The sequence below is a fragment of the Pseudomonas sp. TH31 genome (assembly GCF_016650815.1).
In the GTDB taxonomy this organism is placed as follows: domain Bacteria; phylum Pseudomonadota; class Gammaproteobacteria; order Pseudomonadales; family Pseudomonadaceae; genus Aquipseudomonas.
Window position 1 is genome coordinate 1 of record NZ_JAEKEZ010000001.1, and the last position, 115,343, is coordinate 115,343.

Here is a 115,343-nt window from a genome sequence, read left to right on the forward strand (position 1 = left end):
CCTCGAATCGCTGCAAAAACTCGAAACGCTCCAGGGCAATCGGGAAGGTTTCGGCGGACCAGTTGGTCAGCGCCAGCAGCCGGATGCCGTTGGCGTGCAGTTCATCGAGGAGCGCCACGGTGTCCTCGATGGCGCCGCCGAGCATTTCTTCCCAGCGTTCGCGGTAGGCGCGGATCAGCGCTTCCTGATTCGGATGCCGGGCGATGGCTTCCTCGATCGCTTCCTGCCAGGTCCGGCCCTGGTCTTGTTGTTCGTTCCAGGCGGTGTGGCAAACCTCTGCCAGGAAGGTTTCCATGGCCTTTACGTCGTCACCGAACAACTTTTTGTAAAGGTTTCTGGGGTTCCAGCGGATAAGTACATTACCGAGATCGAAAACGGCAGTATTGATGGCGGTTGGGTGCGGGTGGGCAGTCATGTTTTTCCTCCTTGGGCACACTTGTCGGGACAGGGCTTGAGGCCTGTGATCCTAGCAGAGACGGTTTTACCATTGGCCCCTGACGCCCCCGTAGACTAAGCTCACAAAAAATAAGGGCTTTTGGCCTTTCGCCCGCGCCGTGCCCTCCAGGAAGCACTTTTGCCGATCCCCATTCATGACTTGCACCACGCTCCCGGTGCCCTGAAACGCCTGCCTCTGCTCAAGGCTGCAGTGCTGTTTATCGCAGCGGTGTGCCTATGTCTGTGCGGCTTGCTGTACCTGCAACTGGAGCAGTCACGCCGCCATGACCTGGCCCTGGCGCAAGTCGCATCATCTAACCTCACCCGGGCGATGGCTCAGCAGGCTGAAGACACGTTTACCCAGGCCGATCTGGTGCTGACCAGTCTTGTGGACTGGATTCAGGCCGATGGTTTCGACGGTGAACAGACGCCGCGCCTGCAGAAAACCTTCGCCCGACGGGTGCAGGCGCTGCACCAGTTGCACGGGATTTTTCTGTTCGACAAACAAGGTCAGTGGGTCGTGACCTCGTTTCAGGATTTGCCCCGGGGCTCCGGTGTAATGGATCGCGAGTACTTCAAATACCACCAGCAAAACGTCTCGTCCCAGGCGCATATCGGGCCGGCGATTCGCAGTCGCGAGAACGGCGAGTGGATCATTCCGGTGACCAAGCGTATCAACGACAAGGACGGCAATTTTCAGGGTGTATTGCTGGCCGGCATCAAGATGTCGTACTTCGATCAATTCTTCAAAAGCTTCAGCATCGATGACCACGGGGCCATGTTTTTGGCTCTCACGGATGGCACGTTACTGGCGCGCCGACCGTTTGTTGAAGCGCAAATCGGCACCTCGTTGGCCCAAGGGGCGATTTTCCAGAAGCATCTGCCCGTCGCCACCTCCGGCAACGCGATGATCAACTCGGTGGTCGACGACACGGTTCGCCTGTACGGCTACCGACAGTTGGAAAGTTATCCGCTGGTGGTCTCGGCGGCATCCTCCAGGGACGCGATTCTCAAGGAGTGGTATGCCACCGCGTTTCAATCCAGTGTCATTGTGGCCTTGGTGGTATTGGGCGTGGGGCTGTTCGGCTGGGTGTTCATTCATCAAGTGCGCGACGGCGGGCGGATCGAAGCTGACCTGCGCAAGGCTCAGGAAGCGCTGGAACTGATCGCGACCCATGACAGCCTGACCGGCCTGGCCAACCGGCGTCTGTTCGAGCGGGCGCTGGAGATCGAGTTCGGCCGTGGCGCCCGGCAGGGAAGCCCGCTGAGCCTGGTGATGCTCGATATCGATTTCTTCAAGCGCTACAACGATACCTACGGCCACGTGGCCGGGGATCACTGCCTGGCCGAAGTGGCGCGAGCGCTGAAGAGTTGCTGCCATCGCAAGGCTGACCTGGCGGTGCGCTACGGTGGCGAAGAGTTCGCGGCGTTGCTGCCCGACACCGACATTCACGGTGCGATGGCGATTGCCGAGCAGATCCGCCGCAGCGTCATGGACAAGAACATCACCCACAGTGGCTCACCCACCGGTTACGTGACGGTCAGCCTGGGTTGCTATTCGTTTGTGCCAACCGGGCGCGACAGCATCGAAGTATTTATCCAGCGGGCGGACGCTGCTTTGTATCAGGCCAAGCACTCGGGACGAAACCGATCGGCGGTGTTGTCGATGGAGGGCGGCGTCGAGGCGTTGCTGCGTTCGGACCGGTAAATCAGTCAATCGGCTGCTAGCGCCCAAGGGGCGTACCTGATCCAATCATGTGTTTACAGCAGTCGACAGTCCATGACGCAGGTCGCGGCCTGCGTTGATGCGTTCAACTGCCGTTCCCGTTCCCGGCAGCGCTGGTTCCGCCGTCAACAGGCTCCGTTCCGCCAGTGGTGCCGGCGCCCGAACCGCTGGCGCCACCGTTACTGCCAGTGGCCGGGCTGTCATTGTCCGACGTGTCACCGCCGGTGGGGGAGCTCGGGGTGTTGGTTTTATTGGGTGACGTTGTCGCGCTGCTGCTGGCGCCTGACGAGGTGCCACTGGAATCGTTGGATGCCGCGAATGTGGTCACGGACGCCGCTGACAGCACTGCGGCCAGCAACAACGCGGTGATTTTGGTATTCATCATGGTTCGTCTCCAGAAGTGAGGCATTACATGATGTTGGTGTGTCTCGCGGTCCGGTTTGTGCCGTTTGCGTGACGAGTGGTAGGCCCTACCGTCAGTGGAGCGGCGCAGGTAAAAGGCTGATGGCCTCCTCTACGGTCGTGCCTGGCGCGGTTAGCGGGAGTTGTATTCAGCCAGTTTCCTTTCCAGATTCTGCCGAACCCGTGGCCACTCATCATCAATGATGCTGAACCGCACCGAGTTGCGCTTGCGTCCGTCCGGCATGATCCGCTCGTGGCGCACGATGCCTTCCTGTTGCGCGCCCAGCCTGAGGATCGCGTTGCGGGACTGCTGGTTGTTTTCGTCGGTGGTGAATTGCACCCGCACGCAGTCGAGCACTTCGAACGCATGGCGCAGCATTAGGTACTTGGCTTCGGTGTTGACGAAGGTTTTCTGCCAACTGGCGCCGATCCAGCTGCTGCCGATTTCGAGCTTGCGGTTGAGCCGGTCGACTTTCCAGAAGCGTGTCGAGCCGATGACCTTGCCCGTGTCCTTGAGCACGATGACGAACGGCAGGACGCTGCCGGCGTCGCGTCCGTCGAGGGCTTTTTGAGGTAGCTGTCGACGGTGGACGAGGAGGGCACGATGGTGACTGCCAGGTTCCACAGTTCGCCATCTGCGGCGGCGTGCACCAGTGCGTCGGCATCGCTGTATTGAAGCAGGCGCAGGACGATTCGGTTGCCTTCCAGGAGTGTTTCCATGAGTTCGATGTTCTCGGCAGATCGGGCAGGGCGTTGGACACTTATTACGCCGTACATTGCTTCGTCGGCGCAACCACCGGAACGGGTCGATGTCACACACTAGGCACCTCGCCGGCCGGAGCTTTGCTCGATGAAAAATTTGCGAATCGCGACGTTCAATGTCAACGGCCTGCGGGCCCGACTGCCGAACCTGCTGGCCTGGCTGGCACGAGAGCAACCGGACATCGTCTGCCTGCAAGAGCTTAAGTCGCTCGACAGTGCTTTCCCTGCCGCCGAGCTGGAAGCGGCGGGGTACGGCGCCATTTGGCACGGCCAGTCCTCGTGGAATGGCGTGGCGATCCTGGCCCGGGATGTGCAGCCGCTGGAGAGCCGGCGCGGCCTGCCGGGAGACGCAAGCGACACCCAGAGCCGCTACCTGGAAGCAGCGGCTCACGGGGTGCTGGTGGGGTGCCTGTACTTGCCCAATGGCAACCCGCAACCGGGGCCGAAGTTCGAGTACAAACTGGCGTGGTTCGAACGCCTGATCAGTTATGCGCAGGCGCTTCAGGGCAGCGAGCATCCGGTGGTGCTCGCCGGCGACTACAATGTGGTGCCCACTGACCTGGACATCTACAACACGCGCTCCTGGCTCAAGGACGCGCTGCTGCAGCCCGAGAGTCGCGAGTGTTATCAGCGACTGCTGGATCAGGGCTGGACCGATTCCCTGCGTCATCTGTATCCCGAGGATCGTCTCTATACGTTCTGGGATTACTTCCGTCAGCACTGGCAGAAAAATTCCGGGTTGCGCATTGATCATCTGCTGCTCAACCCGGCGCTGAGTCCGTACCTGCAAGAGGCCGGCGTCGATGCCTGGGTGCGCAACGAGCCCCATGCCAGCGACCACGCGCCGACGTGGATTCGGCTGGGGGCGCGCAAGCGGCGTTGATTTTTTTGTGGGTGGCGATTGGCGAAATCAATTGTCGGACAAAGTGCTTTATCCCTTATATATGACGCCCATCGGCGGAGTGATCCGCGGCGCCGTGCATAAGGACCGAGCAATGAGTGAGCCACGCCTGACGTATCTGAACCTGTATTGGCAACGCCTCGGTTTCAGCACTACCCCCGCGCCAACCCTGGAAACCCTGCGTCAACTTCAACTGCGCCACACCGGCGCTTTCCCGTTCGAGAACCTCACCACCTTATCGGGTGAGCCGGTACTGATCGACTTGCCGTCGGTTGAGCAAAAGGTCCTGCACCAGGGGCGCGGTGGTTACTGCTACGAACTGAACAGCTTGTTCCTGGCCTTGCTGCAGGACTTGGGGTTTGACGCTCGCGGTATCAGCGGTCGCGTTGTGTTGGGTCAGCCCGAAGGCGCGTGGACGGCGCGCACTCACCGCTTGAGCCTGGTGACTCTGGACGGCGTGCGCTACATCAGCGACGTCGGCTTCGGCGGCATGGTGCCCACTGCGCCGCTGATGCTCGATACCCTCGACGAACAGCTTACGCCCCACGAGACGTATCGCATCGAACAGCATGAGGACAGCTACACGCTGCGCGCCAACGTTGCCGGTGAATGGCGGGCGATGTACATCTTCGACCTGCAACGCCAGGAAGACATCGACTACACCCTCGGCAACTGGTACGTCTCGACCCATCCGGATTCGCCGTTTTGCAAGCGTTTGATGGTGTCGCTCACCGGGGACGGGTGGCGGCGGACATTGAGCGACGGCAGTTTCACCATTCACCGGATTGGCAGCGAGAGCGAACGGCGTCAGGTGACGGATGTGGATGAGGTGGTCGGGGTGCTGGAAAGTGAGTTTGGGATTCGGGTGCCAGCGAATGTTCAGTTGAGGCAGATGATCGAGCGTTTGATTGAGCCTGAAGAGCAGGTTTGACTGATCAGGCGCAAGGCAGGCCTGTCCGGTTTGCCTTCCTTGTTCAGGTCGTCGCAGGCCGGATTATCGCTTGAGTCACCTGTTAACGAATGTCGCGCCTCCACAGCCCGTTGTTAACATTCAGGCGCCTGCAAGCGAGTCCCAGTCGTGGATAGATCCAAGGAATGCCAAATCGGCGAATGGTGAAATAAAACCGGTACTCGGCCAAGCCGTCGAGGGTGGCGTAGAAGTTTGCTTCGTCCAGCCAGACCACCTCGTCGAGCCAGAACGAGCTGTACATTTGGCAGATTGTACGTTCGCTCAGCACCGTTTCGAGGTCCTGGCTGACCAGTACAAAACAAACGGCCTCTTCGTAGGGGCAGTCGAAGTCGGTCACCAGCAGATAGCCGGCTGCGGTTTCATATTGGCGCAGCAGATTGAATCCCGAGATCGCCAACGAAGATGCGCGACCATCGATGATGACCGGGTTTTTTTCCGGCCAGTTTTCATCGGGGCCGTGATGCTGCACCAGTGCGAATCGTTCAATTGCTTTCATCGTCGTCACTCAGCGCAGGTGGGTGGCTATGGCCGAACATTCGGCGCCGTCACCCGATGGATTTCGCTGAGGGCTTCTGTGAGTTTTTTCTCGAGGCTTTTCAGATCGGAGGCCGTTACGCCTTTACTGAGATGGGCTGCGTTTGCGCCGCTGTCTTGATCGGCCTTCGCGACTTGCCCCTTGTCGCTAAGCAAGGCTTGTCGCAACGTGTTGTTGATCACCGTCTGATAACCAAACCCCTCGTTCTGCGCGACAGCGCGAGCCGCCTCGATCACGGCATCATCGAGCATGATGGTAATGCGGGTCTTGCCTTTGCTGGCGGCAGCCGCCCCACGCCTGGCGTTACTGAAGTCGTACTCGTCTTTCATGGTCATGCCTCCTTGTACTGGCGGCGCTCGTTTTGGTAGCGATGCGCGCGGAAATAATTCGAACGAAATTCGGGTCGCGCCACGTGTAGGCAACTACCAGCAAACGACCTTTTGCATCTTGTCCCATGATGATCCAGCGCTGCTCGTCGTGATCGTGGTCTTGCAATGTCAGGGCTCGCTCGTCATCGAATACCGGCTCGGTCTCCGCGAGGCTGACGCCGCGATGCTTGAGTTTGTTGGCCGCGTTCTTTGCCTTGTCATACTGAATTTCGAATGGCTTCGTTATGCATACTTTATATGTATAAAAAAGAGAGCGTCCGTGCCGGCGGTCGCCATGAAGACAAAAGACTAGCGGGAGAAGGGAGGTGTGCTGAGCGGGATGTATTGCCAGGTTTTTGAAGAGTCAGGCGCATAGCTCAATGGTCGGAATGGACGTATGTCGATAATTTGACCGGTGAGTTGTATACAACTCTATAGACATTTGTCCTGAGTCTTGCATACAGTGTGCGCATAACAAAAACCAGGGAACCCCCCAACCATGAAAACGCCCCATGTTTCACACCAACGGCCTGAGGACGAAAATCTCGGGATCGGCGCGAATATGGCTTACGGCCTGCAACACGTTCTGACCATGTACGGCGGCATCGTTGCGGTGCCATTGATTATTGGCCAGGCCGCCGGGCTCTCGCCGGCGGACATCGGTTTGTTGATTGCTGCATCATTGTTTGCGGGGGGCTTGGCAACATTGCTGCAGACCCTCGGGTTACCGTTTTTCGGTTGTCAGTTGCCGCTGGTGCAGGGCGTGTCGTTCTCCGGTGTCGCGACCATGGTGGCGATTGTCAGCAGTGGCGGGGAGGGTGGTTTTCAGTCGATTCTCGGCGCGGTCGTTGCCGCGTCGTTGATCGGTTTGCTGATCACGCCGGTGTTCTCGCGAATTACCAAGTTCTTCCCGCCGCTGGTCACGGGCATCGTTATCACCACTATCGGCCTGACGCTGATGCCGGTGGCCGCACGCTGGGCCATGGGCGGCAACAGTCATGCGCCGGACTTCGGTAGCATGGCGAATATCGGTCTGGCGGCGGTGACGCTGGTGCTGGTCTTGCTGCTGAGTAAAATCGGCAGCGCGACCATCTCCCGCTTGTCGATTCTGCTGGCCATGGTTATCGGCACAGTGATCGCGGTGTTCCTTGGCATGGCAGACTTCTCGTCCGTGAGCCAAGGCCCGATGTTTGGCTTCCCGACACCGTTCCACTTCGGCATGCCGACCTTCCACTTTGCCGCGATCCTGTCGATGTGCATCGTGATCATGGTGACCCTGGTTGAAACCTCCGCCGACATTCTCGCTGTGGGCGAAATCATCGGCACCAAGGTTGACTCCAAGCGCCTGGGCAATGGCCTGCGCGCTGACATGCTGTCGAGCATGATCGCGCCGATCTTCGGTTCTTTCACTCAAAGTGCGTTTGCCCAGAATGTCGGGCTGGTGGCGGTGACCGGCATCAAGAGCCGCTTCGTGGTGGCCACTGGCGGGGTGTTCCTGGTGGTCCTCGGCCTGCTGCCGTTTATGGGCCGGGTTATCGCCGCCGTGCCGACCTCGGTACTCGGCGGCGCCGGTATCGTGCTGTTCGGCACCGTGGCCGCCAGCGGCATTCGCACGCTGTCCAAGGTCGATTACCGCAACAACGTCAACCTGATCATCGTTGCGACTTCCATTGGTTTCGGCATGATCCCCATCGCTGCGCCGAACTTCTACGATCACTTCCCGAGCTGGTTCGCGACGATCTTCCACTCGGGCATCAGTTCGTCGGCGATCATGGCCATCGTGCTCAACCTGACCTTCAACCACTTCACCACCGGCAACTCGGATCAGCAGTCGGTGTTCGCGGCTGGCACCGAGCGTGTCCTGCGCTACCAGGATCTGGCGGCGTTGCGCGAAGGGGATTACTTCAGCGAAGGCAAGCTGCATGACTGCGACGGCAAGGAGATTCCGGTGGTGGAAGCCGCCCATGAGTCGAGCGAGCATCGAGCGGTTCATGCAAAAAACAGTGAGCATGTCTGACCACTGCACATGCTAAAAAGGCTGTAGATCAAAAGATCGCAGCCTTCGGCAGCTCCTACAGGAATACACGATTCTATGTAGGAGCTGCCGAAGGCTGCGATCTTTTGACTTTTCATTGACCCACAAAAAAGCCCCTGAATCTTTCGATCCAGGGGCTTTTCGGTACTTCTGTCTGGCTCCACGACCTGGACTCGAACCAGGGACCCAGTGATTAACAGTCACTTGCTCTACCAACTGAGCTATCGCGGAATGGCGTGTATGTTACTGATTCAAAAGAGAAGTCAAGCGTCCATTGGGCACTTGAGCGATTCAATGGCACGAACGGCGGTTTATCGGCCATTGGCGGTTACCAGAACCGTAGCAGAGGTCTACCATAGCCGCCCGGAAGTGTTTACACGCGCTGCCGGCCATTCGCCGAAAAGGTAAGCGCCATGAACCATCCCGCATTCTTCACAGCACCTCAACTTGATGAGGTGTTCGCATGAGTATCGCCCAGATCAGCCTGCCCAAAGGGGTTGGCCCGCACGCCGAGAAACTGTTCGACGCCATCACTCAGGCCAGTACCGCTGACGAATTGAACCGCGCCGGTGGCAAGGCTGAAGGCTTTGTCCTTGGCCTGGAAAGCACCAAGGCCATCAAAAGCCAGGTGGCTGAGTCGCTTTACGTGGCCTATGACGACGCCGCCAGCCAGCGCGCGACCGAGCTGGCTTAACCGCCGAAGGTGAAGGTGCCGAGCATCAGCTTGGCATACAGCATCGTTGCGCCCAATTGCACCAGCCATAAGGCCAGGCCGCCGAGAAACACACCGGCCGCCACTTGCAGCACCAGGCTGCTGCCGCGTTTGGCCGGGGTGGTGCGGGGCACGAAGTGGTCCAGTTCGTCCCGGTCAGCGCGTAGGTCATCGTTTTTCATGTGGGTTCTCGTAGGAATTCTCGGGTGTACACAAACCTTGTAGGAGCAAGGCTTGCCCGCGATTGCGGTTGATCAGCCAGCGCCTATGTTGAATGTCATGGCCTCATCGCGGGCAAGCCTTGCTCCTACAGTGGATAGTTGTGTGGAGTTTAGAGGGCGCAGGCAACGCGTTGACACTTATCTGAGACAAATAAAAAACGGGAAGCCCAAGGGCTTCCCGTTTTTCGTACCGCGTGAGACTCAGATCACCGCAACGATGGACTGTGTCACTGCATCGATATTGTTCTGGTTCAGCGCGGCCACACAGATGCGGCCGGTGTCCAGGGCGTAGATGCCGAACTCGTTGCGCAGGCGTGTCACTTGTTCAACGGTCAGGCCGGAGTAGGAGAACATGCCGCGTTGACGACCGACAAAGCTGAAATCGCGCTGCGGGGCTTGCTTCGCCAGTTGCTCAACCATCTGGATGCGCATGCCGCGAATCCGCAGGCGCATTTCGGCCAGTTCTTCTTCCCACTGTGCGCGCAGTTCCGGGCTGTTCAGCACGGCGGCGACGATGCTTGCACCATGGGTCGGCGGGTTGGAGTAGTTGGTGCGGATCACGCGTTTGACTTGCGACAGTACGCGCGCGCTTTCTTCTTTCGATTCGCTGACGATCGACAGGGCGCCAACGCGCTCGCCGTACAGCGAGAAGGATTTGGAGAACGAGCTGGACACGAAGAAGGTCAGTCCCGACTCGGCGAACAGACGCACTGCGGCGGCGTCTTCGTCGATGCCATCGCCAAAGCCCTGGTAGGCCATGTCGAGGAACGGCACGTGACCTTTGGCTTTCAGCACTTCCAGCACGTTGTTCCAGTCGGCCGGGCTCAGGTCGACGCCGGTCGGGTTGTGGCAGCAGGCGTGCAGCACAATGATCGAGCCGGACGGCAAGGCGTTCAGGTCTTCGAGCAGGCCGGTACGGTTAACGTCGTGGGTCGCGGCGTCGTAGTAGCGGTAGTTCTGCACCGGGAAACCAGCGGTTTCGAACAGTGCGCGGTGGTTTTCCCAGCTCGGGTCGCTGATCGCCACGACGGCGTTCGGCAGCAGTTGCTTGAGGAAGTCGGCACCGATTTTCAGTGCGCCCGTACCGCCAACGGCTTGGGTGGTGATGACGCGGCCGGAAGCGATCAGTGGCGAATCATTGCCGAACAGCAGTTTCTGCACAGCCTGGTCGTAGGCCGCGATGCCGTCGATGGGCAGGTAGCCACGGGAAGCGTGTTGAGCGGCGCGATTCGTCTCGGCTTCGACAACGGCGCGCAGGAGTGGAATTCGCCCCTCCTCGTTGCAATAAACACCGACCCCCAAGTTGACCTTGTCGGTTCGGGTATCAGCGTTGAATGCTTCGTTGAGGCCCAGGATTGGATCGCGTGGTGCCATTTCGACAGCGGAGAACAGGCTCATTTTTGCGGCGGCTCTGAATGGAGTGTGGAGGGACGTGTCGCGCTCCAGCCGAATGCACTAGAGCGGTGCACAAACGGGGAGCTAGTATAGAGGCCATCTGCGATTGCTGGCGACAGACGATTCGGTTTTTTGGTTAAGTTTTTTCGATTATTTTTCGACCGTTAGTCGAATGGCATCGTCAAAGACTTCGAGGGATGTAGGACGTTTGCCTTGAAAGCGCGGGCAATCGGCTCCACATTGAGCACAATCCTGTTTTTTCCTCGGGCGACATCGGTCGTTTGCGGTCATTCTCGTTCCTGTCCGGTTTGACCGTGCAAGGCGCGAACCCAGAGGTTTTTCATGTCTGAATTCCAGCTAGTCACCCGCTTCGAGCCCGCCGGCGATCAGCCGGAAGCCATTCGCCTGATGGTCGAAGGCATCGAAGCCGGGCTGGCGCACCAGACGTTGCTCGGTGTGACCGGCTCGGGCAAGACCTTCAGCATCGCCAACGTGATCGCCCAGGTACAGCGGCCGACCCTGGTGCTGGCGCCGAACAAAACCCTGGCCGCGCAGTTGTACGGCGAGTTCAAGGCGTTTTTCCCGAACAACGCCGTCGAGTACTTCGTTTCCTACTACGACTACTACCAGCCCGAAGCCTACGTGCCGTCGTCGGACACCTTCATCGAGAAGGATGCCTCGATCAACGACCACATCGAGCAGATGCGACTCTCCGCGACCAAAGCGCTGCTGGAGCGCAAGGACGCGATCATCGTCACCACGGTGTCTTGCATCTACGGTCTGGGCAGCCCGGAAACCTATCTGAAAATGGTGTTGCACGTGGATCGTGGCGATAAGCTCGATCAGCGCGCGTTGCTGCGTCGTCTCGCCGACCTGCAATACACCCGCAATGACATGGATTTCGCCCGGGCGACCTTCCGGGTGCGCGGTGATGTGATCGACATCCACCCGGCGGAGTCCGACTTTGAAGCGATCCGCATTGAGTTGTTCGACGATGAAGTCGAAAAGATTTCCGCCTTCGATCCGTTGACCGGCGAAGTCACCCGGCAGCTGCCGCGTTTCACCTTCTACCCGAAAAGCCACTACGTGACGCCACGGGAAACCCTGCTCGGTGCCATCGAAGGGATCAAGGTCGAGCTTCAGGAGCGTCTGGACTACCTGCGCAGCAACAACAAACTGGTGGAAGCGCAGCGCCTCGAGCAGCGCACCCGGTTTGACCTGGAGATGATCCTCGAACTGGGCTACTGCAACGGCATCGAAAACTACTCGCGCTACCTGTCGGGCCGCGCGTCGGGCGAGGCGCCGCCGACCTTGTTCGACTACCTGCCGGCCGACGCCTTGCTGGTGATCGACGAATCCCACGTCAGCGTGCCGCAAGTCGGTGCCATGTATAAGGGCGACCGTTCCCGTAAAGAGACGCTGGTGGAATATGGTTTTCGCTTGCCGTCGGCGCTGGATAACCGGCCGATGCGTTTCGACGAGTTCGAACAAATCAGCCCGCAGACGATTTTCGTCTCGGCGACGCCGGGCAACTACGAGGCCGAACATGCCGGTCGCGTGGTCGAGCAACTGGTGCGTCCGACCGGTCTGGTGGACCCGCAAATCGAAATCCGTCCGGCGCTGACCCAGGTCGACGATTTGCTCTCGGAAATCGGCAAGCGTGTCGCGCTGGAAGAGCGGGTGCTGGTCACCACGCTGACCAAGCGCATGTCCGAAGACTTGACCGATTACCTGGCCGACCACGGCGTGCGGGTGCGCTATCTGCATTCGGACATCGACACCGTCGAACGGGTCGAAATCATCCGCGATTTGCGCCTCGGTACATTCGACGTGCTGGTGGGGATCAACTTGCTGCGTGAGGGCCTGGACATGCCGGAAGTGTCGCTGGTGGCGATTCTCGATGCGGACAAGGAAGGCTTCCTGCGTTCCGAGCGCTCGCTGATCCAGACCATTGGCCGGGCGGCGCGTAACCTCAATGGCCGGGCGATTCTGTACGCCGACCGGATTACCGGTTCGATGGAGCGGGCGATCGGCGAGACCGATCGGCGTCGCGACAAGCAGATCGCTTTCAACCTGGCCAATGGGATCACGCCCAAAGGTGTGTTCAAGGACGTCGCCGACATCATGGAAGGCGCGACAGTGCCGGGTTCGCGCAGCAAGAAGCGCAAAGGCATGGCCAAGGCTGCCGAGGAAAGCGCCAAGTACGAAGCCGAATTGCGTTCGCCGGGCGAGATCGCCAAGCGCATCAAGGGGCTGGAAGAGAAGATGTATCAGCTTGCCCGCGACCTGGAGTTCGAAGCGGCGGCGCAGATGCGCGACGAAATTGGCAAGTTGCGGGATCGGTTGATCGCGGTTTGACACAATTCCTGTAGGAGCTGCCGCAGGCAGCGATCTTTTGATCTTGTTTAAGGGCAAAGATCAAAAGATCAGCTGCCTGCGGCAGCTCCTACATAGGATTGTGTTGCATCAATGAGCTTCACCCGCCTTCAACCCCGCCGGCAACGCCTTGGTCAGCAACACCGCAATCATGCTGATCCCCAGCGCAATCCCGACAAAGTGAAACGCATCGTTGTAAGCCATGATCGACGCTTGCTGGTGCACGATTTCACTCATCTTGCCGAGTGCCGCCGTATCGCTGCCAAACCGGTCTGCCATCGATGCCATACGCTCGGCGACCTGCGGATTGCCCGGCACAATCGACTCGCGCAAATAATCAAAGTAAGTCTTGGTCCGCGCATCCAGCAGGGTGGCGAGGAGGGCGATGCCAATCGCGCCGCCGAGGTTACGCAGGATGTTGAACAGGCTCGACGCCGACCCCGCGTCCTGGGGCAGGATGTACGCTGTGGCGATCAACGAGATGGTGACCATGATCAGCGGCTGGCCCAGTGCGCGGATGATCTGGATCTGATTGAACTGCGGCCCGGCAAAGTCCGGGTTCAGCACGCCTGATGAAAAACTCGCCAGCCCGAACAGCCCGAAGCCGAGCGTACACAGCCACTTCGGCGAGATGAACTTCATCAGCTTCGGCACCAGTGGAATCAGGAACAACTGCGGTACGCCCATCCACATGATCACTTCGCCGATCTGCAGGGCGTTGTAGTTCTGGATCTGCGCCAGGTACAGCGGCAACAGATAGATCGAGCCATACAGCCCGACCCCCATTCCCAGGCTGGAAATACTCGATAAACCAAAGTTGCGGTTGCCCAGAATGCGCAGGTTGATCAGCGGGTTGGGTTTGGAAAACTGCACGATCACAAAGGTGATCAGGCTGAACAGCGCAATGCTGCCCAGGCTCACGATCAGGCTCGACTCCAGCCAGTCCTTGCGATGGCCTTCCTCAAGAAATACCTGCAAGCAGCCAAGGCCGACCCCAAGGGTGAGGATGCCCAAATAGTCGGTGCTTTTAAGCAGCTCCCAGTGGGATTCCTTCTTCTCCAGGCCGTACATCAGGCCGGCGATCATGAGCAGGCCCGGCGGTATGTTGATGTAGAAGATGTATTGCCAGCCCCAGTTTTCCGTCAGCCAGCCACCGATGGTCGGGCCGATGGACGGGGCGAAGGTCGCGGTCATGGCGAACATCGCCATGCCTTTGGCGCGATGGTGTTCCGGGAGTTTGATCAGTGTCAGGGTGAACGCCAGCGGGATCAGCGCGCCGCCGGTGAAACCCTGCAAGGCGCGGAACACGATCATGCTCTCCAGGCTCCAGGCCATCGAGCAGAGCAGGGAGGCGCCGAGAAATCCGAGGGAGACCCACACCGCCAGCCGTCGCGCCGACAGCAACTGCACCAGCCATGCGGTCAGCGGGATCATGATGATTTCCGCCACCAGGTAGGAGGTGGAAATCCACGAGCCTTCTTCCAGGGTCGCCGACAGTGCGCCCTGAATGTCCTTGAGCGATGAATTGGTGATCTGGATGTCGAGCACCGCCATGAAGGCGCCGAGCATCACACTCATCACCGCAATCCAGTCCCGCCGGGTCGGCTCGCCGGCCGGGCGGAGCAGTTGATCACCGGCCATCGTCAGGGGCGTCTTTGATATTCACTTTGACGGTGACTGACATGCCCGGACGGATCTTGCCGTGCAGCGGGTTGTCCGCGGCGAAGGTCAGTTTGACCGGAATTCGTTGTACGACTTTGGTGAAGTTGCCGGTGGCATTGTCCGGCGGCAGCAGGCTGAATTGTGCACCGGAAGCGGCGAACAGGCTGTCGACCCGCGCCTGGATCGGCGTATCGCCGTAGGCGTCGAAGGTCAGCTCGGCTTTCTGGCCCGGTTGCATGTGGCCGATCTGGGTTTCCTTGAAATTGGCCTGAATCCAGATGTCCTGATCCGGGACGATCGACAACAAATAAGCACCGGCCTGCACATATTGGCCATTACGAGCTGCACGCTGGCCGATCAAGCCGCTGATCGGTGCATGGATTTCGCTGCGGGTCAGGTTCAGTTGCGATTGGGCCAGGTCGGTCCTGGCGTTGGCGATCATCGCATCGAGGCGTTTGATCTCGGCGCTCAGGGCGTTGACCTGCTGGCGCTGACTTTGCGCGTCGGCCTGGGCCTTGGTCACTTGTGAGCGGGCAATGTGGTTGTCGGCGGAAAGGGTGGTCACCCGTTCTTCCGAAACATAGCCGGGTTTGCGCAGGGTCTGGGCGCGGGACAGGTCGATTTGCGAGCGACCAAGGCTGGCCTGGCTGGAAGCTACTTGCGCATCGCTGGCGGCAATCAGGCTGGCTTGCTGGGTCAGTTTGCTCTGGGCTTGCACGCGTTCGGCTTCGCGCATGGCGAGGGCGGCGTTGGCGCGGTCGACGGCGAGGTGGAAGTCATCGCCTTCGAGTTTGACCAGCAACTGGCCCTTTTCGACGTGCTGGTTGTCCTGCACCAGTACTGCATCGATGCGTGCGCCCAACTGACTGGAGACACGGGTGATCTCGCCCTGGACATAGGCGTTGTCGGTGCTTTCATAAAAGCGCCCCTTGAGAAACCAATGCGCAAAGAAGCCGCCGGCAATCAGCAGGACAATCAGCAGGAACATAAACAGGCGACGCTTGAGTTGGGCAGGCATGGGGCAAACTGTAGTCGAGAAGTGTAAGGAAAGTTATCAGCAGGCGAATCTGGCATACAGCCGATAAACGGTAAATGCCATTGGCTGATATTCGGCCATTCGCCGCGGCATACGGGCGTTGTAGACGCAACCTTGGCTTAAATGCCCTGCTCACTGGAGCCGGGCGGGTATCGCCTGTTACCATTCGCCCTTTGTTTGATCTTCATTTCGAGACTTGCCATGACCACCGTCCGCACGCGCATCGCGCCATCGCCTACCGGGGACCCCCACGTAGGTACCGCTTACATCGCATTGTTCAACTACTGCTTTGCCAAGCAGCATGGCGGTGAGTTCATTCTGCGGATCGAAGACACCGACCAGTTGCGTTCGACCCGCGAGTCCGAACAGCAGATCTTCGACGCCCTGCGCTGGTTGGGTATCGACTGGAGCGAAGGCCCGGACGTCGGTGGTCCGCACGGTCCATACCGTCAGAGCGAGCGCGGCGAGATCTATCAGAAGTACTGCCAGCAACTGGTCGAAATGGGCCACGCCTTCCCGTGCTTCTGCACCGCCGAAGAACTGGACCAGATGCGCGCCGAGCAAATGGCCCGTGGCGAAACCCCGCGTTACGACGGCCGTGCGCTGTTGTTGTCGGCGGAAGAAGTCGCCCGTCGCCTGGCGGCCGGCGAACCGCACGTGATCCGCATGAAGGTGCCGAGCGAAGGCGTTTGCGTGGTGCCGGACATGCTCCGTGGCGATGTCGAGATCCCGTGGGATCGCATGGACATGCAAGTGCTGATGAAGACCGACGGCCTGCCGACGTACTTCCTGGCCAACGTGGTCGATGACCACTTGATGGGCATCACTCACGTGCTGCGCGGCGAAGAGTGGCTGCCCTCGGCGCCGAAACTGATCTTGCTGTATGAGTACTTCGGCTGGGAACAACCGGAGCTGTGTTACATGCCGCTGCTGCGTAACCCGGACAAGAGCAAGCTGTCCAAGCGCAAGAACCCGACCTCGGTGACATTCTACGAGCGCATGGGCTTCATGCCGGAAGCGATGCTCAACTATTTGGGGCGCATGGGCTGGTCGATGCCGGACGAGCGCGAGAAGTTCTCGCTGCAGGAAATGGTCGACAACTTCGACCTGAGCCGTGTCTCGCTCGGCGGCCCGATCTTCGACGTCGAGAAGCTGTCGTGGCTCAATGGCCAGTGGCTGCGTGACTTGCCGGTGGAAGAGTTTGCCAGCCGCTTGCAGACCTGGGCGCTGAACCCGCAATACATGATGAAGATCGCGCCGCACGTGCAGGGCCGGGTTGAAACCTTCAGCCAGGTTGCACCGTTGGCCGGGTTCTTCTTCGCGGGTGGCGTGAACCCGGACGCCAAGCTGTTCGAATCCAAGAAGCTCTCGGGCGATCAGGTTCGTCAGTTGATGCAGCTGATTCTGTGGAAGCTCGAAAGCCTGCGTCAGTGGGAAAAGGACAGCATCACCGCAACGATTCAGGCGGTGGTCGAGTCCCTGGAGCTGAAGTTGCGTGATGCCATGCCACTGATGTTCGCCGCGATTACCGGGCAGGCCAGTTCGGTGTCGGTGCTTGATGCGATGGAAATTCTCGGCCCGGACCTGACGCGTTTCCGTCTGCGCCAGGCCATCGACTTGCTCGGTGGTGTGTCGAAGAAGGAAAACAAGGAGTGGGAAAAACTGTTGGGCAATATCGCCTGACTCCCACCGTCCTGTAGCAGCTGCCGAAGGCTGCGTTGGGCTGCGAAGCAGCCCTGAGTGGTCGTCACGCAATCTGTCTGAAAGGGCAGGGCGACCGAATCGCGCATGCTATGCACGCGAACGCAGCCTGCGGCAGCTGCTACAGGAGCGGATATGGCCTCGGATTTACGGGGTTCGGCGGTAAGTGATTGTTATGTCGGCAAAAAATTTTGAAATATTTTAAAAATAAGTTTGACAGACTTTCGATGCGCCATTAAGATTCGCCCCGTCCTCAGCGATGAGGGGCTATAGCTCAGCTGGGAGAGCGCTTGCATGGCATGCAAGAGGTCAACGGTTCGATCCCGTTTAGCTCCACCAATTTACACTTCAAGGTCTGGCCACACCGGCCTTGAAGCGATCAGCACGCAGTGTTGATCTGTTGTATAGAAGGGTTTGCGTCCCCTTCGTCTAGTGGCCTAGGACACCGCCCTTTCACGGCGGTAACAGGGGTTCGAGTCCCCTAGGGGACGCCAGTTTTACAGAAGCAGTGTCGCAAGATGCTGCTCCGCCGCCAGGCGATAAATCGGGGCTATAGCTCAGCTGGGAGAGCGCTTGCATGGCATGCAAGAGGTCAACGGTTCGATCCCGTTTAGCTCCACCAATTTTACAGTTCAAGGTCTGGCCACACCGGCCTTGAATCGATCAGCACTCAGCGCTGATCAGTTGTATAGAAGGTTTGTGTCCCCTTCGTCTAGTGGCCTAGGACACCGCCCTTTCACGGCGGTAACAGGGGTTCGAGTCCCCTAGGGGACGCCACGATTACCCGCTCTGCGGGATTTATAAGGGTCATTCAATTATTGAATGGCCCTTTTGTTTGTCTGGCGTTTGGCCAAATCTCCTTTTTCTTCAAAACTGTTCTTCAGACCAGCGGTCACACCCATGACTTGCGCAAAATTATTATGCGAATAATATTCTAGTCGTAATATTCGGAGGTAACGATGAACGATAAAAAAGCTCAAACCCGCGAACGCATCCTCAAGGCGGCCAGCGCCGCTCTGATCCAGCGCGGGCCGGCCGAGCCGAGTGTGGGCGAAGTGATGGGAGCGGCCGGTCTGACTGTCGGCGGCTTCTACGCGCACTTCGAAAGCAAGGACGCGCTGATGCTGGAAGCGTTCAAGCAACTGCTCGGTCAGCGTCGAGGCTTGATCGCCGACATGGATGCCGAGTTGACCGGCGAAGAGCGTCGCACCTTGGTCGCTGCGTTCTACCTGTCGCGTAAACACCGCGATTCCACCGAGCACGCGTGCCCGATCCCGGCGTCGGTCGGTGAGTTGGGGCGTCTGCCGGACGAATTCCGGGTAGCGCTGAATGAACACGTGGAAATGATGGTCGCGCAGTTGGCGGCCAGCCCGGAAGACACCGACAAAGCCCTGGCTGACATGGCCTTGATGGTCGGTGGTTTGGCTCTGGCGCGGGCGCTGGGGCCCGGCGAGTTGTCCGATCGACTGCTGCGCGCCGCCAAATCAGCGGTGCTATGACCTGAAGGCAAAAGCCTGAGGAGTGGAGCGATGAGCACGTTAAAGTGGGTTCGTGGCGTTAATGGCACCTTAGGCTGGTTCGCACCAAAACTGGTCGCAAGCAAAATGCGACTGGCGTTCATGACACCGCGCACATTTGCGCCCCGTGACTGGGAGTTGCCGCTGCTGGCGAAATCCGAGCGGATCACCCTGCGCTTCGGCCTCTCGGCATTACGCTGGGGGAAAGGCCCGGCGGTCTTGTTGATGCACGGTTGGGAAGGCCGGCCCACCCAGTTCGCCAGCCTGATCACCGCGCTGGTGGACGCGGGCTACACCGTCGTGGCGCTGGACGGTCCGGCCCACGGTCGCTCCCCTGGTCGCGAAGCCAATGTGGTGCTGTTCGCTCGGGCCATGCTCGAAGCGGCCGCTGAGTTACCGCCCCTGCAAGCGGTTATCGGCCACTCCATGGGCGGCGCCAGTGCGATGCTCGCCGTGCAGTTGGGTTTGCGCACCGAAACCCTGGTGACGATTGCCGCTCCGGCGCGGATTCTCGGTGTGCTGCGCGGTTTCGCTCGCTATGTTCGGCTGCCGCCAAAAGCCCGTTCGGCGTTTATTCGTCAAGTCGAGAAAGACGTTGGTATGCGCGCCGCCACCCTCGATGTCGCGCACTATCAACTCGATATGCCGGGGTTGATCGTCCATGCCGAAGACGATTGCTTTGTGCCCGCCAAGGAAGCCCAACTGATCCACGAAGCCTGGTTCGACAGTCGCCTGTTGCGCCTGGAAGAGGGCGGTCATCAGCGCGTGCTGGCGGACCCACGGGTGATCGACGGGGTGCTGTCACTGCTGGCCGGGCGCAGCCTTCAAGCGCGGCAATTGGCCTGAGCATCCGTTACACTGCCCCGGTCGAATTTATCTGACCGGGAGTGGGGCATGGGCTGGGATCGGGCAACGCCATTTATCATTGATCTGGAAGTCGGCGCCGAGGACATCGACGGGCTGGGCCACGCGAACAACGCGGTGTACGTGACCTGGCTCGAACGCTGTGCCTGGCGCCACTCGCAACGGCTTGGCCTGGACCTGGTCGAGTACCGTCGGCTGGATCGGGCGATGGCCGTGGTGCGGCACGAGATCGATTACCTCGCGGCGGCCTATGAAGGCGACGAGTTGCAATTGGCGACCTGGATCGTCGATTGGGACCAGCGCCTGAAAATGACCCGCCACTTCCAGTTGACGCGCCCCAGCGACAACACCACGCTGCTGCGCGCGCAAACCACCTTCGTCTGCATCGAACTGTCCACCGGCAAGCCCAAGCGCATGCCGCCGGAGTTCATCGAGGGTTATGGCCCGGCGTTGCAAGTCCCAAGCTGGCACCGTTCTTTGTAGGCGCTGCCGAAGGTTTGGGCCGCATTCGGACGATCTTTTGACTTTGCTTTATAAGATCAAGATCAAAAGATCGCAGCCTTCGGCAGCTCCTACGCAGGCTAAACCTGTAAACTGCCGCACGTTTTTCGTTGAGTGTGTTTTTCATGCAAATTGCTTTGGCGCCCATGGAGGGGTTGGTCGACAACATCCTGCGGGACGTGCTCACCCGCGTCGGCGGTATCGATTGGTGTGTAACCGAATTCATTCGGATCAACGATCAACTGCTCACGCCGGCCTATTACCACAAGTTCGGCCCTGAATTGCTGAACGGTGCGCGAACCGCGTCCGGTGTGCCATTGCGTGTGCAGTTACTTGGCTCCGACCCGGTGTGCCTGGCGGAAAACGCGGCGCTGGCCTGCGAACTGGGCTCGGAAGTCATCGACCTGAACTTCGGCTGCCCGGCCAAGACCGTCAACAAGTCCCGTGGCGGTGCGGTGCTGCTCAAAGAGCCCGAGCTGCTCAACGAAATTGTCGAACACGTCCGTCGCGCCGTGCCCGCACACATCCCGGTCACCGCCAAAATGCGCCTGGGCTTCGACAGCCCGGACGGCGCGCTGGTCTGTGCCACGGCCCTGGCCGAAGGCGGCGCGGCGCACATCGTGGTGCATGCGCGGACCAAGACCGACGGCTACAAGCCGCCGGCCCACTGGGAATGGATTCCACGGGTACAGGAAGTGGTCAAGGTGCCGGTGTTCGCCAATGGCGACATCTGGAGCGTCGAAGACTGGCGCCGTTGCCGTGAAATCAGCGGTGTCGAAGACATCATGCTCGGTCGCGGCCTGGTGTCGCGTCCGGACCTGGCCCGGCAAATCGCGGCGGCGCGAGCCGGTGAAGAAGTGGTCGAGATGACCTGGGCCGAGCTACTGCCACTGATCCAGGATTTCTGGCTGCAAGCCAAAGCGCAAATGACGCCGCGCCAATCGCCCGGCCGTTTGAAGCAATGGCTGGCGATGCTGACCCGCAATTATCCCGAAGCGGTGGAGCTGTTCACCGTCCTGCGGCGTGAGACTGAACTGGATCATGTCTCGCGTTTGCTGGGCTTGAAAGTCGCGCAAGCGGCCTGAAAATCAGCCGATCACAGTGATGCACAAACCTGCCCTGTAGGAGCTGCCGAAGGCTGCGATCTTTTGATCTTCGCGTCGGTCATTGCACTGCAAAACCAAGATCAAAGATCGCAGCCTTCGGCAGCTCCTACGCGGTCTGCGTTACTTCAAGAGTTTTTGAAACGCCTCCACCGGCAACGGCCGACTGTGCAGATAGCCCTGATACAAATGGCAACCCAATCCCTGCAGAAACCCAAGCTGCTCCGGTGTTTCAACTCCTTCGGCAATCACCTCCAGTTCCAGACTGCGGGCCATGGCGACGATGGCGCGGATGATTTCGGCGTCGTTGGGGTCGGTGGTGGCGTCGCGGATGAATGACTGGTCGATTTTCAGCGTGTCCACCGGCAGGCGCTTGAGGTAAGTCAGCGAGGAATAACCGGTGCCGAAGTCGTCCATGGCGAAGCTCAGGCCGAGTTTTTTCAGGCGACGCATTTTGCTGATGGTGTCTTCCAGGTTCTGGATGACGATGCCTTCGGTGATTTCCAGTTTTAGCAACGAGCAGGGCAGGCCGTGGCTGCTGAGGCTGCGCTCGATGCGTTCGACAAAGTCGTTCTGGCGGAATTGCCGCGGGCTGATGTTCACGCACAAGCTGAAGTTGAGCGGATCGATCAGGCCCTTGGCAATCAATTGTTTGAAGGCATCGCAGGCCTCGTCGAGGATCCAGGTGCCAACCTCCAGAATCAGCCCGCTGTCTTCAAGCACCTTGATGAACTCGGTAGGCGATTGCGCACCCAGTTCCGGGTGGTTCCAGCGCACCAGGGCTTCGGCGCCGATGATGCGGTTGTCCCGAGCGTCGACTTGCGGTTGGTAATGCACGCTGAACTCGCCCCGGGACAGCGCCAGGCGCAGGTCGGTTTCCATGCGCAACCGTTCGCTGGCGGCCTTTTGCATGGTGTTGTGGTACATCTGCGTGGTGTTGCGCCCGGAATCCTTGGCCCGGTAAAGGGCAATGTCGGCGCGCTTGAGCAGGTCGGTCGGGGTCGAGCCATGGTCGGGGATCAGTGCAATGCCGATGCTCGGTGTGACTTGCAGGCGCTGGCCGTCGAGGAACATCGGCTCCGAGAGCAATTCGCGCAAGGTGTCTGCCAGTTCCCGAACCTGCTCGCTGACCTCGCTGCGCGAACCCTCCAGGCCGCTGAGCAGCACCACGAACTCATCACCACCCAGCCTTGCGACGGTGTCTTCCATACGCACGCTGGCTTCGAGCCGCGCGGTAATGATCTTCAGCACTGTATCGCCCACCGGGTGACCGAGGGAGTCGTTGATGTGCTTGAAGTGGTCGAGGTCTAGAAACAGCAGGGCGCCTCGCAGGTTGTGACGTTTGAGCAGCGCGATCTGCTGGCTCAGCCGATCCATCAGTAGCGCGCGGTTGGGCAGGTTGGTCAGCGGGTCGTGGTAGGCCAGGTGGCGGATCTGCGCTTCGGCGTTTTTCAACAGGCTGACGTCCCGGGCGGTCAGCAGCAGGCAGGCGGTTTCGTTGAGGGTGATCGGTTCGACCGAGACTTCGACGGTCAGCAGCTCGCCCCGTTTGTTGCGTCCGAGCATCTCCTGGTGGTGCACACGACCTTTGATTTGCAGCTCAGCCAGCAGCGCCGAACGTTGTTTCTCTTCCGCCCAAATGCCCACTTGGTACACGGTTTTACCCAGCACTTCATCGGCGCGATAACCGGTCAGGCGACAGAATCCGTCGTTGACCTCCAGATAGCGCCCGGTGTCGCGTTCGGTGATGGTGATGGCGTCGGGACTGGAGTGGAACGCTTTGGCGAACTTCTCTTCGCTGGCCTTGAGCGCCGCTTCCGAGCGCTGTTGCTGGGTGATGTCGCGCAGGGTGGTGACGACGCACGGCTGGTCGCCAACGCTGATCTGCCGGCTGGAAATCACACAGGTCAGGGACTGCCCGCCCTTGTGCTGGACGAGGATCGCGACGTTGTTCAGGCCTTGCTCGCGAATGACCTGCTCGATCCGTTGCAGGCTTTTTGCCGAAGCGTCCCACAGGCCGATTTCATCGGCGCTATGGCCAATCACATCGTCGGCCGTCCAGCCGAAGGTCTGGGTGAAGGCGGAGTTGATTTCGATAAATTGGCCGCTGTCCTGACGCGTCACGCAGATCGGGTCCGGGCTGACCTGGAACAGGGTGGCGAATTTCTCCTCCGAGGCCACCAACTGCTGCTCGCGCTCGACCTGCTCGGTGATGTCCAGCAGGGTGCCCGCCATGCGCAACGGCTGACCATTTTCATCGCGATAAAGTCGGGCGCGGCTTTCCAGGTAGCGCGAGCTGCCGTCGGGCAATTGCACGCGATAGGTCAGTTGATAATTGCCGGCGGGTCCTTCGCGCAGACTGCGGTAGGCATTGCGCATGCTGTCGCGCTCTTCGCCGGGTACGCCTTCGAAAAATTCATCGAAGGCTTCATGAAAGGGTTTGGCTTCCAGCCCGTGCAACTGCGCCGCCCGTGCCGAGCCGTAGAGCATGCCGCTGGGAATGTGCCAGTCCCAGGTGCCGAGTTGCGCCGAATCCAGGGCCAGGTCGAGGCGCTCCTGGCTGTCTTTGAGCGCATGTTCGGCGGCTTTGCGTTCGGTGGTGTCGAGGAAGGTGCTCAACAGATAAGGCTGGCCTTCGAGCTCGACCTTTTGCGCACTGAGGATGCCATCGTGGACTTGGCCATTGCTGGCGCGAAACTGCACTTCCATACTGATCAACTCGCCCTTGGCCTTGGTGGCCTTGACCAGCACCGCCCGTTGTTCGGGATGAACCCAAAGGCCCAGCTCCACAGTGGTACGGCCAATGGCACTTTGCACCGGCCAGCCGAACAGGCTTTCGAAATACTGGTTGGCCTCGCTGATCAAGCCGTCTTCCTGGCGGGTCAGCAGCACCATGTTCGGACACAGGTGGAACAACGTGGCGAAGCGCTTTTCCGAGCTGCTCAGGGCTTGTTCGCGCTGGCGTTGGTGGGTGATTTCGCGGATCACCCCGATCATCCGGGGCGACCGTGCTTGTCCGGCAGCAGGCTGCCGTTGATCTCCAGCCAGTGCAGGCTGCCGTCTGGCCAGCGGATGCGATGGTGCATCGCCTGTTCCAGGGGGCGCCGGCGATGACTGAGTTGAATGCACGAATGGTTTTCGCCCGGTCCTCCGGTGGCAACAGGTCAAGGTATTCGAGGTCTGCCGGCATGGGTTGCTTGGGATCGAAGCCGAACAGCGCCTGCGTGCCCCGCGACCAACTGATCTGCCCGCGTTCAATGTCCCAATACCAGGCACCCAGATGCGCCCCGTTGAGCGCAGCCAGCAACTGCGGGGCGCTTTCCCAACTCTGCTCCGACCGTTGCGGGTCAATGGCCTGAATACGCGGCATCGGCGGAATACGGTCAACAGATTTGGGCATTGGCAACAGGCCTTGGGCTGAATGGGGCGTTAGGCACGGGGATTTACAGCTCTATAGGAGTAGCACAAGTTAGCCGAGGGTCCCTGGCAGATCTATTTGTGCATCCAGCAGGGCCATAAAGGCGCGTGCCGCATTCGAAAGCGTCCTTTCGGTGTGCAGGATATAGCCTAGCTGGCGAGTGAGCTGTATGCCCGGTAAAGGAATGCGCGCCACCTGATCGTCGAGCATGGTGCGTGGCAAAACGCTCCAGGCCAGGCCAATCGAGACCATCATCTTGATGGTTTCCAGATAATTCGTGCTCATGGCGATGTTCGGCGTCAGGCCCTGGGCCTCGAACAGGCGCTGGACGATGTGGTGGGTAAACGTGTTGCCGCCGGGGAACACCGCCGGGTGCAGAGCGATGTCCGCCAGGCTGACCGGGCCATTGCTGATCAGCGAGTGTTCCGGGGCGACCACGAAATCCAGTGGGTCGTCCCACACCGGCATGGCCTTGACCAGTGCATGGGGCTCCGGCGCCAGGGTGATGACCGCCAGTTCGGCACGGCCATGGAGGATTTCTTCATAGGCCACTTCCGAATCGAGGAACTGAATATCCAGCGCCACCTGTGGGTAGCGGCGGGTGAACTCCCTTAGTAACGGTGGCAAACGGTGCAGGCCGATGTGGTGACTGGTGGCCAGTGTCAGGCGACCGCTCACTTCACCGGTCAGGTTGGTCAAGGCGCGGCGGGTGTCGTCCAGCACGTTGAGAATCTGATAGGCGCGCGGCAGCAGGGCGCGTCCGGCCTCGGTCAGGCTGACTTCACGGCCCAGGCGATCAAACAGGCGCACCTTTAATTGCTGCTCCAGGCCGGCGATGCGCTTGCTGATGGCGGGTTGCGTCAGGTGCAGGCGCTCGCCGGCACCGGAAAAACTCCCGGTCTCGGCAATCGCGATAAAAGCGTTGAGGTTGGCCAGATCCATTGTTGTATTCCAGTTGGTTATCCAAAGCATAAAAAATATGAATTTGAGTTATTTAATGTAACCCCCTAGGATCGACCTCACAAGCCAAGGGGTTATTGAGTTGCTCAACACCCACGGCATAGAAACAAGCTGATGAGGACCGTCTGATGGCCGGCAAAACGCTTTACGACAAGCTGTGGGATTCCCATGAAGTGAAACGGCGCGACGATGGGTCGTCGCTGATCTATATCGACCGCCACATCATCCATGAAGTGACTTCGCCCCAAGCTTTCGAAGGCCTGCGCCTGGCCGGGCGCAAGCCTTGGCGCGTCGACTCGATCATCGCCACCCCGGACCACAACGTGCCGACCACCCCGGATCGCAAGGGCGGCATCGAAGCGATTACCGACCAGGTCTCGCGTTTGCAGGTTCAGACCCTCGATGACTACTGCGACGAATATGGCATCACCGAATTCAAAATGAATGACGTGCGTCAGGGTATCGTTCACGTGATCGGCCCGGAGCAGGGCGCCACCTTGCCGGGCATGACCGTGGTCTGTGGCGACTCGCATACCTCGACTCACGGCGCGTTTGGCGCCTTGGCTCATGGCATCGGCACGTCCGAGGTTGAACACGTGTTCGCCACGCAGTGCCTGGTCGCCAAAAAATGAAGAACATGCGGGTCTCGGTCGAGGGCACATTGCCGTTCGGCGTGACCGCCAAGGACATCGTCCTTGCGGTGATCGGCAAGATCGGCACCGCCGGCGGTAACGGCCACGCCATCGAGTTTGCCGGCAGCGCGATTCGCGACTTGTCCGTCGAGGGCCGCATGACCATCTGCAACATGTCCATCGAGGCCGGCGCTCGTGTTGGCCTGGTGGCCGCTGACGAAAAAACCGTGGAATACGTCAAGGGCCGTCCATTCGCCCCGAAAGGCGCGGAATGGGACATGGCCGTCGAAGCCTGGAAAGACCTGGTGTCTGACGCTGATGCCGTGTTCGACACCGTGGTTGAACTCGACGCCGCTCAGATCAAGCCGCAAGTCAGCTGGGGCACCTCGCCCGAGATGGTCTTGGCCGTTGATCAGAACGTGCCGGACCCGGCGAAGGAAATGGACCTGGTCAAACGCGGTTCCATCGAACGCGCCTTGAAGTACATGGGCTTGAGCGCCAATCAGGCGATCACCGACATTCAACTGGACCGCGTGTTTATCGGCTCCTGCACCAACTCGCGGATCGAAGACCTGCGCGCGGCTGCAGTGATCGCCAAGGGCCGCAAAGTCGCTTCGACCATCAAGCAAGCGATCGTGGTGCCGGGCTCGGGCCTGGTGAAGGCGCAAGCCGAGGCTGAAGGCCTGGACAAGATTTTCCTCGAAGCCGGTTTCGAGTGGCGTGAGCCGGGTTGCTCGATGTGCCTGGCGATGAACCCGGACCGCCTGGAGTCGGGCGAGCATTGCGCGTCGACCTCCAACCGCAACTTCGAAGGGCGTCAGGGCGCCGGTGGCCGTACGCACCTGGTGAGCCCGGCCATGGCCGCGGCGGCTGCCGTCAACGGTCGTTTCATCGACGTTCGCGAACTGATCTGAGGAACCGCACATGAGAGCTTTTACCCAACACACCGGTTTGGTCGCGCCATTGGACCGAGCCAACGTCGACACCGACCAGATCATTCCGAAGCAGTTTCTGAAGTCGATCAAGCGTACCGGTTTTGGCCCGAACCTGTTTGACGAGTGGCGCTACCTGGACGTGGGCTATGCCTACCAGGACAACTCCAAGCGTCCGCTGAACAAGGATTTCGTGCTCAACGCCGAGCGTTATCAAGGCGCCAGCGTGCTGCTGGCCCGCGAAAACTTCGGTTGCGGCTCCAGCCGTGAGCACGCGCCGTGGGCGCTGGAAGAGTACGGTTTTCGCAGCATCATCGCGCCGAGCTACGCCGACATTTTCTACAACAACAGCTTCAAGAACGGCTTGCTGCCGATCATCTTGAGCGACGCTGAAGTCGATGAACTGTTCCAGCAGGTTGAAGCGAATCCTGGCTACGAGTTGACGGTCGACTTGCAGGCCCAGACCGTGACCCGCCCGGACGGCAAGGTTTACAGCTTTGAGCTGGACGAGTTCCGCAAGCATTGTCTGGTTAATGGTCTGGACGACATCGGCCTGACCTTGCAGGACCACGAGGCCATTGCAACGTTTGAAAGCAAGCACCGGGCGAGCCAGCCGTGGTTGTTTCGCGATGTTTGATGTTTTGAGGTGACCGTTGAACAGATCGCAGCCTTCGGCAGCTCCTACATGGAGCGGCGTACACCTGTAGGAGCTGCCGAAGGCTGCGATCTTTTGATCTTAAAACCCGATTACACATATGGAAATCATCATGACCAGCACCGCCCACAGCCAGGTTGTACAAAAGCAATTCGGTGAACAGGCCTCGGCCTATCTGAGCAGCGCCGTTCACGCTCAAGGCACCGAGTTCGCACTGCTACAGGCTGAACTGGCCGGGCAGGGCAATGCCCGCGTGCTGGACCTGGGTTGCGGCGCCGGTCATGTGAGTTTCCACGTGGCATCGCTGGTGAAAGAGGTGGTGGCCTACGACCTGTCGCAGCAAATGCTCGACGTGGTGGCTGGCGCTGCGATTGACCGTGGTTTGAGCAACGTCACCACGGTCAATGGCGCCGCCGAGCGCCTGCCGTTCGCCGATGGCGAGTTCGATTTCGTCTTCAGCCGTTATTCGGCGCATCATTGGAGCGATCTCGGCGTGTCCCTGCGCGAAGTGCGCCGGGTGCTGAAACCGGGCGGCGTAGCGGCGTTCATCGACGTGTTGTCGCCGGGCAGCCCGTTGTTCGACACCTACCTGCAAAGCGTCGAAGTGCTGCGCGACACCAGCCATGTGCGCGATTATTCGGCCGGCGAGTGGTTGCGCCAGGTCAGCGAGGCGGGGTTGCATACCCGCAGCACCACGCGTCAGCGGCTGCGTCTGGAGTACACCTCCTGGGTCGAGCGCATGCGCACGCCAGAAGTGATGCGCGCGGCGATCCTCGAGTTGCAGCAGTCGATGGGCAATGAAGTGCGCGAGTATTTTGAGATTGAGGTCGATGGTTCGTTCAGTACAGATGTGCTGGTGCTGATGGCTGAACGATAAGCTCGGCCCCCTGAGCGCCGAGCGATAGAATTTTTCCGGGTGCGCCCACGGGCGCACCGACTGATGACATGAGGAAAGCATGAGCAAGCAGATTCTGATTCTCCCAGGTGACGGTATTGGCCCGGAAATCATGGCCGAAGCGGTCAAGGTGCTGGAGTTGGCGAACGACAAGTACAGCCTGGGCTTCGAGCTGAGCCACGACGTAATCGGCGGCGCCGCGATCGACAAGCACGGTGTGCCGCTGGCTGACGAAACCCTGGATCGCGCCCGTGCTGCCGACGCCGTACTGCTGGGCGCCGTGGGCGGCCCGAAATGGGACACCATCGAGCGTGACATCCGCCCTGAGCGCGGCCTGCTGAAGATTCGTGCGCAACTGGGCCTGTTCGGCAACCTGCGCCCGGCGATCCTCTACCCGCAGTTGGCCGAGGCTTCGAGCCTGAAGCCTGAAATCGTTGCTGGCCTGGACATCCTGATCGTCCGTGAACTGACCGGCGGCATCTACTTTGGCGCGCCACGGGGCGTGCGTGTGCTGGAAAACGGCGAGCGCCAGGCCTACGACACCCTGCCGTACAGCGAAAGCGAAATCCGCCGCATCGCCCGTGTCGGTTTCGACATGGCCATGGTCCGTGGCAAAAAGCTTTGCTCGGTGGACAAGGCCAACGTGCTGGCGTCCAGCCAGCTGTGGCGTGAAGTGGTCGAGCAAGTCGCCAGGGATTACCCTGAAGTCGAACTGAGCCACATGTACGTCGACAACGCCGCCATGCAACTGGTACGCGCACCGAAGCAGTTCGACGTGATCGTCACCGACAACCTGTTCGGCGATATCCTGTCCGACCAGGCCTCGATGCTCACCGGATCCATCGGCATGCTGCCGTCGGCGTCCCTGGACACCAACAACAAAGGCATGTACGAGCCGTGCCACGGTTCGGCGCCGGACATCGCAGGCAAAGGCATTGCCAACCCGTTGGCGACCATTTTGTCGGTGTCGATGATGCTGCGTTACAGCTTCAATCTGCAGGACGCAGCCGATTCCATCGAGAAGGCCGTCAGTCTGGTTTTGGACCAGGGCTTGCGCACTGGCGACATCTGGTCGAACGGTTGCACTAAAGTCGGTACGCAGGAAATGGGTGACGCAGTAGTCGCCGCGCTGCGGAATCTGTAATCTCTCGGGCCCGCTGCCACTTTCAACTTCGAAAGCAGCGGCCCACTTTTTAAAGAAGGTGTAGTTGCGATGAAACGTGTAGGTCTGATCGGTTGGCGCGGTATGGTCGGTTCCGTGCTCATGCAGCGGATGCTGGAAGAGCAGGATTTCGATCTTATTGAGCCGGTGTTTTTCACCACTTCCAATGTCGGTGGCCAAGGCCCGTCGGTGGGCAAGGACATTGCTCCGCTCAAGGACGCTTACAGCATTGAAGAGCTGAAAACCCTCGACGTGATTCTGACCTGCCAGGGTGGCGACTACACCAGCGAAGTCTTCCCGAAACTGCGCGAAGCCGGCTGGCAGGGTTACTGGATCGACGCCGCTTCCAGCCTGCGCATGCTGGATGACGCGGTGATCGTGCTGGACCCGGTGAACCGCAAGGTCATCGACCAGCAGCTCGACGCGGGCACCAAGAACTACATCGGCGGCAACTGCACCGTCAGCCTGATGCTGATGGGCCTGGGCGGTCTATTCGAAGCCGGCCTGGTGGAGTGGATGAGCGTCATGACGTATCAGGCGGCCTCCGGTGCCGGCGCGCAGAACATGCGTGAACTGATCAAGCAAATGGGCGCGACCCATGCCGCTGTCGCCGATCAACTGGCCGACCCGGCCAGCGCCATCCTCGACATCGACCGCCGTGTCGCCGAAGCCATGCGCAGCGACGCGTACCCGACCGAAAACTTCGGCGTGCCGCTGGCCGGCAGCCTGATCCCGTGGATCGACAAGGAACTGCCGAACGGTCAGAGCCGCGAAGAGTGGAAGGCCCAGGCCGAGACCAACAAGATCCTCGGTCGCTTCAAGAGCCCGATTCCGGTCGACGGCATCTGCGTGCGCATCGGCGCCATGCGCTGCCACAGCCAGGCGCTGACCATCAAGCTGAACAAAGACGTGCCGATTGCCGACATCGAAGGGCTGATCAGCCAGCACAACCCTTGGGTCAAGCTGGTGCCGAACCAGCGTGAAATCAGCATGCAGGAGCTGAGCCCGACGAAAGTTACCGGCACCCTGAATGTACCGGTTGGCCGTCTGCGCAAGCTGAACATGGGTACCCAGTATCTCGGCGCCTTCACCGTCGGCGACCAACTGCTGTGGGGCGCGGCCGAACCGCTGCGTCGCATGCTGCGGATTCTGCTTGAGCGTTGATCGGTTGAAGCTGTGAAAGAACCCGTACCTTGAAAGAGGTACGGGTTTTTTGATGCGAAAAGATCGCAGCCTTTGGCAGCTCCTACATTGACCGCGTGAAAACCCGATCCTGTAGGGGCTGCCGAAGGCTGCGATCTTTTGCTCTAAATTGCCGAACTGCCAGCCACCCGGTAAAGTGCCGCTCCCCCCGTTTCGCCTGAGGTAGAACCATGAGCCAGTCCTTCGATATTGCCGTGATCGGTGCCACCGGTACTGTCGGCGAAACGCTCGTGCAGATTCTTGAAGAGCGGGATTTCCCGGTCGGCAACCTGCACCTGCTGGCCAGCAGCGAATCCGCCGGGCATTCGGTGCCGTTTCGCGGCAAGAACGTGCGGGTGCGGGAAGTCGATGAGTTCGACTTCAGCAAGGTTCAGTTGGTGTTCTTCGCCGCCGGCCCGGCGGTGACCCTGAGTTTCGCTTCCCGTGCTCGCGCGGCGGGTTGCTCGTTGATCGACCTGTCCGGCGCGTTGCCGGCGGATGAGGCGCCGCAAGTGGTGCCGGAGGCCAACGCTCGGGTGTTGGCGGGTCTGAAAAAGCCGTTCCAGGTCAGCAGCCCGAGCCCGTCGGCCACCACATTGGCCGTAGTGCTCGCGCCGTTGCTCAGCGTGATCGACCTGCAGCGAGTCAACGTAACCGCCAGCCTGGCGGTCTCCGCCCAGGGCCGCGAAGCGGTGACCGAGTTGGCCCGGCAAACCGCTGAACTGCTCAACGTGCGTCCGCTGGAGCCGACTTTCTTTGATCGGCAAATGGCCTTTAATTTGCTGGCCCAAGTCGGCAAACCCGATGACCAGGGTCATACGCTGCTGGAAAAACGCCTGGTGCGTGAGCTGCGTCAGGTAATGGCGTTGCCTTTATTAAAGATTTCCGCGACTTGTATTCAAGCCCCGGTGTTTTTTGGCGATAGCTTTAGTGTGACCTTGCAGTCAGCGAGCGTTGTGGACCTGGCCAAAGTAAGCGCCGCACTGGAAGACGCGCCGGGCATCGAGCTGGTAGAAGCGGGTGATTACCCGACGCCGGTGGGTGACGCGGTAGGGCAGGATGTGGTCTATGTCGGTCGGGTGCGCAGCGGAGTTGACGACCTGTCGGAACTAAATCTGTGGCTGACGTCAGATAATGTACGCAAGGGCGCGGCGCTCAATGCTGTGCAGGTCGCTGAATTGTTGATAAAAGACCTGCTGTAAAAGATACTTGGCAACAATTTGTCGAATGATTCTAGCTGAGCGCTATGCTTGGCCGGAGTGCTGAAGGCGAGTCACCCTACGGGGCTTTCCAGGGCATCAAAGAAATGATCGCGCGCGACGACCCTTCGCCGCCGCGCGCAATGCCTTACGGCAGCGACTTTCAACACCTTCTCGCTGGCCGAGGAATGTTCAAACAAAGGATGAGGCTATGGTTCAAGTTCGCAAACTGGTGTTAGCAATAGCGGCCGCCTCGGCGCTGTCCTCCGGTATGGCGCAAGCCCTCGGGCTCGGGGAACTGACCCTGAAGTCGACGCTGAACCAGCCCCTGGTGGCAGAAATCGAACTGCTCGACGTCAAGGACCTCACCGCTGCCGAAGTGGTGCCGAGCCTGGCCTCGACCGACGATTTCGCCAAGGCCGGGGTTGATCGCCAGGCATTCCTCAATGACCTGACCTTTACCCCGGTGCTCAACCCTGGCGGTAAAAGCATCCTGCGCGTGACGTCCAGCAAACCGCTCTCCGAACCGATGGTGAAATTCCTGGTTCAGGTGATGTGGCCAAGCGGTCGCTTGCTGCGCGATTACAGCGTGCTGCTCGATCCGTCCAAATTCTCGCCGCAAACTGCCGATGCCGCCGCGCAACCTGCGTCGGCTCAAGCCGTCACGGCGCCAACGACCGGGGCCACCAAGCCGACCTACACCACCACGCCGCGCGATACCCTGTGGGAAATCGCAGCGAAGGCGCGTAATGGCGGTTCGGTACAGCAAACCATGCTGGCCATCCAGGCGCTGAACCCGGATGCGTTCATCAATGGCAACATCAACCTGCTGAAGACCGGCCAGGTCTTGCGCATGCCGGATCAGGTGCAAAGCACCAGCCTGGCGCAACCTAAAGCCATCGCTGAAGTGGCGGCGCAGAACACCGCATGGCGTCAGGGTCGTCGTTATGTGGCCAAGCCCGGAACAGGCCAGCAGCAGCTCGACGCCACCAAGCGCGGTCGTGGCGATGCCGCTTCGACTCAGGCAGCGAAAGACAACCTGAGCCTGGTCTCTGCCGAATCCGGCAAGGGCCGCAAGGGTGCTGCCGGTGATGCCAAGAACCTGAGCAACAAGCTGGCGGTAACCCAGGAAAGCCTCGACACGACCCGTCGTGACAATGCCGAACTGAAAAGCCGCATGACCGATCTGCAAAGTCAGCTGGACAAGCTGCAGCGCCTGATCGAGCTGAAAAACAATCAACTGGCCAAGTTGCAGGCTGACGGGGCTGCGGGTACTCCGGTGGCTCCGGCGGCTGCCACCGCTCCGGCGATGTCGGCTCAGTTGGCGCCCGCGCCTGGGGCAACCCCGACGGCGACGGCTCCAGTAGCCCCAGCGCCTGTCGTGACGGCGCCCGAGGCGACTCCGGCCCCGGCCGAAACGCCGATCGAGCCGAAGCCTGTGGCTTCCAGCGATCAGACCTTCAATGACTTGCTGACCAATCCGGTCCTGCTGGGTCTGCTGGGGGGGGCAGTCGTTCTGCTGTTGTTGCTGCTGCTGCTGGCACGTCGCCGCAAAGCCCAGCAAGAAGCCGAAAAGCATCTGCGCATGGCGCGTGCCTTGTCTGAGGAGCAGGAGTTTTCCACCGAGCAGGACTTGCCGCAAAGCAGCTTCGAAGGCCTTGAAGTGCCGCCGCCGAGCGTAAAGCTCGCTAATGTACCTGCTCCGGCACCTGTGCCTGCACCTGCACCGGCTCCAGTGATTGCGCCAGTCGTGGTCACACCGCCGATTGCCGCCCCGCTGATTTCGCCTGCCGCCGAGCGCAACGACGACGTACTGACCCATGCCCAGTCGCATATCACCGCCGGTCGTTTGAATCAGGCAGCCGCGTTGCTGGAAGACGGTATCAAGCAAGAACCGCAACGCAGTGATCTGCGTTTGAAGCTGATGGAAGTCTATGGTCAGCAAGGTGATCGTGATGCGTTCGTGGCCCAGGAGCGTCAGTTGGTGGCCAATGGCGATAACTTTGCCCAGGTCGAACAGCTGAAAAGCCGCTTCCCGGCCATGGCCCTCGTAGTTGCCGGTGGCATTGCTGCCGCCGCCGTCGCTGCCGAGCTGGACGCTCAGTACGTCAAGGACCTGTTGCTGGACGAGCCTGAAGCGCCGGCTCCAGAACCGGCTGTCGATGATCTCGACAGCGCTTTTGACTTGAGCCTCGATGACCTGGAAAACGTTTCTCCGGCTGTGGTTGCTCCGGCTCCGGCAGCCGCACCTGAGCCAGAAGCGTTGGCCGGGCTGGACGAATTCCCGCTGGACGACGACCTGAGCTTTGGGTCGGTGCTGCAACAGCAGACGGGCATCAAGGATAACCTCGACGACCTGTCGGACTTCGATCTGGACCTGGACCTCGGTGGCGATGCCTCGCCAGCGACCCTGGCCGATGACGACTTCCTGCTGGACCTGGATGAAGGCGTTAAAGACCTGCCGGGCACCGAAGTGCCTGCCGTGACCGAGGCGGCGCTGGACGACCTGGAACTGCCGGCCGATTTCGACCTGTCCCTGGCTGACGAGATGGACGCCCCTGAGGCGCCGAATGCCTTCTCGGCAGAACTGGGTGACGTCAACGCGGAACTGGATCGTTTGTCCCAGACCATCAATGAACCGACCTTCACCGCAGAAGACGCGGCTGCCTCGGTGGCTGACGAGCCGGAGTTCGACTTCCTCTCCGGCACTGATGAAGTTGCCACCAAACTCGATCTGGCCCAGGCCTACATCGACATGGGCGATAACGACGGTGCGCGGGACATCCTCAATGAAGTCGTCACCGAGGGTGATGCTGGTCAGAAGACTGAAGCGAAGGAAATGCTTTCGCGCCTGGCTTGATGGTTAAGTAAGTTGTAAACAAAACGGCAGCCCATAGAGGCTGCCGTTTTTTTTGGTGAAGGGAAAAAGATCGCAGCCTTCGGCAGCTCCTACGGGGGTACGCAAACCCCTGTAGGAGCTGCCGAAGGCTGCGATTTTTTGATCTTAAGCCAGCAAATCCTCATAAAACGCGCCAAACGGCCGGGTAGGGTGGGCGATCTGGATCTCCAGAATCCACAACCCTACATTCGGGCAGTCCTCAAAGTTGCCCAGATCCCCGGCACGATAGATCGCATGGGGGAAATCACTGACCCGGTGCCCCTTGATCTCCAGGTTCAGTTTCCAGCCCATTGCGCTCGCCTGCTCGTCGGCATAGCGGTACAACTCAGGGCCGGCGACCTTTTGCGTGCGCCAATGCTCATGAACCAGATCGAACAAGGCTTTTGCCGCCACGGCACACGCCTTCATCTCGGGGTCGTAGCCGACGGTGAACGTCGCGCCCGAGTCGCCTTCATGGCGATCCCAGACCACGCCGAGGTCGATAAAGAAAATATCGTTCTCAGCCAGCACCGGATCGCCGTCGGAGCGCTGTTTGAAGGTTTTCAGGGTGTTTTCGCCGAAACGAATTTTCGATGGATGCCAGATTCGGTCCATGCCCAGTTCATTCAGCACTTCCAGGCTCATCGTCTGGGCCTCGGATTCAAGCATGCCGGGTTTGATCCGGCGGGCCATTTTTTCGATGGCTTCCCAGGTCTTGCGTTTAGCGTGCTGCATGCCTTCCAGGCTGTAGGCCAGGCCGACGGCTTCCTTGTTCAGAGTGGCGGTCATCATAAGGTCTCGGTTTTTGTGTTTTCATTGTGTATTTATCTATATAGCGACGTCTGTAGGAGCGATGCCATGGCGCAAATGCCACGCGGTTCTGGCGTCCCGGACTCGCGGCCTTATAATGCCCGCCTTTGCGCATATCAGCAGGCTGTCACCCTTTGGCAAATATAGATAATCCGGCCGCCGAAATGGCGGCCGACGGCTTTTTCCGGATCGCGTTGGGCGTTGAATACAAAGGCTCGCGTTATCGCGGCTGGCAGCGTCAGGCCTCTGGCGTGCTCACCGTGCAGGAAACCCTCGAAAAGGCCTTGTCCAAAGTCGCCGATTCACCGGTGTCGTTGCATTGCGCCGGGCGCACCGACGCGGGCGTGCATGCCTGCGGCCAGGTCGTGCATTTTGATACCCGGGTCGACCGTTCACTGAAGGCCTGGGTCATGGGTGCCAACATCAATTTGCCTCACGATATCAGCGTCAGTTGGGCCAAGGTCATGCCGGCGCACTTTCATGCGCGGTTCAAAGCCATCGCCCGGCGCTATCGCTACGTGATCTACAACGATCAGATTCGCCCGGCGCACCTGAACGAAGAAATCACCTGGAACCACCGTCCGCTGGACGTAGAGCGCATGGCTGAAGCCGCCCAGTATCTGGTCGGTACTCACGACTTCAGCGCGTTTCGTGCCGGACAGTGCCAGGCCAAGTCGCCGATCAAGCAACTGCATCACCTGCGCGTCACCCGGCACGGCAAGATGATCGTGCTGGACATCCGCGCCAACGCCTTCCTGCATCACATGGTGCGCAACATCGCCGGGGTGCTGATGACCATCGGTGCCGGCGAGCGCCCGGTGGAGTGGATCAAGGAAGTGCTGGAGAGCCGTGTTCGCCGTTCTGGCGGGGTCACTGCGCACCCGTACGGCCTGTATCTGGTGCAGGTTGAGTACCGCGACGAGTTCCCGTTGCCCGAGCGTTACATTGGGCCGCACTTTCTGACCGGTTTCACCGAACTTGACGGCTGACGCCCTCGAACGCATTTGTTACCATCCGGGACTTTCTCGGATTTGCCTTGGGGTTCTATCGACATGTCAGCCGTTCGCAGCAAGATTTGCGGGATTACCCGCATAGAAGATGCGCTGGCGGCAGTCAAGGCCGGGGCTGATGCCATCGGGTTTGTGTTTTACGCCAAAAGCCCGCGGGCGGTGACGTTTGCGCAGGCGAGGGCGATCATCAAGGCCTTGCCGCCGTTCGTGACCACCGTGGGTTTGTTCGTCAACGCCAGCCGCTGCGAACTGGGCGAAATCCTCGACGCGGTGCCGCTGGACCTGTTGCAATTTCATGGCGACGAAGACGCTGCCGAGTGCGAAAGCTGGAATCGGCCTTACATCAAGGCCCTGCGGGTCAAGGCCGGGGATGACATCGCGGCGGCGTGCGATGCCTTCCCAGGCGCCAGCGGTATCCTGCTCGACGCCTATGTCGAAGGCGTGCCGGGCGGAACTGGCGAAGCGTTCGACTGGTCTTTGATACCGCCAGGCTTGAGCAAGCCGATTATCCTGGCCGGCGGCCTGAACCCCGAAAACGTCGCCGAGGCGATTGCCCGGGTTCAGCCCTATGCGGTGGACGTCAGCGGTGGAGTCGAGGCGAGCAAGGGCATCAAGGATCACGCAAAGATTCAGGCATTTATAAAAGCAGTACGCAGGAGCCTGTAGGTGCGCCTGGGAGCCTGTAGGAGCCTGTAGGAGCTGACGAGTGAAACGAGGCTGCGATCTTTTGACTTTGTTTTTTTTGCAAGCAAGATCAAAAGATCGCAGCCTCGTTTCACTCGTCAGCTCCTACCCAGCTCCTACCCAGCACCTAGTAAGCTCCTACGTTGATGTGACGGCTGGCAGACTGCCGCCGTCCACAGCACTGTAGAAAAGAGGCTGAGGGTTTTTGGGTGGTACGAAGGTCAGTTTCACTGGCCCGGCTTCCCGCGATCATCGCCACACACATGAATTTAGCTCAAGGGCATACGCGGGGCTGCGAACCAAAGCGTTCGGGCCGCCGGTACTGGAGAAAGAAAGCATGAGCAACTGGTTAGTAGACAAACTGATCCCTTCGATCATGCGTTCCGAGGTCAAGAAGAGCTCGGTGCCTGAAGGTCTGTGGCACAAATGCCCGTCTTGCGAGGCTGTGTTGTATCGTCCGGAGCTGGAAAAGACCCTGGATGTTTGCCCCAAGTGCAACCACCACATGCGTATCGGCGCCCGCGCCCGCATCGATATTTTCCTCGACGCCGAAGACCGTGCCGAACTGGGTGCGGAACTGGAGCCGGTTGACCGTCTGAAATTCCGCGACGGCAAGAAGTACAAGGATCGCCTGACCGCTGCGCAAAAGGCGACCGGTGAAAAAGACGCACTGATCTCCATGAGCGGCACCCTGCTGGGCATGCCGGTGGTGGTCTCGGCGTTTGAGTTCTCCTTCATGGGCGGTTCGATGGGCGCCATCGTGGGTGAGCGTTTTGTTCGCGCCGCCAACTACGCGCTGGAAAACAAGTGCCCGATGATTTGCTTCGCTGCCTCCGGCGGTGCGCGGATGCAGGAAGCCCTGATCTCCCTGATGCAAATGGCCAAGACCTCGGCGGTATTGGCGCGCCTGCGTGAAGAAGGCATTCCGTTTATCTCGGTACTGACCGACCCGGTCTACGGCGGCGTTTCCGCCAGTCTGGCGATGCTGGGCGATGTGATCGTCGGCGAGCCAAAAGCCCTGATCGGTTTCGCTGGTCCGCGTGTGATCGAGCAAACCGTGCGTGAAAAACTGCCGGAAGGCTTCCAGCGCAGCGAGTTCCTGCTGGAACACGGCGCGATCGACATGATCATTCACCGTCAGGAACTGCGCCCACGTCTGGGCAACCTGCTGGCACAAATGATGGGCCTGCCGACGCCGAAATTCGTCGCTGCGCCAATCGAGCCAATCGTGATTCCACCGGTACCTGCGAACATATGACCGAGCGCACCCTTGGCGAATGGCTCGCCTACCTTGAGCAGTTGCACCCTTCGGCCATCGACATGGGCCTGGAGCGCTCGCAACAGGTAGCGTCCCGCATGGGACTGGGCAAGCCGGCGCCTCGGGTGATTACGGTCACCGGCACCAACGGCAAAGGCTCGACGTGTGCGTTTGTGGCGTCATTGCTGCGGGCGCAAGGCCTGAATGTCGGTGTCTACAATTCTCCGCACCTGCTGCGTTACAACGAGCGGGTGCAGGTCAATGGCGTCGAAGCCACTGATGCCGAACTGTGCAAGGCCTTTGCGGCGGTCGAAGCCGGCCGCGGCGAAACGTCCCTGACCTACTTCGAAATGGGCACCCTGGCGGCATTCTGGCTGTTTCAGCAGGCCAGTCTGGATGCGGTGGTGCTGGAAGTCGGCCTGGGCGGGCGTCTGGACACGGTCAACGTGGTCGACGCGGACATGGCGCTGGTCACCAGTATTGGTGTCGATCACGTCGATTACCTGGGCGATACCCGTGAGTCCGTGGCCTACGAGAAGGCGGGCATCTTCCGTCAGGGCGCGCCTGCGCTCTGTGGCGATCTGAATCCTCCCCAACCCTTGCTGGACAAGGCGCGCGAGCTGGCTTGCCCGTTTTTCCTGCGTGGGCGCGATTTTGATCTCGGGATCACCGATCACAACTGGCAGTGGCGTGGCGTTGACGCTCAAGGGCGTGTCGTCGAGTTGCATGATTTGCCGTTGCTGGATCTGCCGATGGAAAACGCCGCGCTGGCATTGCAGGCTTATCTGTTGTCAGGTTTGCCGTGGGTTGATGCACAGATTGTCGAAGCGCTGAAGGCGACGCGGATCGTCGGTCGGCTGGATCGTCGGCAGTTCAACTGGCAGGGCAAGCGCCTGAATTTGTTACTGGATGTGGGGCATAACCCGCATGCGGCAGAGTATCTGGCCCGGCGCCTGGCCAGTCGGCCGCCGGTCGGCAAGCGTCTGGCGGTGTTCGGATTGCTGGCGGACAAGGATCTGGATGGTGTGGTCGGCGAATTGAGTGCTAGTGTCCAGTCATGGGCTGTTGCGCCGCTGGATTCGCCGCGAGCACGTCCCGTTGCAGATTTGCACGCGGCGTTACAGAACCTTGGCGCTTCGGTAGCGTCGTATGACAGTGTGGCGGCGGCCCTGGAAGGGCAATGCGCGCTGGCGACGAGTGACGATGAGATAGTGTTGTTCGGATCATTTTATTGTGTTGCCGAGGCCCTTGAATGGTTGGCCCGGCGCTCCACGGAGGAAGCGGCAAATGGCTTTGCTGGATAAGGCATACAAACAGCGTATGGTCGGTGCCCTGGTGTTGGTGGCGCTGGCGGTGATTTTCTTGCCGATGCTGTTTTCCCGTCAGGACGAACAGCGTCAAGTGACGGTGCAGGCGCCGTCTGCGCCGCAAGCCCCTTCGGTGGCGCAAGTACAGGTCGAGCCGGTGGTGGTGCCTGAACCGCAAGCCTTGCCCCAGGAGCCAGTGCCAAGCGACGACGAGATTGCTGATGATCAGGCACCGTCGATGCCAATCACCCCGGCGGCCCCGGTGGCGCCAGCCGCCAAACCGGTTGCGCCGGCGCCTGCGCCTGTTGTGAAGCCGGCACCGGCCCAGCCGATTGCTGCTGCACCGGCCAAGCCGGACACCACCCAGAGCCGCGTCGATGCCAATGGCCTGTCGATCAGTTGGTCGGTGCAACTGGCCAGCCTGGCGAGCCGCGCAAGCGCAGAAAGTCTGCAGAAAACCTTGCGCAGCCAAGGCTACAACGCCTATATCCGGACTGCCGACGGCAAGAATCGGGTGTTTGTCGGGCCGCTGATCGAGCGTGCAGAAGCCGATCGCCTGCGTGACTTGCTGGGGCGCCAGCAGAACCTGAAAGGTTTTGTCGTGCGTTTCCAGCCTGAGCGCGGTTAAACCGACGCCCCAATCAATGTTGTAGCAGCTGTCGAGCCCGCGAGGCTGCGTCCGGCTGCGAAGCAGGCGTAAACCCCGAATACACGGTACCCCTGCTGTACCGCGGGGCCTGTTTTGCGACTGCTGAGCAGTCGAACGCAGGCTTCGCCAGCGGCTACAAGGGTGGTTGCGGTTCCGGCAGGGATTAACACGATTACCCCGATTTGAAATGCACTGACAATCGCAGCTTACCGATAAGCACGGGCTCTGCTAAAATGCGCCGCCTTATCCGTCTGTAGGCTGCACTGTGCCATTTACCTGGGTTGATTGGGCGATCGTTGCAATCGTCGCCATCTCCGCATTGATCAGTTTGAGCCGCGGCTTCGTCAAAGAGGCATTATCGCTGGTGACCTGGATCATCGCAGGAGTCGTCGCCTGGATGTTCGGTGGTTCATTGTCCGAGTACCTCGGAGGGTACATCGAAACGCCATCGGCTCGCATTATCGCGGGCTGCGCCATCATGTTTGTCGCCACGTTAATCGTAGGCGCAATGATCAATTATCTTATCGGCGAGTTGGTTCGCGTTACCGGGCTATCCGGGACCGATCGATTCCTCGGCATGGCCTTTGGCGCCGCGCGTGGCGTGTTGCTGGTGGTCGTGGCGGTCGGGCTGTTGAGCCTGGGGCCGGTACAGCAGGACAGCTGGTGGAAAGAATCACAGCTCGTGCCAAAATTTTTATTGGTCGCAGACTGGTCCAAAAACCTGATCCTTGGGTGGAGCAGTCAGTGGCTTGCCAGCGGTATCAGCGTACCCGCTGAATTACCGTTCAAGGAACATCTCTTGCCGACGGCCAAAACGCCTCAGTGAGTTGTGTTCAGTTCAGATCCATTAAGTAGGGGTTGCGTCGCATGTGTGGCATCGTCGGTATCGTCGGTAAGTCGAACGTCAATCAGGCGCTGTATGACGCGCTAACCGTGCTCCAGCACCGCGGCCAGGACGCTGCCGGTATCGTGACCAGCCATGATGGCCGGTTATTCCTGCGCAAGGACAATGGCCTGGTGCGTGACGTGTTCCATCAGCGTCACATGCAGCGCCTGGTCGGTCACATGGGTATTGGCCATGTGCGTTACCCGACCGCGGGCAGCTCGACTTCGGCCGAAGCTCAACCGTTTTACGTCAACTCGCCTTATGGCATCACGTTGGCGCACAACGGTAACCTGACCAACGTTGAACAACTGGCCAAGGAGATTTACGAATCTGACCTGCGCCATGTCAACACCAACTCCGATTCGGAAGTGCTGCTCAACGTGTTCGCTCACGAACTGGCCCGGCGCGGCAAGTTGCAGCCCACCGAAGAAGACGTATTCGCTGCCGTGACTGACGTGCACAACCGTTGCGTCGGTGGTTACGCAGTCGTGGCGATGGTGACCGGTTACGGCATCGTCGGTTTCCGCGACCCGCATGGCATCCGCCCGATCGTTTTCGGCCAGCGTCACACCGACGAAGGCGTCGAGTACATGATCGCCTCCGAAAGCGTGTCCCTGGACGTGCTCGGTTTCACCCTGATTCGCGACCTGGCACCGGGCGAAGCGGTCTACATCACTGAAGACGGCAAGCTGCACACCCGTCAGTGCGCGACCAACCCGTCCCTGACCCCGTGCATCTTCGAACACGTCTACCTGGCGCGTCCGGACTCGATCATCGACGGCGTCTCGGTCTATAAGGCCCGTCTGCGCATGGGCGAGAAACTCGCCGAGAAGATCCTGCGCGAGCGTCCAGAGCACGACATCGATGTGGTCATCCCGATCCCGGACACCAGCCGCACTGCGGCTCTGGAACTGGCGAACCACTTGGGCGTCAAGTTCCGCGAAGGCTTCGTGAAGAACCGCTACATCGGCCGGACCTTTATCATGCCGGGCCAGGCGGCACGGAAAAAATCCGTACGCCAGAAGCTCAACGCCATCGAACTGGAATTCCGCGGCAAGAACGTGATGCTGGTGGACGACTCGATCGTTCGCGGCACTACGTGCAAGCAGATCATCCAGATGGCTCGTGAAGCTGGCGCGAAAAACGTCTACTTCTGCTCCGCAGCGCCGGCCGTTCGCTACCCGAACGTCTACGGCATCGACATGCCAAGCGCTCACGAACTGATCGCCCACAACCGTTCGACCCAGGACGTGGCTGATCTGATCGGCGCCGACTGGTTGATCTATCAGGACTTGCCTGACTTGATCGAAGCGGTCGGTGGCGGCAAGATCAAGATCGAGAACTTCGATTGCGCGGTGTTTGACGGCAAGTACGTTACCGGCGACGTCGACGAGGCTTACCTGAACAAGATCGAGCAGGCACGCAACGATGCCTCCAAGGTCAAGACACAGGCAGTCAGTGCGATCATTGATCTGTATAACAACTGAGTAACTACCGGCCCTGAGGGGCCGGTTTTGTATCTACTAAAAGAGCAAGGCAAGGAGTGACAGCATGAGTCAGGATTGGGATGCCGGTCGGCTGGACAGCGACCTCGATGGCGTAGCGTTCGATACCCTGGCCGTACGCGCCGGTCAGCACCGTACGCCGGAAGGCGAACACGGTGATCCGATGTTCTTCACTTCCAGCTACGTATTCCGTACCGCTGCCGACGCCGCGGCACGTTTTTCCGGTGAAGTGCCGGGCAACGTTTACTCGCGCTACACCAACCCGACCGTGCGTGCGTTCGAAGAACGTATCGCCGCGCTGGAAAGCGCCGAGCAAGCGGTGGCCACTGCCACTGGCATGGCCGCGATCATGGCGGTGGTGATGAGCCTGTGCAGCGCCGGTGACCATGTGCTGGTGTCGCGCAGCGTGTTTGGCTCGACCATCAGCCTGTTCGAAAAGTACTTCAAGCGTTTTGGCATCGAAGTCGACTACGTACCTCTGGCGGACCTGTCCGGCTGGGATGCGGCGATCAAGGCCAACACCAAATTGCTGTTCGTCGAATCGCCATCCAACCCGCTGGCCGAATTGGTGGACATCGCCGAGCTGTCGAAAATCGCTCACGCCAAGGGCGCGATGCTGGTGGTCGACAACTGCTTCTGCACGCCTGCCTTGCAGCAGCCGCTGAAACTGGGCGCCGACATCGTCGTGCACTCGGCGACCAAGTTCATCGACGGCCAGGGCCGTTGCATGGGTGGCGTCGTGGCCGGTCGTAGCGAGCAGATGAAAGAAGTCGTCGGTTTCCTGCGCACCGCCGGGCCGACCCTGAGCCCGTTCAATGCCTGGATCTTCCTCAAGGGCCTCGAAACCCTGAACCTGCGCATGAAGGCGCACTGCGCCAACGCTCAGCAACTGGCCGAATGGCTGGAGCAGCAGGACGGTATTGAGAAGGTCCACTACGCCGGCCTCAAGAGTCATCCGCAGCACGAACTGGCCCGGCGTCAGCAGAAAGGCTTCGGCGCGGTCGTGAGTTTTGAAGTCAAGGGCGGCAAAGAGGGCGCCTGGCGCTTTATCGACGCCACCCGACTGATTTCCATCACCGCCAACCTTGGCGACACCAAGACCACCATCACTCACCCGAGCACCACTTCCCACGGCCGTTTGGCGCCGCAAGAGCGTGAAGCCGCGGGCATCCGTGACAGCCTGATCCGCGTTGCGGTCGGCCTGGAAGACGTAGCAGACCTGCAAGCCGATCTGGCGCGCGGGTTGGCTGCCTTGTGATCGAGTTGTCCAGCCCGGCTACGGGCACCCATGGCCGCGTTGCGCTGGTCACCGGTGCCGCGCGCGGCATCGGTCTGGGCATCGCGGCCTGGCTGATCAGCGAAGGCTGGCAAGTGGTGCTGACGGACCTGGACCGCGTGCGCGGTTCGAAAGTGGCGAAGGTGCTGGGCGACAACGCCTGGTTCATCGCCATGGACGTCTCGAACGAAGGGCAGGTGGCGCTGGGCGTCGCCGAAGTGCTGGGGCAGTTTGGGCGTCTGGATGCGTTGGTGTGCAATGCGGCAGTCGCCGATCCGCACAACATCACCCTGGAAAGCCTCGATCTGGCCTACTGGAATCGCGTGTTGGCGGTAAATCTCAGTGGGCCGATGTTGCTGGCCAAGCACTGTGCGCCGTATCTGCGTGCTCACAACGGCGCAATCGTCAACCTGGCCTCGACCCGTGCCGGGCAGTCGGAACCTGACACAGAGGCTTATGCGGCGAGCAAGGGCGGATTGTTGGCCCTGACTCACGCATTGGCGATCAGTCTGGGGCCGGAGATCCGCGTTAATGCGGTCAGTCCGGGCTGGATCGATGCGCGGGATCCGTCGGCGCGGCGTGCTGAACCGTTGACCGACGCCGATCATGCCCAGCATCCGGCGGGCAGGGTAGGGACGGTCGAGGACGTCGCGGCGATGGTGGCGTGGTTGTTGTCCAGGAACGCTGGGTTCGTTACGGGCCAGGAGTTTGTGGTCGACGGCGGCATGACCAAGAAGATGATTTACAGCGAGTAATGTGGGGGGGGAGCGATCAGCATTGATGTTGAATGTGCCGCGCTCATCGCGAGCAGGCTCACTCCCACAGTAGCGCGTGTTTCTTCGGGCAGAATGCATTTCCATTGTGGGAGCGAGCCTGCTCGCGAAAACGGTCTGACTGCTGCCGGTGTCGTCGGGAATGACACGATTTTGTCTTTTTCAGAAAAACTTCAATCCTGCTATTGACTTAGGTTCGCTACCTGCGTAAATTTCGCGGCCTCGGAGATGCAAACCGGGTGATTAGCTCAGCTGGGAGAGCGTCTGCCTTACAAGCAGAATGTCGGCGGTTCGATCCCGTCATCACCCACCACTTCCGAGAGTCTTGCGAAAGCAAGATGGAAGCTTTTAAAAGCCTCCACCGACGCGCAGCGGTAGTTCAGTCGGTTAGAATACCGGCCTGTCACGCCGGGGGTCGCGGGTTCGAGTCCCGTCCGCTGCGCCATATTACCGAAGCAGGTTTTTACCTTCTTCGAGATTGAAAAGCCTCGAAGCTTTCAGTCAGACGAGTTACTTGGACGCAAGTCCAAAGCGATACGCAGCGGTAGTTCAGTCGGTTAGAATACCGGCCTGTCACGCCGGGGGTCGCGGGTTCGAGTCCCGTCCGCTGCGCCATATCTGCCTCAAGGCCCGCTGAACGCCTTGGAGCTACGAAGAAAGCTGCTGGTTTTTGCCAGTGCTGATTCGAGTCGATAGCAAAGACCCTGGTCGAAAGACCGGGGTTTTTTGTGTCTGCGATTTGGCTTTTCTCTTCTTCCTCCCTCCGAATATTCACCGCTCGACGATTTTCCTCAATCACCCGCAGCCCCGATTAACCGGTGCCTGCGCGGCCGACATGCCTGTCCGTCCTGCTTTTTTCTATTTTTTCCTGGATACAAATCGCACAAAGCACTTGGTTTGAAGTCTCAACACTAATTAGAATGAGTCGCATTTAAAATATTTCTTCGCGCAGGGTTTCTTTCGATGAGTGATGCAGCGATGCCGACGGGGCAAACCTTCCACGACCTGTACCGCGACCACCGTGGCTGGCTCGAGGGCTGGTTGAGACGACGCATGGGCAATGGCCATGATGCGGCGGACCTCAGTCAGGATACGTTTGTGCGTTTACTCGCCAGTTCCCAGCGCATTGCTGACCTGCAAGAACCCCGAGCCTACCTGGCAACAGTCGGCAAACGCCTGCTGAGCAACTTCTACAAACGCCGCAGCCTGGAGCAGGCCTACCTCGGTGCACTGGCGTTGTTGCCTGAGGACTGCGTGCCGTCCCCCGAGCAGCGCTGGATTCTGCTGGAAACCCTGCAAGCCCTCGACGAATTGCTCGATGGATTGCCGAGGCCGGTGCGACGGGCGTTTCTCTGGAGCCAGCTCGAAGGCCTGGGCTATCAAGAGATCGCCGAGCGCCTGCAAGTCTCGGAGCGCACGATCAAGCGCTATATGGCCCAAGCCTACGAGCATTGCCTGCTGGTGGAACTGTGATCGGTTCGGCACCGTCGGCCGAAGCCCGCCAAGTCATGCGGGCCGCCGCGCAATGGCTGGCGCTGATGGAATCCGGTTCTGCCAATGAGCGCGATCGTGCCGAGCTGCAGAGCTGGCTCGATAGCCATTCCAGTCATGAACAAGCCTGGCAAAAAGCTCAACTCTTGCGCCAGCGCTTTGCCGACCTGCCATCGGCCCTGGCCATGGCCAGCCTGGATCGGCCGCAAGCCAGTCGACGCACCGTTCTCAAGCGCGCTGTCGGCGCGGTGGCGCTGGTGCCGGCAGCGTGGCTGATCAGTCGGCAGTTGCCGCTGGATGTCTGGCGCGCGGATTTGCGGACCGCGACCGGGGAGGGTAAGAAAGTCCGGTTGGCCGATGGCAGTTCGCTGCAATTAGACACGGCGAGTGCCGTCGACATCGACCTGAAGAATCGGCGGCTGAAACTCGTAGAAGGTGAGATAGCACTAAAAGTCCCCGGCACCTCACCGTTGACGATCCGGACGCACTTCGGGGACGTCCTGGTCAGTCAGAGCGATGTGTGCGTTCGTCAGGGCCAGTCGGGCTGCAAAGTCTCGGTGCTCAACGGCACGGTGCAATTGCAGCCATTGCGCGGGCCGGTCTTTTCGTTGCGCGGTGGTCAGCAAATCAGCCTTCTGGCGGCGGGTGCCGGCAACGTGGAGCCATTCGACGTACTCGCCCCAGGCTGGCGCGACGGCGTGCTGATGGCGCAGAACCAGCCTTTGGGGGATTTCCTGCGCGAACTCAGCACCTACCGCCCGGGCATCTTGCGCTGGGAGCCGGAACTGGAGTCCCTGCGCGTCACCGGCAGTTTCCGTCTGGAAGATACTGATCGTGTCCTGGCGCTGTTGGCGGCCAGCCTGCCGTTGGAGGTGCATTCGCGTACGCGTTATTGGGTAACGCTGCTGCCGCGCAAAAATATTGTTTGAAGCGTGTCCCCTTTTTTCGCGTCGTTTGTCATTCAAGGCAAGTGAAACGAAATCAGAGAGATTATCAATGCCCGCAGTGATGCCTTGCAGTACGCGTCTGGCTTCTTCCAGGCTACGCCCGTTGTTGCGCTTGAGCCTGTTGTTGAGTTTGAGTGCCTGCCCGTTGTTCATCACGGCCGGTTGGGCCGACGACGTGTCACGGCGCAGTTATCAGGTGCCGGCCGGCAGCCTCAGCGCAGCGCTGACTCGTTTCGCCGGGCTGTCCGGGGTCAATCTGTCAGTGGATCCGGCGCTCGTCAGTGGTCGCACCAGTCCTGGTCTTTCCGGGGACTTCGCGGTCGAAGAGGGTTTTGCCCGACTGTTGCAAGGTTCCGGTCTGCAACTTCAGTCGGTGGGTGAGCAAGCCTACATCCTGACGCCAGCACCAGAAAGCGGCAGCCTGCAACTGGCGCCGACCTCGATACTCGGTGCCACGGGCGGGACGGAAGGCGAAGTGTATGCCGGCGGCCAAGTCGCGCGCCGTGGGTCGCAAGGCTTGCTGGGCTCCAAAGATTTCATGGAAACGCCGTTCAGCATGACCACCTACACCAGCGAGACGGTCAAAAACCAGCAGGCTCGTACCTTGGGCGATCTGGTCGCCAGTGATCCCTCGGTTCGCGCGACCAACCCGGCAGGTGGCCGCTATGAGCAGTTCACCATCCGCGGGCTCAGCCTGTTCAACAGCGATGTCGCCTACAACGGCCTCTACGGCGTCTTGCCGACCTACACGATCGACATGGAGATGGCGGACCGCGTCGACATCCTCAAAGGCCCGAGCCAGCTCATCAACGGTATCTCGCCGCGGGGCAGCGTCGGTGGCGGGATCAACGTGGTGCCCAAGCGCGCAACTGACGCGCCGATCACTTCGTTCACCACCAGTTACGCGTCCAACAACCAGATCGGTGGTGCCGTGGATATCGGCCGGCGCTTTGGTGAAGACGACAAGTTTGGTATTCGTTTCAACGGCGTGAAGCAGTCCGGTGACACTGAATGGGATCACCAGAGTGTCGACCGCGACATGGCTGTGCTGGGCCTGGATTTTCGCGGTGAACGCCTGCGGCTCTCGACCGATATCGGGCACACCGAGCGTGATACCAACGCCCCGCAGGAGCGTGTGATCGTCGGCGCTAACGCACAGGTTCCCCATGCCAGCGAAGTGCGCAGCAACTATGCACAACCCTGGAGCAAGGCGCGGACCAAGGACACTTTCGGCACGGTGAGCGGCGAGTTCGATGTCAGTGATTCGATCATGCTTTATGGCGGTGTGGGCGCGCGTAAAAGCAATCACGACTTTCTCCGTCATGCCGTTTCGGTTACCAACGATGCGGGTGATTTCAGTGTTCAACCCCGTGACTTTACCCGTGACGAAAATGTCCGGACGGCCAACGTGGGCGTGCGCAACTGGTTCCATACCGGCCCGGTGAGTCATGAAGTCAACCTGGCGGCCAACTACTTCTACATGGACTTCGAAAATGGCGGCGCCCGTTATGCCTCGTCGCCCAGCAACCTCTACGACCCGGTGGAAACCCCAACGCCTGACATCGCCACCCGACAGGATTCGAAGGTCTACACCGAGAACCGCTTTAGCGGCGTGGCGTTGTCCGACACCTTGGGTTTCTTCGATGACCGCGTGCTGCTGACCCTCGGCGCCCGCTGGCAGCGGGTGAAGGTTGACGACTGGACGGATAATGTCAAAGGCGACACGGCCTACGATGAGGAAAAGGTTTCGCCATCGGGCGGCATCCTGTTCAAGGCTACCGACAAGCTGTCGCTGTACGCCAACTACATGGAAGGCCTGAGCCAGGGCAAGATCGCGCCGTCGACCTCGGTGAACGAGGACGAGATCTTCCCGCCATTCATCAGCCGGCAGGTCGAGGTGGGTGCCAAGTATGACGCGGGTCCGTTCGCGGTCACGGCGGCGGTGTTCCGGATCAAGCAGCCGGCCTACGAGACCAACGCCACGACGCGGGTCTTCGGCCCGAACGGCAAGCGCGAAAACACCGGTGTGGAAGTCAGCATGTTCGGCGAACCGCTCGACGGTTTCCGCTTGCTCGGCGGGGTCATGTACATCGACAGTGAGTTGAAAAACACCACCAACGGCACTTTTGATGGCAACCGCGCGCCTGCCACGCCGAAATACAACGTCAACCTGGGCGCCGAGTATGATGTGCGCTCCGTGCAGGGCCTGACCCTGACCAGCCGCGCCATCTATTCCAGCTCGCAGTATCTGGACCAGTCCAACGTCAAGGAAATCGACGCCTGGACGCGTATGGATGTCGGCGCTCGCTACGCGTTCAAGGTCGATGATAAGAACATTACCCTGCGCGGCAACATCGAAAACGTAGCGAACAAGCGCTACTGGAGTTCGGCCGGCGCCTCGGATGACAGCGAGCCTGGCTTGACGCTCTCGACCCCACGAACCTACCTCCTTTCGGCGACTGTCGATTTCTGAATCGATTCAACGTGCGTTGCGCCACAGGGAAGGGCGCCGCCGTGTTGTTTCTTCAGCTCAATACTGTAGAGGAAGAATCCATGCCCATCATGAACGATCGCGATACTGACCTATAAGTTAATACCTGTTCGAAGGTACTAGAAAAGTTGTCAGTTTTATAACAAAAGCATGGCCGGATAATGGCACTGATAATCTTATGATCAAGTTTTAATAACTTGTGATGGAGTGTGCGTGAACGGTTTTAATGACCGATTATCAAGTTGTGTAAATATTCCGAAAAGTCCAAGCGAACAGTTGCGCCATTTTGTAAATGGGAATAGTTTTCATGTCGAAACTTATCGAGGGTAGACCGATGTTGAATGATGGCGTATTGCACTCTAATCCATTGCAAAAAACCAATGCCGACTATCTGGCTCGACAAAGCAAGTTCGAATCCAATGTGCGCAGTTATCCTCGCAAGTTACCGTTGGCTATTGCCAAGGCGCACGGGGTTTGGGTCACCGACGTCGAAGGCAATACATACCTCGACTGCCTGGCCGGTGCCGGCACGTTGGCCCTGGGGCACAACCACCCGGCCATCATGGCCAGCCTCGACAGTTTCCTGACCTCAGGCCTGCCAATGCATACCCTGGACCTGACCACCGTGGTCAAGGACGCTTTCAGCGAAACCCTGCTTAGCCTGTTGCCGAACCAGGGCCGTGATTACTGCCTGCAATTTTGCGGGCCGTCAGGGGCCGATGCGGTGGAAGCGGCGCTGAAGCTGGCCAAGACCTACACCGGTCGCAGCAACGTCATCAGTTTCTCCGGTGCCTACCACGGCATGACCCATGGTGCCCTGGCCCTGACCGGCAACACCGGACCAAAAATGCCATCGCCAGCCTGATGCCCGGTGTGCAGTTCATGCCGTTCCCCCATGAATACCGTTGCCCGCTAGGCATTGGCGGTGAGGCCGGGGTCGAGGCCTTGACCCATTATTTCACCCAGTTCATTGAAGACGTCGAAAGCGGCGTGTCACTGCCCGCGGCGGTAATCCTTGAGGCGGTGCAGGGTGAGGGCGGGGTCAACTGTGCCCCGGCGAGCTGGCTGCGGGCGATCCGCGAGGTGACACGCAAATACGGCATTCTGTTGATCCTCGACGAAGTGCAGACCGGTTTCGCCCGTACCGGCAAGATGTTTGCCTTTGAGCATGCCGAGATCGAGCCGGACCTGATCGTCATGTCCAAGGCAGTCGGTGGCGGTTTGCCGATGGCGGTGCTGGGCATCCGTCGTGAGTTCGACGTCTGGGAGCCCGGCAACCACGCCGGCACTTTCCGCGGCAACCAGATGGCCATGGCCACCGGGCTGGCCACGTTGCAGGTGCTGCAACAGCAAAACCTCGCCGGCCAGGCCGAACGCCGTGGCCAGTGGCTCAAGGACCGACTGGTCGAGTTGCAGGCGCATTATCCGGCCCTCGGCCAGGTGCGCGGACGTGGCCTGATGCTGGGCATCGAGATCGTCGACGAGCGCCAGCCGGCTGACCGCCACGGGCATTTCCCGATGGACCCGGCGCTGGCCGTGGCCATCCAGCAACAATGCTTCAAGCAAGGCCTGTTGCTGGAACGCGGCGGGCGTCAGGGCAATGTCATCCGCTTGTTGCCGCCGTTGATTATCGACGAGGAACAGTGCCGGCAAGTTATTCAGCGTTTTGATAATGCCGTGGCAGCCGCTTTAGTGCAATTGCGCGCTTGAATGAACCCATTGAAGTTACGTTAAAAGTCCTCCGGGTTGCAGGTTTATGTCAGTAACTTCGACAGTCATTTGATTATTTAAAAGGTTCAGCGAAGTGATGTCATTACCTGGGGTTTTGTCGCCCGATAAATCGGTCAGCCAGCAACTAACTTTTTCGCGATATAACGAATTCAGTGACCTCACGGGCTACTGTGGAGCACCCATGAATCATCCAGATCGCAGTGTTTTACCGAGTAGGGTCAGTGAGTTGGCGACGTCGCACGCGTTGCTTAATTGTTTGATCAAAGAGTTCGCCTTGCCGGAAAACTGCCTCAGTTACAGTTGGCCGGCGCAGATGCAAGGCATCGCCCCGGGCAGTTACCTTGAGGGCCTGGAATGGAAGGGTATTCCCCTGACCATCAAATTGCCCAACCAGCAGCAGTTCTTTGTAATGGTCGACCGTCGTGATGGTCTCGGCAGCCACCGCTATCTGTCGGACGTTTATGCCCGGCACGGTGAAGGCGACTGGTCGAGCCTCAGGTTTGCCGAGTTCGTCGAGCAGTTGCTCGCGGCTTGCGAACACATGACCCGCGCCAGCAACGACGAGTTGCTCGATCAGGTGCTGCAAAGCCAGTTACTGACTGCCGCCATCGTCGGCCACAACACCCCGATGGACGCGGACCCGCTCAGCGGTTACCTGGCGAGCGAGCAGGGCTTGTGGTTTGGTCACCCGAACCACCCGGCACCCAAGGCGCGGCTGTGGCCTGCGCATCTGGCCCAGGAAACCTATGCCCCGGAATTCCAGGCGCGCACCGCGCTGCATCTGTTCGAAGTGCCGCTGGAAGGCTTGAGCGTCGGCGCCAACGGCTTGAGCAAAGCCCAGGTACTGGCCGGGTTTGCCAATCAGGCGCAGGCCCGGCCAGGGCATGCGGTGATCTGCATGCACCCGGTGCAGGCGCAGTTGTTCATGCAGGACGGCCGGGTGCAGCGTCTGCTCAAATCCGCCGCCATCGTCGACCTTGGCGCGACGGGTTTGATGGCCAACCCCACGGCGTCGATCCGCACCTGGTACATCGAGGGCCATGAGTTTTTCATCAAGGGCTCGCTGAACGTGCGCATCACCAATTGCGTGCGCAAGAACGCCTGGTACGAATTGGAAAGTGCGCTGATGATCGACCGCATTTTTCGCAACCTGCAACTGACCCAGCCCGAGACCCTCGGCGGGTTGTCGGTGGTAGCCGAGCCGGGCCTGTTGAGCTGGGCTCCGCCGCAGGCCAGCGAAGCCGATAGCCACTGGTTCCGCGAACAGACCGGGGCGATCCTGCGGGAGAACTTCTGCCTCGACACCGGCACCGACTGCAGCATCATGGCCGGCACGCTGTTCGCCCGAGGCCTGCATCTGCGACCCTTGGTCCATGAGTTCCTGACCCGTTTCAACGGTGACGACATCCACGATCAACAGCTGTTGAGCTGGTTCGATGACTATCAAGCGCTGTTGCTGCGACCGGTGCTGGCGCTGTTCTTCAACCACGGCATCGTCATGGAACCGCACCTGCAAAACAGTGTGTTGGTGCATGACAACGGTCGCCCGCAACGCTTGCTGCTGCGGGATTTCGAAGGGGTAAAACTGACCGGGGAACTGGGTGCTTCGCGGATCGACGCCGATGCCCATCCCCGGGTCCGTGAGTCGCTGCTCTATTCCCGTCAGCAGGGCTGGAACCGCATCGTCTACTGCCTGTTCGTCAACAACCTGTCCGAGGCGGTGCTGGCCCTGAGTTGGGAGCGTCCGCACCTGGCGCCGTTGATGTGGCAACGGGTCGAGCGGCAGTTGATCAGCATCCGCGCCGAATTGACCCGTGCTGCGCCAGAGCTGGATGCGCTGATTGCCGGTCAGCCGATTGCCTGCAAAACCAACCTGAAAGTTCGCCTGGCGGCCAAGGCTGATCGCCAGGCCGGCTACGTCACTTTGATGTCCCCGTGGGGCAAGGAGACCAAGCATGGATAAGTTGCCCGCAACGGTGCTGGCCGCCATCGACGACGCCCGAACGCAACACACAGACCCACTGGCCCTCTTCATCTACGACCTGGACGCGTTGAAACAGCACGTCACCCAGGTGATGGCTGCCCTGCCCAAAGGCGTGGAGTTGTACTACGCGATCAAGGCCAACAGCGAGCCGCAAATCCTCGCTACCGTGGCGCCGTTGGTTCACGGTTTCGAGATTTCCTCGGGCGGTGAGATTGACCGCCTCCAGGCGTGCCCGACGCGCAAACCGTTCATCTTCTCCGGCCCCGGCAAACTGGATTCCGATCTGCGTTCGGCGCTGGAAAACCAGGTCGAAGCGATTCATATCGAAAGCCTGAACGAAATCGTCCGCCTGCAACGGCTGGCGCTGGAAGCGGGGCGCGTGCAGGACGTGTTGCTGCGGATCAACCCGCAACTGCCGTCGCCGCTGTCGAGCAAACTGGCGATGGCCGGCACCGCCACGCCGTTCGGGATCGACGAGTCAGAGCTGGCCGGGCGGTGAACTGGGTCGATAACGCCAGCCACCTGCGGCTCAAGGGTTTCCATGTGCATGCGATGTCCCATCAGTCGCTGGTGGAACGCCACGAACAACTGCTCGACCTGTACCTGGAGCGCTGGCCGCAATGGAAGGCGTTGTCGGCCGATCCTGCCGCGATCACCCACCTCAATGTCGGCGGCGGCATCGGCGTGAATTACCTCGGCCCGCAGCAGTTCGATTGGCAGCGCTTGTGTGCGCATCTGGGAGAATCCCTGGCGGCATGTGCCGATGCGCCGATCGTGCGCTTTGAGCCCGGTCGTTTCATCAGCGCTTATTGCGGCTACTACGCCATCGAAGTGCTGGACAGCAAAACCAGTCACGGCAAGCACTTCCTGGTCTGTCGCGGTGGCACCCATCAGTTCCGCCTGCCGGTGGCCCAGGGGCACGATCACCCGGTCATTCACCTGCCCAGGCTCCACGCAATACCGGGCGCGAAAGAACAGAACTGGACGGTGGTTGGGCAACTCTGTACGCCCAAGGATGTGCTGAGTCGCGATTGCCCGCTGAGCGGCGTAGAAGTCGGCGACATGCTGGTACTGCCGCTGGCCGGGGCGTACGGCTACAACATCTCCCACGCCGATTTCCTCTGCCATCCGCGACCGCCGCAGCTATTCGTACAAGCTGCAGGAGCCGAATCTTGGGTTTGACGGTTGCCGTTCCGCGCTGGCTGGTGGTGGTCAATGTGCTGTTGGGCACCCTGACCGTCAGCCTCAGCAACAGCTCGCTCAACCCGGCATTGCCGGCGTTCATGAGTGCCTTCGACATCGGGCCGCTGGTGGCGACCTGGATCGTCGCTGCGTTCATGGTGAGCATGGGCATGACCATGCCGCTCACCAGTTTTCTCAGCCAGCGGGTAGGGCGCAAGCGTCTCTATCTGTGGGGCGTGGCATTGTTTGTCTGCGGCTCGCTGATGGGCGCTTTCGCCAACTCCATTGCGTTGGTGATTACTGCTCGTGTGGTGCAAGGCATTGCCAGCGGGCTGATGATCCCGTTGTCGCTGGCGATCATTTTCTCGGTGTACGCCAAGGGCGAGCGCGGCCGGGTGACTGGCTTGTGGGGCGCGGCGGTGATGCTGGCGCCGGCGTTGGGCCCGTTGTGCGGCAGCCTGATGCTGGAGTGGTTCGACTGGCGTTCGCTGTTCCTGATGAACGTGCCGGTCGGCATCGTGGCGTTGATTCTCGGCGTGGCTGTGCTGCCGGTGTCTGAAGCCTGCGAACGCAAACCGTTTGACCTGGTGGGTTATCTGCTGATTGCGGCAGGTATGGGTTTGTTGATGGTTGCAGTAGGTCGACTGCGCCATGCCGAAGCCCTGACCGACCCGTTCAACCTCGGCATGTTGCTGGCGGCGATTCTGTGCCTGTTCGCGTTTGTGCGACTGGAACTGAAGCGGACGTCGCCACTGCTCAATCTGCGGATTTTCGCCCTGCGCGGTTATCGCTTGAGCGTGATCATCGCGGTGGTGCAGTCGGTCGGCATGTTCGAGTGCCTGGTGTTGCTGCCGCTGCTGGTGCAGGTGGTGATGGGCTACAGCGCGATCTGGACCGGTTTGTCCCTGCTGTGCACGGCGGCGTTTGCCAGCCTGTTCGGGCACATCGGCGGCAGATGGCTGGATCGGCACGGGCCACGGGGCGTGGTGCTCTGGGGGCTGCTGCTGACCGGCGCCGCGACGCTCGGCCTGGGGATGCTCGGGGCCGGCACGTCTATCGGTGTGGTGTTTTTCCTGATGATGGTTCGCGGTGCCGGGCTCGGTATGTCCTACATCCCCATCACCACCGCCGGGCTCAATGCCTTGCCCGAACCGATGGTCACCCAGGGCGCGGCGATGAACAACATTTCCCGCCGCCTCGTCTCGTCACTGGCCATCGTCATCGCCTCGCTCTGGCTCGAGTTTCGTCTGGGGGCCGGGGTTTATTCCGCCGGCAACTCGGGGGCGATCAGCGAAGTGTTCATGGCCACCGGCGTCTTGGTTCTGCTGGCGCTGCCCTGCGCCTGGCGTTTTCCCGTTCACCTATCCGACGAGCCGGCCGAGGCATTGCCCTCGGCCCTCGAACCTCGTTAATTCTTTAATCGACAAGGCATGACAATGGCGACCTCATCTCAGGCAACACTTCAGGCTCCAGGCGTCTGGCTGGCCACCGCCGATACCCAACGCTATCAACAAGTGGAACAGCGGGTGGTCGGCCAATTGCTGCAAACCCTGCTCTACGAAAACGTGCTGCCGTACCGCCATTCACCGTTGGCGGGCAGCCAATACCGTTTTGTCGTCAGCGGCCTCGATGCCCGGCAACAAGCCGTTGAATATCACTGCAGTGGCTTGCTCAGCGCCAGTTTCGAACTGATCCGCCTCGACTACGCCAGCCTTGAGCGCGTCGACGCCCAGGGCAAGCACAGCCAACCACGGCTGCATCAAGCGCTGGCCGAACTGCTGAGCGAGCTTCAAGACAGCCCGCACCTGCCACGTTTCACCCAAGAACTGGAGCAAACCCTGCTCAAGGACCTGCAATCGCGCAGCCAGGGTTATCAGGCCGAAAAGCCGCCGTATCAACTGGACGTCGATGCACTGGAGCAGCACTTCATGGACGCCCACAGCTACCACCCCTGCTACAAGTCGCGCATCGGTTTTTCGCTGAAAGACAACGCCCGTTACGGGCCGGAGTTTGCCGCACCGGTGGCCATTGTCTGGCTGGCCGTGGCGAAAACCTGCGGGGCGATGAACATCTCCCGGCACCTGGAATTCGACGGGTTTATCCAGCAGGAGTTCGGCCTTCAACGCTGGCAGATGCTGGCTGAAAGCCTCGCCGACCAAGGCCAGTCGCTGGGTGATTACTGGCTGATGCCGGTACACCCCTGGCAGTGGGAAAACGTCATTGTCCCGGTGTTCTACCCGGAACTGGTCAGCGGTGAGGTGATCCATCTGGGTACCACCGAGGATCGCTACCAGGCGCAGCAATCGATCCGCACCCTGGCCAACTCCACGGAAAAACAGCGGCCTTACGTCAAGCTCGCGTTGAGCATGACCAACACCTCCAGCACGCGTATTCTGGCCCGGCACACGGTGATGAACGGCCCGATCATTACCGATTGGCTGCACCAGTTGATCCGCAGCGACAGCACCGCCCGCGACCTGGGTTTTGTGATTCTCGGCGAGGTGGTCGGCGTCAGCTTCGACTACGACCACCTGCCCGCCACGCGTATGTCCCAGGCCTACGGTACCCTGGGCACGCTATGGCGAGAAAGCATTCACCAGTACCTGGAAAGCGATGAGCAAGCCGTGCCGTTCAACGGTTTGAGCTCGGTGGACAATCGCTACGGCAGCGGTGAGCAGGCGCCGTTTATCGATGCCTGGATCAAGCAATACGGCCTGCATGCCTGGACCCGCCAACTGCTGCAAGTCGCGGTGTCGCCGATCATTCACATGCTCTATGCCGAAGGCATCGGCATGGAGTCCCACGGTCAGAACATCGTCCTGATCGTCAAGCAGGGCTGGCCGCAGCGCATTGCCTTGAAAGACTTCCACGACGGTGTGCGCTATTCGCCGCAGCACCTCGGGCGCCCCGAGCTGAGCCCGACCCTGGTGCCGCTGCCCGCCAGCCACGCCAAGCTCAACCGCAACTCGTTCATCCTCACCGACGACGTGGAGGCGGTGCGCGATTTCTCCTGCGATTCGTTCTTCTTCATCGCCATGGCCGAAATGGCGATCTTCCTGCACCAGCACTATCAACTGGCAGAACTCGAGTTCTGGCAGATGACTGCCGAGGTGATCACCCGCTACCAAACCGAACACCCGCAACACCGCGCGCGCTATGAAGCGTTTGATGTGTTTGCGCCGTTCTACGAAGTCGAAGAGCTGACCAAGCGTCGCTTGCTGGGCGATGGCGAACGTCGGTTCAAATCGGTGCCCAATCCGCTGCACGCGTTCCGGCCGCAATCATGCTGAGGACCAATCTGCTCAAGCAGAAACTCCAAAAGGGTGAGCCGGCCTACGGCCTGATCAGCTCGATACCGGCACCGGCCGCCATCGAGTTGATCGCCGAAGCCGGGTTCGATTTCGTGATCATCGATATGGAACACGTACTGATCAACCCGCAAACCGTGGAGAACATGATCCGCACCGCCGAGAGTTACGCCATCACGCCGCTGGTGCGGGTGGCGGACTTCAACCCGAAAACCCTGCTGCGCCTGCTCGATGGCGGCGCCCAGGGCATCGTGTTGCCGATGATCGAAGGCCCCGAGCCGTTGGCCGATAGCATTCGCGCCTGCAAATACCACCCGCTGGGCAACCGCAGCCTGAATGCCGGACGCCCCGGTGCGTTCGGCAAGCACAGCCTGGCGCAATACATCGGGCTGGCCAACGAGCAAATCATGATCGTGGCGATGATCGAAAGCGCGCAAGGCGTGCGACGTGCAGCAGAAATCGCCGCCGTACCGGGCCTGGACATGATCCTCGAAGGCGCCGCCGATTTATCGCAATCGCTGGGCTTGCCCTGGCAGATCGACCGGCCCGAAGTGCAGCAGGCGCTGCTCGCCAGTTGGCAGGCAGCCAGTGCCGCCGGCGTGCCGTATTGCGCGATTCCACGCCAGCCGGGTGATCACGAACGCTGGTTGGATCGCGGCGTAAACAGTTTTGTTTTGGGTGACGAGCGAGGCATCGCTTTTCGTGCCCTCCAGGCCAGATTGGCCGCCACTTCAGCAGAAGGAAAATAATCGGATGAACTTCACCGCAATGGCCGCCGACAGGGTGATGCAGGATCTGGTCGATTGTTTGCTGGCCGAACATTTTTTCGGGACCGAACCACTGAAGCTGGTGGCGCCAGCGTCATCGGCTGATCAACCGTTTAGCGGCTTGAACGCCGATCAGCGGATCTGGGAATGGCAGGGTTCAATCTTTGTCGCCCTGCGCCCCGGCATCACGCAGCAATGGGAAAAAGTCCCGGGCACGCCGGTATTTGACCGACAAAATGAACAACTGACGGAGCTGTCACCGGAAGCGTTCATGGCCCAAATATTGGCCGGGATGACCGACCGCTATCAGGACAATGAAAAGGGCTTTGCGCTATTCCTCGATGTGTTGCGCACCAGCGTCCGGCAAACCGAGTTGTCCCTGGCCCATCGGGTTGACAGCGAACGTTTGCTGGAGAAGAGCAACGCAGACTTTTTCCTGACGATGGAACAGTGGGCCTCGCTGCGGGATCGTCCCTACCATCCGTTGGCCAAAGCCAAGCAAGGTTTGAACGACGCCGAATATCAGCAGTATCAGGCGGAATTTGCCCGGCCAGTGGCGCTGAACTGGGTCGCCATCGATCGCACGTTGCTGCAATGCGGCGACGGCGTGACGGACCTGGCGCAGAGTTATCCTGCCCAGTACCTGTTGCCATTCGCGTTGCAGGCCGGCTTGCAACACGAGTTGCAGCAACGGGGCCTTACCGATAGCCACATCGCGTTGCCGGTGCACCCGTGGCAGTTTGAACATGTGCTGGACGTACAACTGAGTGAGGCCTTCACCAGGGGTGATTGCCATCGACTGGACTTCACCGACGGCGATTTCTTCGCGACTTCGTCATTGCGTTCGATGACCCCGTGCTTCAACAGCGCCGATTACCTGAAGTTGCCAATGGCGATCTATTCGCTGGGCGCCTCGCGCTACTTGCCCGCCGTGAAAATGATCAACGGCGGCTTGAGTGAAAAGTTGCTGCGTCAGGCGCTGGGCAAGGATGAAACGCTGCAAGAGAAGTTGCACCTGTGCGATGAAACCAAGTGGTGGGCGTTCATGCCGCCGGACGCGACGCTGTTCGACGAAGCGCCGCGTCACCTGTCGGCCATGGTTCGCGGTTATCCGCCGGCGCTGCTGGAAGATCCGGACACCCGACTGGTACCGATGGCCGCCCTCGGCACGCCGTTGCCCGGCAGCAACCAGCACTTCTTCGATGACTGGATGGCCTGCCGGCAACTGCCGGCCAACGCCGCGTCGGTGATGACGCTGTTCCGTGAGCTGAGCCACAGTTTCTTCGAGATCAACCTGCGGATGTTTCGTATCGGCATGCTCGGGGAAATCCACGGGCAGAACGCGGTGCTGGTCTGGAAGGCCGGTTATGCCCAGGGGTTGCTGCTGCGCGATCACGATTCGTTGCGCATCTTTGTGCCGTGGCTGGAGCGAAACGGCCTGGCTGATCCGGCGTACCGACTGAAGAAGGGGCATGCGAACACGCTGTACCACGAGCGTCCAGAAGACCTGCTGTTCTGGTTGCAGACACTCGGAATCCAGGTCAACTTCCGCGCGATCATCGATACCCTGGCGCAGGTTTACGCGCTGCCGGCCAACACCTTGTGGACGGCGATGGGCGAGGTGCTGAACGAGTTGATTGACACCATCGACTTCGACCCCGAAGCTCGGGGCATGATTAAACAGCAATTGTTCGAAGCACCGCACTGGCCGCAGAAATTGCTGCTCACACCCATGATCGAACGGGCCGGTGGCCCCGGCAGCATGCCGTTTGGCAAAGGCCAGGTGGTCAATCCTTTCCACCGGTTGCACCGTGAAGACTGATCCTCGATGTCATCCCTCCAGGCGCACGCTGTTGCGCCTGTCCCTGGGGGTGGTTGCACTCAGGTTTGCCTTGCCGGCGTGGGCTCAGGCCGACGCCGCGCCGCTGCGGGTGATACCCCTGTTTCAGGGCGCCACCGACAGCGCCGTGGCGTTGGGCGTCACGCCGTGCGGCATCGTTGATTCGTGGAGCGAGAAACCCACCTATCACTATTTGCGTTCGGCGCTGGCGCAGGTGCCCCATGTCGGGCTGGAGACTCAGCCCAGTCTGGAAGACATCGCGTTGCTGAAACCGGACGTGATCATCGCCTCGCGCTTTCGTCACGAACGCATCGCTCCGTTGCTCAAACAGATCGCCCCGGTGGTGATGCTGGAGGAAGTGTTCGAGTTCAAAAAGACCCTGGCGCTGATGGGCGTTGCCTTGTACCGCCAGCAACGGGCCGCTGAGGTATTGGCCCAGTGGCAGCAACGTGTGGCGCAACTGCGCGGGCAATTGCAGCAGACGTTCGCCGGGCGCTGGCCGCCCACGGTGTCGATTCTGGATGTCCGGGAGGACCATATCCGCAGTTATCTGCCGGCGAGTTTCCCGGGTTCCGTCATCACCGAATTGGGGTTCGACTGGAGTGAAGCCAGTCGTGAGGCGAGCGGGGTCTCGATCAAACTCACCAGCAAGGAAAGCCTTGCGGTGGTGAATGCCGACATCTTCTTTGTCTTTATGCACGCGGAGAAAGCGGCAGTGCAGCGAAATTATGAAAGCCTGGTGCAGCATCCGCTGTGGCTGCAAATGCGTGCGCCTCGGCAAGGTCAGGTGTGGCAGGTCGACGGCGTGGCCTGGAGCCTGTCGGGCGGCATGCTCGGGGCGAATTTGATGCTCGATGACGTGGCACGACGGGTTACTGCCTCATGAGCAATGCGTTGAAGTTGTGGAGTGCGGGAATCGTGTTGCTGCTGAGCTGCGTGTTGAGCCTGGCCGTCGGGGCAACCTGGATTCCGTTGTCGCAGGTTGCAGCCGCGTTTGTGCATCCCGATCCGTTGAGCATCAGCCATGTGCTGGTGACGACCACGCGGCTGTCGCGCACGTTGATGGCGATGGCCGTGGGCGCGAGCCTGGCGGTGGCGGGGGCCCTGATGCAGGCGTTGACCCGCAATCCGCTGGCGTCCCCCGGGCTGTTCGGAATCAACGCCGGGGCGACGTTTTTCATCATTCTGTTTTCCTCGCTGTTCTCCCTGTCATCTCCGGATGCCTGGCTGTGGTGCGCATTTATCGGCGCGGCGGTGGCGGGTTCGCTGGTGTGGCTGATCGGCAACATGGGGCAGGGCAGCCTCAGCCCGTTGCGCATCGTGCTGGCGGGCGCGGCGATGGCGGCGTTGTTTTCCGCGTTCAGTCAGGCGTTGCTGGTGGTCAATCAGGACGGGCTGGACACGGTGCTGTTCTGGATGGCCGGTTCGTTGACCGAGCGCAGCCTGTCGGTCGCCGCGCCGTTGCTGCTGTGTGGCGTGCTTGGGTTGTTCGGGGCGATGTTGCTGGCGGGGCAAGTCAATGTGCTGAACGCCGGGGAAGAGATTGCCACCGGCCTGGGTCAGCGAACCGGGTTGATCCGGTTGTTGATGAGCGTGCTGGTGGTCTGCCTGGCGGGCAGTGCGGTGGCGCTGGCCGGGAGCATCGGTTTTATCGGTTTGCTGGTGCCGCACATGGTGCGCAAGGGGTTGTCCATCGACCATCGCTGGTTGCTGCCGGGGTGTGCGTTGCTCGGCGCGATTTTGCTGCTGCTGGCGGACACGTTATCGCGGGTATTGATTTTGCCCCAGGAGGTTCCGGTGGGCGTGATGACGGCGCTGTTCGGTGCGCCGTTTTTCATCTTGCTGGCGCGACGTGGAGGTCGTTATGGATAAGGTCCTGACCTGGCGTTGTAGCGGGTTTTCCCGGCGGATCAATGTCGCGACGTTGTGGCGACTGTTGGCGGCGGTGATGGTCACCGCACTGATCATGCTCGGCTCGCTGTCGCTGGGCAAAGTCCTGCTGTCGCCGCTGGAAGTGCTGCGGATCTTGCTGTCGAACCAGGACGCGAGCCTGACATTCATCGTCGAGCAACTGCGCTTTCCGCGCCTCCTGCTGGCGGCGTTGGTGGGGGCGGCGTTGTCGGTGTCCGGGCTGATTCTGCAAAGCATCATCCGCAACCCGCTGGCCTCGCCGGACCTGCTGGGCATTACCAGTGGCGCCAGTGCGGCGGCGGTTTTGTACCTGTCGTTTTTCTCGGTGGCGTTGGGTCAACAGTATCTGCCGCTGGCGGCGATGCTCGGCGCCGGGCTGGCGGCACTGGCGATCTATCTGTTGGCCTGGAAGCAGGGCTCTTCACCGCTGCGGCTGGTGTTGATCGGCGTCGGCATCTCCGCGATGTTGACTGCCGCGACCACCTTCATCCTGGTGTTCAGCCCGCTGACCACCACCCTGTCGGCCTATGTCTGGCTGACCGGCAGCGTCTACGGTGCCAGTTGGCCCGAGCCGCTGGCGTTGGGTTCCTGGTTGTTGGGCATTTGTCCGCTGCTGGTGTTTCTGGCCCGTCAGGTGATGGTGCAACAACTGGACGACAGCCTCGCCCAGGGGATCGGCGTGCGTGTGCAGTGGTTGCGCGCCGGGTTGCTGCTGGTCAGCGTGGCGCTGGCCGGTGCGGCGATTGCCTGGGGCGGGGCGATTGCGTTTGTCGGGCTGATTGCGCCGCACATTGCCAAGCGTCTGGTGGCCCCGGGGTTTGGCGGTCAGGCCGTGATGGCGGCATTGGTCGGGGCGAACCTGGTGGTGCTGGCCGACCTGGCCGGGCGCACGCTGTTTTTGCCGCTGGATCTGCCGGCCGGGATTTTTGTCGCGGTGCTGGGCACCCCCTTTTTTCTCTATTTGTTGATTAAACAACGTCATTAAGGAATTCAACGTATGACGTCGATTGCAAGTCGCGGCCTGACCCTGAGTTATCAGCGCCAGGTGATTATTGACGCGCTGGACATGCAGCTGCCCCAGGGCAAGATTTCGGTATTGATTGGCAGCAACGGCTGCGGCAAAAGCACCTTGCTCAAATCCTTCGCCCGGCTGCTGAAACCGCAGCAGGGTTCGGTGATTCTCAACGGCGTGGATATCCAGCAAAAATCCACGGCTGCCGTGGCTCGTGAACTGGCGATCTTGCCGCAGACCCCGAGTGCGCCGGAGGGCATTACCGTTCGGCAATTGGTGGCGTTGGGTCGATATCCGTATCAGAGCTGGAGGCAACAGTGGTCGGCGCAAGACGAAGCCATGGTCAACCGCGCGCTGGCGCAAACCAGTCTGCTGGCCCTGGCGGATCGACCGGTGGACGCGTTGTCCGGCGGGCAACGCCAGCGTGCGTGGATCGCCATGACCCTGGCCCAGGACACCGGCATCGTGCTGCTCGACGAACCGACCACGTTCCTCGACCTGGCGCACCAGATCGAAGTGCTGGACCTGCTGCGCGACCTTAACCGGCTCGAAAACAAAACCATCATCATGGTGCTGCACGACCTCAACCTGGCGTGTCGTTATGCCGACCACATGGTCGCGGTGCACAACCAGACGGCGTTTGCCCAAGGCCGGCCGGACGAAGTGTTGACCGAGGCATTGGTCAAAACCGTGTTCGACCTCAACTGCCGGATCATTCCCGATCCGTTCTTTGGGACGCCGCTGTGCATTCCGTTTGGCCGGGAACTGCCGCAATGACTCTGGCTGACCATTTCACGGCGTCAGAGTGGGCGGTGCTGTCCGGCGGATTGCGGCTCGAGGACAGCGCCGAGCGCGACCCGTTGCGTTCGCTGATGGCCCGGGACTTGTTGCAGGAGAACGTGTGCGAGCAGTTGCTGGACGCATTGGGGCCGGTGATCGGCTCGCCGTCCCGGCGATCACCGCTTCGCTGCTCGGCAAGCGTTTGTCGTTTCTGGCGACCGGCGCCTGTTTGTACGCGATGTCGGTGTACGACAAAGGGCTGGCGCTGTCGCTGGACAACACGGTGATCGAATACGGCCACGATGACGGGTTGTGGACGTCGTCGATGCCGCTGCTTCATGGAAAACCGCTGACATACGAGGCGGGTGAGCGCGAGGCCTGGCGGGAAACGCTGGTGCAGGCGCTGTTTGCCGGATTGCTGAAACCGTTGTGGCAAACCTTCAACCGGGTCACTGGCGTGTCCCGGCGCATCCTCTGGGAAAACACCGCCGTGCGCGTGTATTCGCTGTATGAAAAACGCATGGCAAAAATAGAAGTCCCGTCAGTGCGCGAGCGCTGTGAGGCGGATTTCCAGTGGCTGCTGACCCAAGCCGAACCGGCGCTGTTCGGCCTTGATTACAACCCGCTGAGCCATTTCCGTCGACCGCCGACGTGGGTGGACGACGGGCAGCGCAGCATTCGCTTTCGGCGGACCTGCTGCTTCTACTACCTGGCCACCGAGCCCGCTGAATACTGTTCGACCTGCCCACTGCTACGTCCGGGGAAATGCCGATGAGTTATGAGATTGCCGACCGCCAGCAACTTGCCAGCCCGGAGTTGCTCAACGCATATCGGGATATCCCATCGTCGACCATCGGCCACTTTTCCGACCGTGGCTTCCTGCGCGGGATCAAGCCACTGTTCAACGACATCCGCATGCTCGGCAACGTGGTCACCGTCAAAGTCTTCCCACCCGATGGCAGCATACTGCGTGAGGCGCTGTTGTTGAGTCAGCCGGGCGATGTGCTGGTGATCGAATGCGTGGGCGACAACGAGTGCGGCTGTTGGGGTGAACTGCGAACCCTGGCCGGATTGATCAAGGGCCTGGCCGGGGTGGTGGTGTCGGGCGCGGTCACCGATGTCAACGCCTTGCGTCGTCATGGGTTGCCAGTGTTTTGCCGTGAAATCAGTGCGTACACCACCCGTGGCATTGGCGCCCAGGGCGAAGTCAATCAGCCAATCCATATCGGCGAGGTTCGGGTGCGGCCGGGAGACCTGGCCATCGGTGATGACGACGGCGTCTACATTCTCGACGCCCGGCGAGCGGTGCAGCTATTGCCCGAGCTGTTGGCCAAAGAAGAAACCGACCAGCACCGCTGCGCGCAATTGCTGCTGAGACTCGACGCCCGCCTGGCCTGAGGCTGCGTTATCTACACATCGATTTATTGCGGTGCAACGCGGCAATGCTTTGATTTCTTTGTCAGTTTTTTGTAATGGGTTATTTGCCGCAAACGCAGAAATCTATAAAGTTAACCTTCAAGTCAGCTTTGCACTGTCAGTTACAGCCTTTTGTTTCTAGCAAAAGCGCTTCTGCAAGACTCGAGATCCCCAGAACATAACCAGAAGGGCGGACCTATAACCGCCCAGAGGATGATCCATGTCCAACCGTGATATTTCCCGGCGCTCGTTCCTTCAGGGCGGGCTGGTGGCAGGTGTGAGCGTAACGCTTGCACCGCTTAGTACCCAGGCGCTGGCTGCCTTGATGGAAAACAGCGTGACCGTGCCGCCCGAGCAATGGCTCGGCAACAACGGCAAGGCGCGTTCGCGTAACGATGCCTTGTCCAAGGTCTGCGGCAGCAAAGTCTTTGCCCGCGACATCCGCGCCAAGGACATGCCAGGCTGGCCCCAGCAGCAGGGCCACGCCATGTTGCTGAAAATCATCAAGGCTGATCGCATCTACGCTGGCTACGACCTGTCGTGGCTCGGCGCCGATTTGCAACCTGAGCGCATCGTTACCGCCGAAGACCTGGTCAGGGATGGCATCGTCTTCCCCGAAGTATACGGGCCCGATCCGCTGCTGCCGGTGGGCAAGGTGGCGATGTTTATCGGTCATCCGGTGGCAATCCTGATCTGGAACGACTTCGAGCGCTTCCGCCAGGCCAAAGACAAACTCAGGTTCAACGATAAAGCGATTCGTTACGGCGCCCAGGCACCGTTCAGCGAGCGAGATGCCTATGGCAGCTTCCGCTACGTACGGGTGGGCGGCGCGACCTCGGCGGATGAAGACGAATTTGCCAGCCTCAAAGACTCGACCTTGTTGCCGATGTTGCGCAACCGGCGTCCGGTATGGAATGAACAACCCAACCTGCACGGCAACCTGACCGAGCGCGGGTTGTTTTACGCCGACCGTATGAAACAGCAGATCGACACTGCGCCGGACAACTGGCTGGTGTTCGATGAGCGCTACAAGACTTCGTCGGTCGAGCCTGCTGCGCTGGAAGCCGATAATGGTAATGGCTGGTACGACCCGGCGACCAAGACCCTGCATTTCGTGGTTGCCACCCAGTGTCCGGTGGAAGTAGCGACAGAAACCGCGGAGATGATCGCGCCGTCGCGCTTTGGCCTGGGCAACCTGGTCATGCATCCGGGCTACACCGTTGGCTACGGCTCCAAGGACCATAACATCTTCGTGTATTACGCAGCGTTGGCGGCTGTATACGGCGCCGGTGTGCCTGTGCGCCTGGCTAACGACCGCTACGAGCAGTTCCAGAGCGGTATCAAGCGTCACCCTTTCGACATTCGCTACCAACTGGCCGTGGACAAGACCGATCACAGTTTCAAGATATTCCGCGCCGAGATGAGCGTCGATGGTGGCGGGCGGATCAACTGCAGCCCGTTGGTTGCAGCGGTCGGCGCTACGGCGGCGCAGTCGATCTACTACATGCCGCAGAACGATCTGCAGGTCACGGCCTATCATTCCCGCGCTGTTGAAGCCGGATCGATGCGCGGCTACGGCACCCTGCAAACCATGGCGGCCACAGAGATGATGGTCGATGAGATTGCCGCTCGCCTGGGCATCGATCCGATCGAACTGCGTAAGAAAAACGCCATGGTCTCGGGCATGAAAAACACCCAGGGTGCGGTGCCGGCGGGTGCCTTGCGCCTGCATGAAATTCTCGACAAGGCCGCCGAACACGAGGTGTGGAAGCAGCGCGATGCGATCAAGCAACAGCGTGAAGCACAGGATCCGGATCACTGGTATGGCGTCGGCTTCGCGATCAGCCAGAAAGATTTTGGCAACGGTGCCGAAGCACTGATGGCCAGCGTTGAATTCACCGCCGAGGGGCATGTCACCCTGCGCCATATAGGTATCGAGATGGGCACCGGGATGTCGACCTCGCAAGCCTTGGTGGTGGCTGATTTCCTTGGTGTGCCGGCGACTGAAGTGAAGACCGGTGAGACCGAGTGGAAAGAGTTGCAGCTCATCAGTGTGGGTAACCCATACGCCATGACTCAGGCTGAACAGGATCGCCTGGTGCGTAATCCGCGCTGGGTCGCAAAGTTGGCCTCGGCCTCGTCGTCGACCAACTCCGCGTACTACTTCAGCCACGCCACCCGTGAAGCGTCCCGCGTGCTGTTCAACCACGGCTTGTGGCCGGCGGCGCTGCAGATCTGGGGCCAAGGTCCTTACGGCGGCCAGGCCAACCCATACGTGGTGCGTCGCGAAGATGCGCACTGGGTCGACGGCAAACTCACCGCCAACGGCCTGCAGCCGCTGAGCTTTGAGCAGTTGGCCAAACATGCCCACGAAAAAGGGCTGGTGACCGGCGCGACGGTACACGGCTTCAACCGCTGGAGCTGGGCCGAGGCCGAGTTCAGCATCGACGGCGTGCGTGAACGTCTGCCGCTCGACGGGCTAGCAGTGAAGTACGGCGACGGTGCACCGAAGGTAAAGAAGGCGCAAATGAACAGCGCCGGCTTCCACCTGCTGGATCGGCAGAATGTGCATTACCCGAGCACTCAACTGAACAACGCGATGGTGACTTACTACAGCCCGGTCGCGACGCTGGTGGAATTGAAAGTGAACAAGGGTTCGGCCGAGGTGCAAGTGCTCAACCATCACTCGTGGGTCGAGTGCGGTCGGGTGCTGGTGGAAGAATTGGTGAAGGGCCAGCTCGAAGGCGGGATCGCCATGGGCATCGGCCATGCGCTGCTCGAAGAGATGCCGCTGTACGAAGGCGGGCCGGGGGAGGGTGACTGGAACTTTAACCGTTACCGCCTGCCGATGGCCCGGCACGTTGCGGTCTGGAACCAGACCGCCGAAATCTTGCCACCGCTGTCGCCGAGCGACCCGTCCAAGGGCATTGCCGAAGTGGTGATGATCCCGATCGTCGGCGCCATCGGTAACGCCGTGGCTCACGCCATCGGCAAACGTGTCCGCGACCTGCCGATCACTTCTGCACGCATCAAGGAGGCCCTCAATGGCTAACCGTCCGTTTCAACTGACCCTCAACGGTCAATCCGTCGGCCCGGTGGACATCCCTGATGACCTGCCGATGATCGACTATTTGCACGAATACAAAAACCTCACTGGCTCGCGTCTGGGCTGTGGCCAGGGCATCTGCCACGCCTGCGTGGTGATCGTCGACAACGCGGACGGCACCAGCGAAGAAGTGCGCACCTGCATCACCGGCGCGCATTACTTCGAAGGCAAAAAGTGCGGACCATCGAAGGTCATGCGAGCCGCGATGAGCAGGGCAAGGTCACCGCGCTGAACCCGATCCAGCAGCGTTTCGTCGATGAATTCGCCTTTCAGTGCAGCTACTGCGCGCCGGGGTTTGTGAATGCGGCGACGGTGCTGGTGGAAAAACTCCAGCGTCAGCCGATCGTTAAAAGCCAGCTGGAAAAAGTCATCGAGGACAGCCTCGGTCACCACATCTGCCGCTGCACCGGCTACGTGCGTTACTACAGCGCGACCCGCAACGTGCTGACCGATCTCGGCCTGGTCAAGGAGGGTTAAGCATGAAGCCTCTACTTTCCCGCCTGGCGTTGGCGGTTGGTCTGGTTGCGCCGGTGTTACTGGCTCACGCGGACGATCAGGTCAAGCGCGGCGAATACCTTGCCCGCGCTGCCGATTGCATGGCCTGCCACACCGCATCGGGTGGCGCGCCGTTTGCCGGCGGTCTGCCGATCGTCTCACCGTTCGGCACGATCTACGGCACCAACATCACCCCGAGTAAAGAGCACGGCATCGGTCTGTACAACGATGACGAATTCTTCGCCGCGCTCACCGAAGGCAAACGCCGGGATGGCGCGAACCTGTACCCGGCGATGCCTTACACCTCGTATCACCTGATGCCGCGTGAAGACTCGGACGCGATTCATGCGTACCTGAAAACCGTCGAGCCAATCGAGCGTGCAGCACCGGTCACCAGCCTGAGCTTCCCGTTTAACGTGCGCCTGGGCCTGATGGGCTGGAACATGCTCTACGGCAAGGATGTGAAACTGGCGCCGACCGAGGGCAAAAGCGAAGCCTTCAAACGCGGCCAGTACATGGTTGAAGTGCTCGGGCACTGCGGCGAATGCCACACCCCGCGCGGTTTGCCCGGTGCGATGCAGCAGGACAAACGCCTGACCGGCGGTGTGCTCAACGGCTATCTGGCGCCAAGCCTGCTGGCCAATGACCTGGCCGCTCGCGGCTGGAATCATCAGGACCTGAGCTCGTTCCTCAAACACGGCATGAGCGCCCAGGGCACGATGTTCAACGAGATGTTCCCGGTGTTCCACAACAGCACCCAAGGCCTCAATGACCCGGATTTGGCGGCGATGGCGACTTACCTGCTTGGCGATCAACCGCCAGCGGCGAAGGTGATCACCGATGTGCCATTGGACAAACTGAGCGCTGGCGCCCAACGCGGTCGTCAGGACTACCTGAACGTCTGCGCCGGTTGCCACGCGCCGAACGGCGAGGGCAAACCGCACATCGCGGTGGCCATGCGCGGCAACACCACGTTGCGCCTGGAAGATCCGCGCAACCTGTTGCGGGTGATCGAAGACGGCATCGGCGAGCAGAAATTCGCCGGGTTCGAACGCATGCAACCGATGCCGGGCTTCGCCGACAAACTCAGTCACGAGCAACTGACCGATCTGCTGAATTATTTGCGTCAAGGTTGGGGTGGGCAGCCTAGTGAGCTGGCGCTCAGCGATGTGCAGAAGCTTCAGGCAGATGCACCGCCGACCGAGCACAAGGCGCACTGACATGCAGCATCTCGATCTGCAAGTGGTGCGCCGGGCGCTGGAGTGGTCGACGGCCGGCCGGCGCGTGTGGCTGTGCACGGTGCTCGCCACCTACGGCTCGGCACCGCGTGCGCCGGGCTCGCTGCTGGCGGTGAACGCGGACGGGCAATGGATCGGCTCGCTGTCGGGTGGCTGCGTCGAGGAAGACTTCCTCGAGCGCGTCGCCGAAGGGGCGTTTCTTGAGGCCGTCAGCGTGGTCCGTTATGGCGAAGGCGATGACCCGCGCTCCTGGTCAGTCTGCCCTGTGGCGGCGTGCTCGATGTGCTGGTGGAAAAGCTTGAATCTGATTGTGAAGTTCAGGCCCATCTGCGGCAGCTGGAGTCGGCGTTGCTGGGCCGGCGCCGGTTGATCCGCGAGGTCGATCTGGCCAGTGGTGTGCGCAGCGTGTTCGCAGACAGCGAGCAGGGCGCGCGCATCGAGCGGGAAATCGACCGGGTGCGCGTGCGAATTGGCGCGGCTCAACGGTTGCTGCTGGCAGGGTATTCCAGTGTTGCCCAGGCCTGTGCAGAGTTTGCCGTGGGCCTGGGCTTCGAGGTGATTCTTTGCGACCCGCGGGATGAGGTACTGGAAGGCGTGGTGCTGAACAACGTCGAGATTCGCCGCCAACTGCCATCGGTGTTCATCGCCGAGGGCGGCTGCCACAGTGACACGGCCGTGGTGGCGTTGACCCATGACCCGCGTATTGATGACCTGGCGATGATGGAAGCGGTGCGCACCGATGCGTTTTACATCGGCGTGATGGGCTCGATGCAGACCTCGCAAAAGCGCTTTGAGCGGTTGCGCAGGATTGGTGGGTTGGGGGATGTCGAGCTTGCTCGGATTCATGCCCCGATAGGCCTGAACCTGGGCAGCAAGACCCCGGCGGAAATCGCCTTGGCGGTACTCGCCGATATCTTGCGAATCCGCAGCGGCATCGCTCGGGATCGGCTTTAAGATCAAAAGATCGCAGCCTTCGGCAGCTCCTACGCCGATCGCATTCCTCTGTAGGAGCGGCCGAAGGCTGCGATCTTTTCGCTACACCCCCAATGCACGGGCTTTCAAAAAATCGATAAATGCCCGCAGCTTCTTCGGCGTGTTATTGCGCTCAAAGTAATACAGATAAAGTGTACTGGTCGGCACCCAGTCTTCCAGCACCGACACCAATTCCCCACTGTCCAGATGCTGCGCAATAGGTGCATGGGACAAGTACGCAAACCCGAAACCATCCAGCGCTGCCCTTAGCAGCAAATCACTGTCATTGGTCGCCAACCGTCCCTTGACCGCGATGCGCGTGTGCTTGCCGTCCTTCTCAAAATCCCAGCGGGGCAGGGCGCCTGACGCGGCGCTGCGATAGTTCAGGCATTCGTGCTGCAACAAATCCTGCGGGTGCTGCACAAGCGTCCGACATTCCAGGTACTCCGGCGAGGCCACCACCACAAAGCGCATGTCCGCCAGAATCGGCACTACCACCATGTCTTGGGCCAGTACATCGTCGTAACGAATACCGGCATCGAAACCCTGGGTGACGATATCGATCAGGCTGTTGTCCACCGCCACTTCAAGATTTATCCCGGATGGGCCAACAGAAACCGGCGCAGCAGCGGCTGCACAATCAAGCGGCTGGCGCTTGAGGGCACGCTCAGACGCAGCGTTCCGGCCACCTCATCACCGGCCGCCGCCGTGCTGCGCAGCGCCAGCCCCAAATCCTCCATCAATGGCGCGATCTTGCTGATCAACTGCTCGCCCGCCTCAGTGACGTTAACGCTGCGAGTGGTTCGGTTCAGCAAGCGCAACCCGAGTTGTTTCTCCAGTTCGCGCACGGCATGGCTGACCGTGGACACCGACAACCCCGTGGCATCGGCGGCACTGGTGAAACTTTTGGCCTGGGCAACCTGCATGAATAGCCGCAGTTGCTGAAAGTCCGGCTCTTTCATTGTGTGGTTTTTCCGAAAAGGGTTTGCAGATTATGGCCCTTTTTAGGAAAGCCCGGTGTGTCCATACTCAAGCACATCGCTCGCATCGGCGGGCAGCTACCTGGAGGAAGATCCGCATGACTGCATCGACATCCAAACCGGTCTGGTTCATCACCGGCTGTTCAACAGGTTTCGGCCGGCAACTGGCCTTGCACACCCTCAGCCTCGGCTACCCGACCGTGGTCACGGCGCGTAACCCGGCGCAGGTCGAAGACATCGTCAAAGGGCATGAAGACATTGCACTGGTCTTGAAGCTGGACGTCACCGATCCGGCGCAGGTCAACGCTGCCGTTGAGGCCGCACAAGCGCGTTTCGGCTGTATTGATGTGTTGGTGAACAACGCAGGGATCGGCTACTTCGGTTCCTTCGAAGAAAGCGATCTGGCTGAAGTGCGCAAGATGATGGACATCAACGTCTGGGGCCTCGTCGAGATGACTCGCGCGGTGTTACCGGGGATGCGCCAGCAGCGTCGCGGGACGGTGGTGAATATCTCATCGGTCGGCGGGATCGTTGCGTTCCCTGCGGTGAGTTTCTATCACGCGACCAAGTTTGCGGTGGAAGGGATTTCCGAATCCCTGGCCCAGGAAGTTGCGCCGCTCGGCATTAAGGTGTTGATCGTCGAACCCAGCGGTTTTCGCACCGATTGGGCGGGTCGCTCGGCCAACGAAGCGAGCCAGACCATCGACGACTACCGTGAAACGGCTGGCAAACGCCTGGACATGATCCGCGGCTACAACGGCAAGCAACCGGGCGACCCGGTGCGGGCGGCGGTGGCCATCGTCAATGCGGTCGAGGCCGAGAATCCGCCGTTGCGTCTGTTGTTGGGCAAAGCGGCACTGGCCGGTGGTCGCGGCAAGATCGAAGCCCTGCGCAAGGACTTTGAAGGTTGGGCGAGTGTCAGCGAAGGCGCTGACTTCCCAAGCTAAAAGTCGCGACGCAAAACAAAATGTGGGAGCAAGCCCAGGCTCTGTAGCAGCTGTCGAGCCCCGGCGAGGCTGCGTTCGGCTGCGAAGCAGTCGTAAAACCTGAGCGCGAGGGTATCCTGAAATACCGCGTCGCCTGATTTTACGACTGCTTCGCAGCCGAACGCAGCCTCGCCGGGGCTCGACAGCTGCTACAGGGCTTAGTAGCCGAACTTGTCCCGTAGTCCGTAATACCAGGCACCCAGCGCCGCAAACGGCGTCCGCAACAATTGCCCACCCGGAAACGGGTAATGCGGCAAATCCGCAAACGCATCAAACCGCTCAGCCTGACCGCGCAATGCCTCGGCCAGCACCTTGCCCGCCAGGTGCGTGTAGGTCACGCCATGGCCGCTGCAACCCTGGGAATAGTAGATGTTGTCACCCAGCCGTCCGACCTGCGGAAGACGCGACAGCGTCAGCAGGAAGTTTCCGGTCCAGGCGTAATCAATTTTCACGTCCTTGAGCTGCGCAAAGGCCTTGAGCATCTTCGGCCGGATAATCGCTTCAATATTCGCCGGATCCCGCGCGCCATACACCACGCCACCGCCGAAGACCAAACGCTTGTCCCCGGTCAGGCGGTAGTAGTCGAGCAGGTAATTGCAGTCTTCGACGCAGTAATCCTGCGGCAACAAACTCTTGGCCAGCGCATCGCCCAACGGTTCGGTGGTGATCACCTGAGTCCCGCACGGCATCGACTTCGCCGCCAACTCCGGCACCAGATTGCCAAGGTAGGCGTTGCCCGCAACGATGATGAACTTGGCCCTGACCTTGCCCTGTGGCGTATGCACCACCGGATTCGCCCCGCGCTCGATGCGCACGGCCGGCGACTGTTCATAAATAGTGCCGCCCAGCGACTCGACAGCGGCCGCTTCACCGAGTGCCAGGTTCAACGGATGAATGTGCCCGCCGCTCATGTCGAGCATGCCGCCGACATACTGATCGCAGCCCACCACTTCACGAATGCGCCTTTGATCCAGCAACTCAAGCTGCGAGTGACCGAAGCGCTCCCACAGACGCTTCTGGGATTCCAGATGGCCCATCTGCTTGGCGGTGATGGCGGCGAACACACCGCCGTCCTTCAAGTCGCACTGGATATTATATTTGGCGACCCGCTCACGAATGATCCGCCCGCCCTCGAACGCCATCTGCCCCAGCAACTGAGCCTGCTTGGGGCCGACACTGCGCTCGATCACATCGATGTCACGGCTATAACTGTTAACGATCTGCCCGCCATTACGCCCCGAGGCACCAAACCCGACCTTGGCCGCCTCCAGCACGGTTACCCGAAAACCGTTCTCCAGCAGAAACAGGGCAGAGGACAACCCGGTGTAACCGGCGCCGATTACACAGACATCAGTTTCCACGTCATCCTGTAAAGCCGGACGCGGCGGAACCGCATTGGCCGATGCGGCGTAATAGGACTCTGGGTAAGGGGTGTTCGCCATCCTGCTGCCTCTGTTTAATATATTTTACGAGTGCGCCGATCCTACCCGAGTTAAAAAACCGCCGCCAGCCACCGGAAAATCTTCTTCCCGGCAGCAAAATTAAATATTTTGCATATTCATAGGGTTAGCTCGAAAAAAGGTGTTGACACCCCTCCGGAATTCCGTAGAATGCCGCCTCACAGCAGGCACGTAGCTCAGTTGGTTAGAGCACCACCTTGACATGGTGGGGGTCGTTGGTTCGAGTCCAATCGCGCCTACCAAACAAAATCCGCTCTGCTGGGCGGTCTAGAAGGGCTCACCGAAAGGTGGGCCCTTTTTTGTTGTCCCCAAATCCGTATTTTCAGAATCAGCACTTTGAGATTGAATGACCGCAATTTTCGGTGCGGCGCCGGGTACTGGCAAATGTCGCCCCATTCAAAATAGTCGGTTGCTATCCCGCGCCGCGCTTACTTGGTTTTGGAGGCGCGTCAGGACACTCATCGGCCCATCGCGTAACCGTCATGTCATTGAATTGCTCCCCAATGGTGTCGACGCGCAGGCAAGCGCCGTTCTTTGAGTAGAACAAGATGCAGCGCGAACTATCAAAAGAGCAGACATCGACCTCGAAGAACTTGCGTGCAGCCAGCTCCCGCTCCGCGCCACTATGTTCATAGCCGTCGGTGGTATGCATCCGCGTCGGCTTCCATCCTTGTTTGACGAGATTGGCCCTGGCCGCGCCCAAGGGCTCACCGACCGCGATGCCTGCCGGCCCGCGCCTGTCGCTTGTCGCCTTCGAGCCATCCGCAAATGCTGCGCTGGTGCCAATGCAATAAAGTGCGACGAGCGCGAGGATCGAAGCCTTCATTTAACAACCCCTCCAGCCGATTTGTAGCTCGCCAAAAACGCTGAATACTCGACATACGGCTGCGGCGGATAATGATTCGCCTTACCAGGACCTTCGGGAAGTGCCGCCCACCTCGTTGCCGCCTTCGGCATTGCTCCCGGATGTCGCCGGTCTTGATCTTGTCGATCACACCGAGGGTGCGCAGAATGTCCACCGCCATAAGGTCTTGCGTATTAGGCGTAAAGTCGGTGAGCTCCATCTTTCCGGCATACTCGCGCCAATTGGCAATGTTAATTTGATACCTGCCCGATGCTGTAATTGATTCGCCGTAACCTGCCCCCGGATCGGTGGACTCATCAGTGAAAGTCCATTTTCCAGTTAAAACCCTGTGCCCAGCCATAACCATATTTCGCGTGGTAGTTACTTCCTTCGAATTCGGCAATGGCATCAAAAAATGCCTTCACGTTCTTATTCTTCAAATACTCTTCATTCTCGGCTCGTCTTTTCTTTTGTTTGGTTGACAGCTGTTTGGCTAAAAAGTGTGTGGCCAACTGCTTGGTTATTGCATCGGAGGGGAGGTCGTGACCAACGCAGGAAGATAATGGTGTTGCAGCGGGTCATGGTGATGGGTGAGTTAGCGGTGATCGAGTACTGGAAAACCACAAGCCCGGGTAGTCGCCAGGCACTGTAACGAGGGCATTTCCCCCACATTATAGGTTTTTTGACAGCTGTCGCATGGCTGGAAATCCCTCACTCCCGCTGTGCTTTGAACCTGACCGGCAAACCCCGTTCAAGCAGGATTTGCCAGCCTTTCGCACCAACGAGGGCGTTACGCCTTGGTGTTAATGATCTCGCCAGTGATCTGCCCGTTACCGTTCACAACGCCAGCCGTCGGCGCTGGAGTGTGTGCAGGTTGATGGTGGTGCTTTTGCATCAAGTGCTGCGCCTGACGATCACCATGCCCTGCTTCTTGAGCGGTTTGCGCAGCTGTTTCGTTGGCTTCTTTCAGGGCTGCCGCAACATTGCTCGTCGCGGTGGCGACGGCTGTGGTGCTCTGATTTTCTTTCGCCGCAGGCTGACTCTGGGCAGAACTTTGCCCGTTGATAGTCACTGCGGTTGAAGCGGATACGGCTCCGATGGACATAGAGAGCTCTCGACTGATTGGATTGCACAGGTGTTTTTTAATCATTGCGATTACATCAACGTTACCCGTTAAGTCCTTGCCCGCAGGGCTGTTTTTGCCTGGCCCTCCTCGATATCGACTCATGGCGGCGCCTAGCGTAGGCGCGCAGTTGTAGGGCCCTTGTCAGATAAAGGTGAAAGCTTCGTGGTTTGGCGCGACGAGCCCGTAATTTGGCCCATGCATAAGCGTCGACTGTCGTGCTGAAGGTTTTGCAGGTAAGCCTGGGGGCGGCTGGAGATTTTTCAGGTAGGGGGTGCAGGTGAGTATCGCAGTCCGATATTTTTCCGCGTCGGACCCACGCGGTAGAGCAAGGCGACTGGGGGCGGCCTTACTTGGCGTTCAACTTCTTCAGTTCTTCATAAGTCGCCGACTGTACAAACCAGAAGCCGGAAACGATGCACCAGGTCAGGGTGCCCGCAATGAAAATGCCTGCCCCGGACCAGAAGCCCTGAACGAACACCATCACCACTGCCATGATCCAGATAACGGCCAGCGCGACATACAGAACTACGTTGTTTACGCCAATTACGAACTCTTTCACGTCTATATCCCTTTTGAATGATTGTCCTCTGGCTCCTTACACAAGGGCCAGTGGGCGGCATGATAGGGAGATAGCTGGCGGGTCACCAGTCATGTCGCGGCTTGTTACTCAAATTGCCGAATAAGTACGATCACCTCTCCAGCACCCGCCCCGGAAAGAACAACTCAAAACACGTCTCCCCATTCTCGCTGGTGACGCCATACCGGCCGCTGTGCAACTGCATGATCGTCGCCACAATCGACAACCCCAGACCATTCGATTGCGCCGACCGCTCCCGCGACTCATCCACCCGATAAAACCGCTCAAACAGTTTCGGCAGATGCTGCGGCGCAATGGTCGCGCCCTGGTTACTCACCCGCAGGCTGATCCCGTCGGAGGAGGGCGTCGCACTCACCACCAATTCAGAATCCGGCGCGCCATATTTGATGGCGTTGGCGCACAAGTTGGCCAGCGCCCGGCGCAACAACATCGGCTCGGCCCAGATCACGCCGCTGCCATGGGCCTTGATGCTGATCCCGGCATCCGCCGCCAACCCTTCGAAATAGTCCGCCATGCGCTCCATTTCGTCCGCCGCGTCCAGTTCCTGGCGTTGGCGCAAGGCGCTGGCGGGGTCGGTGCGGGCCAGGAACAGCATGTTGTCGAGCATGCGCGCCAGGCGTTCGAGTTCTTCGACGTTGGAGGCGAGCAGTTGTTGGTAGGCTTCAACGCTGCGGCTTTGCTGGAGGGCGACTTGGGTTTCGCCGAGCAGGTTGTTGATCGGGGTGCGCAGTTCGTGGGCCATGTCGGTGGAGACTTGGCCGAGTTGGATAAAGCCTGTGGCGAGGCGATCGAGGACGCCGTTGAAGGCGTCGATCATCGGCAGCACTTCCAGCGGCGCGCCGTGGCTGTCGAGGCGTTCGGTGAGGTTGCCGACGCCGATGCCCTGAGCGTGGGCCGCGAGACGACGCAGTGGGCGCAACCCGCGATAGAGCAGCAAGTAGCCGCAGAGGGCGAGCAACAACGCGGCGATACTGGCGAGGATGTAAACCCGCAGTCGGTAATTGGCGAGCACGCTGGTGCGCTCGGTCATCAGCCGCCCGGCCACCACTTGCAGGCTGCCCAGGTCGCCCGAATCGATGGTCGCCGCCAGCGCCGCGAAGGGCACGCCATCGACGCCGGGGAAGTGCTGCACGTCGGTCAGCACCAGCGGATGGTCCATTGTCACCGGCGATAAGGTCGGCATGTCGAGGTTGCCGGGGTTGACCACCAGCAACGGCTTTTGCCCCGGCGCACCAATCATCAGCAGGGATTCGCGGTTGCCGAGCATGTTCTGGAACAACGCCGGTTTGCTCTTGATCAGGTCCAGGGTGTTGCTGTCATTCAGGAAGGTGCGCAGTTGATCGACGCGGGTGACCAGCGCGGCATCGTCCCGGCGGATCAGCTCACGCTCCAGCTCGCGATACAAACACACGCCCAGCGTGATCAGCGAGGCAAACGCCAGCAAGGCAAACAGCAGCGCCAGTCGCAGGGTCAGGGAATGCGGCCGACTGTTCATGGTTGCGTATCAAAGCGATAGCCGATACCGCGCACGCTGTGAATCAGTTTTAGCTGGAACGGGTCGTCGACTTTCAAGCGCAAGCGTCGCACGGCAACGTCGACCACATTGGTGTCGCTGTCGAAGTTCATGTCCCACACCCGCGAGGCAATCAGCGAGCGCGACAGCACCTGGCCCTGATGCGTGGTGAACAAGTGCAGCAGGGCGAATTCCTTGTTGGTCAGGGTGATCCGCACGCCGGCACGGGTGACGCGGCGCTTGAGCACGTCGATTTGCAGGTCGGCGATTTGCAGTTGTTCTTCTTCGCGGGACGGACCGCGACGGGTCAGGGTGCGCAGGCGCGCCACCAGTTCGGCGAAGGAAAACGGTTTTATCAGGTAATCGTCGGCGCCGAGTTCCAGGCCCTTGATGCGGTCGGCGATGTCGTCGCGGGCACTGAGGAACAGCACCGGCGTATCGGCCTCCTTGCGCAAGCGCCGCAGGACTTCCCAGCCGTCCATTTTCGGCATCATGACATCGAGCACGATGACGTCGAACGAGGTTTCCAGGGCCAGGTGCAAGCCGTCCGCGCCATTGCGCGCCAGGCTGACCGAGTAACCGAGTTCCTGCAGGCCGTTGAGCAGGTAGTTACCTGCCTTGGGCTCGTCTTCAACGACAAGGATATTCATGGTCGGTTTCCGTCAGAAATCATTGCGCCGTGAACGGCGTGAGCCAGTGTAGCCCGATCATCTGCACCTGATGCGAGCTGCACCGTGCTGGCGACGCACAATCAATGATCATTGGTGCAACCGGAGCCTTCAACCTGGTAATCCAGCACATGCTCCTGACCCTTGTGGTCCAGGTAATCGAGTCGCGCAGGAATGATGCCGCACTCTTGCGAAATGTCAGTGGTGGACAGGACTTTAGCAACGTCCAGGTGTACGAAGAAACCGCTCTTGTCGTGTATCACCGGCGCCTGCGGCTGGGTGTCGGCAAAGGCTGAGCCGGTGGCGAGGAGGGCGGCGAAACCGAGGATTAACATTTTCATGAGGTGTCTCTCTCTGAGATCTGGATGTAGGTGACTGCCGGTTGAGTAGCTGGGCAGTGAGCTCAGGTTAACGAGGCGATCCAGACAGCCGACCAACAGTTGAATGACAAAGTTGTAATCAAAATCGACTGGGGAATTACGGCTGTTGGCAATGGGTTGTTGCACGGCGAACAGGGCCAGGGCTTTGTCGTGAGGAGCATCACCGGCGAAGTACTTAAGGAGGGCATCCTGCTTCAGCGTGAGGTAACCGTCGTGCTCCTCGGTGCCTGCGCGCACGGGCATGGCCGGGTAATTGCCGGCGAGGGCGACGCAATCTGCTCCAGCGTCCGGAGCCCGGGCAGCGACGTCAGACCTAAAGACACAAATGGTCGAAGATCTCACTCAGCGCCTGAGTCGGCGTCCGGCGGGTACCGCTGACGGTGCAGGGCTGGTGTGAAAACGAGGCCCTGCGTGTAAACGTCGGGGCTCAGTGTGTTTGTCGCGCGCGCAAAAACTCGATGACCAGGTGAGCGGACGTATCGGGTGCAGCCTGAAGCAGGCAGTGTGGGGCGTCGACTTCGATCACTTGCACCTGTGGTTTCAGCTCAGAGATCCGCATGCACGCTGCCTTTGGCACCACTCGATCCTGGGTGGCACGCAAATAAACAGTGGGCACATTGATCCGTGCAAGCTGCGCCGATACATCGATGTCGAGCACCGATCGCAGTCGCTCGCGCATAACCGAAGGTTTGACCTTGTTGATCGCCCGACTCAGTGCGGTGCGCAAAGCAGCGCTGGAAAATCGACCGAGCAACAATGGGCTGAGCCATCGGGCCGGCACGAGTCCCACCGGCAGCATATTGCGCAGAAAGCCCAAGCGGCGGAACAGCGGCCGCGGGTTACTGGCAAAGGTGCAGCAGAGCACCAGCCCGACCTGCAGAGGCAGATTCAAGGCTGTCAGGGACAGGGCGATCGGTCCGGAGAAGGACTCTCCCAGCAACACGAACGGCCGGTCGGTGGGCAACGCTTGCCTGGCAATGGCTTGCAGTTCCCCATGGTTCAACGGGATGTCGCAGGGGTAAGTCACGACAACCGTGTCGCAAGCGTTCTCCAGGGCCGCCACGAACGCCTGGAACAGTTCACCCGTTCCATCCATGCCCGGTAGCAGGACCAGCGTCGGCAGGTTTGATCGGTTCATGTATTGCGTCCTTGGTGAATGGCTATTCTGGCCCATTCGGTCCACATCACGCTTCGAAAAATCCCCTTTCGGTCTGTGGGCAGATTTCCGGGTTCTGGACTACTACTGACGAACCTTTTCCATTCCCTGCCTGGAGCATTCCCATGCTGTCTCACTGGTTTCTTGCGGCGATCCACCTCTTGGCTGTTGCCTTGGGTCTCTGGGCGGTGCTCACTCGCGGCACGGCGTTAAGTCGTCTGGCTGCGGGAACGGCTCAGGTTCGTAGCGTGCTGGTCGCGGATAACGTGTGGGGGATTTGTGCCGGGATTTTGTTGATCACAGGTCTGATGCGAGCCTTCGGGGGGTATGAAAAGGGCACCGACTACTACCTTCATCAGCCGCTGTTTCATCTCAAGATGACGCTGTTTGTGATCATTTTGCTAATGGAACTGGCGCCGATGACCACCTTGATCAAATGGCGAATCGCGCTGGGGCGTGGCGCATCGGTTGATCTGGGGCGGGCCAGGCTGTTTGCACGGCTCAGTCACATTGAAGCCCTGTTGTTGATGCTCATGGTGATCGCGGCCACCGGCATGGCACGGGGTGTGACCTTCGGCTAGCAACGCTGATTCGTCGGGATTGACAGCCACGGCGTGGCTGAAGCCGGTCGTATGGCTTCACGTAACAGGGGAGGGAGCGGCGGCGGGTGCCCAGCGAATGCCGAGCGTGAATCTTTAGCCAGCCATTGCGCTGAAGCGAACGGGCTGGCTACTGATGCAGCAGGATTCAGGGGGTTTGTGGTTTGTCTGGTGCGGTCAGACCGGCCTGAATGCGCTGATAGATTTCTTCGCGATGTACGGCAACGTCTTTCGGGGCGTTGATGCCAATCCGGACTTGCTGGCCGCTAACGCCCAGAATAGTGATCGTAATGTCATCACCGATATTTATGCTTTCACCGACTTTGCGGGTGAGTATCAGCATGGTCTTCTCCTTGATTGCGTGTAGGGCACCTGATTCAGACAGTGCAGAGGTCGGTGTAGTTATAGATTAGTGCGAAGTCTCGTGGTTTGGGTGCCTCTTTCTGACGCGCAGATGCTGCATTAATTCCCAAGGCGTAACTATACAGAGGCCGCAACCATCATTCTCGTTGTTTTAAGCCCATTTTGCGGCACTCGGGAAGTATTCATGAATGTTAAAATCCGCGCTTTCAGCATTCAGAGGGAAACGTTGTGCGCAAAATGGCCTTGGTAATCGCAGTATTGGCGTTGGCGGGATGTGGTGAGGGCAAGGAAGCTAGCACTCAAAAGACGCCATCCAGCGCTGTTTCCGTGCAGGCTTCAGTCCCTGCTCCGGCAGCTGGTCCGCAATGGGATCTCGAAGTGCGCGGCGAAACAACCCAGGCAGTCAGCGACCTCAGCGGCTGGCTGATCGAACACAGCTTCGTTTCCAATGTGGTTCGGGAAAACGGCAAGGACCGTATCCTGCTCGGCCCGTTCGGATCCAAAGCCGAGGCCGAGGCACGGCAGGCTGACTTGAACGCGGCGCTGACCAAGGCGAAAAAGATGAACATCGAATCGCTGATCATCGAGCGTCCGGCGGCTCAGTAACCGCACAACTGTTCGGCGCCGTTCCGCGGGGACTCTTGAAGGGGGACTGGAGGACGTCAACGTAGACGAGGGGATCCTCAGGGGAGCCTCCGAATCGGCCAACGATGGTTTCTACGGCTGGATCGCCGGGGAAACGTGGCGGTGATGAGTCTGCACAAGTACTTGATCAAGGCGCGCGGCATTCCCCGGGAGTCTCTCAACCTGATGGGCGACCGGCGCTATAACAAAGTCGGCGGTTAGAAACAAAAAAGGCCTCGGGTTTAATGCCCGAGGCCTTTGTGTTTTCAGCGTTTGTTCAACCGCAGGCTTTCATGTTTACCGGGCCGACAAACTCGTTACCGCGACCCATCACACAGGCCACGCTCTGGTTGCGCTGGCGCTCCCAGGCTTGCACCGGGTAGGTCTTGTTCCAGGCTTCATACAGTTGGCGATCCTGTCTGGACAGTTTCAAGGCGTACTGCTTGCTCATGTAGAAGTACGTCCGGGCGATCATCCCGCGTATCGAAGGGCGCGGCATGACCTTCTTGGCCTTGAAGTCGACCTGCGTCAGGCACGAACCGTATTGGCCCGATTGTACCGGCAGCCAGCCAAAGCTGAAGTTGCTGCGGTCGCCATTTACCTCGCCGATGCTCGGCACCAAGTTGTGCAAGTCGGCCTCGGCCTTCTGATACGTCGGGTCGTAGCGCGTGCAGTTTTTGCGTCCGCCCGACTGCCAGCATTGGCGCTGATGACCGATCTGCCAGGCCGGGACAATGTGTTCCCACTCGATGCGCGAGGCGCGCTTGAGGCTTTTGCGCGGCACATACCCACAGGCGGCGAGGTCCACCTTGTTACCGGTGTATTTGCAGCCGCAATAAAACTCGGTGGATTGCGGTGCGTAAAGCTTCCAGGCGACTTTCTTGGCTTCGTTGAAGGTGCGCGGAGCGCCAGCCTGGGCCCCCATGGCGATGAACAGAAACAACAAAGCAAAACAACGGACACTCATTGACTCAATCTTCCTTCGGCACAACCCAAAAAATCTGCACGCCGCCATCGTCGCGATAGGCGAGGGTGACGTTATCGTTCTCGTCGATTTCTTCGAGCAGCTGTTCCCACTCAGCCACCGGTTCGTCAGGAAGACGGAAGATCAGGGCGGCTTTGGCTTTCTGGGCACTTTGGGAATTGATGATTTTTTGGACGCGAATGCCCATGCGTTGATAGGCGTCAGGAGAGGCGGAAGTGGTGGCCATGGGATTATCCTTATTAAGCTGTACGCGCATACAGTATTTGGCTGTAGGAATTTTCGCAACTGCTTAAAATTCAAGAAAATCCTCTGACAGTGGTTTTTTCCGTTTGGTGTAAGACGGTCAGGATTTTTTGTAGGGCAATGACCCCTCGCCAGAGTGGCGAAGGGTGTAAGCGGTGCCCGACCGGAACCGGTCGGGCGAGGGCCGATCAGTATTCCCAGAACATCCGTTGCAGCTCTTTGCTGTCGTTGGTCTTGGTCAGTGCAACCATGGCCAGGATCCGGGCTTTTTGCGGGTTCAAGTCATGCGCTACAACCCAGTCGTATTTGTCGTCAGGTTGTTCAGCGTTACGCAGGACGAAACCGCCGGCGTTGACGTGGGACGAGCGGATGATTTGCACGCCGTCCTTGCGCAGGGCCTGCAGGGTTGGAACGACGCGCGAAGACACCGAGCCGTTGCCGGTGCCGGCGTGGATGATCGCTTTGGCGCCGGACTGAGCCAGGGCTTTGTAGGCGACATCGCTGACGTTGCCGTAGGAGTAGGCGATTTCGACGTCAGGCAGGCTCTTGATGGTTTTGATGTCGAATTCCGAGTCCATGGTGTGACGCTTGGCCGGCAGACGGAACCAGTAGGATTTGCCTTCGACCACCATGCCCAACGGGCCCCAGGCACTTTTGAAGGCCTCGGTCTTGATGTTGATCATTTTGCTGACGTCGCGACCGGACTGGATTTCATCGTTCATGGTCACCAGCACGCCTTTGCCGCGTGCTTCTTTGCTACTGGCCACGGCCACGGCGTTGTAGAGGTTCAGCATGCCGTCAGCCGACATCGCAGTGCCTGGGCGCATGGAGCCGACCACGATGATCGGCTTGTCGGTTTTTTCCACCAGGTTCAGGAAGTAAGCGGTTTCTTCCAGGGTGTCGGTACCGTGGGTGATGACGATGCCATCGACGTCTTTGCTATCGGCCAGTTCTGCCACGCGACGACCCAGTTGCAACAGGTTGTCGTTGGTGATGCTTTCAGAGGCGATCTGCATGACCTGTTCGCCACGCACATTCGCCAGTTTGCCGAGCTCCGGCACGCCGGCAATCAGTTGCTCGATACCGACTTTGGCCGCTTGATAAGTGGCACTGTTGGCCGCGCTGGCGCCAGCGCCGGCGATCGTGCCGCCGGTGGCGAGGATCACCACATTAGCCAGTTTCTGTTGGGTTTCGACTTCTTTCGCCTGAAGGGCGGTCGGCAGGAGCAGCAGGAGGGCCAAAGCGCCCGGAATAAAAGTATTGAATGCAGATTTCATTATTTTCTCTCTAGTCGTGACGGTGCTGATGCAGGTTCATCTAGATACGCCCCCGGCAGATCTGAACGCCTGGGGTGCACGAGAAGGAGCAGGATCTGTACCAGCCGTACTTTGAATGAGAGAAAACTTTAAGCTTATGATTTATATCAGTATTTATGTGGTTGGCGGGGCAGGTGCACAGCTTGGTGTCCGGGTTTCCGAACACCTTTGGTGTTTGTGTTCGGTTCTCCGAAAAAACCTGCGACTTTCGTTGGGCAAATCGCCTTGCGAAATTTCAGATCGCTGCTAAAGAAATTCGCGTTCAGGTCGATGCTCCTCTAAAGGATCTTACTTTTTCAGGAGCTCACATGTCGTTATCCGTCGGTATTCCGAATGCTGCAGGCATCACCATCGGTGGCAAATCAGCTGCTACCATCCGGGCGTTGAACGAAGCTACGGCGCAGGCGGCAGATAAAGCGCTGGGCGTCAGCAAGGACGACGGCAAGCAAGTCAAGACGGGTGCCGTGGGCCTGGCAGCGGGTGCAGACACGCAGCAAGCCCCGGACACCACCAGTGTGACGGTGAAAATGCTGCTCAAGCGCATGCAAGAGCTGCAACAGCAACTGCGCGAGCAACAGCAGCAATTGGCCGCAGCTCAAGCGGCGTCCTATCCGACACCGGAAGCCAAGTCCACCGCGGTGATGGCTGTTCAAGGTCAGATAGCCGAAACCAACGGTGCGCTGCTGGAAGTCTCCAACGCCCTGGTCAAGGAAATGACCAAGGGCGCCGGTAGCGGGTCGGTGGTCAACACCACGGCATGATGTGAATGCCCGGTTTTTGCCAACCAGTGCAAAAAATTGGTCGTTTCTGCTCGTTGACAAATCCCGGCTGGGTTCGCATAGTTCGGTCTACGCAAACGTTTGCGCGGCGTTCCCGATGACTTGATTCATCGACGACGCCCTGAAGCTGCGCCAGCGCAAGCGTTGCTCACAATAATCATAAGATCGGAGTGAACCCATGAAGCTGCCATTCGCTGGACGTCTTCTCGCTGTCGCTATGCTGGCTGCCGCATCCACCGCTTTGCCCCTCTCTTCGGCTTTCGCCGACACCCCCGAAAAACCTAAAGTCGCCCTGGTCATGAAATCTCTGGCCAACGAATTCTTCCTGACCATGGAAGACGGCGCCAAGGCCTACCAGAAAGAACACTCCGCCGATTTCGACCTGATCTCCAACGGCATCAAGGACGAAACCGACACCGCTGGCCAGACGCGCATCGTCGAGCAAATGATCCTGGCCAAGGTCAATGCACTGGTCATCGCGCCTGCTGACTCCAAGGCCATGGTGCCGGTGATCAAGAAAGCCGTCGATGCCGGCATTACCGTAATCAACATCGACAACCAGCTCGATCCGGCCGTCGTCAAAAGCAAGAACATCAGCGTACCGTTTGTAGGCCCGGACAACCGCAAAGGCGCGCGTCTGGTGGGCGAGTACCTGGCCAAGCAACTGAAGGCTGGTGACGAAGTCGGCATCATCGAAGGCGTGTCCACCACGACCAACGCCCAGCAGCGTACCGCAGGCTTCAAGGATGCGATGGAAGCGGCGAATATCAAGGTCGTGTCGCTGCAATCCGGTGACTGGGAGATCGACAAAGGCAACAAGGTTGCCGCCTCGATTCTCAGTGAATACCCGCAAGTCAAAGCCCTGCTGACCGGTAACGACAGCATGGCCGTAGGCGCCGTTTCCGCCGTCCGTGCAGCGGGCAAGGCTGGCAAGGTTCAGGTCGTCGGCTACGACAACATCAACGCCATCAAGCCGATGCTCAAGGACGGCCGCGTCCTGGCCACCGCTGACCAGTTTGCTGCCAGGCAAGCGGTGTTCGGCATCGAGACTGCGCTGAAAATCATCAAGGGCGAGAAAGTCGACAGCGGCACCAACGGTGTGATCGAAACTCCGGTAGAGCTGGTTACCAAGTAGTCCTTCTGGCGACACAACGGTGCTCGCCCGTCCGGGCGAGCGCATGGAGAGTTTTTTATGTCACTTTGCGCCCCGAACGCTGTCCTCTCGGTCAGCGGTATCGGTAAGACCTATGCCCAACCGGTCCTGACCGGCATCGACCTGACGCTGATGCGCGGTGAAGTGCTGGCGCTGACCGGTGAGAACGGCGCCGGCAAAAGTACCTTGTCGAAGATCATCGGCGGGCTGGTCACGCCGACCACCGGCCAGATGCAATTCCAGGGTCAGGAATACCGCCCCGGCAGCCGGACCCAGGCTGAAGACCTGGGCATCCGCATGGTCATGCAAGAACTCAATCTGTTGCCGACGCTGTCGGTGGCGGAAAACCTGTTTCTCGACAACCTGCCGAGCAACGGTGGCTGGATCAGCCGCAAGCAACTGCGCAAGGCCGCGATCGAGGCCATGGCCCAGGTCGGTCTCGACGCGATCGACCCGGACACCCTGGTCGGCGAGTTGGGCATCGGTCACCAGCAAATGGTCGAGATCGCCCGTAACCTGATCGGCGACTGCCATGTGCTGATCCTCGACGAACCGACCGCGATGCTGACGGCCCGTGAAGTCGAGATGCTGTTCGAACAGATCACTCGCCTGCAAGCCCGCGGCGTGTCGATCATCTACATTTCCCACCGCCTCGAGGAACTGGCGCGAGTGGCCCAGCGCATTGCCGTGCTGCGTGACGGCAACCTGGTCTGCGTCGAGCCGATGGCCAATTACAACAGCGAGCAACTCGTCACCCTGATGGTGGGCCGTGAGTTGGGCGAACACATGGACATGGGCCAGCGCAACATTGGCGCGCCGGCCTTGACGGTCAAAGGGCTGACCCGCTCCGACAAGGTTCGCGATGTGTCTTTCGAAGTGCGTGCCGGTGAGATCTACGGCATTTCCGGGCTGATCGGGGCAGGGCGCACCGAGTTGCTGCGACTGATCTTCGGCGCCGATACAGCGGACAGCGGCACGGTCGCGCTGGGTTCTCCGGCTAAAGTCGTGAGCATTCGTTCGCCGGCTGATGCGGTGGGTCACGGCATTGCCCTGATCACCGAGGACCGCAAAGGCGAAGGCCTGCTGCTGACTCAATCGATCAGCGCCAATATTGCCTTGGGCAACATGCCGGTGATTTCCAGTGCGGGCGTCGTCAATAACGGTGACGAGATGGCACTGGCCCAGCGTCAGATCGACGCGATGCGCATCCGCAGTTCCAGTCCAACACAACTGGTGTCCGAGTTATCCGGTGGCAACCAGCAGAAAGTCGTGATCGGCCGTTGGCTGGAACGCGACTGTTCGGTGATGTTGTTCGACGAGCCGACTCGCGGTATCGACGTCGGCGCCAAGTTCGACATCTATGCCTTGCTGGGTGAATTGACGCGCCAGGGCAAGGCGCTGGTGGTGGTGTCCAGTGACCTGCGTGAACTGATGCTGATCTGCGATCGGATCGGCGTGTTGTCGGCAGGCCGCCTGATTGACACCTTCGAGCGCGACAGCTGGACCCAGGATGATTTGCTTGCCGCCGCTTTTGCCGGCTACCAAAAACGTGATGCGTTGCTCAACGAAGCAGCGCCTAGGGATCTTCCATGAAAACTGCAGCATCTGCCGGTAAACGTAGTGGCAATTTTTACGGGCTGGGCACCTACCTGGGCCTGGCCGGTGCCTTGCTGGCGATGGTCGCGCTGTTCTCGGTCCTGAGCAGCCATTTCCTGTCGTATGACACCTTCAGCACCCTGGCCAACCAGATCCCGGACTTGATGGTGCTGGCGGTTGGCATGACCTTCGTGTTGATCATCGGCGGTATCGACCTGTCGGTCGGTTCGGTGCTGGCGCTCGCAGCCTCGGCGGTCAGCGTGGCGATTCTCGGCTGGGGCTGGAGTGTCTTGCCCGCAGCGTTGCTCGGCATGGCGGTTGCTGCACTCGCCGGGACCATCACCGGTTCGATCACCGTGGCCTGGCGGATCCCGTCGTTCATCGTGTCCCTCGGCGTGCTGGAAATGGCCCGTGGTCTGGCGTACCAGATGACCGGCTCGCGCACGGCTTACATCGGTGACGCTTTTGCCTGGCTGTCCAACCCGATAGCTTTCGGTATTTCGCCATCGTTCATCATTGCCTTTGTGATCATCATCGTCGCCCAGGCTGTGCTGACCCGTACTGTGTTCGGTCGCTACCTGATCGGCATTGGCACCAACGAAGAGGCGGTGCGTCTGGCCGGGATCAATCCAAAGCCCTACAAGATTCTGGTGTTCAGCCTGATGGGCTTGCTGGCCGGCATCGCCGCGCTGTTTCAGATTTCCCGCCTGGAAGCGGCGGACCCGAATGCCGGCTCCGGCCTGGAACTGCAAGTGATCGCCGCCGTGGTGATCGGTGGCACCAGCCTGATGGGCGGCCGTGGTTCGGTCATCAGCACCTTCTTCGGTGTGTTGATCATTTCGGTATTGGCGGCGGGCCTCGCGCAGATCGGTGCGAGCGAACCGACCAAACGCATCATCACCGGTGCGGTTATCGTGGTGGCGGTGGTTCTGGATACTTATCGCAGTCAGCGCGCAAGCCGGCGGACCTGATTCATGGCAACGATCAAGGATGTGGCAGCACTTGCAGGTATTTCCTACACCACGGTGTCCCACGTGGTGAACAAGACGCGGCCGGTCAGTGAAGAAGTGCGGGTGAAAGTCGAGGCGGCGATCAAGAGCCTCGACTACGTCCCGAGCGCCGTCGCGCGTTCGTTAAAAGCGAAAACCACGGCGACCATCGGTTTGCTGGTGCCCAACAGCCTCAACCCGTACTTCGCCGAACTGGCCCGAGGCATCGAGGATTACTGCGAGCGTAACGGCTACTGCGTGATCCTCTGCAACTCCGACGATAACCCGGACAAGCAGCGCAGCTACCTGCGGGTGCTGCTGGAAAAACGCATCGACGGCTTGATCGTGGCTTCGGCCGGTGGCGATGCCGGGTTCGCAGCAGGTCTTGCAGGCGTGCGCACGCCGATGGTGATTGTCGACCGCGGACTGGAAGGCGTGAATGCCGACCTGGTGCGCATTGACCACGAATACGGCGCCTATCTGGCAACCCGGCATCTTCTGGAGCTGGGGCATCGGGACATCGCCACCATCGGCGGACCGGCGAGTACCAGTGTGGCGCAAATGCGTCTGGCCGGTTATTGCCGGGCATTGAAGGAGGCAGGTGTCGAAGTGCCCCGCGAGCGCATGCTCGAAAGCGATTTCACCAGCACCGGTGGTTACAGCGCCGCCGCGATCTTGCTGGAAAAGAACCCGCCGAGCGCGATTTTCGCCGGTAACGACATGATCGGTATCGGTGTGCTGCGCGCGGCTGCCGAGCGCAACATTCGTGTGCCCGCCGAGTTGTCGGTGATCGGCTTCGATGACATCCAGATGAGCCGTTATGTTTATCCGGCGCTGACCACCGTGGGCCAGTCGATCCTGCAGCTTGGTGAGATGGCAGCCGAGGTACTGTTGCGAAGGATTGCCACGCCGGACCTGGCCACTGATCAACGGATCGTGACCCCCAGTATTGTCTTGCGGGAGTCGACTGCACCGCTGGCTGGGGTGTTTGCTGAGTACCGCTAAACAAAAGCACCGCTGAAACCGAATTGATGAGTAATGATGTATGCCAGCAAAAGTAGTGGTAATAGGCAGCCTGAACATGGACCTGGTGACCCGGGCTCCTCGGCTGCCCCGTGGCGGTGAAACGCTGATCGGTCAGTCGTTCGCCACGGTCTCCGGCGGCAAGGGGCGAACCAGGCCGTAGCCGCGGCGCGACTGGGTGCCAAGGTGTCGATGGTCGGCTGCGTCGGGACCGACGCCTATGGCCAGGAACTGCGCGGTGCCTTGTTGGCCGAACAGATCGATTGTCAGGCGGTCAGCATCGTCGATGGCGCCAGCGGCGTGGCCCTGATTGTGGTCGATGACAACAGCCAGAACGCGATCGTGATTGTCGCCGGTGCCAACGGCGCGCTGACCCCGCCAGTGATCGATCGTTTCGACGCGGTGCTGCAAGCGGCGGACGTGATCATCTGTCAGCTCGAAGTACCGGACGCCACCGTCGGTCATGTGCTCAAGCGCGGCCGTGAGCTGGGCAAAACCGTGATTCTTAACCCGGCGCCAGCCAGTCGTCCGCTGCCGGCGGATTGGTATGCGTCCATCGACTACCTGATCCCGAATGAAAGCGAGGCGTCGGCCCTGAGTGGTTTGCCGGTGGACTCCCTCGACACCGCGCAAACCGCCGCGACCCGATTGATCGCGATGGGCGCCGGCAAGGTGATCATCACCCTCGGTGCCCAAGGTTCTCTATTTGCCAACGGCACAGGCTTCGAGCATTTCCCTGCGCCGACTGTGAAGGCCGTTGATACGACAGCGGCGGGCGACACCTTTGTCGGCGGTTTCGCCGCTGCCCTGGCGTCCGGCAAAAGCGAGGGCGAGGCGATCCGTTTCGGTCAAGTCGCGGCCGCACTGTCGGTCACCCGGGCGGGGGCGCAACCTTCGATTCCCAATTTGTCCGACGTACAGGCCTTTAAAACCCCATGAAAAAGACACCTTTGCTCAACGTCGCACTGTCGCGGCTGATCGCGTCCCTGGGTCATGGCGACATCGTGGTGATCGGCGATGCCGGTCTGCCGGTACCACCAGGCGTCGAATTGATCGATCTGGCGCTGACCCACGGTATTCCGGACTTCATCAGCACCTTGAACGTGGTGCTCAGCGAAATGCAGGTCGAAAGCCATGTGCTCGCCCAGGAGATCCTCGACAAGCAACCGACGGCCCTAACGACACTGGATGAGCTGAATGCTGAAGGTGCCTTGGGTCGGCGCGACTTGCTCAGCCATGAGCAATTCAAAGTCCTCAGCCGGCAGGCGCGGGCGATTGTTCGTACAGGCGAATGTCAGCCGTACTGCAACATCGTGCTGGTGTCCGGGGTGACGTTCTAACTCGCTGTAAATCTTTCCTGCTTTCCCACGCACAAGGAGTGCGCTATGCACCGCTATGCTCAGAAACTGCATCATCTGCTCCGGAGTCTGCTGCTTTTGTCCTTGATTACCGCAACAAGCGCCCAGGCGGCGGAAAAGATCGACTTGATCATTGACACCGATCCGGGTGCCGACGACGTGGTCGCCTTGCTGTTCGCCCTGGCCTCGCCGGAAGAACTGAACATCCGCGCACTGACCACCGTCGCTGGCAACGTGCGTCTGGACAAGACCTCGCGTAATGCGCGCCTGGCCCGCGAGTGGGCGGGGCGTGAAGAGGTGCCGGTCTATGCTGGCGCGCCGAAACCGCTGATGCGCACGCCGATCTACGCCGAGAACATCCATGGCAAGGAAGGCCTGTCGGGTGTCACCGTGCACGAACCGAAACAAGGTCTGGCCAAGGGTAATGCGGTCAATTACCTGATCGATACCCTGAAAACCGCCAAGCCCCACAGCATCACCATCGCCATGCTCGGTCCACAGACCAACCTGGCCCTGGCGCTGATTCAGGAACCTGAAATCGTTCAGGGCATCAAGGAAGTGGTGGTCATGGGCGGCGCGCACTTCAATGGAGGCAACATCACCCCGGTGGCTGAATTCAACCTGTTCGCTGACCCGCAAGCTGCGGAAGTGGTACTAAAAAGCGGGGTGAAACTGACCTACCTGCCGCTGGACGTGACCCACAAGATTCTCACCAGCGACGCGCGCCTGAAGCAGATCGCCGCGCTCAACAACAATGCCGGCAAGATCGTGGGCGATATTCTCAACGAATACGTCAAAGGCGATATGGAGCACTACGGCATTCCGGGCGGCCCGGTGCATGACGCCACCGTCATCGCTTACCTGCTGAAGCCGGAGCTGTTCACCGGTCGTTCGGTCAATGTGGTGATCGACAGCCGTGAAGGTCCGACATTCGGCCAGACCGTCGTCGACTGGTATGACGGCCTGAAAGCACCGAAGAATGCATTCTGGGTTGAGAACGGCGATGCCCAGGGCTTTTTCGACCTGCTGACCCAGCGTCTGGCTCGCTTGAAGTAAGCCGCACACCCGCAGGTGCCAGCCTGCGGGTTTTTACTCCCTTTCTGAATCCACCACGCCGGGGTAATCGGCCGGGTATTTCTCGAATATCTGGGCGATGAACGACTGGGCGGCTTGCGTTCCCAGTTCCTTGACCAACAGGTCGATGCCAATGATTGCCAACTCTTCCGGGCTGCCCGGGCTGTAGGAGCTGTGACCCTGTGCCCACTTGGCTTTGATGTCGGCGTCGATACTTACGGTGGTCATGATGGCGCTCGTGAAGTCGGGAAAGTCTGAGTGTCGAGTTAACCATTTTGAGCGGCATTTGGCACTCCGACTTAGGCATGAGAGGAGGGCTATGCGACACTTGGCCTTTGATGGGTTTTCAAGGACCGCGCTGTGCAGATCGATTTGAACACTCCCGACGGCTTGACCCTTGAGGCCGTGCGCCAGCTGCTGGCCTGCGCCAGTGACGATGAACACACCCAGTTGCGGGTAACCAAGGCCGGCATTGCTTATATTTCCTCGGGCGTTGTCGGCGGCGCTGATATCGTCGGGCTGCTGTTTCGCCTGGAGACGTGGGCCAAGGGCTCGGGTTATGTGGGATTAGTCGCCGCCAGTGACGAGGTCTGGGTCATGCAGATCTTTAACGCGCTGAAAGAGAACTGGCCGAATCCGCTTTACGACTACATCGACGTTTATTGAGTGCTGTTCATATTCAGTCACGATTGAGTGATGAACGATGCTGCGACGCTCAGGCAAACTCGCTGATCGTCCAGGTCGGGGGCAGGGTGACAGTACTGTCCGTGAAACCAAACGCCAGATTGGCGGTCGCACGATCTCAGCTTAACTATTGAAAGAAGGAGGCTTCATGCCTTGGAAGCTCGCGTCATTGGGTACTTTGTTGGCCGTTGCCATGCTGGCCGGTTGCAGCACTCCCTCCACCGAGTCGACAGCCAAAGACCCTGTGGTGACCGACACCGGTCACAGCCGTTGTGATTCAAAGGCTGCGCAATTCACTATCGGCAAAAAGGCCTCGCCAGAACTGCTGGAGCAGGCACGTACTCGTGCAGGCGCACAGAATGCCCGGATCCTCAAGCCAAGCGATATGGTGACCCTGGAGTATCGCTCCGATCGCTTGAACCTCAACACCGATGACAACCTGGTGATCACGCGCATCAACTGCGGCTGATACCGTCAGGCTTTTGTTTCGCCCATAAAAAACCCCGTCACATGGACGGGGTTTTTTTAGTGCGCCAGAAACTTACTCTGGGCGAACTTGTGCAGCTTGCATACCCTTTTGGCCTTTCTCAGCCACGAAGGAAACGGTCTGGCCTTCTTTCAGGCTTTTGAAACCGTCGCTTTCGATAGCTTTGAAGTGTACGAACAGGTCGTCACCGCCACCTTGAGGAGTGATGAAGCCGAAGCCTTTTTCATCGTTGAACCATTTAACGGTGCCGGTTTGGCGATTAGACATGGTGTATCTCCAAGAAACATATATTTTCAGTAGTGCTGTGCTGCTCAGGCCAACTGGGCACACGGGACTATCATAGTCGAAATGTACGGTTTGGGAGCCCCCCGCAGGTGCTGTTTGCCCTTAAACCGTGCTTTCTTTGCTGCTTGATCTGGCTGCAAGCCCCGTTTTAAAAGGCTTTCAGCCGAAAGTAAAGACGATAAAAAAAGCTGTAAAACCTGTATAAAATGTCCGAAAAAGCGATGCTCGGGCCCTTTTTACAGTCATCGGTGGCGTAAAAACGACTCCACCTGGCTTATTTTTTCTCACCATTGTCGAGCCTGCACGTGGCAATTTTTTCCATTGCCTGTTTCCCCAGTGCGTCACTGGCCGTGCCGTTCATCAATGCCGTAAGGTCACTGGCAGGATATGATTTGAGCTGATCGGCGCCGCAACCACAGACGGCTTTTGCCTGAGTGTTACTGATCTTCTTTTCGGCAGCAGGAACGCACTGGGCCATGTATTTATCCCGCTCGCCCTTCGGCCAATCGGCATGGGCCGCCAGAGGCAGCAGAAGGACGATAGGGGCGACTACTGCGAATAAACGATTCAGACGCATGCTTGGATGCTCCTTGTGGGTCAAATGTCTTGTTATCTGATGGATAAAACCGGGTTCAAGTTCAGCACTCTGGCATAAAAAACGTCGTTTTACGCTGGCATAAGGCGCGGGTGCATCGACGACCGTTCATCTGTGCTAGGATTCTTCGCTCGTGCTTATGCAGGCTCCGGCTGACATCCAGTCCCGGCGGCGGCAACTGCACGAATAACCCTGATTTGAATCCCAGTCACTCTGGTTCGGTTTTCCGGTTGGCCGCAAGGCTCCTGCCGCTGTAAGGCAGGCGTTCGTCATTGAATGGCCTGGATCGGATCTTGTACTGGCTCATCCCAACCCACGTGACCTTTGGTAGGGGTCACCACTAGGAGAGGAGGCGCCATGCCAACTATTACTCTTCCCGACGGCAGTCAACGTTCATTCGATCATCCGGTTTCCGTAGCCGAGGTCGCCGCATCCATTGGTGCTGGCTTGGCCAAAGCCACCGTGGCCGGCAAGGTCAATGGCAAGCTGGTTGATGCCAGCGACATCATCGACAGCGATTCCACGCTGCAAATCATTACGCCAAAGGATGAAGAGGGGCTGGAGATCATTCGCCACTCTTGCGCCCACCTGGTTGGCCACGCGGTCAAGCAGCTGTACCCGACGGCCAAGATGGTCATCGGCCCGGTCATCGACGAAGGCTTTTATTACGACATCGCCTTCGAGCGTCCTTTTACGCCGGACGACCTGGCTGCGATCGAACAGCGCATGCAGCAGCTGATCGAGAAAGATTACGACGTGATCAAGAAAGTCACTCCGCGCGCCGAAGTGATCGAAGTGTTCAAGGCCCGTGGCGAAGACTACAAGTTGCGCCTGGTCGAGGACATGCCGAACGAGCAGGCCATGGGCCTGTACTATCACGAAGAATACGTCGACATGTGCCGCGGCCCGCACGTGCCAAACACCCGTTTCCTGAAATCCTTCAAGCTGACCAAGTTGTCCGGCGCCTACTGGCGTGGCGATGCCAAGAACGAGCAATTGCAGCGCGTCTACGGTACCGCCTGGGCTGACAAGAAGCAGTTGGCGGCTTACATCCAGCGCATCGAAGAAGCTGAAAAGCGCGATCACCGCAAGATCGGCAAGCGCCTGGGCCTGTTCCACACCCAGGAAGAGTCGCCGGGCATGGTGTTCTGGCACCCGAACGGCTGGACTCTGTACCAGGTGCTTGAGCAGTACATGCGCAAGGTTCAGCGCGACAACGGTTATCTGGAGATCAAGACTCCGCAGGTCGTTGACCGCAGCCTGTGGGAGAAATCCGGGCACTGGGCCAACTACGCCGACAACATGTTCACCACTCAGTCGGAAAACCGCGACTACGCGATCAAGCCGATGAACTGCCCTTGCCACGTGCAGGTGTTTAATCAGGGCCTGAAAAGCTACCGCGAACTGCCAATGCGCCTGGCCGAGTTCGGTGCTTGCCACCGTAACGAGCCATCGGGTGCATTGCACGGCATCATGCGTGTGCGTGCATTTACCCAGGACGACGCCCACATCTTCTGCACTGAAGATCAGATGCAGGCCGAATCCGCTGCGTTTATCAAGCTGACCATGGACGTTTATGCCGATTTCGGCTTTAAAGACGTCGAAATGAAGCTGTCCACTCGTCCGGAAAAACGCGTCGGTTCCGACGAATTGTGGGATCGCGCTGAAGCCGCTTTGGCTGCAGCCCTTGATATCGCCGGCCTGCCGTATGATTTGCAGCCAGGCGAGGGCGCATTCTACGGTCCGAAGATCGAATTCTCGCTGAAAGATTGCCTCGGCCGTGTCTGGCAGTGTGGTACCCTTCAGCTCGATTTTAACCTGCCTGTCCGTCTGGGAGCCGAATACGTCTCCGAAGACAACAGTCGCAAGCACCCGGTTATGTTGCACCGGGCGATCCTTGGTTCCTTCGAGCGTTTTGTCGGAATCCTGATCGAGCACTACGAGGGTGCATTCCCTGCGTGGCTGGCTCCGACCCAGGCAGTGATCATGAATATCACTGATAAACAGGCTGATTTCGCCGCCGAGGTTGAAAAAACCCTCAATGAAAGCGGATTTCGTGCCAAGTCTGACTTGAGAAATGAAAAGATCGGCTTTAAAATCCGCGAGCATACTTTGCTCAAGGTTCCTTATCTCTTGGTTATCGGAGATCGGGAAGTCGAGATGCAGACTGTCGCTGTGCGTACTCGTGAAGGTGCTGACCTGGGCTCGATGCCCGTCGCCCAGTTCGCTGAGTTTCTCGCGCAAGCGGTTTCCCGGCGTGGTCGCCCAGATTCGGAGTAATTACTATTAAGCGTGAAATGAGACAAGATAAACGAGCTGCACCGAAAGCCCCGATCAACGAGAATATCTCGGCACGCGAGGTTCGGTTAATTGGGGCTGAAGGTGAACAGCTTGGGATTGTGTCAATTGAAGACGCGCTTCTTAAGGCTGAAGAGGCCAAGCTGGATCTGGTGGAGATTTCCGCCGATGCAGTACCCCCTGTTTGCAAACTGATGGACTACGGCAAATCGATCTTCGAAAAGAAGAAGCAGGTTGCCGCGGCCAAGAAAAACCAGAAGCAGATCCAGGTTAAAGAAATCAAGTTTCGTCCAGGGACGGAGGAAGGGGATTACCAGGTAAAACTGCGCAACCTGGTACGTTTCCTGAGTGATGGGGACAGGGCCAAGGTATCCTTGCGATTCCGCGGCCGTGAGATGGCCCACCAGGAGCTGGGGATGGAACTCCTCAAGCGAGTTGAAGGTGACTTGCTCGAGTACGGTTCGGTCGAACAGCATCCTAAGATGGAAGGACGCCAGCTGATCATGGTCATCGCCCCGAAAAAGAAGAAGTAATCAATAGGGCACGGCAGGCCTTCTGATTATGTTTATCAACTGAATGCGGAGTATCCGAACATGCCAAAAATGAAAACTAAAAGTGGTGCTGCTAAGCGGTTTCTGAAAACTGCTAACGGTATCAAGCACAAGCACGCTTTCAAGAGCCACATCCTGACTAAAATGTCGACCAAGCGTAAGCGTCAACTGCGCGGTAGCAGCTTGCTGGCACCGTGTGACGTGGCAAAAGTCGAGCGCATGCTGCGCCTTCGTTAATTTAGTCAAGAATAGAGGAAGTAACTCATGGCTCGTGTAAAGCGTGGCGTCATTGCCCGTAAACGTCACAAAAAAATTCTGAAACTTGCTAAAGGCTACTACGGCGCTCGCTCGCGCGTATTCCGTGTTGCCAAGCAAGCGGTAATCAAGGCAGGCCAATACGCCTACCGTGACCGTCGTCAGAAAAAACGTCAGTTCCGCGCTCTGTGGATCGCTCGTATCAACGCTGGTGCTCGTATCAACGGTCTGTCCTACAGCCGTTTCATCGCCGGCCTGAAAAAAGCGTCCATCGAGATCGACCGTAAGGTTCTGGCTGATCTGGCAGTGAACGAAAAAGCGGCGTTTGCTGCGATTGTCGAGAAAGCTAAAGCCACCTTGGCTTAAGTACCCCCGACAGTCACCCGGCCTCACCTCTGTGGGGCCAGGTGTTAAACGTCATAAATAGGGGAAGAGCCTTCAAGCTCTTCCCCTATTTTGTATCTGGAGTCTGTACATGGAAAACCTGGACGCGCTGGTCTCTCAAGCTCTAGAGGCTGTGCAAAGCGCTGAAGATATCAATGCCCTGGAGCAAATCCGGGTTCACTACCTTGGCAAAAAGGGCGAATTGACTCAGGTGATGAAGACCCTGGGGAATTTGCCGGCAGAGGAGCGTCCGCAAGTCGGCGCCCTGATCAACGTTGCCAAGGAGCGTGTCACAGAGGTTCTCAATGCACGCAAGGCACTGTTTGAAGAGGCCGACCTGGCCGCCAAACTGTCTGCCGAGTCCATTGACGTGACCCTGCCTGGCCGTGGCCAGACCTCGGGTGGTCTGCATCCGGTTACGCGCACTTTGGAACGTATCGAACAGTTCTTCACCCACATTGGCTACGGCATCGCCGAAGGCCCTGAGGTCGAAGACGATTACCACAACTTCGAAGCGCTCAACATCCCAGGCCATCACCCGGCCCGTTCGATGCATGACACCTTCTATTTCAATGCCAACATGTTGTTGCGCACCCATACCTCGCCGGTACAGGTCCGCACCATGGAATCGAAAAAACCGCCGATCCGCATCGTCTGCCCAGGCCGTGTGTACCGCAGCGACTCCGATATCACCCACTCGCCGATGTTCCACCAGGTCGAAGGCCTGCTGGTTGATCGCGACATCAATTTCGCCGACCTCAAAGGCACCATCGAAGAATTTCTGCGCGTGTTCTTCGAAAAAGAACTGGCCGTGCGTTTCCGTCCCTCGTACTTCCCGTTCACCGAACCATCCGCCGAAGTCGACATGGAATGCGTGATGTGCAGCGGTAAAGGCTGCCGTGTCTGCAAGCAGACTGGCTGGCTGGAAGTGATGGGCTGCGGCATGGTTCACCCGAACGTGTTGCGCATGTCCGGGATCGACCCGGAAGAGTTCTCGGGCTTTGCCTTCGGCATGGGCGTTGAGCGTCTGGCCATGCTGCGTTACGGCGTGAACGACTTGCGTCTGTTCTTCGACAACGACTTGCGGTTCCTCGCGCAATTTCGCTAGTCGTAACGAATTCTTAGGAGAGCAGGATGAAATTCAGTGAACAATGGCTGCGTGGCTGGGTAAGCCCGCAGGTAAGTCGTGACGAGCTGGTTGCTCGTCTGTCGATGGCCGGTCTTGAGGTCGATAGCGTTACGCCGGCCGCCGGCGAATTCACCGGTGTGGTGGTGGGCGAGGTGCTGAGCACCGAGCAGCACCCGGACGCCGACAAGCTGCGTGTTTGCCAGGTCAGCAATGGCTCGGAGACCTTCCAGGTCGTTTGCGGTGCGCCAAACGTACGCCCGGGCCTGAAGATCCCGTTCGCCATGATCGGTGCCGAACTGCCAGGCGACTTCAAAATCAAGAAAGCCAAGCTGCGTGGCGTTGAGTCCAACGGCATGCTGTGCTCTCAAGCCGAGCTGCAAGTCGGCGAAGGCAACGATGGCCTGATGGAATTGCCGGCTGATGCGCCGGTTGGTCAGGACATTCGTGAATACCTGGGCCTGGACGACGCCAGCATCGAGGTCGACCTGACCCCGAACCGCGGCGACTGCCTGTCCCTGGCTGGCATGGCCCGTGAAGTCGGCGCGCTGTACGCCGCTGAAGTCACCCGTCCGATGGTTGCCGTGGTACCCGCCGTGCACGACGAAGTGCGTTCGGTTGAAGTGCTGGCGCCAGCCGCCTGCCCACGTTACCTGGGTCGTGTAATCCGTAACGTCGACCTGTCCAAGCCTACGCCGCTGTGGATGGTTGAGCGTCTGCGTCGTGGCGACGTGCGCAGCATTGACGCTGCCGTCGACATCACCAACTACGTGATGCTGGAACTGGGTCAACCGCTGCACGCATTCGATCTCGCCGAAATCAACGGCGGCATCCGCGTGCGCATGGCTGAAGAAGGCGAGAAGCTGGTGCTGCTCGACGGTCAGGAAGTCAGCCTGCGTAGCGATACGTTGGTCATTGCCGACCACACTCGCGCCCTGGCAATCGCCGGCGTCATGGGTGGCGAGCACAGTGGCGTCAACACCGCGACCACTCGCGATATTTTCCTGGAAAGCGCGTTCTTCGATCAGATTGCCGTTGCTGGCAAGGCTCGTTCTTATGGCCTGCACACCGATGCCTCGCACCGCTACGAGCGTGGCGTGGACTGGCAACTGGCCCGTGAAGCCATGGAGCGCGCCACCGGCCTGCTGCTGGAAATCACTGGCGGTGAAGCCGGTCCGATCATCGAAACCGTGAGCGAGCAACACCTGCCTAAAATCGCACCGGTAACCCTGCGTGCGCAGCGCATCAGCCAAATGCTGGGCATGGAAATGGATTCGGCCGAAGTCGAGCGTCTGCTGAACGCTTTGGGTCTGACCATTTCTACCGACGGGGCAGGGCAGTGGCGCGTTGAAGTGCCAAGCCATCGCTTCGATATCAGCCTGGAAGTTGACCTGATCGAAGAGCTGGCCCGTCTGTACGGTTACAACCGTCTGCCGGTCCGCTACCCGCAAGCCCGTCTGGCACCGCAACCCAAGGCTGAAGCCCGTAGCGATCTGCCAGTGCTGCGTCGTCTGCTGGTGGCCCGTGGTTATCAGGAAGCGATCACTTACAGCTTCATCGATCCGAAACAGTTCGAACTGTTTAATCCGGGTGTTGAACCGCTGCTGCTGGCCAACCCGATTTCGAACGACATGGCCGCGATGCGTTCGTCCCTGTGGCCTGGCCTGGTCAAGGCGCTTCAGCACAACCTGAACCGCCAACAGGATCGTGTTCGTCTGTTCGAAAGCGGTCTGCGTTTTGTCGGTCAACTGGAAGGCTTGAAGCAAGAGCCGATGCTGGCGGGTGTTGTTTGCGGTAGCCGCCTGCCGGAAGGCTGGGCGCAAGGTCGCGATGTCGTGGACTTCTTTGACGTCAAGGCAGACGTGGAAGCGGTTCTGGGCTTTGCCGGTGCACTGGATTCGTTCACTTTCGTGCCGGGCAAGCACCCGGCGCTGCACCCGGGTCAAACCGCGCGCATCGAGCGTGAAGGTCGTCTGGTCGGTTTCGTCGGTGCCATTCACCCTGAATTGTCGAAAACCCTCGGTCTCGACCGTCCGGTCTTCGTTTTCGAGCTGGTTCTGGCCGAAGTGGCGTTGGGTAAAATGCCTAAATTCCAGGAGTTGTCGCGCTTTCCTGAAGTGCGTCGTGACCTGGCGTTGCTGGCCGATACAGGCGTTGCAGCCAGTGCCGTAATGGACGTAATCCGTGAAAATGCAGGGGAATGGCTGACGGACCTCAGGCTATTTGACGTTTATCAGGGTAAAGGCATTGATCCTGATAGAAAAAGCCTTGCAGTCGGCTTGACCTGGCAGCATCCATCGCGCACTCTTAATGACGATGAGGTGAATACCACGACGCAAAATATCCTCACCTCGCTCGAACAAAGGTTGAACGCCACGTTAAGGAAGTGACGTATGGGGGCTCTGACGAAAGCTGAGATGGCGGAACGTCTGTATGAGGAGCTGGGCCTGAATAAACGGGAGGCCAAGGAATTGGTCGAACTGTTTTTTGAAGAAATCAGGCACGCTCTGGAAGACAACGAACAAGTCAAATTGTCCGGTTTCGGCAATTTCGACCTTCGGGACAAACGCCAGCGGCCTGGCCGCAATCCGAAAACGGGTGAAGAAATCCCGATCACGGCTCGCCGTGTGGTCACCTTTCGTCCAGGGCAGAAGTTGAAGGCCCGAGTTGAGGCTTATGCTGGAACCAAGTCATAACGACGAGCTACCCGTCATCCCCGGCAAACGCTACTTCACCATTGGTGAAGTCAGCGAGCTGTGTGCGGTAAAACCACACGTGCTGCGCTACTGGGAGCAGGAGTTTCCTCAACTCAACCCCGTCAAACGCCGCGGAAACCGCCGGTATTATCAGCGACAAGACGTGCTGATGATCCGGCAAATCCGTGCGCTTCTTTACGATCAAGGGTTCACCATCGGCGGCGCGCGCCTGCGTTTGTCCGGCGATGAAGCCAAAGACGACACCACTCAGTACAAGCAAATGATTCGGCAGATGATCGCTGAATTGGAAGATGTACTGGTTGTGCTCAAGAAATAAATTCCTGCGTTTGAATACTTCCAGTTTTCAAAAGCTTGCGATATATTCTTGAGCGTTCTTCGAGATGAGGGACGAGTATCACGCCTAGTCGGGGCGTAGCGCAGTCCGGTAGCGCACTAGCATGGGGTGCTAGGGGTCGAGTGTTCGAATCACTCCGTCCCGACCATATTTTTCAAAGGGTTGCGAGATTTTATCTCGCGACCCTTTTTTATTTTTGGCCATTTTTACTCCCACAAAACGACTGGCTCTGGGTGGAATCCTCACCACTTGTGTCCGAGTTGATGCCAGCTTTGGCAATTTCTCACGGTATTTTTGGCGCATGGAGTTCCATGTGATCAGGCATTCCTGTTCGCCGTTGTTCCTCTGAAGTGGATATGGACCCTGCATATCAAGTATTCACTCCGTTCCTAACCCCACAGCCTTTCTCCTCTCGGTATATGGCCTTCGATCCTTCGATATTTGGCCCTTGCTCACCTGTTGAGCGCAGTACCTCGACCGTACTATTCAAAAACTTGTCTGCCATTGCGGACACTAGGCCGCGTCGATTTTTTCGTTACGTGAAGGGTGCGGTTTCTTCCCTGCTTGCCTCGTGACTCCGTATTTGGCGGAATTTCTGGCCTGCATTGAAAGACTTTTCCTCGCTTGAATAAGCACGTGCTGAAAGCCATCACATGGACGGTCGCTTACGACTGAGCAGGTTCTCTTACGGTAACAGGGCGCGCTTAATCTCTGATCCTCGCCCCCAATCAGGTGTCGGCAGAACACCACGATGGCAGGCCATCCCAAGACCGTTTTGTTGTTAGAGGTTGCTCTCTCTGACCCGATTTTTTAATGCGTCGATGAACGAAGTTCGTATCTGTATGGAAGGGTAATCATATGTCAGCAGTAAATTGGCCGGATCCGCTCAGCAAATCTAAAGAACTCTATGACCGTGCCGCCGAAGTGATGCCGGGGGGTATTACGCGGATTCTTCCTTGGCAAGACCCATTTCCGGTCTATGCCAAGAGTGGTTCTGGGGCCTACGTTACGGATGTCGACGGCACTCGTCGGCTCGATCTCCTCAACAACTTCGCGTCCCTCATTCATGGGCACGCGCATCCTGCCATTGTCTCTGCAGTCCAGGAGCAAGTGGCGAACGGGACGGCGTTTACGTTGCCTACTCAACCCGAAGTTGCCCTGGCCGAGACTATTTGCGGTCGTGTCGAGGGATTTGAGTGGGTTCGTTTCTCCAACTCGGGCTCCGAAGCCGTCATGTGCGCCATCAAAGCGGCCCGGGCTATCACCGGGCGCTCGAAGATCGTTAAGGCTGAGGGTGTTTATCACGGCTCGTACGATTACGCGGAAGTCAGCCTGGACTCCTCACCTGAGAACTGGGGTGAGGACCCTACCTCCATTGGCTACTCCAAAGGGACACCGGAAGGGGTCAAGAATGACGTTGTTGTCATTCCTTTCAACGACACCGAAGCGGCGGAAAGGATCATTCGGGCCAACAAGGATCAGATCGCTGCGATCATCATTGATCCCGCGCCTAGCTACTTCGGGTTTGTGCCTGTATCCCAATCCTTCATTGAAATGATCCGGCGGGTGTCCACCGAAATTGGCGCGGTGTTCATCCTGGATGAGGTCATCACCTTTCGTGTAAATCGTGGTGGTGCGCAGACACGTTTCAACATCAAGCCTGACCTTACCGTGCTGGCGAAGATCATCGGTGGTGGTTTCCCGGTGGGGGCCGTTGTCGGTTCGCGCAAGTTCATGGAGGTTTTCGATCATCGCAATGGCAAACCGTTGTTGCCCTGGAGCGGTACGTTCACCGCAAACCCGGTCACAATGACGGCGGGCAAGATTGCGTTGGACCTGTATACACAAGCCGACTCTGATCGCCTGGATGTTCTCGGTGATCGGCTGCGTGCGGGTGTTACCGAGGCTTTTGCAAAGGCCGACTTCCCCGGTCAGGTGACTGGTTTCTCTTCGATGTTCATGGTGTTCGGGCATCAGCGCACAGTGCTGGATTACCGTTCCGGTTATTCCAGCAAGGAAGAATCCAAGCTCATTGCGAAGTTGCAGAAGAACCTGGTGCTTGAGGGCTACCACATCGCCAAAACCGGCAAGGCGTTCCTGTCCACGGCGATGACTGAAAGCGATGTTGATGGCTTCATTGCTGCGACAGAACGTGCAGCCAGGCAGGCTGTGTCGCAAGGTTAATCCTTCGTCCCTGATGCTCAGCGTAACGCCAGTAACGTAAAGCACGGCTCATGCATGGCCTTCGAATTGCCGATGGTCATGCAGGATGTCTGCTGATACGCAGGCGTTACGCTGAGCTTTTTTGTGGGTGTTTTTTGAGATCACAGAAACGACAAAGCGAGACTCATCCCCTGAAGGAAAGAAGTCCCGCTCGTTATTTTTGTTTTGGATATCCGCTGAAGCTACCGAACGTCGATGGGTTGCTGTACAGCGTTTATAAACGAGGCGGCCTTTTCGAGAAGCTCACGCCCGGTATCGATTTTGCCGGCAGCGGTGAAGATTCCGTGCATATGCTTCGGCAAATGGTGATGGATGACGCGTGTACCGCTCCGCGCTGCCCGTGCTGCATATTCGATACCTTCGTCTGCGAGCGGATCGAGCCCGACCGTGACGATGAACATCGACGGTTGAATGCTCCGATCTTTACGTAGCAGCGGCGAGAGCAGCTCATCGGTGAGGTCTGTCCCAGGGGAGGTATACATCTCTCGAAACCAGTACATCGACTCTGCGGTCAGCGCGAACCCACTTGTGATGTTTTGGTAGGACGTCGTGCCTGCCGTGAGGTCGGTTACCGGATAGAACAGCACCTGGGCAGCGAACTTCATTCCCTCAGGACGATAGTCATGTTGATTGGCAAGGACGGTGGCCATGTTGCCTCCGGCACTGTCTCCCACGATGACTGCTGTTGAAAGATCCAACTGCCATTCATCTGCGTGGACCATGACATAGGTCAGCGCATCCCGGCAGTCATTGAGAGGTATCGGGAACTTGTATTCCGGCGCTCGTCTGTAGTCCACCGCCACAACAGTCGATTGGGTATGGTTGGCCAGATATCGGCACAGACTGTCATGGCTGTCGAGATCGCCAATGACCCAGCCACCGCCGTGAATAAAGAACGTCAAGGGCGTCTTTTGATCTGCGGGTAAGCCGCTTGCTCGATAGATTCTCAGCGCAGCGAATCCGTTTTCGACCGGGAACTCCAGCGTCTTGATCGAGCCGACGTCCTGCTTTTTCAGTCCGTTGATCGCGCATGACTTCAGGTAGTTGGCCCGCACCTCCGTCAGAGGGGCATCCTGAAAGGACACCCCGACATTGGTCCGGAATGCTTCTACCAGGGCCACCGCATCAGGAGCGACATCGTCTAGAGAAATGGCATCCGAAAAGTCTTTGTTCATCCTCTTTTGAGCTCCTCGACCGAGAGGTGATGGTAGTCGTCGCGGTTCCAATGCGCCGCCAGTTCTCGGTATTCGTCGACAGTGCCTGACCAGTTGTTGATGACCTTGCCCGCAGCGTTTTTGTACCAGCTGGAGCATTCAGAGGAAAAGGCCGAGGACTGCATGTTGGTCTGCAGGTTGTCGTTGTAGCTGTTGAACGTAGCTTGCTTGATATCAATAGCCTGCCGGCCATGACCCAGCCCTTCGATAGCCTGGATGATGTACGTCTGCTGGATCTCGAGCATGGTGATGATCGAGTTGTGGTTCAGGTTGGTGTTGGGGCCGTAGATCATGAACATATTGGGGAAGCCAGGAACGCTCATGCCCAGATAGGCCTCGGCGCCTTCGGCCCAGCGGTTGTGAAGCGTTTGTTCCTGCAGGCCAACGACCTGAAGGTCGCCCTGAAAGGCCTGGCTTTCAAAACCAGTGCCGAAAATCACCACATCGAACTCGTGCAGTTTTCCTTCCTTGTCGATGATGCCTTCCGGGACGAACTCGGCAACGGCAGCTGTTTCCAGCGCTACGTTGTCACGCATCAGCGCCGGGTAGTAGTCATCCGAGCGCAGGATACGTTTGCACGCGAACTCGTAATCCGGGGTGAGTTTGGCCCGAAGTTCGACGTCTGGTACTTGGGCTGCCATATGCCCGGTGGCCATTTTGATCCCTTCCTTTTGAGCGTCGGTGCCGTGGCGGGTGCGAGCGAAACCGTCCTCCCGGAATGCATGCAGCTTCTCTCGGCTTTGCGCGAACAGTTCTGGCGTGCGTTCGAAAGCGTCCAATTCTTCCCGGACAAAGACGATCTGATTGCGCGGCATGATCCAGTTGGCGCTGCGCTGAAACACGGTCAACTGACTGGCGATTTTGGCGACTTCCGGCACGTACTGTACGGCGCTGGCCGCGGCGCCAATGCTGGCGACTTTCTTGCCCGACAGATCTGCATCGGCTGGCCATTGTGCGGAGTGGAAGTACTCCCCGGCGAAGCTGTCCAGGCCCTTGAAGCCCGGGATAGCCGGTTTGTTGAGTTGCCCCCAGGCCGGCACAAAGAAGCGTCCCTTCAGGCTGCGGCCATCGGCGAGCTCGAAGCCCCATTGATGGGTGTCTTCGTCCCACTGTGCACGGGTGAGCTCGGAGTTCAGGCTGATGTGGCTCATCAGCTCATAGCGTGCGGCCATGGAGTCCATGTAGCGCAGCAGCTCGTCTCGGTCTGCGTACATTTTGCTGACTCGCAGGTGCGGATGAAAACTGTAGCAATACAGATGTGATTCGGTGTCGCAGGCAGCGCCAGGGTAGGCGTTGTCGCGCCACACGCCACCAATACGATCACCGCGTTCCAGGATGATGAAGTTATCGATCCCGTGCATTTTCAGTTGCGCGCCCATGCCCAGGCCACCAAAGCCGGCGCCGAGGATGACGATGTCGTAGGTTTGCGGATGGGTGTTCAACATTTATCAATACCTGTTGGATTGCAGAGAGAAGAGGCAGGGACGAATGGGTTGATGGCGTTCGTCATGGAAGTGCCCGAATGTGTTCTGTTGTTGAGAAAATCACGATGCGCAGTGTTAGAAGGCTTGGCGGTACAGCGCCAGCGCATCGGCTTCACGGACATCGACCGGGTTGTTCATCAGCAGGCGCTCCTGCTTCATCGCATCGCTGGCCAGCAGCGGCAGACTTTCCTGTGTGACTTTGACGTCGCGCAACCGGCGCGGTGCCCCTGATCGGTTCATCAAGTCTTCCATGTGTTCGACGAAGCGCGCGGAACGCATGGACGTCGAGGCATTGCTACGCCCCAGCAGGGTGTCGGCCAGTTCGGCATAGAGGGGGGCTGCAGCCGCCATGTTGAAGCGCAACACCGGGCCAAGCATCAACGCGTTCGAGAGACCATGAGGGATGTGATAGTGACCACCCAATGGGTAGGCGAGGGCATGTACGGCGGCGACGGGCGCGTTGGCAAATGCCTGCCCTGCCATCGTCGCACCCAAGAGCATGGCTTCGCGGGCGATACGGTTTTTGCCGTCCTCACACGCAGCGATCAGGCTGCCGGAAAGCAGGCGCAGGGCTTCGCGTGCGAGGGTGTCGGAAATCGGATTTTTCCGATGACGGCTGGTGTAAGCCTCGATTGCATGAACCATCGCATCGATGCCGGTAGCGGCGGTGTGCAGCGCCGGCAGACCGATAGTCAGTTCGGCATCGAGAATGACTTTGTCGGCATACAGTTGGGATGACACCACGCCCATTTTGGTCGTGGCGCCAGTGGTCAGGATGGTGATGTTGGTCACTTCGGAACCGGTGCCGGCGGTGGTCGGTACTTGGATCAGCGGCAAGCGTGTGCCCTTGACCTTACCGATACCGTAGAGCTCGGACAGAGGCTGGTCGGAGGTGATCAACACGGCGGCCAGTTTAGCAATATCCAGCGAAGAACCACCTCCCAGGCCGAGCACGATGTCCACGCCAGCGGCTTTGGCTTGTCCGACGCAAGCGAGCAGCACGGCCTCTGGTGGATCGGCGACGACGTCATCGAACACGTTGATGTTAAAGCCCGCGGCGGCAAGCGAAGCCTTGGCTTGATCCAATAGGCCGCCCTGATGCAAGAACTTGTCGGTAACGATTAACAGATTGCGTCGATCGGTCCAGTCGCTCAGTAGCTCGCCCATGCGCCGTGCCGCACCCCATTCGGTGACGATCGATGCGACGGTGTCGAAGGTGAATGCTTTGAAAATACTCATCTTTACGGCTTCCTGGGCTGGTAGCGGGCAAGCGGGCGTCGAATGCAAGGATTCGAGCCGCTTGGGTCGATGGCGTATTTATAAACAGGCTGCCTGGCTACAGCTTCAACCTTGGGGTGGAATTTGCCGGCAGTGGGGGTGGAAAATACGGGTGGGAGCGTTAAAGGCAGAGGCTTCATTTCCACCCTCTAGGTGGGAAAATTCCACCCAGGGGTTGAGGCTGATTGCGCTCGATGCCTCTATAACCTAGGTCTAACAATTACAAGATATTGAGCAACAGGAGCAGCGATGAGCCTTCCCCATCAGCCGAAATTCCTTGAGGCGACCCCCAGCTATCACGACTCTCCCTTGTTGATAGGCAGCTTGCTGGAAACCGGCTTGCGAGCGGCAGGTCGTAATGAAATCGTCTACCGCGACGAGTGGCGGTTCGACTACCCGACCCTCAACCGGCGAATTCATCAACTGGCGCATGCGCTCTCTGAACTGGGTGTCAAAGCGGGTGATACGGTGGCGGTGCTGGATTGGGACAGTCATCGCTATCTGGAGTGTTTCTTCGCCATACCGATGCTCGGCGCCGTACTGCACACAGTCAATGTTCGGCTCGCGCCGGAGCAGGTGCTGTACACCATGGAGCATGCAGAAGATAGCCTGGTGTTGGCGCATGGGGATTTCTTGCCGATGCTGGCGTCCATTGCCGGGCAGCTACCGAGCGTGCGCGGATATGTGCTTTGTCAGGATCGCGATCAAGCGGTGCAAAGTGATTTGCCATTGCTGGGTGAGTACGAGTCACTGCTGGCAAGGCAGCCGGATGAGTTCGACTTCCCGACGTTCGATGAAAACGCAGTCGCCACGTTGTTCTACACCACGGGCACCACTGGCAACCCGAAAGGCGTCTATTTCACCCATCGGCAATTGGTGCTGCACACGTTGGTCAGTGCGAACGTGCATGCCGCGGCCGGCGTGGAGTTGCTCAGTCGCGACAAGACCTACATGCCCATCACCCCGATGTTTCATGTGCATGCCTGGGGCGTTCCCTATATCGCTACCATGATGGGCAGCAAGCAGGTCTACCCGGGGCGTTATGAGCCCAAGGTGCTGGTCGATCTTATTGTGAGAGAGAAGGTCGACTACTCGCATTGTGTGCCGACGTTATTGAGCATGGTGCTCGGCGCGGCAGAGCAGACGGATGCGGACCTTTCGGGGTGGCATGTACTGGTCGGCGGCTCTGCTTTGTCAGTTGGGTTGGCACGCAAGGCCAAGGCAATGAATGTTGATGTTCGAGGCGCTTATGGTATGTCGGAGACCTGCCCGATCATTTCGCTGACAGCACTGCCCCTCGGCATCGAAGATGAGCCGGAAGAGCAGCAATTACATTGGCGTTGCAGTGCCGGGGTTACCACGCCGCTGGTGCAGATGCGTCTGGTGGATGAGGCGCACGCCGACCTGCCGCAGGATGGTCAGCACATTGGCCAGTTACTGATCCGCAGCCCGTGGCTGACGCCGGCTTATTACAAGGATCCGGATAGCAGCGAACAGCTCTGGCGTGATGGCTGGTTGCATACCGGTGATGTCGCCAGCATCGATGCCCATGGGTTGGTGCATATCCATGACCGGCTCAAGGATCTGATCAAGACGGGTGGTGAATGGATTTCTTCTCTGGATATCGAAAGTCTTGTCAGTCGCCACCCGGCCGTTGCGGAGTGCGCGGTCATTGGTATTTCCGACGCGCGCTGGGGTGAGCGGCCGGTGGCCTTGATCGTTACGGTGGCCGGGATGGAACCGGTCAACGAGGAGCAGATTCGCACGCATCTGATGAGTTTCGTCGAGCAGGGCTGTCTATCAAAATGGGCGATTCCGACTAATGTTTACCCAGTGACGGAAATCCCTCGGACCAGCGTTGGGAAGCTCGATAAAAAGCGCATCCGGGCACAGTTTGAAAACCGCCGAGAGTAAGATGCTGAAAAGATCCGTTGCGTTAGTAAGGTTGCTGCATTGAAGACTCCCATCGATCTGAGCAAATTTCGCCCTGCGCAGCTGCCACGGACGTTGATCCAGCGTTCGCGGTTGGTTAAGCGGATGGAGGATGCCTCGGCGCAAGGTTTCAGCCTTACGTTACTGCGTGCACCCCTGGGGTACGGGAAGACCACGTTGCTCAGTCAGTTTGCCGCAGGTTTGGGCACTTCGTTTGGCTGGTACCGGATTGACCGCACGGACAACGAGCCTGTCAATTTTATTGGTCATCTGTATCGCTTGCTGCTCAAAGTCCCGGCGCCTGACGAGGCCAATACCAGTGAGATGTGGGCGACCATTCGCAGCCACCTGGATGGCTTGGTTGCACCTTTCACGCTGCTTATCGATGAGACAGAAAAGTTACGTTCGCCACGTTCGCTTGGTTATCTGGAAACCCTGTTGCATAGCGCACCGAACATGCTGCGCATTGTTGCCGCCAGTGAGGGGCGGCCGATGCTTGCTCTGGGGCATTTGCGTCGTGACTCACGTTTATTGGTGCTGGATCAGAATGATCTCGCATTGACTGGAGAAGAAACGCAGCAACTGCTCTCGGCCCAGGGCATCGGTCTTGATCCCGCTTTCGTTTACCGTTTGCAGGCGGGCAGTGAAGGCTGGGTTAGCGGTGTGTTGTTCTGGTGCGCGGCGTACCGGGAGATGACTTTCTCAGGTAATCAACCTGAACGTTTGCAGCGTGCGACTCAGCAGTCTTATACCGAGATCGCTCAATTTGTTCAGGAGGAACTGCTGAACATGTGGTCGCCGGGGCTGTTGGCTTTCGTTGAGCGGACGTCTGTTGTGGGTGCCTTTGACCTGGATTTGGCCGCAACGCTGAGTGGCGACACGAATCCGGGGACGATGATCCGTAAACTGCAGCAGGCTGATTTGTTCATTACGCAACACACTGGTGAACGGCTGGAATTTCAGTTCCATCCCGCCTTGCGGATTACGGCTCAGCAGCGGCTGCGAAAACGTGACCCGCAGGCTCTTTTGCAATTGCATCAGCGTGCCGCTGATTGGTTGTTGGCCAACCGGTTTTATGCCCAGGCCGTGTACCAATATGGACGGGCGAAGAACTCGGCGGCGCTGTTCAAAACCGTGGAAGAACACACCTTCGATCTACTGCGCGAAGGTGAAATCAATGCCATCGTCGACTTCTTGACCCATGCTCTGCGTCATAGCCCGAGCGATCACCTGAACCTGGCCATGACCGAGGCCTCGACCTTGATTGTCACCAATGACATCGACAGGACGCGGGCCTGTATTGCCAGTTTGCGGCGTCTGGCGAGTCAAAGCACCGCTCAGCGTCCGGACAGGGTCATGCAGACAATTGCGTTTCTGCGCAGTCATCTGGCTTTGCTCGGGGGGAACCTGCGCCACGGCGTGGAGCTGGTCAGTACCGCGCTGGAACGATACCCCGAGCCGAATGCCGCAACGGCGATCCTGCATGCCAACAGCGCCGGCTGCCTGGCTGCGTTGGGGCGCTTGAATGACGCCAGGCGCCAGGCCGGCGTGGCACTCGACCAGCTTCAACGTCTCGGCTTCAAAGGCTATACCCACCGCTTGCAACTGCTTCTGGGTCAAATCGAATTGGCCCAAGGGGAGAGCGAGAGGGCTCATCAGCGGTTTTTTGATGACGCCATGCAACACGCTTTGGGGGAGGGCTCAGGTAATTTCTACGACTCGTTCGTGCATCTGGGGCAGGGGCTGGTATTGATTCAGAAAAACCTGCTGCCAGCGGCGACCCTGAGCCTGACCAAGGCCGAAAAAATCGCCCTCGACTTCCCCCACAGTGCCGGGCTCGCGCTGATCTTTCACCAGCAAGCCTGCCTGCTCGATGCACAGGGCGATACCCCACGCGCGCTGGCGCGTTGGGATGAGGCTCGACGGCTGGCGGCGCAGTTCAAGCAATGGCGGGTTTATCGTCTTGCCGGCGCCTGGAAAGCGCGTAGCGCGGTGCGTAATCGTGACCAGGATTACCTGCTGGCGTGGCTCAAGGAGTGGCATTGGTGCCAGCGACATTACCGTGAGGATATCCAGCCTGAGGAGACTCTGGCTTACGCCTGGGTGCAACGGCATCTTGGGCAGCGAGCGGTCTGCACGCAGCTGTTGTCGGAATTGCGAGAACTGGCCGAGGAACACCACAACCAGCGATTGAACCTTGATTTATTGGTGCTCGAAGCAAGCCTTGCGCACGACAACGGTGATCAAAAGCAAGTAATGCAGCTGTTGGATCAGGCCTTGGCCCTGGCTTGCCAGTACCGTTTCGGTCAGTTGCTGCACCATGAGGGCAGTGAGCTCAGAGACATGTTTCGGCAACTGGTCACCCCTGAAGCACGTCGTCAGTATGAGCTGCATTCACCATTGCCGACTGCTGAGCAACTCAGCATGGTCATGCCGCAACTTATCCGGTCTTTGACCGAGGCAAATCGTCTGGTAGAGCCAGTCACACGGCGCGAGCGTGAAGTGTTGCAACGTATGGCGCGAGGCCAGAGCAATGCGCAGATCGCCGAGTCGCTGTTCGTCAGCCTTAGCACGGTGAAAACGCACATCAACAACCTGTTCCGTAAGCTGGAGGTCAATGACCGAGAGGAGGCTTTGCGCAAGGCTCGTAGTGTCGGCTTGCTGAGCTGATAGATCTCTCAGCCTGGACTGGAGGGGCTCCACCCGGCACCGAATCAATTCCATCTCAAACTCCACCCGCGGTTTGACGAATCAACCGCTCGCGCTTGTTACAACATGAATGTCGGCTCATCGCTCTCGAAATGTCCAAGGCGGGATTCCATCATTATGTTGCTCAACGAACGTGATCTGAATTTTCTTCTCTACGAACTGCTCGATACTCAGGCACTGCTCAAGCGCGAGCGTTATGCCGAGCATGATCGCGCGGTGTTTGATGCGACGCTCAACACTGCGCGCCAGGTGGCCACCGAGTTCTTTGCCCCGCACAACCACAAGGGTGACAGTCAGGAGCCCAGCTTCGACGGCGAACGCATTACCTTGATCGAGGAAACCCAGCACGCCTGGAATGCTTTCGCGCAGGCTGGTTTTCTCGCCGCTCATCACGACTTCGAGGATGGCGGCCTGCAACTGCCTGAAGTGTTGCTGCGCGCCTGCATGGCTTATTTCAATGCCGCGAACATCGCAACCACCGGTTACCCGTTCTTGAGTATCGGTGCGGCCAATCTGATCAAGAGCTTTGCGTCTGCCAAGCTGCAAGAACGATTTTTGCCTGCCATGTTTGAAGGGCGCTTCAGCGGCACTATGGCGTTAACGGAACCGGGGCAAGGGTCAGCGCTGGGGGACTTGCGCACACGTGCGCAGCCGGCGCCCGATGGCACCTACCGGGTCTTCGGCCAGAAGATGTTTATCTCCGGTGGCGATCACGATCTGACGGAAAACATCGTCCATCTGGTGCTTGCCCGGATTGACGGTGCATCGGCGGGAGTCAAGGGCATTTCCTTGTTCGTGGTGCCAAAATTTCTGGTCGAAACCGACGGCAGTCTGGGGCCGCGCAACGATGTCGCCCTGGCAGGGCTGTTGCACAAGATGGGCTATCGCAACACCACCTCTACCGTCCTCAGTTTTGGCGAGCGGGGCGGTGCTGTCGGTTATCTGGTGGGCGAGGCACACAAGGGCCTGGCGTACATGTTCCAGATGATGAACGAGGCGCGCATCGGCGT

95 protein-coding genes, 10 tRNA genes and 10 pseudogenes (1 of these 115 running past the window's edge) are annotated in these 115,343 nt (G+C 59.4%); 81 read left to right on the forward strand and 34 right to left on the reverse strand.

Going from position 1 to position 115,343, the window contains the following annotated elements; all coding sequences use genetic code 11:
• On the reverse strand, positions 1-415 hold a 415-nt coding region (locus JFV26_RS00005), incomplete at its 3' end, for an HAD family hydrolase (protein WP_446739885.1).
• 159 nt (positions 416-574) lie between these two features.
• Between JFV26_RS00005 and JFV26_RS00010 the strand changes: the two genes are divergently transcribed.
• Positions 575-2,143, forward strand: a complete 1,569-nt coding sequence (locus JFV26_RS00010; RefSeq protein ID WP_201188611.1) for a sensor domain-containing diguanylate cyclase — start codon at positions 575-577, stop codon at positions 2,141-2,143.
• Positions 2,144-2,246: 103 nt separating this feature from the next.
• Here JFV26_RS00010 and JFV26_RS00015 read toward each other — a convergent pair whose 3' ends face one another.
• Both JFV26_RS00015 and JFV26_RS00020 read right to left on the reverse strand, forming a co-directional pair.
• Positions 2,247-2,546 (reverse strand): hypothetical protein, encoded by a 300-nt coding sequence (locus JFV26_RS00015; RefSeq protein WP_201188615.1) that lies wholly within the window; start codon positions 2,544-2,546, stop codon positions 2,247-2,249.
• Positions 2,547-2,696: 150 nt separating this feature from the next.
• A pseudogene (locus JFV26_RS00020) lies at positions 2,697-3,283 on the reverse strand (GNAT family N-acetyltransferase).
• A 130-nt stretch (positions 3,284-3,413) separates the two neighbouring features.
• Between JFV26_RS00020 and JFV26_RS00025 the strand changes: the two are divergent.
• Positions 3,414-4,208 carry an exodeoxyribonuclease III gene (locus tag JFV26_RS00025; RefSeq protein WP_201188617.1) on the forward strand — a complete coding sequence of 265 codons (795 nt, stop codon included), beginning with the start codon at positions 3,414-3,416 and terminating at the stop codon, positions 4,206-4,208.
• A gap of 112 nt (positions 4,209-4,320) precedes the next feature.
• A complete protein-coding gene (locus JFV26_RS00030; protein WP_201188619.1) occupies positions 4,321-5,157 on the forward strand; it encodes an arylamine N-acetyltransferase family protein in 837 nt (278 codons plus the stop codon).
• 82 nt (positions 5,158-5,239) lie between these two features.
• Here the strand turns inward: JFV26_RS00030 and JFV26_RS00035 are convergent, their stop codons facing one another.
• The 3 genes and pseudogenes from JFV26_RS00035 to JFV26_RS00045 form a co-directional block, all read right to left on the reverse strand.
• Positions 5,240-5,692 (reverse strand): hypothetical protein, encoded by a 453-nt coding sequence (locus JFV26_RS00035; RefSeq protein ID WP_201188621.1) that lies wholly within the window; start codon positions 5,690-5,692, stop codon positions 5,240-5,242.
• 26 nt (positions 5,693-5,718) lie between these two features.
• Positions 5,719-6,060 (reverse strand): BrnA antitoxin family protein, encoded by a 342-nt coding sequence (locus tag JFV26_RS00040; RefSeq protein WP_201188623.1) that lies wholly within the window; start codon positions 6,058-6,060, stop codon positions 5,719-5,721.
• Positions 6,061-6,062: 2 nt separating this feature from the next.
• A pseudogene (locus tag JFV26_RS00045) lies at positions 6,063-6,346 on the reverse strand (BrnT family toxin).
• 252 nt (positions 6,347-6,598) lie between these two features.
• Here JFV26_RS00045 and JFV26_RS00050 point away from each other — a divergent pair.
• On the forward strand, positions 6,599-8,116 hold the full coding sequence (locus JFV26_RS00050; protein ID WP_201188625.1) for a nucleobase:cation symporter-2 family protein: 1,518 nt from the start codon (positions 6,599-6,601) through the stop codon (positions 8,114-8,116).
• A 173-nt stretch (positions 8,117-8,289) separates the two neighbouring features.
• Here JFV26_RS00050 and JFV26_RS00055 read toward each other — a convergent pair.
• Positions 8,290-8,365, reverse strand: a tRNA-Asn gene (locus tag JFV26_RS00055).
• Between the two features lie 232 nt (positions 8,366-8,597).
• Between JFV26_RS00055 and JFV26_RS00060 the strand changes: the two genes are divergently transcribed.
• Positions 8,598-8,828: a hypothetical protein gene (locus tag JFV26_RS00060; protein ID WP_008007186.1), complete on the forward strand. Its 231-nt coding sequence runs from the start codon at positions 8,598-8,600 to the stop codon at positions 8,826-8,828.
• Here JFV26_RS00060 and JFV26_RS00065 read toward each other — a convergent pair.
• Both JFV26_RS00065 and JFV26_RS00070 read right to left on the reverse strand, forming a co-directional pair.
• Positions 8,825-9,028 carry a hypothetical protein gene (locus tag JFV26_RS00065; protein WP_201188627.1) on the reverse strand — a complete coding sequence of 68 codons (204 nt, stop codon included), beginning with the start codon at positions 9,026-9,028 and terminating at the stop codon, positions 8,825-8,827. The genes JFV26_RS00060 and JFV26_RS00065 overlap by 4 nt on opposite strands.
• 240 nt (positions 9,029-9,268) lie before the next feature.
• Positions 9,269-10,465: an amino acid aminotransferase gene (locus tag JFV26_RS00070; protein ID WP_201188629.1), complete on the reverse strand. Its 1,197-nt coding sequence runs from the start codon at positions 10,463-10,465 to the stop codon at positions 9,269-9,271.
• A 339-nt stretch (positions 10,466-10,804) separates the two neighbouring features.
• Between JFV26_RS00070 and uvrB the strand changes: the two genes are divergently transcribed.
• On the forward strand, positions 10,805-12,820 hold the full coding sequence (gene uvrB, locus JFV26_RS00075) for an excinuclease ABC subunit UvrB (protein ID WP_201188631.1): 2,016 nt from the start codon (positions 10,805-10,807) through the stop codon (positions 12,818-12,820).
• A 108-nt stretch (positions 12,821-12,928) separates the two neighbouring features.
• Here uvrB and JFV26_RS00080 read toward each other — a convergent pair whose 3' ends face one another.
• Positions 12,929-14,419, reverse strand: a complete 1,491-nt coding sequence (locus JFV26_RS00080) for a DHA2 family efflux MFS transporter permease subunit (protein WP_201188995.1) — start codon at positions 14,417-14,419, stop codon at positions 12,929-12,931.
• A gap of 49 nt (positions 14,420-14,468) precedes the next feature.
• Complete coding sequence (locus JFV26_RS00085) at positions 14,469-15,518, reverse strand: HlyD family secretion protein (RefSeq protein ID WP_201188633.1); 1,050 nt, start codon at positions 15,516-15,518, stop codon at positions 14,469-14,471.
• A gap of 219 nt (positions 15,519-15,737) precedes the next feature.
• On the opposite strand from JFV26_RS00085, the gene gltX reads away from it, so the two are divergent.
• The 9 genes from gltX to JFV26_RS00130 all read left to right on the forward strand — a co-directional run bounded on the left by gltX (position 15,738) and on the right by JFV26_RS00130 (position 21,204).
• On the forward strand, positions 15,738-17,219 hold the full coding sequence (gene gltX, locus JFV26_RS00090; protein ID WP_201188635.1) for a glutamate--tRNA ligase: 1,482 nt from the start codon (positions 15,738-15,740) through the stop codon (positions 17,217-17,219).
• Between the two features lie 281 nt (positions 17,220-17,500).
• Positions 17,501-17,576 (forward strand) — tRNA-Ala (locus JFV26_RS00095).
• Between the two features lie 79 nt (positions 17,577-17,655).
• Positions 17,656-17,731 (forward strand) — tRNA-Glu (locus tag JFV26_RS00100).
• 52 nt (positions 17,732-17,783) lie between these two features.
• Positions 17,784-17,859: transfer RNA gene (locus JFV26_RS00105), tRNA-Ala, on the forward strand.
• Between the two features lie 79 nt (positions 17,860-17,938).
• A tRNA-Glu gene (locus JFV26_RS00110) sits at positions 17,939-18,014 on the forward strand.
• A 182-nt stretch (positions 18,015-18,196) separates the two neighbouring features.
• Complete coding sequence (locus tag JFV26_RS00115) at positions 18,197-18,736, forward strand: TetR/AcrR family transcriptional regulator (RefSeq protein ID WP_201188637.1); 540 nt, start codon at positions 18,197-18,199, stop codon at positions 18,734-18,736.
• Positions 18,737-18,766: 30 nt separating this feature from the next.
• The gene (locus JFV26_RS00120; protein ID WP_201188639.1) at positions 18,767-19,600 is read left to right on the forward strand and encodes an alpha/beta fold hydrolase; all 834 of its coding nucleotides are present in this window, start codon (positions 18,767-18,769) and stop codon (positions 19,598-19,600) included.
• A 48-nt stretch (positions 19,601-19,648) separates the two neighbouring features.
• Positions 19,649-20,101, forward strand: coding sequence for an acyl-CoA thioesterase (locus JFV26_RS00125; protein ID WP_201188641.1), 453 nt, complete (start codon positions 19,649-19,651; stop codon positions 20,099-20,101).
• Between the two features lie 143 nt (positions 20,102-20,244).
• A complete protein-coding gene (locus tag JFV26_RS00130) occupies positions 20,245-21,204 on the forward strand; it encodes a tRNA dihydrouridine synthase (protein WP_201188643.1) in 960 nt (319 codons plus the stop codon).
• 141 nt (positions 21,205-21,345) lie between these two features.
• Here JFV26_RS00130 and JFV26_RS00135 read toward each other — a convergent pair.
• Together JFV26_RS00135 and JFV26_RS00140 are read right to left on the reverse strand one after the other, a co-directional pair.
• Positions 21,346-24,622 (reverse strand): annotated as a pseudogene (locus tag JFV26_RS00135) (sensor domain-containing protein).
• Between the two features lie 69 nt (positions 24,623-24,691).
• A complete protein-coding gene (locus JFV26_RS00140) occupies positions 24,692-25,582 on the reverse strand; it encodes a LysR family transcriptional regulator (RefSeq protein ID WP_201188645.1) in 891 nt (296 codons plus the stop codon).
• A gap of 146 nt (positions 25,583-25,728) precedes the next feature.
• On the opposite strand from JFV26_RS00140, the pseudogene leuC reads away from it, so the two are divergent.
• The 7 genes and pseudogenes from leuC (at position 25,729) to JFV26_RS00175 (ending at position 35,117) form a co-directional block, all read left to right on the forward strand.
• Positions 25,729-27,146 (forward strand): annotated as a pseudogene (leuC, locus tag JFV26_RS00145) (3-isopropylmalate dehydratase large subunit).
• A 10-nt stretch (positions 27,147-27,156) separates the two neighbouring features.
• Complete coding sequence (gene leuD / locus JFV26_RS00150; RefSeq protein WP_201188647.1) at positions 27,157-27,801, forward strand: 3-isopropylmalate dehydratase small subunit; 645 nt, start codon at positions 27,157-27,159, stop codon at positions 27,799-27,801.
• A 130-nt stretch (positions 27,802-27,931) separates the two neighbouring features.
• Entirely contained in the window at positions 27,932-28,696 is a 765-nt protein-coding gene (locus tag JFV26_RS00155; protein ID WP_201188649.1) for a class I SAM-dependent methyltransferase, read from the forward strand.
• A 79-nt stretch (positions 28,697-28,775) separates the two neighbouring features.
• The gene (gene leuB, locus JFV26_RS00160; RefSeq protein ID WP_201188651.1) at positions 28,776-29,858 is read left to right on the forward strand and encodes a 3-isopropylmalate dehydrogenase; all 1,083 of its coding nucleotides are present in this window, start codon (positions 28,776-28,778) and stop codon (positions 29,856-29,858) included.
• 69 nt (positions 29,859-29,927) lie between these two features.
• Positions 29,928-31,040: an aspartate-semialdehyde dehydrogenase gene (gene asd, locus JFV26_RS00165; RefSeq protein ID WP_201188653.1), complete on the forward strand. Its 1,113-nt coding sequence runs from the start codon at positions 29,928-29,930 to the stop codon at positions 31,038-31,040.
• Between the two features lie 209 nt (positions 31,041-31,249).
• The gene (locus JFV26_RS00170) at positions 31,250-32,260 is read left to right on the forward strand and encodes an aspartate-semialdehyde dehydrogenase (RefSeq protein WP_201188655.1); all 1,011 of its coding nucleotides are present in this window, start codon (positions 31,250-31,252) and stop codon (positions 32,258-32,260) included.
• Positions 32,261-32,468: 208 nt separating this feature from the next.
• Entirely contained in the window at positions 32,469-35,117 is a 2,649-nt protein-coding gene (locus tag JFV26_RS00175; protein WP_201188657.1) for a FimV family protein, read from the forward strand.
• A gap of 144 nt (positions 35,118-35,261) precedes the next feature.
• Here JFV26_RS00175 and JFV26_RS00180 read toward each other — a convergent pair whose 3' ends face one another.
• Entirely contained in the window at positions 35,262-35,924 is a 663-nt protein-coding gene (locus JFV26_RS00180) for a M24 family metallopeptidase (RefSeq protein ID WP_201188997.1), read from the reverse strand.
• 185 nt (positions 35,925-36,109) lie between these two features.
• On the opposite strand from JFV26_RS00180, the gene truA reads away from it, so the two are divergent.
• The 32 genes and pseudogenes from truA to JFV26_RS00340 all read left to right on the forward strand — a co-directional run bounded on the left by truA (position 36,110) and on the right by JFV26_RS00340 (position 71,946).
• Positions 36,110-36,934 carry a tRNA pseudouridine(38-40) synthase TruA gene (gene truA, locus JFV26_RS00185; protein WP_446739889.1) on the forward strand — a complete coding sequence of 275 codons (825 nt, stop codon included), beginning with the start codon at positions 36,110-36,112 and terminating at the stop codon, positions 36,932-36,934.
• A gap of 63 nt (positions 36,935-36,997) precedes the next feature.
• Positions 36,998-37,621, forward strand: a complete 624-nt coding sequence (locus JFV26_RS00190; RefSeq protein WP_201188661.1) for a phosphoribosylanthranilate isomerase — start codon at positions 36,998-37,000, stop codon at positions 37,619-37,621.
• A gap of 355 nt (positions 37,622-37,976) precedes the next feature.
• Entirely contained in the window at positions 37,977-38,897 is a 921-nt protein-coding gene (accD, locus tag JFV26_RS00195; RefSeq protein WP_201188663.1) for an acetyl-CoA carboxylase, carboxyltransferase subunit beta, read from the forward strand.
• Entirely contained in the window at positions 38,894-40,201 is a 1,308-nt protein-coding gene (gene folC, locus JFV26_RS00200) for a bifunctional tetrahydrofolate synthase/dihydrofolate synthase (RefSeq protein ID WP_201188665.1), read from the forward strand. Before accD ends, folC begins: the two co-directional genes overlap by 4 nt.
• Positions 40,185-40,832 carry an SPOR domain-containing protein gene (locus JFV26_RS00205; protein ID WP_201188667.1) on the forward strand — a complete coding sequence of 216 codons (648 nt, stop codon included), beginning with the start codon at positions 40,185-40,187 and terminating at the stop codon, positions 40,830-40,832. The genes folC and JFV26_RS00205 overlap by 17 nt, the downstream gene beginning before the upstream one ends.
• Before the next feature lie 286 nt (positions 40,833-41,118).
• Positions 41,119-41,679 carry a CvpA family protein gene (locus tag JFV26_RS00210; RefSeq protein WP_201188669.1) on the forward strand — a complete coding sequence of 187 codons (561 nt, stop codon included), beginning with the start codon at positions 41,119-41,121 and terminating at the stop codon, positions 41,677-41,679.
• A gap of 41 nt (positions 41,680-41,720) precedes the next feature.
• A complete protein-coding gene (gene purF, locus JFV26_RS00215) occupies positions 41,721-43,226 on the forward strand; it encodes an amidophosphoribosyltransferase (RefSeq protein WP_201188671.1) in 1,506 nt (501 codons plus the stop codon).
• Between the two features lie 64 nt (positions 43,227-43,290).
• Positions 43,291-44,502: an O-succinylhomoserine sulfhydrylase gene (locus JFV26_RS00220; protein WP_201188673.1), complete on the forward strand. Its 1,212-nt coding sequence runs from the start codon at positions 43,291-43,293 to the stop codon at positions 44,500-44,502.
• Positions 44,499-45,275 carry an SDR family oxidoreductase gene (locus JFV26_RS00225; protein ID WP_201188675.1) on the forward strand — a complete coding sequence of 259 codons (777 nt, stop codon included), beginning with the start codon at positions 44,499-44,501 and terminating at the stop codon, positions 45,273-45,275. The genes JFV26_RS00220 and JFV26_RS00225 overlap by 4 nt, the downstream gene beginning before the upstream one ends.
• A 255-nt stretch (positions 45,276-45,530) precedes the next feature.
• A tRNA-Val gene (locus JFV26_RS00230) sits at positions 45,531-45,606 on the forward strand.
• A 55-nt stretch (positions 45,607-45,661) separates the two neighbouring features.
• Positions 45,662-45,738: transfer RNA gene (locus tag JFV26_RS00235), tRNA-Asp, on the forward strand.
• A 93-nt stretch (positions 45,739-45,831) separates the two neighbouring features.
• Positions 45,832-45,908, forward strand: a tRNA-Asp gene (locus JFV26_RS00240).
• A gap of 348 nt (positions 45,909-46,256) precedes the next feature.
• The gene (locus tag JFV26_RS00245; RefSeq protein WP_201188677.1) at positions 46,257-46,766 is read left to right on the forward strand and encodes a sigma-70 family RNA polymerase sigma factor; all 510 of its coding nucleotides are present in this window, start codon (positions 46,257-46,259) and stop codon (positions 46,764-46,766) included.
• Positions 46,767-46,801: 35 nt separating this feature from the next.
• Complete coding sequence (locus tag JFV26_RS00250) at positions 46,802-47,713, forward strand: FecR domain-containing protein (protein WP_201188999.1); 912 nt, start codon at positions 46,802-46,804, stop codon at positions 47,711-47,713.
• A gap of 67 nt (positions 47,714-47,780) precedes the next feature.
• The gene (locus JFV26_RS00255) at positions 47,781-50,204 is read left to right on the forward strand and encodes a TonB-dependent receptor (protein ID WP_201188679.1); all 2,424 of its coding nucleotides are present in this window, start codon (positions 47,781-47,783) and stop codon (positions 50,202-50,204) included.
• A 352-nt stretch (positions 50,205-50,556) separates the two neighbouring features.
• Positions 50,557-51,932 (forward strand): annotated as a pseudogene (locus JFV26_RS00260) (diaminobutyrate--2-oxoglutarate transaminase).
• Positions 51,933-52,134: 202 nt separating this feature from the next.
• A complete protein-coding gene (locus tag JFV26_RS00265) occupies positions 52,135-53,916 on the forward strand; it encodes an IucA/IucC family protein (RefSeq protein ID WP_201188681.1) in 1,782 nt (593 codons plus the stop codon).
• Positions 53,909-55,119, forward strand: a pseudogene (locus JFV26_RS00270) (type III PLP-dependent enzyme). The gene JFV26_RS00265 and the pseudogene JFV26_RS00270 overlap by 8 nt, the downstream one beginning before the upstream one ends.
• Positions 55,116-56,531, forward strand: coding sequence for a DHA2 family efflux MFS transporter permease subunit (locus JFV26_RS00275; protein ID WP_201189001.1), 1,416 nt, complete (start codon positions 55,116-55,118; stop codon positions 56,529-56,531). Before JFV26_RS00270 ends, JFV26_RS00275 begins: the two are co-directional and overlap by 4 nt.
• 18 nt (positions 56,532-56,549) lie before the next feature.
• Positions 56,550-58,409, forward strand: coding sequence for an IucA/IucC family protein (locus tag JFV26_RS00280; protein ID WP_201188683.1), 1,860 nt, complete (start codon positions 56,550-56,552; stop codon positions 58,407-58,409).
• A complete protein-coding gene (locus JFV26_RS00285) occupies positions 58,403-59,176 on the forward strand; it encodes an HpcH/HpaI aldolase family protein (protein ID WP_201188685.1) in 774 nt (257 codons plus the stop codon). Before JFV26_RS00280 ends, JFV26_RS00285 begins: the two co-directional genes overlap by 7 nt.
• Before the next feature lie 4 nt (positions 59,177-59,180).
• Positions 59,181-61,016 (forward strand): IucA/IucC family protein, encoded by a 1,836-nt coding sequence (locus JFV26_RS00290; protein ID WP_201188687.1) that lies wholly within the window; start codon positions 59,181-59,183, stop codon positions 61,014-61,016.
• Positions 61,006-61,920, forward strand: a complete 915-nt coding sequence (locus JFV26_RS00295; RefSeq protein WP_201188689.1) for an ABC transporter substrate-binding protein — start codon at positions 61,006-61,008, stop codon at positions 61,918-61,920. Before JFV26_RS00290 ends, JFV26_RS00295 begins: the two co-directional genes overlap by 11 nt.
• The gene (locus tag JFV26_RS00300; protein ID WP_201188691.1) at positions 61,917-62,906 is read left to right on the forward strand and encodes a FecCD family ABC transporter permease; all 990 of its coding nucleotides are present in this window, start codon (positions 61,917-61,919) and stop codon (positions 62,904-62,906) included. The genes JFV26_RS00295 and JFV26_RS00300 overlap by 4 nt, the downstream gene beginning before the upstream one ends.
• A complete protein-coding gene (locus JFV26_RS00305) occupies positions 62,899-63,930 on the forward strand; it encodes a FecCD family ABC transporter permease (protein ID WP_201188693.1) in 1,032 nt (343 codons plus the stop codon). The genes JFV26_RS00300 and JFV26_RS00305 overlap by 8 nt, the downstream gene beginning before the upstream one ends.
• 12 nt (positions 63,931-63,942) lie before the next feature.
• Entirely contained in the window at positions 63,943-64,734 is a 792-nt protein-coding gene (locus JFV26_RS00310) for an ABC transporter ATP-binding protein (protein ID WP_201188695.1), read from the forward strand.
• Positions 64,731-65,512 (forward strand): annotated as a pseudogene (locus JFV26_RS00315) (IucA/IucC family C-terminal-domain containing protein). Before JFV26_RS00310 ends, JFV26_RS00315 begins: the two are co-directional and overlap by 4 nt.
• Complete coding sequence (locus tag JFV26_RS00320) at positions 65,503-66,135, forward strand: RraA family protein (RefSeq protein WP_201188697.1); 633 nt, start codon at positions 65,503-65,505, stop codon at positions 66,133-66,135. Before JFV26_RS00315 ends, JFV26_RS00320 begins: the two are co-directional and overlap by 10 nt.
• A gap of 238 nt (positions 66,136-66,373) precedes the next feature.
• On the forward strand, positions 66,374-69,205 hold the full coding sequence (locus JFV26_RS00325) for a xanthine dehydrogenase family protein molybdopterin-binding subunit (RefSeq protein ID WP_201188698.1): 2,832 nt from the start codon (positions 66,374-66,376) through the stop codon (positions 69,203-69,205).
• A pseudogene (locus tag JFV26_RS00330) lies at positions 69,198-69,736 on the forward strand ((2Fe-2S)-binding protein). Before JFV26_RS00325 ends, JFV26_RS00330 begins: the two are co-directional and overlap by 8 nt.
• 2 nt (positions 69,737-69,738) lie before the next feature.
• Positions 69,739-70,974 carry a c-type cytochrome gene (locus JFV26_RS00335; protein ID WP_201188701.1) on the forward strand — a complete coding sequence of 412 codons (1,236 nt, stop codon included), beginning with the start codon at positions 69,739-69,741 and terminating at the stop codon, positions 70,972-70,974.
• Between the two features lies 1 nt (position 70,975).
• Positions 70,976-71,946: pseudogene (locus tag JFV26_RS00340) on the forward strand (XdhC family protein).
• 81 nt (positions 71,947-72,027) lie between these two features.
• Here the strand turns inward: JFV26_RS00340 and JFV26_RS00345 are convergent.
• Both JFV26_RS00345 and JFV26_RS00350 read right to left on the reverse strand, forming a co-directional pair.
• On the reverse strand, positions 72,028-72,543 hold the full coding sequence (locus JFV26_RS00345) for a LysR substrate-binding domain-containing protein (protein ID WP_201188702.1): 516 nt from the start codon (positions 72,541-72,543) through the stop codon (positions 72,028-72,030).
• A 14-nt stretch (positions 72,544-72,557) separates the two neighbouring features.
• Positions 72,558-72,926 (reverse strand): LysR family transcriptional regulator, encoded by a 369-nt coding sequence (locus JFV26_RS00350; protein ID WP_201188704.1) that lies wholly within the window; start codon positions 72,924-72,926, stop codon positions 72,558-72,560.
• A gap of 116 nt (positions 72,927-73,042) precedes the next feature.
• Here JFV26_RS00350 and JFV26_RS00355 point away from each other — a divergent pair, with 116 nt between their 5' ends.
• Entirely contained in the window at positions 73,043-73,891 is an 849-nt protein-coding gene (locus JFV26_RS00355; protein WP_201188706.1) for an oxidoreductase, read from the forward strand.
• Between the two features lie 197 nt (positions 73,892-74,088).
• On the opposite strand, the gene JFV26_RS00360 is transcribed toward JFV26_RS00355, so the two are convergent.
• Positions 74,089-75,372: an NAD(P)/FAD-dependent oxidoreductase gene (locus JFV26_RS00360; RefSeq protein ID WP_201188708.1), complete on the reverse strand. Its 1,284-nt coding sequence runs from the start codon at positions 75,370-75,372 to the stop codon at positions 74,089-74,091.
• Positions 75,373-75,555: 183 nt separating this feature from the next.
• Between JFV26_RS00360 and JFV26_RS00365 the strand changes: the two genes are divergently transcribed.
• Positions 75,556-75,632, forward strand: a tRNA-Val gene (locus JFV26_RS00365).
• Positions 75,633-75,802: 170 nt separating this feature from the next.
• Here JFV26_RS00365 and JFV26_RS00370 read toward each other — a convergent pair.
• From JFV26_RS00370 to JFV26_RS00405, 7 genes are all read right to left on the reverse strand, one after another.
• Positions 75,803-76,216, reverse strand: a complete 414-nt coding sequence (locus JFV26_RS00370) for a hypothetical protein (protein ID WP_201188710.1) — start codon at positions 76,214-76,216, stop codon at positions 75,803-75,805.
• A gap of 808 nt (positions 76,217-77,024) precedes the next feature.
• Positions 77,025-77,462 carry a hypothetical protein gene (locus tag JFV26_RS00375; RefSeq protein WP_201188711.1) on the reverse strand — a complete coding sequence of 146 codons (438 nt, stop codon included), beginning with the start codon at positions 77,460-77,462 and terminating at the stop codon, positions 77,025-77,027.
• A 244-nt stretch (positions 77,463-77,706) separates the two neighbouring features.
• Positions 77,707-77,919 (reverse strand): hypothetical protein, encoded by a 213-nt coding sequence (locus JFV26_RS00380; RefSeq protein WP_201188713.1) that lies wholly within the window; start codon positions 77,917-77,919, stop codon positions 77,707-77,709.
• Positions 77,920-78,049: 130 nt separating this feature from the next.
• The gene (locus tag JFV26_RS00385; protein ID WP_201188717.1) at positions 78,050-79,453 is read right to left on the reverse strand and encodes a heavy metal sensor histidine kinase; all 1,404 of its coding nucleotides are present in this window, start codon (positions 79,451-79,453) and stop codon (positions 78,050-78,052) included.
• Complete coding sequence (locus JFV26_RS00390) at positions 79,450-80,121, reverse strand: heavy metal response regulator transcription factor (protein WP_201188719.1); 672 nt, start codon at positions 80,119-80,121, stop codon at positions 79,450-79,452. The genes JFV26_RS00385 and JFV26_RS00390 overlap by 4 nt, the downstream gene beginning before the upstream one ends.
• A gap of 101 nt (positions 80,122-80,222) precedes the next feature.
• The gene (locus JFV26_RS00395; protein WP_201189003.1) at positions 80,223-80,480 is read right to left on the reverse strand and encodes a DUF2790 domain-containing protein; all 258 of its coding nucleotides are present in this window, start codon (positions 80,478-80,480) and stop codon (positions 80,223-80,225) included.
• Between the two features lie 466 nt (positions 80,481-80,946).
• Positions 80,947-81,657: an alpha/beta fold hydrolase gene (locus JFV26_RS00405; RefSeq protein WP_201188720.1), complete on the reverse strand. Its 711-nt coding sequence runs from the start codon at positions 81,655-81,657 to the stop codon at positions 80,947-80,949.
• A gap of 143 nt (positions 81,658-81,800) precedes the next feature.
• Here JFV26_RS00405 and JFV26_RS00410 point away from each other — a divergent pair, with 143 nt between their 5' ends.
• A complete protein-coding gene (locus JFV26_RS00410; RefSeq protein ID WP_201188722.1) occupies positions 81,801-82,256 on the forward strand; it encodes a DUF2214 family protein in 456 nt (151 codons plus the stop codon).
• A 166-nt stretch (positions 82,257-82,422) separates the two neighbouring features.
• On the opposite strand, the gene csrA is transcribed toward JFV26_RS00410, so the two are convergent.
• Positions 82,423-82,617, reverse strand: a complete 195-nt coding sequence (gene csrA, locus JFV26_RS00415) for a carbon storage regulator CsrA (RefSeq protein WP_007938114.1) — start codon at positions 82,615-82,617, stop codon at positions 82,423-82,425.
• A 248-nt stretch (positions 82,618-82,865) separates the two neighbouring features.
• On the opposite strand from csrA, the gene JFV26_RS00420 reads away from it, so the two are divergent.
• On the forward strand, positions 82,866-83,243 hold the full coding sequence (locus JFV26_RS00420) for an SPOR domain-containing protein (RefSeq protein WP_201188724.1): 378 nt from the start codon (positions 82,866-82,868) through the stop codon (positions 83,241-83,243).
• A gap of 295 nt (positions 83,244-83,538) precedes the next feature.
• Here JFV26_RS00420 and JFV26_RS00425 read toward each other — a convergent pair whose 3' ends face one another.
• The 3 genes from JFV26_RS00425 to JFV26_RS00435 form a co-directional block, all read right to left on the reverse strand.
• Complete coding sequence (locus tag JFV26_RS00425) at positions 83,539-84,228, reverse strand: endonuclease (RefSeq protein WP_201188725.1); 690 nt, start codon at positions 84,226-84,228, stop codon at positions 83,539-83,541.
• Between the two features lie 4 nt (positions 84,229-84,232).
• Complete coding sequence (locus tag JFV26_RS00430; protein ID WP_201188727.1) at positions 84,233-84,472, reverse strand: DUF1654 domain-containing protein; 240 nt, start codon at positions 84,470-84,472, stop codon at positions 84,233-84,235.
• Positions 84,473-84,677: 205 nt separating this feature from the next.
• Positions 84,678-85,766: an asparaginase gene (locus JFV26_RS00435; RefSeq protein ID WP_201188729.1), complete on the reverse strand. Its 1,089-nt coding sequence runs from the start codon at positions 85,764-85,766 to the stop codon at positions 84,678-84,680.
• A gap of 347 nt (positions 85,767-86,113) precedes the next feature.
• On the opposite strand from JFV26_RS00435, the gene JFV26_RS00440 reads away from it, so the two are divergent.
• From JFV26_RS00440 to JFV26_RS00475, 8 genes and pseudogenes are all read left to right on the forward strand, one after another.
• Positions 86,114-86,566 carry a hypothetical protein gene (locus JFV26_RS00440; protein WP_201188731.1) on the forward strand — a complete coding sequence of 151 codons (453 nt, stop codon included), beginning with the start codon at positions 86,114-86,116 and terminating at the stop codon, positions 86,564-86,566.
• Positions 86,567-86,762: 196 nt separating this feature from the next.
• Positions 86,763-87,719 (forward strand): sugar ABC transporter substrate-binding protein, encoded by a 957-nt coding sequence (locus JFV26_RS00445; protein WP_201188733.1) that lies wholly within the window; start codon positions 86,763-86,765, stop codon positions 87,717-87,719.
• 57 nt (positions 87,720-87,776) lie between these two features.
• Complete coding sequence (locus JFV26_RS00450) at positions 87,777-89,330, forward strand: sugar ABC transporter ATP-binding protein (RefSeq protein ID WP_201188734.1); 1,554 nt, start codon at positions 87,777-87,779, stop codon at positions 89,328-89,330.
• Positions 89,327-90,304 (forward strand): ABC transporter permease, encoded by a 978-nt coding sequence (locus JFV26_RS00455; RefSeq protein ID WP_201188736.1) that lies wholly within the window; start codon positions 89,327-89,329, stop codon positions 90,302-90,304. Before JFV26_RS00450 ends, JFV26_RS00455 begins: the two co-directional genes overlap by 4 nt.
• A 3-nt stretch (positions 90,305-90,307) precedes the next feature.
• The gene (locus JFV26_RS00460) at positions 90,308-91,327 is read left to right on the forward strand and encodes a LacI family DNA-binding transcriptional regulator (protein WP_201188738.1); all 1,020 of its coding nucleotides are present in this window, start codon (positions 90,308-90,310) and stop codon (positions 91,325-91,327) included.
• Between the two features lie 40 nt (positions 91,328-91,367).
• Positions 91,368-92,284, forward strand: a pseudogene (gene rbsK, locus JFV26_RS00465) (ribokinase).
• Positions 92,281-92,685 carry a D-ribose pyranase gene (gene rbsD / locus JFV26_RS00470; RefSeq protein ID WP_201188745.1) on the forward strand — a complete coding sequence of 135 codons (405 nt, stop codon included), beginning with the start codon at positions 92,281-92,283 and terminating at the stop codon, positions 92,683-92,685. Before rbsK ends, rbsD begins: the two are co-directional and overlap by 4 nt.
• A gap of 45 nt (positions 92,686-92,730) precedes the next feature.
• Complete coding sequence (locus tag JFV26_RS00475; protein ID WP_201188747.1) at positions 92,731-93,759, forward strand: nucleoside hydrolase; 1,029 nt, start codon at positions 92,731-92,733, stop codon at positions 93,757-93,759.
• A gap of 33 nt (positions 93,760-93,792) precedes the next feature.
• Here JFV26_RS00475 and JFV26_RS00480 read toward each other — a convergent pair whose 3' ends face one another.
• Positions 93,793-94,005, reverse strand: a complete 213-nt coding sequence (locus JFV26_RS00480; protein WP_201188749.1) for a hypothetical protein — start codon at positions 94,003-94,005, stop codon at positions 93,793-93,795.
• Positions 94,006-94,137: 132 nt separating this feature from the next.
• Here JFV26_RS00480 and JFV26_RS00485 point away from each other — a divergent pair, with 132 nt between their 5' ends.
• Positions 94,138-94,443 (forward strand): hypothetical protein, encoded by a 306-nt coding sequence (locus JFV26_RS00485; RefSeq protein ID WP_201188751.1) that lies wholly within the window; start codon positions 94,138-94,140, stop codon positions 94,441-94,443.
• A gap of 166 nt (positions 94,444-94,609) precedes the next feature.
• On the forward strand, positions 94,610-94,930 hold the full coding sequence (locus JFV26_RS00490; RefSeq protein ID WP_201188753.1) for an I78 family peptidase inhibitor: 321 nt from the start codon (positions 94,610-94,612) through the stop codon (positions 94,928-94,930).
• Positions 94,931-95,002: 72 nt separating this feature from the next.
• Here JFV26_RS00490 and JFV26_RS00495 read toward each other — a convergent pair whose 3' ends face one another.
• Entirely contained in the window at positions 95,003-95,215 is a 213-nt protein-coding gene (locus JFV26_RS00495) for a cold-shock protein (protein WP_003179963.1), read from the reverse strand.
• Positions 95,216-95,507: 292 nt separating this feature from the next.
• Positions 95,508-95,810: a hypothetical protein gene (locus JFV26_RS00500; RefSeq protein ID WP_201188755.1), complete on the reverse strand. Its 303-nt coding sequence runs from the start codon at positions 95,808-95,810 to the stop codon at positions 95,508-95,510.
• 375 nt (positions 95,811-96,185) lie between these two features.
• On the opposite strand from JFV26_RS00500, the gene thrS reads away from it, so the two are divergent.
• From thrS to JFV26_RS00550, 10 genes are all read left to right on the forward strand, one after another.
• The gene (gene thrS, locus JFV26_RS00505; protein WP_201188762.1) at positions 96,186-98,108 is read left to right on the forward strand and encodes a threonine--tRNA ligase; all 1,923 of its coding nucleotides are present in this window, start codon (positions 96,186-96,188) and stop codon (positions 98,106-98,108) included.
• Positions 98,108-98,659: a translation initiation factor IF-3 gene (infC, locus tag JFV26_RS00510; RefSeq protein ID WP_176469887.1), complete on the forward strand. Its 552-nt coding sequence runs from the start codon at positions 98,108-98,110 to the stop codon at positions 98,657-98,659. The genes thrS and infC overlap by 1 nt, the downstream gene beginning before the upstream one ends.
• Positions 98,660-98,719: 60 nt before the next feature.
• Positions 98,720-98,914, forward strand: coding sequence for a 50S ribosomal protein L35 (rpmI, locus tag JFV26_RS00515; RefSeq protein ID WP_008145659.1), 195 nt, complete (start codon positions 98,720-98,722; stop codon positions 98,912-98,914).
• Between the two features lie 27 nt (positions 98,915-98,941).
• The gene (gene rplT / locus JFV26_RS00520) at positions 98,942-99,298 is read left to right on the forward strand and encodes a 50S ribosomal protein L20 (RefSeq protein WP_007905879.1); all 357 of its coding nucleotides are present in this window, start codon (positions 98,942-98,944) and stop codon (positions 99,296-99,298) included.
• A 109-nt stretch (positions 99,299-99,407) separates the two neighbouring features.
• Positions 99,408-100,424, forward strand: coding sequence for a phenylalanine--tRNA ligase subunit alpha (gene pheS / locus JFV26_RS00525; protein ID WP_054596661.1), 1,017 nt, complete (start codon positions 99,408-99,410; stop codon positions 100,422-100,424).
• A gap of 26 nt (positions 100,425-100,450) precedes the next feature.
• Positions 100,451-102,832, forward strand: coding sequence for a phenylalanine--tRNA ligase subunit beta (gene pheT / locus JFV26_RS00530; RefSeq protein WP_201188764.1), 2,382 nt, complete (start codon positions 100,451-100,453; stop codon positions 102,830-102,832).
• A gap of 3 nt (positions 102,833-102,835) precedes the next feature.
• Complete coding sequence (gene ihfA, locus JFV26_RS00535; protein ID WP_002553164.1) at positions 102,836-103,138, forward strand: integration host factor subunit alpha; 303 nt, start codon at positions 102,836-102,838, stop codon at positions 103,136-103,138.
• Positions 103,119-103,475 (forward strand): MerR family transcriptional regulator, encoded by a 357-nt coding sequence (locus JFV26_RS00540; RefSeq protein WP_003179985.1) that lies wholly within the window; start codon positions 103,119-103,121, stop codon positions 103,473-103,475. The genes ihfA and JFV26_RS00540 overlap by 20 nt, the downstream gene beginning before the upstream one ends.
• Positions 103,476-103,564: 89 nt before the next feature.
• Positions 103,565-103,641, forward strand: a tRNA-Pro gene (locus JFV26_RS00545).
• 710 nt (positions 103,642-104,351) lie between these two features.
• Entirely contained in the window at positions 104,352-105,677 is a 1,326-nt protein-coding gene (locus JFV26_RS00550; protein WP_201188766.1) for an aspartate aminotransferase family protein, read from the forward strand.
• 221 nt (positions 105,678-105,898) lie between these two features.
• Here JFV26_RS00550 and JFV26_RS00555 read toward each other — a convergent pair whose 3' ends face one another.
• From JFV26_RS00555 to JFV26_RS00565, 3 genes are all read right to left on the reverse strand, one after another.
• Complete coding sequence (locus tag JFV26_RS00555) at positions 105,899-106,891, reverse strand: alpha/beta hydrolase (RefSeq protein WP_201188768.1); 993 nt, start codon at positions 106,889-106,891, stop codon at positions 105,899-105,901.
• Positions 106,888-108,375 (reverse strand): flavin-containing monooxygenase, encoded by a 1,488-nt coding sequence (locus JFV26_RS00560; RefSeq protein ID WP_201188769.1) that lies wholly within the window; start codon positions 108,373-108,375, stop codon positions 106,888-106,890. Before JFV26_RS00560 ends, JFV26_RS00555 begins: the two co-directional genes overlap by 4 nt.
• Positions 108,376-108,489: 114 nt before the next feature.
• Positions 108,490-109,653, reverse strand: coding sequence for an iron-containing alcohol dehydrogenase (locus JFV26_RS00565; protein WP_201188771.1), 1,164 nt, complete (start codon positions 109,651-109,653; stop codon positions 108,490-108,492).
• Positions 109,654-109,941: 288 nt separating this feature from the next.
• Between JFV26_RS00565 and JFV26_RS00570 the strand changes: the two genes are divergently transcribed.
• From JFV26_RS00570 to JFV26_RS00580, 3 genes are all read left to right on the forward strand, one after another.
• Positions 109,942-111,606 carry a fatty acid--CoA ligase gene (locus tag JFV26_RS00570; protein ID WP_201188773.1) on the forward strand — a complete coding sequence of 555 codons (1,665 nt, stop codon included), beginning with the start codon at positions 109,942-109,944 and terminating at the stop codon, positions 111,604-111,606.
• 39 nt (positions 111,607-111,645) lie between these two features.
• Complete coding sequence (locus tag JFV26_RS00575; RefSeq protein ID WP_201188775.1) at positions 111,646-114,294, forward strand: LuxR C-terminal-related transcriptional regulator; 2,649 nt, start codon at positions 111,646-111,648, stop codon at positions 114,292-114,294.
• Positions 114,295-114,450: 156 nt separating this feature from the next.
• Positions 114,451-115,343, forward strand: partial view of an acyl-CoA dehydrogenase gene (locus tag JFV26_RS00580; RefSeq protein WP_201188777.1) — the start only. Its footprint extends 901 nt past the window's final position; 893 of the gene's 1,794 nt are visible here — the first part of the coding sequence; its start codon is at positions 114,451-114,453; its stop codon lies off the right edge, out of view.

Bases quoted from the DNA above. Each gene is read 5' to 3' on its own strand.
- JFV26_RS00175 (WP_201188657.1), top strand. From the start codon at position 32,469: ATGGTTCAAGTTCGCAAACTGGTGTTAGCAATAGCGGCCGCCTCGGCG.
- JFV26_RS00030 (WP_201188619.1), top strand. From the start codon at position 4,321: ATGAGTGAGCCACGCCTGACGTATCTGAACCTGTATTGGCAACGCCTC.
- JFV26_RS00245 (WP_201188677.1), top strand. From the start codon at position 46,257: ATGAGTGATGCAGCGATGCCGACGGGGCAAACCTTCCACGACCTGTAC.
- JFV26_RS00570 (WP_201188773.1), top strand. From the start codon at position 109,942: ATGAGCCTTCCCCATCAGCCGAAATTCCTTGAGGCGACCCCCAGCTAT.
- JFV26_RS00435 (WP_201188729.1), bottom strand. From the start codon at position 85,766: ATGAAATCTGCATTCAATACTTTTATTCCGGGCGCTTTGGCCCTCCTG.
- accD (WP_201188663.1), top strand. From the start codon at position 37,977: ATGAGCAACTGGTTAGTAGACAAACTGATCCCTTCGATCATGCGTTCC.
- JFV26_RS00025 (WP_201188617.1), top strand. From the start codon at position 3,414: ATGAAAAATTTGCGAATCGCGACGTTCAATGTCAACGGCCTGCGGGCC.
- JFV26_RS00065 (WP_201188627.1), bottom strand. From the start codon at position 9,028: ATGAAAAACGATGACCTACGCGCTGACCGGGACGAACTGGACCACTTC.
- JFV26_RS00440 (WP_201188731.1), top strand. From the start codon at position 86,114: ATGTCGTTATCCGTCGGTATTCCGAATGCTGCAGGCATCACCATCGGT.
- rplT (WP_007905879.1), top strand. From the start codon at position 98,942: ATGGCTCGTGTAAAGCGTGGCGTCATTGCCCGTAAACGTCACAAAAAA.
- rpmI (WP_008145659.1), top strand. From the start codon at position 98,720: ATGCCAAAAATGAAAACTAAAAGTGGTGCTGCTAAGCGGTTTCTGAAA.
- JFV26_RS00385 (WP_201188717.1), bottom strand. From the start codon at position 79,453: ATGAACAGTCGGCCGCATTCCCTGACCCTGCGACTGGCGCTGCTGTTT.
- leuD (WP_201188647.1), top strand. From the start codon at position 27,157: ATGAGAGCTTTTACCCAACACACCGGTTTGGTCGCGCCATTGGACCGA.
- ihfA (WP_002553164.1), top strand. From the start codon at position 102,836: ATGGGGGCTCTGACGAAAGCTGAGATGGCGGAACGTCTGTATGAGGAG.
- JFV26_RS00475 (WP_201188747.1), top strand. From the start codon at position 92,731: ATGCACCGCTATGCTCAGAAACTGCATCATCTGCTCCGGAGTCTGCTG.
- JFV26_RS00250 (WP_201188999.1), top strand. From the start codon at position 46,802: ATGCGGGCCGCCGCGCAATGGCTGGCGCTGATGGAATCCGGTTCTGCC.
- JFV26_RS00405 (WP_201188720.1), bottom strand. From the start codon at position 81,657: ATGAACCGATCAAACCTGCCGACGCTGGTCCTGCTACCGGGCATGGAT.
- JFV26_RS00395 (WP_201189003.1), bottom strand. From the start codon at position 80,480: ATGAAAATGTTAATCCTCGGTTTCGCCGCCCTCCTCGCCACCGGCTCA.
- JFV26_RS00550 (WP_201188766.1), top strand. From the start codon at position 104,352: ATGTCAGCAGTAAATTGGCCGGATCCGCTCAGCAAATCTAAAGAACTC.
- JFV26_RS00560 (WP_201188769.1), bottom strand. From the start codon at position 108,375: ATGTTGAACACCCATCCGCAAACCTACGACATCGTCATCCTCGGCGCC.
- JFV26_RS00375 (WP_201188711.1), bottom strand. From the start codon at position 77,462: ATGAGTCGATATCGAGGAGGGCCAGGCAAAAACAGCCCTGCGGGCAAG.
- csrA (WP_007938114.1), bottom strand. From the start codon at position 82,617: ATGCTGATACTCACCCGCAAAGTCGGTGAAAGCATAAATATCGGTGAT.
- thrS (WP_201188762.1), top strand. From the start codon at position 96,186: ATGCCAACTATTACTCTTCCCGACGGCAGTCAACGTTCATTCGATCAT.
- JFV26_RS00140 (WP_201188645.1), bottom strand. From the start codon at position 25,582: ATGGATCTGGCCAACCTCAACGCTTTTATCGCGATTGCCGAGACCGGG.
- JFV26_RS00455 (WP_201188736.1), top strand. From the start codon at position 89,327: ATGAAAACTGCAGCATCTGCCGGTAAACGTAGTGGCAATTTTTACGGG.
- rbsD (WP_201188745.1), top strand. From the start codon at position 92,281: ATGAAAAAGACACCTTTGCTCAACGTCGCACTGTCGCGGCTGATCGCG.
- uvrB (WP_201188631.1), top strand. From the start codon at position 10,805: ATGTCTGAATTCCAGCTAGTCACCCGCTTCGAGCCCGCCGGCGATCAG.
- JFV26_RS00390 (WP_201188719.1), bottom strand. From the start codon at position 80,121: ATGAATATCCTTGTCGTTGAAGACGAGCCCAAGGCAGGTAACTACCTG.
- leuB (WP_201188651.1), top strand. From the start codon at position 28,776: ATGAGCAAGCAGATTCTGATTCTCCCAGGTGACGGTATTGGCCCGGAA.
- gltX (WP_201188635.1), top strand. From the start codon at position 15,738: ATGACCACCGTCCGCACGCGCATCGCGCCATCGCCTACCGGGGACCCC.
- JFV26_RS00255 (WP_201188679.1), top strand. From the start codon at position 47,781: ATGCCCGCAGTGATGCCTTGCAGTACGCGTCTGGCTTCTTCCAGGCTA.
- JFV26_RS00085 (WP_201188633.1), bottom strand. From the start codon at position 15,518: ATGCCTGCCCAACTCAAGCGTCGCCTGTTTATGTTCCTGCTGATTGTC.
- JFV26_RS00265 (WP_201188681.1), top strand. From the start codon at position 52,135: ATGAATCATCCAGATCGCAGTGTTTTACCGAGTAGGGTCAGTGAGTTG.
- JFV26_RS00565 (WP_201188771.1), bottom strand. From the start codon at position 109,653: ATGAGTATTTTCAAAGCATTCACCTTCGACACCGTCGCATCGATCGTC.
- JFV26_RS00060 (WP_008007186.1), top strand. From the start codon at position 8,598: ATGAGTATCGCCCAGATCAGCCTGCCCAAAGGGGTTGGCCCGCACGCC.
- truA (WP_446739889.1), top strand. From the start codon at position 36,110: ATGGCGGCCGACGGCTTTTTCCGGATCGCGTTGGGCGTTGAATACAAA.
- JFV26_RS00050 (WP_201188625.1), top strand. From the start codon at position 6,599: ATGAAAACGCCCCATGTTTCACACCAACGGCCTGAGGACGAAAATCTC.
- JFV26_RS00070 (WP_201188629.1), bottom strand. From the start codon at position 10,465: ATGAGCCTGTTCTCCGCTGTCGAAATGGCACCACGCGATCCAATCCTG.
- JFV26_RS00445 (WP_201188733.1), top strand. From the start codon at position 86,763: ATGAAGCTGCCATTCGCTGGACGTCTTCTCGCTGTCGCTATGCTGGCT.
- pheS (WP_054596661.1), top strand. From the start codon at position 99,408: ATGGAAAACCTGGACGCGCTGGTCTCTCAAGCTCTAGAGGCTGTGCAA.
- JFV26_RS00430 (WP_201188727.1), bottom strand. From the start codon at position 84,472: ATGGCCACCACTTCCGCCTCTCCTGACGCCTATCAACGCATGGGCATT.
- purF (WP_201188671.1), top strand. From the start codon at position 41,721: ATGTGTGGCATCGTCGGTATCGTCGGTAAGTCGAACGTCAATCAGGCG.
- JFV26_RS00180 (WP_201188997.1), bottom strand. From the start codon at position 35,924: ATGACCGCCACTCTGAACAAGGAAGCCGTCGGCCTGGCCTACAGCCTG.
- JFV26_RS00220 (WP_201188673.1), top strand. From the start codon at position 43,291: ATGAGTCAGGATTGGGATGCCGGTCGGCTGGACAGCGACCTCGATGGC.
- JFV26_RS00190 (WP_201188661.1), top strand. From the start codon at position 36,998: ATGTCAGCCGTTCGCAGCAAGATTTGCGGGATTACCCGCATAGAAGAT.
- JFV26_RS00370 (WP_201188710.1), bottom strand. From the start codon at position 76,216: ATGAAGGCTTCGATCCTCGCGCTCGTCGCACTTTATTGCATTGGCACC.
- JFV26_RS00500 (WP_201188755.1), bottom strand. From the start codon at position 95,810: ATGCGTCTGAATCGTTTATTCGCAGTAGTCGCCCCTATCGTCCTTCTG.
- JFV26_RS00540 (WP_003179985.1), top strand. From the start codon at position 103,119: ATGCTGGAACCAAGTCATAACGACGAGCTACCCGTCATCCCCGGCAAA.
- JFV26_RS00360 (WP_201188708.1), bottom strand. From the start codon at position 75,372: ATGGCGAACACCCCTTACCCAGAGTCCTATTACGCCGCATCGGCCAAT.
- JFV26_RS00310 (WP_201188695.1), top strand. From the start codon at position 63,943: ATGACGTCGATTGCAAGTCGCGGCCTGACCCTGAGTTATCAGCGCCAG.
- pheT (WP_201188764.1), top strand. From the start codon at position 100,451: ATGAAATTCAGTGAACAATGGCTGCGTGGCTGGGTAAGCCCGCAGGTA.
- JFV26_RS00555 (WP_201188768.1), bottom strand. From the start codon at position 106,891: ATGAACAAAGACTTTTCGGATGCCATTTCTCTAGACGATGTCGCTCCT.
- JFV26_RS00115 (WP_201188637.1), top strand. From the start codon at position 18,197: ATGAACGATAAAAAAGCTCAAACCCGCGAACGCATCCTCAAGGCGGCC.
- JFV26_RS00460 (WP_201188738.1), top strand. From the start codon at position 90,308: ATGGCAACGATCAAGGATGTGGCAGCACTTGCAGGTATTTCCTACACC.
- JFV26_RS00325 (WP_201188698.1), top strand. From the start codon at position 66,374: ATGTCCAACCGTGATATTTCCCGGCGCTCGTTCCTTCAGGGCGGGCTG.
- JFV26_RS00130 (WP_201188643.1), top strand. From the start codon at position 20,245: ATGCAAATTGCTTTGGCGCCCATGGAGGGGTTGGTCGACAACATCCTG.
- JFV26_RS00035 (WP_201188621.1), bottom strand. From the start codon at position 5,692: ATGAAAGCAATTGAACGATTCGCACTGGTGCAGCATCACGGCCCCGAT.
- JFV26_RS00410 (WP_201188722.1), top strand. From the start codon at position 81,801: ATGCTGTCTCACTGGTTTCTTGCGGCGATCCACCTCTTGGCTGTTGCC.
- JFV26_RS00350 (WP_201188704.1), bottom strand. From the start codon at position 72,926: ATGAAAGAGCCGGACTTTCAGCAACTGCGGCTATTCATGCAGGTTGCC.
- JFV26_RS00155 (WP_201188649.1), top strand. From the start codon at position 27,932: ATGACCAGCACCGCCCACAGCCAGGTTGTACAAAAGCAATTCGGTGAA.
- JFV26_RS00170 (WP_201188655.1), top strand. From the start codon at position 31,250: ATGAGCCAGTCCTTCGATATTGCCGTGATCGGTGCCACCGGTACTGTC.
- JFV26_RS00480 (WP_201188749.1), bottom strand. From the start codon at position 94,005: ATGACCACCGTAAGTATCGACGCCGACATCAAAGCCAAGTGGGCACAG.
- JFV26_RS00490 (WP_201188753.1), top strand. From the start codon at position 94,610: ATGCCTTGGAAGCTCGCGTCATTGGGTACTTTGTTGGCCGTTGCCATG.
- JFV26_RS00335 (WP_201188701.1), top strand. From the start codon at position 69,739: ATGAAGCCTCTACTTTCCCGCCTGGCGTTGGCGGTTGGTCTGGTTGCG.
- JFV26_RS00290 (WP_201188687.1), top strand. From the start codon at position 59,181: ATGAACTTCACCGCAATGGCCGCCGACAGGGTGATGCAGGATCTGGTC.
- JFV26_RS00125 (WP_201188641.1), top strand. From the start codon at position 19,649: ATGGGCTGGGATCGGGCAACGCCATTTATCATTGATCTGGAAGTCGGC.
- JFV26_RS00425 (WP_201188725.1), bottom strand. From the start codon at position 84,228: ATGAGTGTCCGTTGTTTTGCTTTGTTGTTTCTGTTCATCGCCATGGGG.
- asd (WP_201188653.1), top strand. From the start codon at position 29,928: ATGAAACGTGTAGGTCTGATCGGTTGGCGCGGTATGGTCGGTTCCGTG.
- JFV26_RS00205 (WP_201188667.1), top strand. From the start codon at position 40,185: ATGGCTTTGCTGGATAAGGCATACAAACAGCGTATGGTCGGTGCCCTG.
- JFV26_RS00305 (WP_201188693.1), top strand. From the start codon at position 62,899: ATGGATAAGGTCCTGACCTGGCGTTGTAGCGGGTTTTCCCGGCGGATC.
- JFV26_RS00320 (WP_201188697.1), top strand. From the start codon at position 65,503: ATGCCGATGAGTTATGAGATTGCCGACCGCCAGCAACTTGCCAGCCCG.
- JFV26_RS00280 (WP_201188683.1), top strand. From the start codon at position 56,550: ATGACAATGGCGACCTCATCTCAGGCAACACTTCAGGCTCCAGGCGTC.
- JFV26_RS00495 (WP_003179963.1), bottom strand. From the start codon at position 95,215: ATGTCTAATCGCCAAACCGGCACCGTTAAATGGTTCAACGATGAAAAA.
- JFV26_RS00120 (WP_201188639.1), top strand. From the start codon at position 18,767: ATGAGCACGTTAAAGTGGGTTCGTGGCGTTAATGGCACCTTAGGCTGG.
- JFV26_RS00040 (WP_201188623.1), bottom strand. From the start codon at position 6,060: ATGAAAGACGAGTACGACTTCAGTAACGCCAGGCGTGGGGCGGCTGCC.
- JFV26_RS00015 (WP_201188615.1), bottom strand. From the start codon at position 2,546: ATGATGAATACCAAAATCACCGCGTTGTTGCTGGCCGCAGTGCTGTCA.
- JFV26_RS00450 (WP_201188734.1), top strand. From the start codon at position 87,777: ATGTCACTTTGCGCCCCGAACGCTGTCCTCTCGGTCAGCGGTATCGGT.
- folC (WP_201188665.1), top strand. From the start codon at position 38,894: ATGACCGAGCGCACCCTTGGCGAATGGCTCGCCTACCTTGAGCAGTTG.
- JFV26_RS00355 (WP_201188706.1), top strand. From the start codon at position 73,043: ATGACTGCATCGACATCCAAACCGGTCTGGTTCATCACCGGCTGTTCA.
- JFV26_RS00285 (WP_201188685.1), top strand. From the start codon at position 58,403: ATGCTGAGGACCAATCTGCTCAAGCAGAAACTCCAAAAGGGTGAGCCG.
- JFV26_RS00300 (WP_201188691.1), top strand. From the start codon at position 61,917: ATGAGCAATGCGTTGAAGTTGTGGAGTGCGGGAATCGTGTTGCTGCTG.